General features: G+C 51.5%; 56 protein-coding genes and 1 riboswitch. Of the genes, 25 read left to right on the top strand and 31 right to left on the bottom strand.

Features of this window, described 5'->3' with window-relative positions:
• Positions 1-55 precede the first annotated feature (55 nt).
• From P1P86_06415 to P1P86_06400, 4 genes are all read left to right on the top strand, one after another.
• Complete coding sequence (locus tag P1P86_06415) at positions 56-310, top strand: hypothetical protein (protein MDF1574810.1); 255 nt, start codon at positions 56-58, stop codon at positions 308-310.
• A 256-nt stretch (positions 311-566) separates the two neighbouring features.
• Positions 567-1,904, top strand: a complete 1,338-nt coding sequence (locus P1P86_06410; protein MDF1574809.1) for a PQQ-like beta-propeller repeat protein — start codon at positions 567-569, stop codon at positions 1,902-1,904.
• A gap of 91 nt (positions 1,905-1,995) precedes the next feature.
• Positions 1,996-2,418, top strand: a complete 423-nt coding sequence (locus P1P86_06405) for a nitrophenyl compound nitroreductase subunit ArsF family protein (GenBank protein MDF1574808.1) — start codon at positions 1,996-1,998, stop codon at positions 2,416-2,418.
• Complete coding sequence (locus P1P86_06400; protein ID MDF1574807.1) at positions 2,418-3,116, top strand: aromatic aminobenezylarsenical efflux permease ArsG family transporter; 699 nt, start codon at positions 2,418-2,420, stop codon at positions 3,114-3,116. Before P1P86_06405 ends, P1P86_06400 begins: the two co-directional genes overlap by 1 nt.
• Positions 3,117-3,135: 19 nt before the next feature.
• On the opposite strand, the gene P1P86_06395 is transcribed toward P1P86_06400, so the two are convergent.
• The 10 genes from P1P86_06395 to P1P86_06350 form a co-directional block, all read right to left on the bottom strand.
• On the bottom strand, positions 3,136-4,071 hold the full coding sequence (locus P1P86_06395; GenBank protein ID MDF1574806.1) for a molybdopterin-binding protein: 936 nt from the start codon (positions 4,069-4,071) through the stop codon (positions 3,136-3,138).
• Positions 4,068-4,547: a cyclic pyranopterin monophosphate synthase MoaC gene (moaC, locus tag P1P86_06390; GenBank protein ID MDF1574805.1), complete on the bottom strand. Its 480-nt coding sequence runs from the start codon at positions 4,545-4,547 to the stop codon at positions 4,068-4,070. The genes P1P86_06395 and moaC overlap by 4 nt, the downstream gene beginning before the upstream one ends.
• A 32-nt stretch (positions 4,548-4,579) precedes the next feature.
• Positions 4,580-5,380, bottom strand: coding sequence for a radical SAM protein (locus P1P86_06385; protein ID MDF1574804.1), 801 nt, complete (start codon positions 5,378-5,380; stop codon positions 4,580-4,582).
• Positions 5,364-6,539 (bottom strand): molybdopterin molybdotransferase MoeA, encoded by a 1,176-nt coding sequence (locus P1P86_06380; GenBank protein ID MDF1574803.1) that lies wholly within the window; start codon positions 6,537-6,539, stop codon positions 5,364-5,366. Before P1P86_06380 ends, P1P86_06385 begins: the two co-directional genes overlap by 17 nt.
• Before the next feature lie 35 nt (positions 6,540-6,574).
• Positions 6,575-7,303, bottom strand: a complete 729-nt coding sequence (locus tag P1P86_06375; protein MDF1574802.1) for a sulfite exporter TauE/SafE family protein — start codon at positions 7,301-7,303, stop codon at positions 6,575-6,577.
• Between the two features lie 11 nt (positions 7,304-7,314).
• The gene (locus tag P1P86_06370; GenBank protein ID MDF1574801.1) at positions 7,315-9,459 is read right to left on the bottom strand and encodes a molybdopterin-dependent oxidoreductase; all 2,145 of its coding nucleotides are present in this window, start codon (positions 9,457-9,459) and stop codon (positions 7,315-7,317) included.
• A 4-nt stretch (positions 9,460-9,463) separates the two neighbouring features.
• Positions 9,464-9,934: a (2Fe-2S)-binding protein gene (locus tag P1P86_06365; protein MDF1574800.1), complete on the bottom strand. Its 471-nt coding sequence runs from the start codon at positions 9,932-9,934 to the stop codon at positions 9,464-9,466.
• Positions 9,935-10,043: 109 nt separating this feature from the next.
• Positions 10,044-11,153 carry a sulfotransferase gene (locus tag P1P86_06360; GenBank protein ID MDF1574799.1) on the bottom strand — a complete coding sequence of 370 codons (1,110 nt, stop codon included), beginning with the start codon at positions 11,151-11,153 and terminating at the stop codon, positions 10,044-10,046.
• A gap of 52 nt (positions 11,154-11,205) precedes the next feature.
• Positions 11,206-12,270: a magnesium/cobalt transporter CorA gene (gene corA, locus P1P86_06355; GenBank protein ID MDF1574798.1), complete on the bottom strand. Its 1,065-nt coding sequence runs from the start codon at positions 12,268-12,270 to the stop codon at positions 11,206-11,208.
• 41 nt (positions 12,271-12,311) lie between these two features.
• Complete coding sequence (locus P1P86_06350; GenBank protein MDF1574797.1) at positions 12,312-12,524, bottom strand: LapA family protein; 213 nt, start codon at positions 12,522-12,524, stop codon at positions 12,312-12,314.
• 116 nt (positions 12,525-12,640) lie between these two features.
• Between P1P86_06350 and P1P86_06345 the strand changes: the two genes are divergently transcribed.
• The 4 genes from P1P86_06345 (at position 12,641) to P1P86_06330 (ending at position 15,710) form a co-directional block, all read left to right on the top strand.
• Positions 12,641-13,117, top strand: coding sequence for a RimK/LysX family protein (locus tag P1P86_06345; GenBank protein ID MDF1574796.1), 477 nt, complete (start codon positions 12,641-12,643; stop codon positions 13,115-13,117).
• A gap of 6 nt (positions 13,118-13,123) precedes the next feature.
• On the top strand, positions 13,124-13,531 hold the full coding sequence (locus P1P86_06340) for a hypothetical protein (GenBank protein ID MDF1574795.1): 408 nt from the start codon (positions 13,124-13,126) through the stop codon (positions 13,529-13,531).
• Positions 13,532-13,543: 12 nt separating this feature from the next.
• Positions 13,544-14,479, top strand: coding sequence for a succinylglutamate desuccinylase/aspartoacylase family protein (locus P1P86_06335; protein MDF1574794.1), 936 nt, complete (start codon positions 13,544-13,546; stop codon positions 14,477-14,479).
• 97 nt (positions 14,480-14,576) lie between these two features.
• Positions 14,577-15,710, top strand: a complete 1,134-nt coding sequence (locus tag P1P86_06330; GenBank protein ID MDF1574793.1) for a mechanosensitive ion channel — start codon at positions 14,577-14,579, stop codon at positions 15,708-15,710.
• Here P1P86_06330 and P1P86_06325 read toward each other — a convergent pair.
• On the bottom strand, positions 15,648-15,896 hold the full coding sequence (locus P1P86_06325) for a hypothetical protein (protein MDF1574792.1): 249 nt from the start codon (positions 15,894-15,896) through the stop codon (positions 15,648-15,650). The genes P1P86_06330 and P1P86_06325 overlap by 63 nt on opposite strands.
• 57 nt (positions 15,897-15,953) lie before the next feature.
• Positions 15,954-16,048: riboswitch (TPP riboswitch) on the top strand.
• Between the two features lie 39 nt (positions 16,049-16,087).
• On the opposite strand from P1P86_06325, the gene P1P86_06320 reads away from it, so the two are divergent.
• From P1P86_06320 to P1P86_06310, 3 genes are read left to right on the top strand one after another with little or no spacing between them, the layout of a single operon-like run.
• Positions 16,088-18,511 (top strand): TonB-dependent receptor, encoded by a 2,424-nt coding sequence (locus P1P86_06320; GenBank protein MDF1574791.1) that lies wholly within the window; start codon positions 16,088-16,090, stop codon positions 18,509-18,511.
• A gap of 21 nt (positions 18,512-18,532) precedes the next feature.
• Positions 18,533-19,117 carry a nicotinamide riboside transporter PnuC gene (gene pnuC / locus P1P86_06315; protein MDF1574790.1) on the top strand — a complete coding sequence of 195 codons (585 nt, stop codon included), beginning with the start codon at positions 18,533-18,535 and terminating at the stop codon, positions 19,115-19,117.
• A complete protein-coding gene (locus tag P1P86_06310; protein MDF1574789.1) occupies positions 19,101-19,727 on the top strand; it encodes a thiamine diphosphokinase in 627 nt (208 codons plus the stop codon). The genes pnuC and P1P86_06310 overlap by 17 nt, the downstream gene beginning before the upstream one ends.
• A 154-nt stretch (positions 19,728-19,881) precedes the next feature.
• On the opposite strand, the gene P1P86_06305 is transcribed toward P1P86_06310, so the two are convergent.
• The 5 genes from P1P86_06305 to P1P86_06285 are packed head-to-tail and all read right to left on the bottom strand — an operon-like array spanning position 19,882 to position 26,584.
• Positions 19,882-22,356, bottom strand: a complete 2,475-nt coding sequence (locus P1P86_06305; protein MDF1574788.1) for a DUF294 nucleotidyltransferase-like domain-containing protein — start codon at positions 22,354-22,356, stop codon at positions 19,882-19,884.
• 1 nt (position 22,357) lies between these two features.
• Positions 22,358-23,050, bottom strand: coding sequence for a metallophosphoesterase (locus P1P86_06300; GenBank protein ID MDF1574787.1), 693 nt, complete (start codon positions 23,048-23,050; stop codon positions 22,358-22,360).
• A gap of 50 nt (positions 23,051-23,100) precedes the next feature.
• Complete coding sequence (locus tag P1P86_06295) at positions 23,101-24,579, bottom strand: sodium:solute symporter (protein ID MDF1574786.1); 1,479 nt, start codon at positions 24,577-24,579, stop codon at positions 23,101-23,103.
• 5 nt (positions 24,580-24,584) lie between these two features.
• The gene (locus tag P1P86_06290) at positions 24,585-25,700 is read right to left on the bottom strand and encodes an exo-alpha-sialidase (GenBank protein MDF1574785.1); all 1,116 of its coding nucleotides are present in this window, start codon (positions 25,698-25,700) and stop codon (positions 24,585-24,587) included.
• A 2-nt stretch (positions 25,701-25,702) separates the two neighbouring features.
• Positions 25,703-26,584, bottom strand: coding sequence for a hypothetical protein (locus tag P1P86_06285; protein ID MDF1574784.1), 882 nt, complete (start codon positions 26,582-26,584; stop codon positions 25,703-25,705).
• A gap of 113 nt (positions 26,585-26,697) precedes the next feature.
• On the opposite strand from P1P86_06285, the gene P1P86_06280 reads away from it, so the two are divergent.
• Positions 26,698-28,575, top strand: a complete 1,878-nt coding sequence (locus tag P1P86_06280; protein ID MDF1574783.1) for an ABC-F family ATP-binding cassette domain-containing protein — start codon at positions 26,698-26,700, stop codon at positions 28,573-28,575.
• Between the two features lie 21 nt (positions 28,576-28,596).
• On the opposite strand, the gene P1P86_06275 is transcribed toward P1P86_06280, so the two are convergent.
• Both P1P86_06275 and P1P86_06270 read right to left on the bottom strand, forming a co-directional pair.
• Positions 28,597-31,356, bottom strand: coding sequence for a prolyl oligopeptidase family serine peptidase (locus P1P86_06275; GenBank protein ID MDF1574782.1), 2,760 nt, complete (start codon positions 31,354-31,356; stop codon positions 28,597-28,599).
• Between the two features lie 12 nt (positions 31,357-31,368).
• The gene (locus P1P86_06270) at positions 31,369-32,028 is read right to left on the bottom strand and encodes a TonB-dependent receptor plug domain-containing protein (GenBank protein ID MDF1574781.1); all 660 of its coding nucleotides are present in this window, start codon (positions 32,026-32,028) and stop codon (positions 31,369-31,371) included.
• Between the two features lie 187 nt (positions 32,029-32,215).
• Here P1P86_06270 and P1P86_06265 point away from each other — a divergent pair, with 187 nt between their 5' ends.
• The 4 genes from P1P86_06265 to P1P86_06250 all read left to right on the top strand — a co-directional run bounded on the left by P1P86_06265 (position 32,216) and on the right by P1P86_06250 (position 36,734).
• A complete protein-coding gene (locus P1P86_06265) occupies positions 32,216-32,665 on the top strand; it encodes a cold shock domain-containing protein (protein ID MDF1574780.1) in 450 nt (149 codons plus the stop codon).
• Positions 32,666-32,676: 11 nt separating this feature from the next.
• Entirely contained in the window at positions 32,677-34,188 is a 1,512-nt protein-coding gene (locus P1P86_06260; GenBank protein ID MDF1574779.1) for a DoxX family protein, read from the top strand.
• 104 nt (positions 34,189-34,292) lie between these two features.
• A complete protein-coding gene (locus tag P1P86_06255; protein MDF1574778.1) occupies positions 34,293-35,642 on the top strand; it encodes a PQQ-binding-like beta-propeller repeat protein in 1,350 nt (449 codons plus the stop codon).
• A gap of 12 nt (positions 35,643-35,654) precedes the next feature.
• On the top strand, positions 35,655-36,734 hold the full coding sequence (locus P1P86_06250) for a family 16 glycosylhydrolase (protein ID MDF1574777.1): 1,080 nt from the start codon (positions 35,655-35,657) through the stop codon (positions 36,732-36,734).
• Here the strand turns inward: P1P86_06250 and P1P86_06245 are convergent.
• Positions 36,724-39,501, bottom strand: coding sequence for an FAD-binding and (Fe-S)-binding domain-containing protein (locus tag P1P86_06245; GenBank protein MDF1574776.1), 2,778 nt, complete (start codon positions 39,499-39,501; stop codon positions 36,724-36,726). The genes P1P86_06250 and P1P86_06245 overlap by 11 nt on opposite strands.
• 80 nt (positions 39,502-39,581) lie before the next feature.
• Here P1P86_06245 and P1P86_06240 point away from each other — a divergent pair, with 80 nt between their 5' ends.
• From P1P86_06240 to P1P86_06215, 6 genes are read left to right on the top strand one after another with little or no spacing between them, the layout of a single operon-like run.
• Positions 39,582-40,820, top strand: coding sequence for a DUF1343 domain-containing protein (locus P1P86_06240; GenBank protein MDF1574775.1), 1,239 nt, complete (start codon positions 39,582-39,584; stop codon positions 40,818-40,820).
• 8 nt (positions 40,821-40,828) lie between these two features.
• Positions 40,829-43,825, top strand: coding sequence for a xanthan lyase (locus tag P1P86_06235; protein ID MDF1574774.1), 2,997 nt, complete (start codon positions 40,829-40,831; stop codon positions 43,823-43,825).
• Positions 43,818-45,287, top strand: a complete 1,470-nt coding sequence (locus P1P86_06230) for a glycosyltransferase (GenBank protein ID MDF1574773.1) — start codon at positions 43,818-43,820, stop codon at positions 45,285-45,287. The genes P1P86_06235 and P1P86_06230 overlap by 8 nt, the downstream gene beginning before the upstream one ends.
• Positions 45,284-46,240 carry a DUF4922 domain-containing protein gene (locus tag P1P86_06225; GenBank protein MDF1574772.1) on the top strand — a complete coding sequence of 319 codons (957 nt, stop codon included), beginning with the start codon at positions 45,284-45,286 and terminating at the stop codon, positions 46,238-46,240. Before P1P86_06230 ends, P1P86_06225 begins: the two co-directional genes overlap by 4 nt.
• Positions 46,233-47,597 (top strand): SpoIID/LytB domain-containing protein, encoded by a 1,365-nt coding sequence (locus tag P1P86_06220; protein ID MDF1574771.1) that lies wholly within the window; start codon positions 46,233-46,235, stop codon positions 47,595-47,597. The genes P1P86_06225 and P1P86_06220 overlap by 8 nt, the downstream gene beginning before the upstream one ends.
• Entirely contained in the window at positions 47,578-49,365 is a 1,788-nt protein-coding gene (locus tag P1P86_06215; GenBank protein MDF1574770.1) for an MFS transporter, read from the top strand. The genes P1P86_06220 and P1P86_06215 overlap by 20 nt, the downstream gene beginning before the upstream one ends.
• 25 nt (positions 49,366-49,390) lie before the next feature.
• Here P1P86_06215 and P1P86_06210 read toward each other — a convergent pair whose 3' ends face one another.
• Positions 49,391-50,053, bottom strand: a complete 663-nt coding sequence (locus P1P86_06210; GenBank protein ID MDF1574769.1) for a C-GCAxxG-C-C family protein — start codon at positions 50,051-50,053, stop codon at positions 49,391-49,393.
• Positions 50,054-50,169: 116 nt separating this feature from the next.
• Here P1P86_06210 and P1P86_06205 point away from each other — a divergent pair, with 116 nt between their 5' ends.
• Entirely contained in the window at positions 50,170-53,703 is a 3,534-nt protein-coding gene (locus tag P1P86_06205; protein MDF1574768.1) for an FG-GAP-like repeat-containing protein, read from the top strand.
• On the opposite strand, the gene P1P86_06200 is transcribed toward P1P86_06205, so the two are convergent.
• Together P1P86_06200 and P1P86_06195 are read right to left on the bottom strand one after the other, a co-directional pair.
• Positions 53,683-55,224: a hypothetical protein gene (locus tag P1P86_06200; GenBank protein ID MDF1574767.1), complete on the bottom strand. Its 1,542-nt coding sequence runs from the start codon at positions 55,222-55,224 to the stop codon at positions 53,683-53,685. The two genes, P1P86_06205 and P1P86_06200, sit on opposite strands and share 21 nt — an antisense overlap.
• A gap of 9 nt (positions 55,225-55,233) precedes the next feature.
• The gene (locus P1P86_06195; protein MDF1574766.1) at positions 55,234-55,629 is read right to left on the bottom strand and encodes a hypothetical protein; all 396 of its coding nucleotides are present in this window, start codon (positions 55,627-55,629) and stop codon (positions 55,234-55,236) included.
• Between the two features lie 327 nt (positions 55,630-55,956).
• Here P1P86_06195 and P1P86_06190 point away from each other — a divergent pair, with 327 nt between their 5' ends.
• Both P1P86_06190 and P1P86_06185 read left to right on the top strand, forming a co-directional pair.
• Complete coding sequence (locus tag P1P86_06190; protein MDF1574765.1) at positions 55,957-56,778, top strand: VCBS repeat-containing protein; 822 nt, start codon at positions 55,957-55,959, stop codon at positions 56,776-56,778.
• 24 nt (positions 56,779-56,802) lie between these two features.
• A complete protein-coding gene (locus P1P86_06185; GenBank protein ID MDF1574764.1) occupies positions 56,803-57,501 on the top strand; it encodes a fibrobacter succinogenes major paralogous domain-containing protein in 699 nt (232 codons plus the stop codon).
• Between the two features lie 10 nt (positions 57,502-57,511).
• Here P1P86_06185 and P1P86_06180 read toward each other — a convergent pair whose 3' ends face one another.
• The 9 genes from P1P86_06180 to P1P86_06140 form a co-directional block, all read right to left on the bottom strand.
• Positions 57,512-60,796, bottom strand: a complete 3,285-nt coding sequence (locus P1P86_06180) for a VCBS repeat-containing protein (GenBank protein MDF1574763.1) — start codon at positions 60,794-60,796, stop codon at positions 57,512-57,514.
• A gap of 223 nt (positions 60,797-61,019) precedes the next feature.
• A complete protein-coding gene (locus P1P86_06175) occupies positions 61,020-62,786 on the bottom strand; it encodes a RagB/SusD family nutrient uptake outer membrane protein (GenBank protein MDF1574762.1) in 1,767 nt (588 codons plus the stop codon).
• Between the two features lie 28 nt (positions 62,787-62,814).
• A complete protein-coding gene (locus P1P86_06170; protein ID MDF1574761.1) occupies positions 62,815-65,940 on the bottom strand; it encodes a TonB-dependent receptor in 3,126 nt (1,041 codons plus the stop codon).
• Positions 65,941-66,109: 169 nt separating this feature from the next.
• A complete protein-coding gene (locus P1P86_06165; GenBank protein ID MDF1574760.1) occupies positions 66,110-69,433 on the bottom strand; it encodes an FG-GAP-like repeat-containing protein in 3,324 nt (1,107 codons plus the stop codon).
• Position 69,434: 1 nt separating this feature from the next.
• Entirely contained in the window at positions 69,435-72,794 is a 3,360-nt protein-coding gene (locus P1P86_06160) for a VCBS repeat-containing protein (protein MDF1574759.1), read from the bottom strand.
• A 7-nt stretch (positions 72,795-72,801) separates the two neighbouring features.
• The gene (locus P1P86_06155; protein MDF1574758.1) at positions 72,802-73,392 is read right to left on the bottom strand and encodes a hypothetical protein; all 591 of its coding nucleotides are present in this window, start codon (positions 73,390-73,392) and stop codon (positions 72,802-72,804) included.
• Between the two features lie 12 nt (positions 73,393-73,404).
• Positions 73,405-76,734 carry a VCBS repeat-containing protein gene (locus tag P1P86_06150; protein ID MDF1574757.1) on the bottom strand — a complete coding sequence of 1,110 codons (3,330 nt, stop codon included), beginning with the start codon at positions 76,732-76,734 and terminating at the stop codon, positions 73,405-73,407.
• 79 nt (positions 76,735-76,813) lie between these two features.
• The gene (locus tag P1P86_06145; GenBank protein MDF1574756.1) at positions 76,814-78,478 is read right to left on the bottom strand and encodes a RagB/SusD family nutrient uptake outer membrane protein; all 1,665 of its coding nucleotides are present in this window, start codon (positions 78,476-78,478) and stop codon (positions 76,814-76,816) included.
• A 43-nt stretch (positions 78,479-78,521) separates the two neighbouring features.
• The gene (locus P1P86_06140) at positions 78,522-81,494 is read right to left on the bottom strand and encodes a SusC/RagA family TonB-linked outer membrane protein (protein MDF1574755.1); all 2,973 of its coding nucleotides are present in this window, start codon (positions 81,492-81,494) and stop codon (positions 78,522-78,524) included.
• Between the last annotated feature and the right edge of the window lie 200 nt (positions 81,495-81,694).

Genomic DNA, 81,694 nt, shown 5'->3' with positions numbered 1-81,694 from the left:
TGCGGAGCAACGGACAATCGTCAGTACTCAGGGCCGAGAAATAATGTTTTATTAAATGACTTTTTCAGCAGACCCTAACTATTTCGATCCGGATACTCACCTGTTGATTCGTTCCGTTGTTACGGTGGAGGCTCAGGGATCTGAGATGGATATGCTTACCGAATACAAAGATTACAAAGAAGTGGATGGGGGAATCAAATTGTCGCATATGCAGGAGATTGATTTTGGAGGTCAGATGAGTATGGAAAATAAAATTACATCGGTTGAAATGAACGTTCCTGTTGATCCGGCCATATTTGTCAGGGAATAAAGCAAATGGAAACACCGGTGAATTCCTGAGCATTGCTGTGTTTCCCGAAAAATTGTAATCGGTTTCATCTGTCTAAATTTCAGGTAATATTAGAACATCCATTTATCTCCATGAGAGGGCCGGGGAAGCAGGGTTTATTCTCAATATGGCATTCACGAATAAGCAAGGCTAAAACAGAGCAATAATTTCTATTAAACCTTTGATCCGGATAGTTGTCCAACTATATAATAATCAGATAAAAATAACCGAAGATATTATGAAAATCAGACAAAACATGAGATTTGTTGCATTGCTTCTTTTTTCAGCGTGCATGGCAAATGTCTACGCGCAGGACTGGCCTCAGTACCTTGGCCCGGAGAGAAACAGTACCTCCCCCCAGGAAAATATTTTACGCTCCTGGCCTGAAGAGGGCCCCGAGGTTTTATGGAATGTGGATTTGGGTATTGGCTACGGAGGTCCGGTTGTCAAAGACGGGAAGGTTTATTTGCTGGACAGAGATGATCAGTTTGGCGATAAGATGAGGTGTTTTGATCTTTCCACAGGGAAAGAGCTCTGGAAATTTGAATATGAAGCCCCTGGATCTGTTCAGTTCCCGGGATCCAGAAGTGTCCCGGCTGTTGATGGAGATTATGTTTACTCCGTTGGGACATATGGCGATCTGTATTGCATCGATATAAATACCCATAAGCCCGTGTGGAACGTGAATGTATGGACAGATTTTGGTGGTCAGCCCGGCAGCGAATCCGGCAGCTTCCCTACCTGGGCCATTTCCCAGTGTCCCCTTGTCTATGGCGATCTGCTTATCGTTGCATCCCAGGCTCCCGGGGCCGGGGTGGTAGCCTATGACAAACTCACCGGGGAAATCAGTTGGAAAACTCCTTCCCTGGGCGGCGTAGGGTATGTCAGTCCGGCTATCGTTAAGATTGACGGGGATGACCATGTGGTGATGGTAACCGCCTCCGGGGGAGGCAGAGGAAGACCGGTTATTCCGGGAAAGATTGTAGGAATTGATCCGGGAACCGGTGATATACTCTGGGAAAATTCGGATTGGGTATGCGGTATACCGATTCCCAGTGCTGTGGATGCAGGAGAAAACAGGATACTGGTTTTAGGAGGATATGATCTGGGTGCCTTGATGATCAAAGTGGATAAAGGAGCAGATGGAAGTTACGGCACAAAGGTACTTATCAAGACCGAAGAATTTGGTGACCAGACCAAGCCACCCATCCTGCATGAAGGGTATTTCTATGCCCAGTACGGAACCAATAATACCCGCGATGGCCTGAGTTGCATGAGCATGGATGGGGAGATCATGTGGAAGACCAAGCGTGATCCGGATTTTAACAAGGGCAGCATGATCCTGGCGGACGGACTGATCCTGGCCACCGACGGGGCCAAGACCCTGTACCTGATCGAGCCCGATCCCACCGGATTTAAGCCACTGGCATCCGCGGAGATACTCACAGCCCTGGAGAATGATGATCCCGGTTCTGCCAGGTTTGGAACGCAGAACTGGGCACCCATTGCACTGGCCGACGGCAAGCTTCTGATCAGGGATCAGGCCCGGATGTTGTGTGTTAAAGTGGCTGAATGACCCAAGCCAAGGGGACAGCCCCTTTATGAATACCCGGATTTGCTGAGGCCGGTCTGAACACTGCGTGATCCTGGTTTGTTACATGAAGGACATGAGAAGAGTAATTGTTGTATTCATGTGGATCGTCCTGCTGGCAGTGCACGCATGCAGGAGCGGGAATGGAAAGGATACTGGCACCTTTATACCTGATGCTGATTATGTGCAGATTGTGCTGTTCCACCTGGCGCAACGTTGTGAATCCTGCACTGCGGTGGAGCAGGAGACCAGGTTCGTGCTCGAAGAAGAATACAGGGAGGATATCGAGTCGGGAAGGGTAAGGTTCATCACCCTGAATTTCCAGACCGAAAACGGAAAGAATACGGCCAGGCTTTTACAGGCCTCAGGCCAAACCCTTTTTGTGGTGAAAGGAGGCCGCGCGGAAGATCTTACCAGCGCTGCCTTCATGTATGCCAGCACCCATCCTGAATACTACCGGAAAGCCCTCAGAGAAACACTCGATAAATTCCTGGAGTGATGCAGACCTTCCTGACAGAACTCTATGCCAGTGCCCCGGGTCCGCTGATCTCAGCTTTATTACTGGGTTTGCTTATTGCCCTGGCTCCCTGCCCCATGACCATCAATATTACTGCAATGGGCTATATAGGGAAGGACATCACCCGGCCCCGCAAGGTATTTTCAAATGGAGTGTTTTATGCCCTGGGAACTGTTTCAGCCTATACCGGTCTGGCTTTGATTCTTTATCTGGGAGCGGACCAATTCAGAATTTCAACAATTTTCCAGCAATACTCTGAGTATTTCATTGGTCCCCTCTTGTTGCTCATCGGATTGTATATGCTGGGATTATTCCGGATGAATCTCCCCGGAATCAGCCGCCTCACCCAGAGATTTCAAAACCGGACCGCTTTCCGGGCCTGGGATTCATTTCTGGTGGGACTGGTCTTCGCCCTGGCTTTTTGTCCCTACAGCGGTATGCTCTATTTCGCCATGCTGATACCTCTGATTATCACCACCGCTTCGCCCTGGCTAAGCCTGCCTTTTTCCCTGGCAGCCGGCATCCCCGTGGTGATCTTTGCCTGGCTGCTGGCGTTTACGGTTTCCGGTGTCGGAAGGGCATTTAACAGGCTGAAATCTTTTGAATTATGGTTCAGAAGGGTGTTGGCGCTTGTCTTTATCGGCATTGGATCCTACTACATCATTCAGTTGATCTCGTAGGGTACTCCGGTTTCAGGGATCAGTGGCTGTCGATATCATTGACCATCAGGATAAGGTGCCAGAGACTTTTCAGGATCTCTTCCATATATTCTTTGATGGCGCGTGTGGAACCGGGAAGTACGAAGATCAGCGATTTCCCTGCCGTTCCCGCGATGGAACGGCTCAGGGAAGCATTGGGGTTGACCATGCCGTATTTCACCCGGATCAGCTCCATGATCCCCGGGATCTGCCTTTCCAGGTGCTGCATGGCTACATCGGGGGCCATATCCCGGGAACCCAGCCCGGTACTGCCGCTTGTAAATATCAGGTCCGTGTTTTCCCCGATGGCTCTTCCAAGTTCACCTGAAAAGGCTTCCCGGCTGTCCGGAAGGATCACCGTGCTGGCCGCGTGCTTCAGTTTTTTCTCTTCGAACCAGTGTTCGATCTCCTGAAGGATCAGGGGTCCGCTCCGGTCGGAATAGAATCCGCCTGAAGCCCGGTCACTGAGTGTGATCACTTTCAGGCTGAAGGTCCTGGGAACATATTCAAGCCGGTCCCCTGCTTTCAGCCTGCCTCCGTGAAGTACCCGGCAGAATATTCCCTCGTCAGGCATGATGCATTCCCCGGTATCCTTGTATATGGCACAACCCTTCCCGTGGCATTTTTTACCGACCTGGGTGAGCTCAAGGACCACTTCCCCGTGCAGAAAACGATCCAGCGGACGGGCGTGATGAAGAGCGAAGCCTGAGGTGGTGATATTTTCTCCGAATCCCCCGTCGGGAACACGCGATCCGGTATTGCTTTCATATTTCCGGATACTCTCGGAAGCCAGGAGACTGACCTGACGATGCCATGGACCAGCGTGGGCATCTCCGACAATACCCTCCTGGTTGATCAGGACTTCAGGAACCGGTTTTTTGGCCTTCCCCTTGCTGCCGGATTGGTTCACCGAGGTGATGGTGATCATTTGTTTCATGCGGTGGGCTCCTCCTTCTCTTTATGAATCAGCCTGATCTGATCCAGGACCATCTCCCCGTCTATGGCTTTGCACATGTCGTATACTGTTAACAGCGCCACCGATACTCCGGTCAGCGCTTCCATTTCAACCCCGGTACGGGCCTGGCAACTTACTTCACAGCTGGCAAGGATTCCCTCATCCCTGAATTCAAAGTCGATGCAGACAGAATCAAGCGGAAGGATGTGGCAGAGGGGAATTAGGTCCGGGGTTGCTTTTGCAGCCTGAATGCCCGCGATCCTGGCAACAGCCAGTACATTTCCCTTTTTCAGCTGGTCATCCCTGATGGCCTCTATGGTTTCCGCAGCCAGGCAGATCAGGCCGGATGCCCGGGCGGTTCGGTGCAAAATCTGCTTGCCACCCACATCTACCATGCGGGCATCGCCCTGTTTGTCCATGTGGCTCAGATGCCTCTTTTGCTCCTCCTTAACATTCATCTTCTTTAGGTTTTTATCCCCGAAAGGACCGTTTATCCGCCTATTTCATAAAAAGTGCTCCTGGAGTTTACCCGGCCCCTCTCTGGTTTTTGCTGAATAGCCATACGGAAGGCCCCCCCGATCCCGAGTTCTGTGATATCGAATTCCTTTTCACTGAACAGGCAGGGAATAAACCGGCCGTCGGCAGTGAGCCGGATCCGGCTGCAAAGGGGACAATGACCCCCGTCGCCACCTTCCACTTTCCAGAATTTGCCCGATCCCAGGTTCATCTGCCGGATAAACCTTAGTCCCAGGTCCTTTGAGCCGCAGAATTTTTTCAGGTTCTCAATCTCCTCAGGGGAGGTGTCCGGAGTAATCACACAATTAATCTTCACCGGATCCAACCCGGCTTTTAGGGCGGCATCTATTCCTTTCTTCACCTGGCGGATATCGCCCCCCCTTGTGATCTTCCGGTATCGTTGCGGGTCCAGTGTATCCAGGCTGATATTGACCCGGTCCAGACCCGCCAGAGCAAGCTTTGAGGCCATTCTGGCAAGTAAGTGGCCATTGGTGGTCATGGTAATCTCCCGGATTCCTTCCACTTTTGAGATCATGCCTACCAGTTCATCCAGTCCTTTTCTGACCAGGGGTTCGCCCCCGGTAAGCCGGATCTTTGAAATACCCAGGGGAGCCAGGGTCCTTACAATATGCGTGATCTCATTGAAGTCCAGGATTCTGCTTCCATGCGCAGCAACTGTCAGCTGTTCCGGCATGCAGTACCTGCAGGCCAGATTACACCGGTCGGTTACCGAGATGCGCAGATAAGTAATTTCCCTGTTAAATGAGTCGTACATGCACCTTATCTCCTTTATTTACTATTTTTTGCCCGGCAGGGATCTCGGCAAAACCCGTAGCCTTCTCCAGGGCATGAAGGTGGCCGGAACCGTGGTATTCAACCGCTTCACAGGCCCCCCCGCCGGTGAAAGTAACGGGCAGGAAGAACTGCCTGTCGGCCTGTTTCCTCCGGTATTCCTTCTCCAGGGTGACCAGGATCCTTTTATTAACCGGAAGCATCCCTGCGCAGATCTCCAGGTAAGGCCTGACCAGCAATTCGAACTGCACAAAACTGGAAACGGGGTTTCCCGACAGCCCGAAACATCGCTTGTTTTCCCGGTGAGCGAAGGAGACAGGTTTTCCGGGTTGCATGGCCACCCGGTCGAATTCCAGGCGGAACCCCAGTTCTTTCAATACACCGGGGACCAGGTCGAGTTCTCCCACGGAGGCCCCTCCGGTTAAAAGCAGCAAGTCGGTCCCTTCCAGGGCCATGGTGATCCGTTCCGCAATGCTTTCGAAGCGGTCCTCCACAATCCCCATAGCGTAAGGCAGGTGGCCTGCACGACGAATCTGGGCAGCCAGCTGGTAAGAATTGGAATTTCGTATCTGCGCCCCTTCAGGATGCTGGCCGGCTTCGATAAGTTCGCTTCCGGTGGCCAGGATGCCCACCTTAAGGGCCCGGGCCACCTTTATTCGGGTCTTACCCGCAGATGCAATGATCCCCAGATGCCCGGGAGTTAAACAGCATCCTTGGGGGAGAAGCAGCTCACCTTTCTTCAGATCCTGTCCCCTGGAATCTATATGCGCTTCGGTTTCAACCGCGGTAAATAAGATCCGGCCATCCGTCCCGGTCTCCACATCTTCCTTCATGATCACACAATCGGCTCCTGAGGGGACCATGGCTCCGGTCATGATTTTGGAGCACCGGCCCCTGCCAATATCGTGTACCGGTAATTTCCCTGCTTCAATGGTCTCCAGGACTACCAGGGGGCCCGGCAGATCCTTGCGTCTGCAAGCGTACCCGTCCATGGTGGACCTTGGAAAGGGAGGGATATCTCTGTCCGCGAAAATATCCTCTGCAAGCACCCGGCCAGGCGTATCCTCCAGGGGAAGCGTTTCGCTTCCTGTCCGGACCGGATATATTCCCGCCCGTGCCAGTGCCTTCTCCAATTGAATCATATCTCCCAATTCCTGTAAATGTAAAAGATTTCCACTTAAATAATAAAAAGCTTGAGGCTGGCAATTAGCAAAACTGTGGTAATCAGGTATTTGAGTTGCATGGCCGTCAGTCTGAATCCGCCTGTCCAGGATCCCAGCAGTCCTCCCGCCATCACCGCCACGATCCAGAGCGCAATTTTGGGTGAGACCTCCATTCCGGCCAGGATGTGACCGCTCAGTCCGGCCAGGGAGTTCAGGAAAATAAAGGCAGCCGAGGCAGCCGCAGTCTCCTTCATACCTCCCCAGCGGGTAAGCAGCAAGAGGGGACTGAGAATGATCCCTCCCCCGATCCCGATCATCCCGGAGAAGAAGCCAATCAAGGCTCCGGCTGCCAGGGCTATGGGAATAGACAGCTGTTTACGATCGCCATCCTCTCCTGTTCGGATCACGATCCTCAGGGCAGCCAGGAATAGGCAGACCCCCAGGATCTTTTTATACAGCTCAGGTGGAAGCTCCAGGCTGGCACCCAGGAAGGCCATGGGGATGGAGGTGACCACGAAGGGTATAAGGAGCCGTGCCCGGAAGTGCCCTGCCCTGTAAAATGAGATAAAGGCGATGGAAGAGACAAAAAGATTCAGGATCAGGGCCGAGGGCTTCATCAGAGCCACTTCAATCCCGAACAAAGCCATGAAGGCCAGGTATCCGCTGGCTCCGCCATGGCCCACCGATGAATACAGGAAGGCGACCAGGCAGATCGCCAGGATGAACAGGACCTCCAGCTGCATAAAGTTCTGTATCAGATGGAGTCGATGGCCTGCTTCACACGTTCCGGGGTCAAAGGCTGGCGGAACACCCTGGCCCCCGTCGCATCGAACACCGCATTGGCAACGGCGCCTCCCATACATACGACAGGGGGTTCGCCTCCTCCGTGGGGAACTTCATGCGGTGAATCCATCAGGACCACCTCCAGTTCGGGAGCCATATTAAACTGAGTAATGCTGTAGGAGTCATAATTCCTGCTAAGCATTTTCCGGCCTTCGAATTGTATTTCCTCCCTGAGGGCATAACCCAGTCCCATTAACATGCAGCCTTCTGCCTGGATGGTGGCTCCCTGCGGGTTGACTATCATACCCATGTCCTGACAGCTTACGGCCCTTTTCACCTGTACATATCCGGTAGTCCTGTCCACTTCAACTTCCACGAAAACCACCACGTAGGTTCCCACATCTATTCCCAATGCGAAGCCATAACCTCTGCCGCTGGGACCTTTGGCAGGGGTCCAGCCAAAACGTTCCGCGCCGGTCTTAAGCACATTAGCCATCCGGGGGTCGTGTTCGAGGTGGCGTAGCCTGAACTCTACGGGATCCACGCCAGAAGCTGCGGCCAGGATGTCCATCTGTGATTCCCTGGCGAAGGTATTGGTGTTTACACTGGGGGCTCTCCAGGCTCCTGTAAAGAAAGGATGTCCCATGGTTCCGCGGGGAGCACTTTTGGTCCTGGTCCTGGAGTGGGGGATGTCATAAAAATGTTCTGCTTCACGTCCCCCTCCCTGATGAACCGTTAAATCCCAGTAGCTGATCCGTCCGGCCTCATTCAGCCCGGCGTTTATCTTCACCACGGCCGCGGGACGCAGGCGGTCGTACATGAATTCCTCTTCGCGGCTGAAGACCAGCTGGACAGGCTTCCCGGTGAGTTTTACCAGACGAGCCACTTCCGTAGCCTGGGGGTTGTAGATTTTTCCGCCGAAACCACCTCCTACAAAAATAGGAAGCAATTGCACATCCCCGGGATCCATGCCCACTGTTTCTGCGATATCGTCGCGGGTAGGATAAGGAGTCTGGCAGGAAGCCCATACCTTCATTTTGCCGTTCTCCATAAGGGCTGTGGCCGTATGGTTTTCAATAGGTGAGTGAGCAATATAGGGGTCCAGGAAGCTGCTTTCAATATGCTGAACAGCGTCCGACTTTCCCTGGGAAAGTTGACCCTTGGATGCAAGTACGCGGCTCTCTGTGGCGATTTCCAGGATGTGATCGAAAAGCGAGTCATGGTTCAGCTCAACTTCTTCTTCTTCCCATTCCGCCTTTATGGTTTCGATGGCCTTGCCTGCCATATGCCGGGAGGGATGCAGAACAGCCACGAAATCCCCGTCTTTAACCACGGTAAGGCCTTCCATGGCTTCTGCTTCGGAGGTATCCACAGCCAGCAGCCGGGCACCCAGTGAGGGTGGACGAAGGATCCTCGCCGACAGCATGCCCGGGAGCTGGATATCCCCCGCATATTTGGCCTCACCAGTCACCTTCTCCACAGAATCCACCCGTAAACGGGCGTTCCCCATGATCCTGAATTCCGATGCTTTTTTCATGGCTACATCCCCGATTTCGGTTTCCAGGATTTTTTTGCCTTTGGTCAACTCGGCATAGCTGATCCTTTTGTTATGGTTGTCGCGCGAACGGACGATGCCGTCGCGCACCTCCAGCTGACTTGTTTCCAGGGAGAGTTCCCCGGCTGCCATTTTCAGCAGGATGGCTCTGGCTTTGGCCGCTGCAGCACGCATGACCTGTCCGAAAACACGGGTCGACAGCGAGCCGTAGGTACCCTCGTCCCAGGGACAGAGGTCGGTGTCTCCCATGAGGATGTCCACATCTTCCAGCCGGACGTCCAGTTCATCGGCCAGTTCCATAGGAAGGGAGGTAATAGGTCCCTGTCCCATTTCGATCTTTCCGGTATAAAGGGTCACCTTTCCGTCCTCACCAATGCGCAGATAAGCGTTAAAACCCGGATCGCCGTCCTGGGGCAGGCCGGCTTTCAAAGGAGTTCTCCCCACCGAAAATGCGACGACGAGTCCGGTCCCGATCCGCTTCATGAAGTCCCTGCGGTCCATGTCAAAGGGATTGCCCATATTTTTAAAAAGCCTGTCGTTGTATCTTTTATCGCTGTTCATAATCTTATGCTTTTTTCATCTTTTTTCCTGCATTCTGTATGGCCTGGATGATCCGGCCATGGGCTCCGCAGCGGCAAAGGTTTTCATCCATAGCGATGACGACTTCTTCCCGCGTGGGTTCAGGATTATTCAGGAGCAAGCCATAGGCGTTCATGATCATGCCTGGGGTGCAGTACCCGCACTGCAGGGCGTCGTTTTTAACGAATTCCTCCTGAATGGGATGCAGGACTCCGTTTTTAGAGAGCCCTTCGATAGTCAGGATGCTGCTTCCGGCTGCATCCACTGCCGCAAGAGTACAGGATCGTACTGCTTCACCGTTCATAAGCACCGTGCACGATCCGCAGAAGCCTTCCCCGCAGCCAAATTTGGTTCCCGTAAGCCCTAATTGTTCACGAATTACCCACAACAGGGATTCGTCCTCCTGTGCATTTACGGAGACCGGTTTGCCATTAAGCTCAAATTGGACAGTTTTCATAGGCGTCTTGGTTTAAGATCATAAAGTTCCAATGTATTAAGAAGGCACCATAAATTCAATATAAATAAGCCAGTGAGGCATTCATTATGGAAGTCCACGGCCGGCCGGTCTATAAGCTGTATCCAAAAGCTTTTATCCAGAAGTCCCACTCTGAATGTATCCTGTCAAGGATTGACCTGCTGGGTGGATGACAGGTGTTTCGCTTGTAATTCCTCACAGAGTCCAGGTAAGCTTCCATGGAGGGACGGGCGTCTTCAAAGCCATCCAGATGTAATTCTTTGTAAATGGTTTTCAAGGTCTTTATGGGGGTATTTACAAGTTCGGAAAATCCAATTTCAACCAGGTTCCCTTTGGGGATTAATTCTCTTTCAGAAAGGTATTTACGCATAATCTGTGGATTTTGTTCCAGGATGATTTGCTCAATTTCATTTTCGCTGCAGGGCTGGAGAAACTGGCTGCTGATCATTCGCTCATACAGTATTTTTGAGGAGCTGTATACCGCATAGGGTTCACGGTGAAGGAAAATGAATTTAGCCTTTGGGAAGAGCTCCAGAATTTCTTTTACCCGACCTGTATTGTGCGGGTTTTTAAGCACAAGCTTATTCTTTTGACAGTAAAAAGCAATGTTCTTCAGGACATTCAGATAGTCCCTTTTCCAGGCTGCTTTCTCCTGTCCGCTGATCCCTTCAAAGAGGTGATATTTTCTGAAGTAGGTCCTGTTTTGGGGAAAGAAGAAGGAGTGCATACTGCTCCGGGTAGTCGTAGTACAAAGCGCTTGCTCTTCTTCCGCCGGATCATCCAGGCTCAGCCTTACATTATCCTGGGGTCTGCTGTCAGGCATAAAAATGTTCAGGATCCTGTTCAGGCGATCCATGCTTAAAAGGGAGATATTAAAGGTAAAAGCCTGGTGGTTGTTCAGGAATCCAAAGCGGGAATCACGTGCTATCAGGTAGTGTAAATGGGTGGTGCCCGTGCGCCAAAGTCCCAGGATAAACAGGGGAGGATGTTCCTCGAAAGACAGTTCCTGGATTCTTTTTGAAAAGAATAGTCGCTGCAAAAGAAAACCGGATGCAAAGAGCCTGCTGTAAAATCCAATCCTCAGGGCTCTGAAGCGACAGGTCCTGTGGATGTTGTTTTCCCGTCTCAGCCTTTTCCATACCTGTGGCAGAGCAGTGTATAACTGATGCTCACGAACCGTATAACTTTTATTTCTGCCCATCGTCTGTAAGTACCCGTTTCACCAGTTTCAGACAGGAGGAAGGGTCTCTGGATTACAACCATTTCTTGCGCTTGAAGTAGATCAGCAGTCCGACACCCACAGCTATCACCACTATCCAAAAGATCAGATAACTGTAATGGAACGACAATTCGGGGATATATTCAAAATTCATTCCATAAATCCCGGCCAGAAAGGTCAGAGGTATGAAAATGGAAGCGAAGATGGTGAGCACCTTCATCACCTGGTTAATGCGGTTGTTTACATTGGTGCTGTAAATATTCAGATGGTCGGAAATCATCGCGTTATATAACTCAATGGCTTCCGTAGCCTGTGTAACCAGGTCGTCCAGGTCATTCAGAAAATGCAGGTATTTATCCTCAAACAGCGAATTTTCCGATTTAAGCAGGTCTCTCAGCACGTCTTTCATGGGACGGACCGATTTTCGAAGAAAGGACAGCTCGGTTTTAAGTTTGTAGATCTCTTCCACCAGGGAATTATCCGCATCGGTGAACAGCCTTTCCTCCATGGCTTCAATCTCTCTTCCGATCTCTTCGGTGAGAAGCATATAATTATCCACAACGGTATCCAGCAAGGCGTAGGCCAGATAGTCGGAGTCAAATAGCCGTGATGTTTTTTTTGCGGTGCGGATCCTTTCCCGGACCGGGTTAAAAACGTCACCGGTCTGTTCCTGGAGGGTAATCACGTAGCCTTTGCCGAGGATCAGGGTGAGCTGTTCTGCGGAAATTAGCTTGGCAGGCTTATCATATTTGAGCATTTTTAATATAAATACATCATGGTATTCTCCATCTGTATATTTGGGCCTCTGATCCGTATTTAAGATATCCTCCAGGATGAGGGGATGAAAATCGAAAATCTCCCCGAGTCGCTGCATCAGATCCAGATCATGAATCCCATAGACATTGATCCAGGATACCGCATCGGAATCTTTGCAGGCCGCACCCTCTTCGATGGAGGATAGTTCTTTTTCCTCCAGTTGCCCGGTATTGTATTCCATCAGCCGGATCACCGGCTTTTCCATTTTCTGATTCCCGATCAGGATCAGGGAACCGGGAATCTGGCCTTTGGAAGCTTTTCTGTCTTTTATAAAACGAGCCATGGATAGTTTTCCAGTAGATATTGAAGCTTGACGATGATATCTTACAAATCCGTATCAGGAGCCTTTTTTGTCCGGGATGAGGGGATAATTAAACCGATGATCACGCCAATGGCAAAGCAAACAAACAATAAAAGTGCCATAGGCATACTGATATCCCAGAAAAAAATATTAATCAGAACAGTTTCTGTATTCTGAAGAACAAAAACGATGAGAGTAACTGCGAGCAGGATGATGATAACTACTTTGGTTTTCATAAGTTCAAAGGGTTTCTATTCTTATAACAAGAAAGATAGGAAAAGGATCAGATTTAAAAGTAATAGAGACCGATTTTAATTTATGAAGCATATCTTTACAGCTGAGGATTTGAGTAATGGATGGATCAAAGATTATCATTGGCCGAAGGGACCGGATAGATCTGCCGGAGTTGGGATATACAGGCATCCGGGCAAAAATAGATACCGGAGCCTTTGGAAGCGTCATCCACTGCAGTCACATTGAGGTGATCCGTAAAAGCAATCAGGATGTACTTTCCGTTGTATTCCTGGATTCCTCTTATTCAGACTACAAAGGAAAGCCAATATATTTTGAACAATACAGAGATAAACTTGTGAAGAATTCCAGCGGAGAAAGCGAACACCGCTACTTTATTTTCACCGATATTCTGATCTTTGGGAAGCGGATTATCACAGAATTTTCTCTTACTGATCGCAGCCAGATGAAATACCCCGTACTTCTTGGGCGGAAATTTCTTCGGCAGGGATTTTTGGTGGATGTAAACCGCAAAAACCTGTCCTGTAAACAGAAACAAACACTTAGTTTAAACAGTCCAATAAAATCGATTAAATAATTACTTGTGAAAATAGCCGTATTATCGAGGAATGACCATCTTAAATGTGATATTATCATGGATGACCGGGGCCCCTCCATGTTTTATAAAGGGGAGGACTTACATGACATTGATGCTGTGATCCCGCGGATCGGGGCTTCGGTGACGTTTTATGGTACGGCTGTGGTCAGGCAGTTTGAAATGATGAAGGTCTTCAGTGCCATCGATTCTCTGGCCATCACCAGATCGCGCGACAAACTCAGGAGCCTGCAAATCCTGTCCAGAAGAGGCCCCCTGATCCTGGAAGTAAACTCTTCACCCGGGCTGGAGGGGATTGAAAAATCGACCGGAGTGGATATTGCCGGTAAGATCGTTGAGTTTGTGGAGCTGTCCATCGCCAGACAGAGAAGGCCCAAAGACAGGATCAGAGCTTAATCTGAAGGACCGATGATCATCAACAACACAGAGATACAGGCTGGAGAATCGGGCAGTATTGAGGTGAATATAGCCCGGCTTCCTTCCCGTACGGCCATTGACATCATGGTTACGGTGGCAAGGGCTGCAGAGCCGGGCCCTGTATTGCTTCTGCTGGGGGGACTGCATGGTGATGAGATAAACGGGATAGAAATTGTCAGGCGCATCGTTGAAAGGGACCATCACATCCCTGTTAAAGGAACCGTCATTTGCATTCCCATTCTGAATATTTATGGCTTTATCAATTTTTCCCGGAATGTTCCGGACGGTAAAGATGTAAATCGCTCTTTCCCGGGCAATAATAGTGGCTCGCTGGCTTCCAGGATTGCCTATTACCTGATGAAAGACATTGTACCAAAGATTGACTGCGGGGTAGATTTTCACACAGGCGGAGCCGACCGGGCCAATCATCCCCAGGTGCGTTGCATGTTAAATGATCCCCTTAACATGGAACTGGCGAACGCCTTTTATGCGCCCGTCACTCTGCATGCCAAATACCGGCCCGGCTCCCTAAGCCAGGCTGCCGCAAAACTGGGCAAACAGATCATAGTTTTTGAAGGGGGAGAATCATCACGCCTGAACGAAGGAGTCATTGAACAAGGCATCAGCGGCACCCTGCGCTTGATGAATTATCTGGGTCTCTCTTCCCATACGCTGGTCCCACCGGAATATGAAAACCGCGTGTTTATGCATTCATCCTGGATCAGGGAGCGAACATCAGGTATTTTTCAAAGCCTGGTTCAATGCGGCGACGATATTAAAAAGAATCAGACGGTGGGGTTTATCACGGATCCTTTTGGAGAATACAGGGTTCGGCTGAAGTCTCATACTTCGGGACAGGTCATCAGTCTGAATAACGATCCGGTACTTCACCAGGGCGATGCAGTGATGCAGGTTGGAGTTAGTTAAACAGGGAAGCTATTATATAAGAGATCATTATCAGGACGGATATTCCGGGGAATCTTAAATGAGGAATCGTTGAAAATAATCTTGAAAACCGAAAGTTATGTTTGATGAACTGGCACAACAATTTGCAAATCAATACGATAATGGCAATTGGCAACATGCGGTCATTGTCAGTGTTTTAATTCTGGCGGGTAGTTTTGTCATACACACTCTCAGCTTTATGATGCTGAAACGTTTCACTAAAAGATCAGACAAGCCCACATTACGACTCATCTGGCAAAAATCTAAAAATCCCAGCCTGGGTCTTGTTATGACCATTGCCTTGTATCTTGTATTTTTTGCATTTGCCCCTGCAAATCAGCTGGTTGACATATTCATGCATCTGCTGAGCCTGCTTATCATTTTTTTTATTACCTGGCTCATTATCCGGGTCATCAAATTCGGTCGGGAAATCGTACTGCTTCGCTATGATATAGAGGAAAAGGACAATCTGAAGGCCAGGCGAGTCTATACCCAGTTTAAAATCATGGAACGGATATTGATTTTTATCGTGCTGCTGATAGCTATATCCATTGCCCTTATGACCTTTGAGCAAATCAGGAAAGTGGGAGTGAGCCTCTTTGCTTCCGCCGGCGTGGCCGGAATTATTCTGGGCTTTGCAGCGCAGAAGCTCATTGGAAATGTACTGGCCGGGTTCCAGATTGCAATCGCTCAGCCCATCCGGCTTGAAGATGTGGTCATTGTGGAGAAAGAATGGGGATGGATCGAGGAGATAAACCTGACCTATGTGGTGGTCAGAATCTGGGATAAGCGCCGCCTGATACTTCCGACCACCTATTTTATAGAAAAACCGTTTCAGAACTGGACCCGGATTTCTGCAGATATACTGGGTACCGTTTTTATTTTTACGGACTATTCCGTTCCCATTGATAAACTGCGCGGTGAGCTTACCAGGATCCTGCAGTCGGATAAGAACTGGGATGGAAAAGTGAATGTACTGCAGGTGACCGACTCCACAGAAAAAACCATGGAGATCAGGGCCCTGATGAGTGCGGCAGACTCCCCTTCGGCATGGGATCTGAGGGTGCATGTGCGGGAAAAGCTGATTGATTATCTGCAGCGTAACTATCCCGAAAGTCTTCCAAAGTCAAGAATCGAAATGTCGGAAAGATCAGCATCTCCCACGGGCACAGGGGCTGTTGGTAATGAAAAATCCGAAAAAGCCCCCGATTAGCAGGCTCTTCACAATTTCCTTTGCAGGAATACTCTCCATCAGTCGCCCTTCGGTGAAGTAGAAAAACAGGAATCCTAGCACGGCTCCCACGATAATGGCAATCGCTGTAGTTTTAATACGGGGCGAATGAATGGTGCGTGTGAGGCGGCTTCCCTGCGGTTTCAGGTCGAGTTGTTTGAATTGCATATATTTATATATGTATATAAAATGATATGTAAAAGTAATATTTTTTCTTGTATCTTTACAGATATTACGGGGTGCCTTAATAGTACGGGCTGAGATCAAACCCTTTACCTGATCTGGATAATGCCAGCGTAGGGAACAGAGCATAACTATTCCGGGCCCCTTTCATTGTACGATTGATTTAAACCAATGCCATGAAAAGGTTAAGCCTCATTTCGATATTTCTGACTGCTTCTGTGCTGGTCCTTTCCCAGGTTGCTCAAATACATGGTACCGTTACTGATACCAGGGGGGAGGCACTGGCTGGAGCCAATGTCGTGGTGAATCATACCCGGCTGGGCGTGATTACAGACAGAGCGGGAACCTTTGAGTTGCTGCTGGATGCACGAAAGTCTTATGAGATAAGAATCTCATACATGGGATTTGAGACCAGGGTTATCGAAGTCGCACCCCCATTCAAAGAGAATTACGAAGTAGTACTGCAGACCTCCATGTTTATTGCCGATGAGGTGGTTGTCAGAGCAACAAGAGCGGGTAATAAAACTCCCATGGCCTATGAAAACATGGAGAAGGAGGAAATAAGAGCCCGGAATATGGGCCAGGATATGGCTTACCTGCTGAGTCTGACTCCCTCGCTGGTCCAGTCTTCCGAATCGGGGACGGGAATAGGTTATACCAACTTTCGGATCCGGGGCGCCGATCCAAGCAGAATAAATATCACGGTGGATGGCATACCACTGAATGATGCAGAGTCACAACAGGTATTCTGGGTGAATATGCCTGCATTTGCCAGCTCCTTAAACAGTATACAGGTGCAAAGGGGGGTCGGGACTTCCACCAACGGAGCGGCGGCTTTCGGGGCCTCGGTCAACCTGCAGACGGCAACTCCCTCAAAGCTGGCCTACGCAGATATCAGCAGCACCTTTGGTTCCTATCATACACGGATCCATACGGTGAAAGCGGGCACAGGACTTATCAGGGAACGTCTAAGCCTGGATGTGCGCTATTCCAATATGAAGTCGGATGGTTATGTGGATTACGCTTTTTCCGATAACCAGTCCATGCAGCTTTCGGGCTCCTACTTCACCAAAAGGGGCAGAATCAAAGCAAATGTTATCCTGGGTGAACAGCATTCGGGTATCAGCTGGTGGGGGATCGACGAGGCCACCCTGGATAGCAACCGGACCTACAATCCGGCGGGTCAGTACCTGACCCCTTCAGGAGAGAGCCGTTACTATGAGAACCAGACCGATAATTACTGGCAGAACCATTACCATTTGCTTTATTCCACCATGCTCTCTGAAGATCTTTTCCTGAATGCGGCACTGTTTTACGTCGATGGCAAAGGATACTACGAGCAGTTCAGGCAGGATGAAGCACTTTATGATTATTATCTGCCCGATCTGGTGGTGGAATCTGATACCCTTACTAATACAGACCTGGTCCGGCAGAAGTGGCTCGATAATGATTTTTACGGAACTGTGTTCTCATTGATTTATTCCAGGGATCAGCTAAGGCTTTATGGAGGAGGGGGCATAAACCGGTATGCAGGCGACCACTTCGGAGAAATAATCTGGATGCGATATGCAGGAGAAACCGAAAAGGGGCAGGAGTGGTACAGGAACGACTCGGAGAAGTGGGATGGCAACCTGTATCTCAAATCCAATTACCAGCTTACTCATCGCCTGAATCTCTTTGCAGATGTCCAGTACCGCTATGTTTACTATCTGCTGAAAGGCATCGATGACGACGGGTACAGGAGAGTGCTGGACCAGAAGCACCTGTTTCACTTCTTCAATCCTAAGCTGGGAGCCCAGATGGAGATCAGCGGCAACCAGCAGGCCTATGCCTCTTTTTCCGTGGCTAACAGGGAGCCTGCCAGGCAAAATTTCAAGGATGCAACAGGCGATCCCGCATCCACCCCCAGACCGGAGCAGCTCAGGGACCTGGAGATTGGTTACTCCTTCACATCCACCCATCTGGCCGCTGCCCTTAATCTGTACTATATGGATTATAAGAATCAGCTCGTACCCACGGGCCAGTTGAGCCAGGATGGTTACCCGATCATGACCAATGTGAAGAAAAGTTACCGGGCCGGAGTGGAGATGACTTTCGGGATCCAGCCGGCATCCTTTCTGGAATGGAATGCCAACCTGACTCTGAGCAGAAACAGGATCAGGGATTTCACAGAGTACTATGTGGATTATGATTCAAATACCTGGGAGGGACACCCTTCTTCCAGAGGGCTTGGTGATGTGGATATCGCCTATTCACCCTCGGTGATCTCCTCGAGCGACCTGGTTTTGCACCTGGCTGGCTCCATGGAGCTGCACCTAATCAGCCAGTACGTGAGCCGGCAGTATTTTGTAAATACCATGAATGAGCATTTAAGGCTGAAAGCCTGGTTTGTAAATAATCTGAGATGGGACTACTCTTTCTCAGTTAAGAAGGTGGGCCTGATCACTTTGCAGCTCCAGGTCAACAATCTTTTTAATGCCCTGTACGAAAACAATGCTTACGGCGGCACCTGGTGGCAGGATGGAGAGGAGTACTACTGGTCGGCATATTTTCCCCAGGCTACCATCAATTACCTGGCCAGGGTGAGCCTCAGATTCTAATGGAATTCAGAATTAGCCCAGATGTGGATTGAGATATTCGGCGTCGTAACAGGAATTCTTTATGTGATTCTGGAGGTCAGGCAGGATCGCTTGCTCTGGCCCCTGGGACTGATTACTTCGGCAGCCTACGTCTATATCTTTTTCAACGGGAAATTCTATGCAGATATGGGCCTGCAGGTGTACTATGTGTTAATCAGTATCTATGGCTGGTACTACTGGGCCAGGGGAGGAGCCAAAACAGAAAAAGGGGAGCTGCCGGTGATCCGGATCCGGAGGCTGCAGTTCATTTTCCTCTTCCTTTTCTTTGCCTGTTCCTGGGCGGGCATCTGGTTGGTCCTGGATCGCTATACAGACTCCACCGTTCCGCTGGGTGATTCCTTTACTACTGCGCTGGCCATTGTGGCCACCTGGATGCTCACACGAAAGATTATAGAGCAGTGGTTTTTATGGATCATTGCCAATGTTGTCAGCATGGGTCTGTATATTTACAAAGGATTGTATCCTACGGTCATTCTTTATGCAGTTTACGCAGGGATGTCGGTTTATGGGTATATGGAATGGAAAAAATATTTGAATAAGCAGATTGAAAATGAAGGGGGGAAATAGGATTGTTATTCTGGCCAACGGGAGTTTCCCGGAGGCCAGGCAGGGACTGGATCTTCTGAATTCGGCAGAACTGGTGATCTGCTGCGATGGTGCTGCCGATAAGCTGCTTGCCAGGGGGATGACTCCCCAAGTGATTATTGGAGATATGGATTCTGTTTCTTTCCGGGTCAGGGAGCAATTCGGCTCCATCATGATCCGGTCCGAGGAACAGGAAAGCAATGATCTGACCAAGGCGGTTCAGTACTGTATCGAAAAAGCCTATCCGGCAGTTACCATCCTGGGGGCTACCGGCCTGCGCGAGGATCATACCCTGGGCAATATTTCCCTCTTGCTCGAATATTATCCCGGCATTGAGGCAAGCATAGTCTCCGATTTTGGTATCTTTTTCCTGGTTCAGAGTGGCCAGCAGGTGGAGTCCTTTGCCGGAGAAAAAATCTCCGTTTTTGCGGTCGATAACAGAACCCGGGTAAGTTCGAGGGGCCTGAAATATCCTTTACAAGATCTGAGGCTCTCCAACTGGTACCGGGCAAGCCTGAATGAAGCCCTGGCCGAAAGCTTCACCCTGTATTTTGACTCCCCTCAGCCTTTGATCCTTTATAAAGCATGGTGAGCGGAGCCAAACACATTGGAGCCCTGTTAGCGGCCATCCCTGGGTGAAGCAGTGCATCGGCTTTCTGTGTCCCCTGCGCAAACAGGGACAAGGGGAGGGCCAGAAAAAAAAAGGATGATCGTCTTTTTAATATATGGATAATGGAGTTATATATTTACTCTGTACCACTGAATTCTCCGCTTAGCCTGGTTTGCAGACCGGCAATATCATGCAGTTGTTTTTTCAGGATCATTTTTTCGATCCGGTCCGTCGAACGCTCGTCTGCTGTATTTCCCGGAGCCTCGTTCCGCGCAATGCTATCTGCCTGGTTCCTGATACGAAGGTTTGTGATGAAGTCAAAAGCCTCTGCCAGTTCATCGTGCAGGGATGGATCAAAGACCCCCATTTCCAGAAGCAGGGCTGCTCTTTCTGTACTGCCTGTGACCGTCAGGTTTTCACGGATGGCATAGAGCCGGATATATGAGCTTACCGGTAAAAGGATCTTTTTCAGGTCCAGGTGATGTTCATCGGCTTTTCCAGGAATCTTCATCTGATTAATGGAGCGGGCCATATGGTAAAAGAAAACAGCTTTGCCCTTCACGGTTTTGTTCACATGGGTGCGGAGCTGATCCACCAGGATATGCTCCCCATAAATACAGCGGAAGTCAAAAAAGATGGCGGCATCGAGGATGTCCTGCGGGGTGCTGCTCCCGATCCACTCGCTGAAATATTTTTTCCAGCCGTCCAGTTCCCGGTTCCATTTGGGATTACTGGCCATAACATCTCCCTGGCACTTGCGGTATCCCACATCATCCAGCTCCATATTGATTTTATTTGCCAGTACCTGGAAGTAAACCTGTGCCTCCCGGCGGTAACTATCCTGCATGTTCACCGTAATGATGGCATTGTCCTGATCGGTGGCCAGGGTCTGTTCTCCTCTTCCATGACTGCCCAGCGCAATAAAGGCGAATTTGCAGGGAGCGGGTCCAAGCTCTTCCATGGCCAGATCGATGAGGCGCCGGTGAATAGAATCTCCTACGGAACTGATAATCCGGGTAATAATCCGGGTCTTTGCCCCACTGTCTGTAAGGGCTTTAACCAGGACAGGCAGGCGGCCGTATATGCGTTTTAGTTGATCCACTCCCTCGGCAACCGTTATTTCCTTGACCAGGAAGCCTGCCAGGTTTTCCTGAATACCGCCAATCTCGCGGTACCCGACCACCCCGCTGATCTTCCTGTTTGTGCCTGTCAGCGCAATATGCGAAAGACCTCTTTTTTTCATGGTGAGGAGTCCTTCAAACAGGAGAGCATTTTCATGCAGGGTGACCACCGGGGAGCTCATAATCTCAATCACTTTCTTATCCATATCCAGTCCGGTGGCCAGGACCCTTTCAGTAAGATCATGCTGGTTGATTACACCCACAATTTTATCGCCGTGATTGACAAAGAGGATATCGGTCCGTTTCCGGGTCAGGATCCTGATAGCCTCCCTGACAGAGGCTTCGGCATGTACCCGCCTGATCTCCCTGGAGATTGCCTTCAGAGGCTGGTGCATCATCAGCAGCAGGGTTTGAAGCTCCCCGGAAAGCAGTTCGCGATCCTTTTCAAACTGCATATGGCTGCTGACTTCTTTGATTATAATGATGTAGCCGGCCTGTCCCGCAAAGGTGATCCGGGAGACAGAAATAACCACCTCTTTTTTCTGTCCTGCCTTACAGTTTAAGAGGGTTTCCCGGGAAATGGATTTTTGGGGCTCTTTGAATTCACCGGCAAGATTTATCCATTTCAGACTGAACAGGTCTTCGAATTTTAAAATTTTAAGCTCTGAAGGCGTGTAACCGCTCAGGTCACTGAAACGGAGATTTGAAAAAATAAATTCTCCTTTCACCATCATCAGCGTTCCTTCGGTGGCGGCCTCCACCAGTGATTTGTACTTTTCCCTGGATATTAAAAGGGCATCTTCCGCATTTTTTTTCTTTTTCTCAATGCTCAGGCTCTGCCGGATGATCACCACCAGCAGGATGCTGATTAGCAGCGTGATAATCAGGACCACCCGGAGAAGACGGTTCTTCAGCGAACGGATCTCCATTCTTACATCTTCCAGGTAGATTCCAGTGCCAACGATCCAGTCCCATGCTTCAAACTCCAGCACATAGGATAGTTTGGGTACAATCCTAGAGGAATCATCTTTCCACTGCCACATATAGTCGATAAAGCCCTCTCCTGACTCTTCCACAGTGCGGACCGACTCTACAAAAAGCAACTTGCCATCCGGATCCTTGTAAGTGTTCAGACTGGTCCCTACCAGCTCCTGCCGGTAGGGGTGCATGATCATGACAGGCTCTTTGTCAATGATCCAGAAGTAGTCTTTCCTTTCATCGCCATACCGGATCCGGCTCACCCGCTTAATGGCCAGCTCCCTGGCCGAGTCCACCGGAATACCCTTATCCAGGACCTCCTGCTGGTACTCCTCCAGCAGGCTGCAAACAGAATTGGTCAGTTCAGCGATCATCTCCTTCTTGCCCTCCATGATATTTCTTTCAGAAGATGGAAGAATGACCACAAAGATGGTCAGGACAAAAAGACCGATGGCCAGAATGGAGGGCAATACAATGGAGATAAAAAACCGGTTCAGGTTGTCCTTGGGCATGTCAGTATTGCTTAAAGACTTGAAGGAGACTACTGTTTGTATCAAAGATACAAAAACCTGTGCGGTATTTGTGGCGGGTTACCGGTGGAATCCCGATAATGAGCGGAAAATCTTTCAGCAGCAATCGCCTGTAGGAATAATGCCTGACCCCTTGCAGGCCAACCGTGTAGAATCCACGCGCATGGGCGTGGCCGGTAAAGCCCAGAGCGCATCCCTTCTCCTGCATAAACCGGAAATGAGAAGCAAACTCACTTCCACGGGTGTAGAATCCTTTTACAATACCGGAAATATTGGGGCTGGCATAATGGCTGAGCAGGATTCCCTTCCCATGGCCCGGGAGAATCCGGAAGCTTGGAAGCGCTGAGAGGAACGCGATCTCTTCCTCGCTGAATCCCGGATCCAGATCCTTATGATGGTCCCATCGTTCATCCTTTACGGAGGTGGACGGCTCCGGAATCTTTCCTGCGGCATGCAGGTCGTGGTTGCCGGGGATAATAATGTCACACTTTCTCCGGACCAGCTCCAGGCAGGCAGAAGCATTTCGCGATTTCCGGTACCTGTAGAATGGTTCGCTGAATCCGGAAATATCTCCCAGACAGACGGTCAGATCACAGCCTTTCTGGTCAATCTTTTTCAGAACCCTGCGTAATCGGCTCAGGTCCTCGTGAATATCTGACAGGATCGCTAATTGCACCTTGAAAAACTTGGCAGAATCAAAGCTAATGATTTTTGGGAGATCTGAAATCAGGATGGTTTGAGTCTGGCCGCCAAACCGGATATAAGAAAGCCTGCCAGAAAAATAGTGAGGGTTCCAAAAACGATGGTCAGGTAGGAGTGAAAAATATTGCCGTACCTGGACGGGTCATCTGCCAGCGAAGAGAGGCTCATCCAGGCGATGACCGCTATGCCCAGGATCACTCCGGTCAAAGCGGCCGGCGAGCTGCTTCTCCCGGAGAATGCCCCCAGCAGGAAAAGCCCCAGCATGCCACCGCTGAAAATGGATGCCAGTTTCCACCAGGTATCCAGCGCAGATTTTACATTGATCATGGCCAGCGCAATCCCGATTCCCAGGATGGAGATCACCACCGAGGAGATATAGAGGACCTTCATGGATTCCTTTTCACTTTTTTCCTCCTTGCCGAACTTCTTGTAATAATCGGAAAGAAAGACCGTGGCCGAACTGTTATAGCTGGTGGAGATGGTGCTCATCCCTGCCGCAAAAATGGAGGCAATAAGCAGCCCGCTTACTCCCCTGGGAAGTTGATTTACAATAAAGTGCGGGAAAATCTGATCCGCTTTTTCAAGACCCTGCAGTTCCGGCGGAAGGAGGGAGGCACCGGAAGTGTAGAAGGCGTACAGGGCGGTTCCGATCAAGAGAAACAGCAGGGATACGGGGATATACAGCAAACCGCCCGACAGGGCCGATCTCTTTGCCGCACGGTCGGACCTGGAGGCCATATAGCGTTGAATGTAGTTCTGGTCAATCCCAAAATTCTGCAGGTTGATAAAGATGCCGTATACCAGGACCACCCAGAAGGTGGAAGCAGAAAGATCCAGTCCGAAACTGCCCAGGCTGAACTTTCCCTGATCCGCAGCGATCCGGAAAACCTGAGCTCCCCCGTCGGGCATTCGCAACAGGATGAAAAGAAGAGTTAAAAGGGCCCCGCAAATCAGCAGAATCCCCTGGATCGCATCGGTCCAAACCACCGCCTGCAATCCTCCAAGCATGGAGTAGGCCATAATGGTGAAACCGGTAATCACAATAATCAGGGCCATGTTCCATCCGAAGACAGCATGAAGGGTCAGGGCCAGCAGGTAAAGGATGGTCCCAACCCTCATTAACTGCGTGAGCAGGTAGCAGACCGAAGCATAAATCCGGGCCCAGGGCCCGAATCGTTCCTCCAGGTAACTATAGGCAGAGGGACTGTTGACCCTCCTGTAGAGCGGCACAAAGAATTTTACAGCAATCAAAGCGGCCAGTGGAATGGTCAGGCTGAATACAAAAGGATTCCAGTTGCTTTGATAGGCCGTGCCCGGAAGGGCCAGGAAGCTGATGCTGCTGACAAAAGTGGCAAAAATGGACAGGGTGATCACCCAACCGGGGATATTCCGGTTGCCCAGCGTAAAGGCAGATGAGGTCCTGTTTTTCCTGTAGAAAGAGGCCCCAAACAGGCTTACTCCGGCCATGTAGGCGATAAATATAAGGATGTCCAGTGAATGCATTTCCCTCAATTATTCCTGGGCGGCAGTTCCAGTTTCGCCGGGTCAAAAACCACGTATTTTACCGATTTGCGATTATAGGTATAGCTGATATGGACCAGATTGTCGGATGACTGGATCACTGCAGGATAGGAGAATTCTCCCTTCTGGTTTTCAAGCGTGATTACCGGAGTCCAGCTTATGCCGTCTTCGGAAAGAGCCACATTTAGTATTCCTCTTCCGGGGGAATTCCTGCCCCGCTCCGAATGGTTGTAGACCAGTAACTGTCTTCCGTCCTTCAGAGTAAGCGCATCTGTTCCGGCACTGGGATTGGGGAGCTGCGTTGCTTTCATCGGGCTCCAGTGATACCCTCCGTCGCTGGACCAGCTTTCAGAAATCACATTCTGCATGGTCCGGCAGAGAATCTGAAGGTCCCCATTTTCGTAGCTGAGTATGCTGGGCTGGATGGCATCAAATTCAATACCGTCATTGATGGGACCGATCACCTTCCAGCTTTTCCCCAGGTCCCTGCTTAATTCAAAATGCACCTGCCAGTATGTCTGGCCCTGCTCGATCCGTTCAGTACTGGAGGGACAGAGGATGCTGCCATTTTCAAACTGGATGGGTTTGTTTTTAACCGGGCCGATCAGAGGTCCCAGTACAGACTCCCCCAATTTCCGGGGAGGCGACCAGCTGTAACCCTGATCCTCAGAAGTAATCAGCTCTCCCCACCAATCGCGCGGACTCGGTCCCACTTTATAGAAAAGCATCAGGGGGCCGTTAAATGGCTGGAACAGGACCGGGTTCCAGCAGGGATAGCGAAGCGTATCATTCTGTACTCCATTGGCTACCTCCACCGGGGTGCTCCAGCTGTCACCGTCCAGGTGAGAGATCCAGATTCCCACATCCCTGTTTTTTTCGTGGCTGCCTCCAAACCAGGCAGCTGTTATGCCCGATGAGGTCTCCACCAGGGTGGAGGCATGGCACTCCGGGGTGGGCCTGTTGTCAAGCCGGAAGATCAGTTCACTCCTCAGGTAAGCATTTTCGCCCGGGACAGCCGGTTCGGGCAGACCGGACCCGGAATTCTGCCCCGGGCTGTTCAGACACATTGAGCCAAGAATGCAGAGGGTCCATAGTGTTCTCATTTTTACCTCTCCAGTTTATAGGCAACTACCCGGTTATCAAAAAAGGTGGGGACATAGAGAACCTGCTCCTCCAGGTTGAATCCTATATCGGCCGAATTGATCTCCTTATCAGAAGTCTTTAAAAGGCTTGTCCTTTTGAAATCGGGACCGATCATGAAGATTTCTCCGCTCCAGCTGGTGGCGATATAGTAGCCTTCGGTTCCGGTGAACTCAATTCCATCGCCGTGACCAATCTCACCGGTCACAGTTTCTACGGCTCCGGTAGCTTTGTTTATAACTTTCAGGTCCTCGCTTCCGGAGCAGGTAAGAAGGATTCTTGACTCCTCCACAAAGAGCCCGTTAGGTCTCTCCAGGCTATCGGTGATCCAGGCTCCCAGCTTTCCATCGCTGTATATCCAAATAAAGCCTGTATCAGAATCGGTAAAATATACTCTGCCGCTGGTTCCGACAGCCACATCATTCAGGAAAGAGGCCCCTTCAATGTCCAGCCTTTCAATGATTTCCGAGTTTTCTATATCAATGATTACAAGCTGATCAATATCCGCTACATAGAGCAGATTCCCGCTCACCCCCATTCCTTTGGGAGCATTTAAACCCGTGACCCATTTAAGCGTCTCTATGCGGCCATCGGGCCGGAGGCTTGAGATATAACCCTCCCCGTTTTTCTCTGCGGGAGCCCCGTTGATGCAGGATACAAACAGCAGATTTCTGGATTTGTCATAGAGAACCGATTCGCAGGTAGCCAGCAGGGTATCTGTGCTCCAGACTTCTTTTAAGGACCAGTTGATTTCAGCCTCCTTTTCATCAGGAGCCTGTTTGGAACCGGAAGTGTTGCAGCTGAACAGGATAGCGATGCTTGCAAAGGAGACAAGTAGAATTTTCATAGCTCGTATTTTACAGTTTCGTTTTCAATTTACCATTTTTTACAGGATCACCGAAGCGGAGAAAGCAATTTTCCCTGTACCGTGTATGCGAATTGAGTTATCTTTGGGCGAACATGAACTACCTTTCGGCCGAGAATATATCAAAATCCTTCGGGGACCAGTTGCTCTTTGAAGAGATTACCTTTGGTCTGGCCAAGGGAGAGAAGACAGCGATCATTGCCCGGAACGGGACCGGAAAAACAACTCTGTTACGAATCCTGGCAGGTCTGGAGTCGTCCGACAGCGGTGCCTTCACCTTCAGGAACGATATCAAGGTGGCCTTTCTGGAGCAGAGTCCCGTTCTGGATCCCGACCTGACTGTCGATGAACTGATTCTTTCGGCCAATACAGCCCTGTTGACCCTTATTAAAGAGTATGAGCAGGTGCTTTTGGAACACGGCAGGCAGCAGCCGGACGAGGCGGATGGCCGTCTTGAAGCACTTACTGCGGAGATGGATCGCCTGCATGCCTGGGATTATGAGCGCCGGCTCAGGCAGTTACTGGATTTGTTTCGCATCACCCGGACGAGTCAGCTTTTTGGCCAGTTGTCCGGTGGGGAAAAAAAGAGGCTGGCCATGGCCCTGGTTCTGCTGGATGAACCCGATTTCCTGATCCTGGATGAGCCCACCAACCATCTGGATATCGATATGATTGAGTGGCTGGAAGTCTATTTGTCGCGGAGCAGCCTGACTCTTTTGATGGTGACCCACGACCGCTTTTTTCTGGACAGGGTTTGTAACCGGATTTTCGAATTGAGCCTGGGAACACTTTATCAATATCAGGGAAATTATGAATATTTCCTGGAAAAGAGGGCAGCCAGGGAAGATCTTCGCAAGGTGGAGGCCCACCGGGCGGGCCAGCTGATGAAAAGGGAGCTGGAATGGTTACGCCGGATGCCCAAGGCAAGAACCGGTAAATCGAAGTCCCGCATCGATGCCTTCCGGGATATCGAAGAGAAAGCAAAGCTGGTGGAGGAAGGCGGAGAGCTTGTGTTACGGGTAAAATCGCCACGACTGGGAGGGAAGATCATGGAGATCGAGAAGCTGAAAAAGCAATATGGCCCTCTTCTGATCATCGACAATTTCTCCTATAAGTTTGCCAGGGGAGAACGGCTGGGGATCATTGGCCGTAACGGAACCGGTAAGACAACTTTTCTGAACCTGATCACCAGTCTGGAGCAGCCCGACTCGGGGAGGGTGATTAGCGGTGAAACCCTTGTTCAGGGATACTACCGGCAGATGGGCCCCGCCTGGAACGAGGAACAGCGGGTGATCGATGCGGTGAAGGAGATTGCCGAGGTAGTCCAGATGGAGGATGGACGGACCATCTCCGCCTCGCGCTTCCTGGAATACTTTATGTTCTCGCCCGATGCCCAGTACAAGCGGATAGCAAAACTGAGTGGCGGGGAGCTCAGGCGGCTTCATCTGCTTACGGTCCTGATTAAAAATCCCAATTTCCTGGTACTCGATGAACCCACCAATGATCTGGACCTGTTTGCCCTGAATAAACTGGAAGAGTTTCTGTTGGCTTTTAAAGGATGTTTGATTATCGTTTCGCACGACCGTTATTTCCTGAACAAGCTCACCGATCATCTCTTTATTTTTGAGGGGGAGGGGAAAATCAGGGATCATTACGGTTCGTATTCCGATTACCGCTTTCAGCAGGAATCCGGAAAGAAAGCAGAAAACAGAAGCACGGAGAAGGCGCTGAAGCCTAAACAGGCAGTTCACCCGGTAAAAACCAAACGCTCCTATAAGGAACAGCAGGAGTATGACGGACTGGAAGAGGCCATCGAAAAGCTGGAGACCGAGAAATCAGTTCTGGAAAAGGAGATGCACAGCGACTCGCTCGATTATGAAGAGTTGAACCGTAAATCCATACGCATCGCTTCGATCATGGAGGAGATTCAGGCGAAGATGGAGCGTTGGATGGATCTGGACCAGCTCTCCTGATGCCCTCTGCTTACGATCATCTTACTTTCCCTTATAAGGGACCCCGGTAAGGATCCAGTCGGCTGCCGGTTCCCCCTTCAGGTAATGATCCAGGTACTCTTTGTATTTCAGGGTGCAATCCAGCTTGTTGGCATACTTCCTGGGATGGTGCGGTTCGTCCCTGTACTGCAGGAAATGACACTCCTTCTCCAGTCTGCGCATGGCCAGGTAGAGTTCAATGCCCTGGTACCAGGGCACGGCATCATCTTCGTCACCAAACATGATCAATAAAGGGGTTTCAATCCGGTCGGCGAAAAAGACCGGGGAATTTTCAATATACAGGTCCCTGGCTTCCCACAGGCTGCCCCCGATACGGCTTTGCGATTTCTCATACTGGAACTGCCTGGCCAGCCCGCTTCCCCAGCGGATGCCACTGTAGGCAGAGGTCATGTTGGCGACCGGAGCCCCGGCGATAGCGCAGGTGAATAAATCGGTCCGGGTTATGGCAAAGGCAGTCTGGTAACCACTCCAGGAGTGGCCGTGCAGACAAATGGCGCCGGGATCGGCAATGCCCGAGTCGATCAGCTTCTGTACCCCTGGTACCAGGCATTTGGTGGCCGAGTACCCGGGATTTCCAATATCAAAACGAATGTCGGGCAGAAAAATAGCATAGCCGTTACTTGCATAGAAGGGAAAGCACGGCCGGTGGCTTAACTCCACCCGGTTAAAGTCATACAGACGGTTGGAGAAGAAGCGGTAGTAGTAAACCAGGACCGGATACTTTTTCCCTGCTTCGTAATTTCCTGGTTTGATCAGGATCCCCTGCAGGGGGGTGCCATCCAGAGAGGACCATTCCACCAGTTCAGCCTCCCCCCAGGCAATGCCCCTGGTCTGGGCATTCAGATCGGAAAGTTTTCTTGGGTTCCTGAATTTCAGATCTGTGACCCACAGGTCCGGGTATTCGGTATAGGACTGCCGGGTGAACAGGAGCAGGTCGGCTTCTTTGGACTTTGCCAGCAGATTGTATTTTTTTAATCCGACCGAAAGCGGGGATACGCCCGGTTTCCCTGCTTTCATCTGGTAGACTGCTGTATATTTTTCGAGATCATGATAAGCCGAAAGGAACAATTGTTCCCCGGATTCCAGGCAGGTTTTCCCGAGGTCCAGTTCCCTGATTCTGAACTGCAGTTTTTCCTCCCTTCCTTTGCCCCCGGTCAGACAGAACGGACTGCCCGTTACGGCAGGAAACTGCCAGATATCATACTTGTCATAGAGCAGCAGGGCTTCCGAACTGTCCAGCCAGCCGGCCACTCCATAGCCCGGTGTATCTTCCGGGTAGTCCCAGTCCTCATCAGCAAAAGGAACTTCCAGCTCAGAAGTCAGGTTCCTGGATTCAAGGCTGTGGGCATCCATCAGGTACCAGTCCCCGTCTTCATACCAGCTCAGATATTTTCCATCGGGCGACAGGGAGGGACTGCCCTGTTGTTCGCTTAGCACCAGTTCTTTCTTTCCAGAGCTCAGGTTCACCAGATAATAGTCGCTGTAACGGCCATCCCAGGTCATACGCTTTGCATAGGGTAGTGAGGACGAACCCAGAGCTGTATGAGGGTTTTCTGGGATCCTGATATCGGGCATCTTCGGATCTGCCAGCTGGACGAAACGATCCTCGTCCGGGTAATATACCCCGGTATAGGTGCGGTTCTTTTCAGATTCCCACCTCTTCTTCTGGTGGGTGTTAATGTAAGGATCGTTCCAGTGCCATACATCCACGGTCCGTTCGGCCAGGATATCCTCACTGCTGTAAAGGCTTTTCAGTGAGTCGGGTTTCTCCTCTTCCGGCTCAGGGATTTCAGAACCGGGTTTGGTTCCCAGAAAGAGCCGCTGCCCGTCTTTGGACCATTGTAGTTTATTGCTGTGCCAGATCTTCCACTCCTTCTGAAGTTCTTCGTCTGAAAGCACCCGTTCAGCTTCCCTTGCTCCCGGCCTCCACAGGTATAGACCGGTTTCCCCCTTTTTTCCCTTATCCGTGGTCACTCCTGCCAGGAATGCCAGTTGCCCGGTCCGGCTGTTCCAGCTCAGTTCTCCGGCCCAGGAACTGCTGCCGGCATAGAGGGTAAGCGGAGAGGCGGAGCGAGCGGACAAACCAAGCGAGTAAATCCCGTTCTCCAGTTGCCCGGTGTCGGCCACCACATAGGCCAGGTGCTGAGAAATACTATCCAGGGCAAAGGCTGATACAAATGCGATGCTATCCCCTTCTGCTTTCCCCAGCTCCAGGATGGTTAAGGTGCTTCCCGCCTGCAGTTTTTTTTGATTCTTTTCGTCCTCCTTTTTTTCAGCTTCTTTACCATGGTGATGATAAATCAGCCATCTGCTGTTATTACTGAAAGTGAACGACTTCACATTTTCGTAGGAGAACTCTTCTCCGGTCGAAGTATTTAAAAGGAGCATTCCGGTTTTTGATCCCTGATTCTTTTCCTTCGCCGATAGCATTTGCTCACTGGCCGGCACAGCCTTGACGGCTGCAATCCAGAGCCCGTCGTTCGAAATAAGCGGTTCTTTGCTGCCGGCCATTTCATACTGCACCTGGCCGTCACTGGAGTAGACCAGCACCCGGGGATCGCCCCGGTCGGGTACAGCAGCATGTACCACCCAAAGGCCATTCTGCGAGACCGAGGGGGATTCAATCTGCTGAAACTTCATAATATCAGTGACCTCCATGGCCCGGTTCTCCTGTGCAGCAAGCCCCAGGGTGCACAGGCTAAGGAAAAGGGCGAGAAGAAAGCGCCCGGCCAAAATTTTCATAAGTGTTAAGGCTTAGTTTCTGGTAGTGATCACTACCACCCCGTTCCCTGCGCGCGATCCGTAAATGGCCGCGTCAGAGCCTTTCAAAACATTCACGGATCTGACATTACAGGGTTGTATCCAGTCGATACTGGTGGTGGGCTGTCCATCAACCACAATCAGGGCCTGGTCCATTCCGGAAAAGGAGGTATTGCCGCCACGGATGGTGATGACTCCGCCGTTGGAGACTGTAATGCCTGAACCCAGTGCCCTGAGCAGGGAGAGGATGTCCGAGTACTTGCAGTAATCGTTGTTCTCCTCCTGCAGGTTGGCCACGGCATAATTCAGATTGGTCTCGGTCATATATCCGGAATTTACCGCCAGTTCACGGTTCTTTTTTGTATCGATAAATATCAGGTTGATTTTCAGGGTATCGGTATCAGCGCTCACTTTTTCATTCACCGGCTGGAAGCCTTTGGGTTTGATCATGATCACATCTTTCTCCTGGCACACGATCGAAAAGTTCCCCAGGGAGTCGGACATGGTCGTGGCTTTTGCCTTTTTGGAGCTAACCTCCACGTTCATTACCGGGAAGGAGTTATATGCGGTCAGTTTGCCCTGAAGAGCCCTGGTTTGGGCCTGTGCGGTAAATGAGACCAGCAGGGCGGTGGCGATTATCAGATAGTATTTCATGATTGTCGTATTTAGTAGGTTTAAAAATATAACAAAACTGAGTATTCTTTTAGTTTTAGATCAAAGAGAAGCAAAAAGGTTTAATGCCAGTCAGGCAGGGAGCTGACAAGACAGGACTATCCTCATGATTATCTGAAAATAAACATTAACTTTGAGGAGAAAACCTTAAAAAACTAAATTATCATTAATGGGCAGATCACAGGAATCGTTCAATAAGAAAGAAGTTCGAAAGAAAAAAGCGAAAAAAAGACAGGACAAAGAGAAAAAACGGCTCGCCAGAAAAGATGGGGATAAGCAGGGCGGGCTCGATAGTATGATTGCCTATGTGGACGAGAACGGAATGATTACCGACACGCCCCCTGATCCAACTACCAAATCCAAAACCAAGGCCGAAGATATTGAAGTCAGTGTACCCAAAATGGACGACTCCATGAAACCGGATCCCATCCGCCGGGGAAGGCTCACCTTCTACAATGATTCCAAGGGTTATGGATTTATTCGCGATGCAGTAACCCAGGAGAGTGTTTTTGTTCATGTGAATGAATTCAAGGACGATATTGTAGAGGGGAATATGGTCTCCTTTGAGGTTGAGAAAGGCCCCAAGGGTCCGGCTGCAGTCAGGGTTAAACTGGCCTAAACAGTCTGTATATGAAACATCCCGGTTTAAAACAAGTGCTTATTACCATTATTCGTGCCGCCATCGGGTGGCACTTTCTATATGAGGGTCTCTCCAAACTCTTTATGGAGAACTGGTCGGCCCAGAGTTACCTGGCCAATGCCACCGGCTTCCTTTCCGGCTTTTACCACTGGCTGGCCTCCGGGGAGAGTCTGGTGCGGATGGTCGATTTTATGAATGTCTATGGCTTGATCCTTATTGGACTGGCCCTGTTCCTGGGGCTGTTTATCCGGCTGGCTTCTGCAGGGGGTATCCTCCTTCTGGTACTGTATTACTTTGCTTATCCGCCTTTTGGCATCTCTTTGTTCGGTTCGGTGGAAGGTCACTTTTATATTGTCAACCGCAATTTTATTGAAGCTTTCCTCTTACTCTGGTTTGTGGCAAGCACTCCTGCCGGATACGGGATTTCAAACCTGTACCGGTGGTGGAAGAGCAAAGAAGCCGCGGAAAATCAAGGGGCAGAGGGAACAAATTCACGCCGTGAGGCCCTGAAAAACCTGGCCACCCTTCCCATTCTGGGAGCCATGGGATGGGGCGCCTTCCGTCATGTGGGAAAAGAGGTGGATGTGATGTCCGGTGCTACCATCCAGTTGAATTTTAAGTCCCTGGCAGATCTGAAAGGAGAGCTTCCCTCAGGTAAGATTGGTCCGCACGAGATCAGCAGGCTGGTTGCCGGAGGCAACCTGGTTGGAGGATGGGCCCATGCCCGGGACTTGATTTATGTTTCCTCCCTTTTCAAAGCCTATAACACCGAACGCAAGGTTTATGAAACCCTGATGCTGGCCGAACAGGCCGGGATCAATACCATTAACATAGGCTTCCCGACCAACGTCCTGATCGCCAAATACAAGAAAGCCACCGGAAGCAAGATCAAGGTCATCTCGCAGGTCCATCCGGATATGGAGAAGGAAGACTACTATGTGAATATTGACAAAGCTATCGATTACGGGGTGGATATTGTTCAGATCCAGGGGAACCAGGTCGACTGGCTGGTAAGGGATGATCGCATCGATGTGGTGGAGAAGATGATGGATCATATCCGCAGGCAGGGTTATGTGGCCGGACTGGCCTCGCACACCGTGGATGCACTTATTGCAACCGAAGAAGCGGGTATCATTCCGGACTATTATATGAAGACCATGCATCACGATAATTACTGGTCGGCTCATCCCATGGAGAACCGGGTTCCTTTTGAAGTGGACGGAAAGAATTACCTGGATCATAATAAGTTCCATAATAATTGCTTCTGCCTCTTTCCCGATAAGACCACCGAGTTTGTGGCCCGGGCCACCGTGCCGGTGATGGGCTTTAAAGTGCTCGCCGCCGGGGCCATAGCACCTGAAGACGGATTTAACTGGGCCTTTGAGAAAGGGGCCGACTTCATCTGCGTGGGTATGTTCGACTTCCAGATCGTGGAGGATGTAAATATCACCATCGATGTTCTCAATAAACTGCAGAACCGTACCAGGAAGTGGTACGGCTGATTCAGAAATTCACTGTCGGAGCATTCTGTTGAAATTCTTGATTGGGGAATATGGGGAAGATGGTTTATCTTGTATCCCGAGTTTTCAACTATGTACCAAATATTATGAAACTTTCCCTTCCTCAAGTATCCGGAACCGGATGGATGATCATTGTATCTATGATCCTTGTAAGTTCCTGCACTAATGCGTCAAACAAAAACTGGCCACAGTTCAGGGGGCCCGATGCCCGTATGATTGCCGAAGGCGAGAATCTGCCGGATGAATGGGGGGAGGATCTGAATGTGGCATGGACCTATGAAGTTGAGGGTGATGGCTGGGCTTCACCTGTTGTATGGGGCAACAGGATCTTCCTGGCTACGGTGGTCCCTGAGAAAATTAATAAACCAGGGGAGGGGGGAGATTCCGCCGGACAGGAAAACCAGAACCTCTACCTGATGGATGTTTATCGCTGGGAAGTCAGCTGTGTGGACCTTCTCACCGGGGAGGAGATATGGAAAAGAGTAGCCCGCAGGGGCAATCCGAGGACTTCCAGGCACCCCAATACCAATTATGCCGGGGAGACTCCTGTAACGGATGGAGAGAAAGTATATGTCTATTTTGGCATGAATGGGCTGTACTGCTTTACCCTGGAGGGAGAGCTGGTCTGGGAAAAGGACCTGGGTGCGTATGAGACCCAGAACGGATGGGGTACGGGAGCATCTCCGTTACTTTATGAAGGCCGTTTATATGTACAGGTGGATAATGAAGAGAATTCTTTCCTGCTTGCACTGGATCCGGAAAGCGGTGAGGAGATATGGAGGGTGAAGCGCGATGAGAAGACCAGCTACAGCACTCCCTTTATCTGGAAGAACAGTAAGCGGACCGAGCTGGTGACCGGGGGGCTCAGGGCTCGCTCCTATGATCCGCTTACCGGTGAATTGTTCTGGGAACTCCGGATGGACGGAAGGTACAGCATACCGGGTCCTGTGGCCAGCGACACTCTTCTTTTTATGGGCAATGCCGGCTTCCGGGATGTACCCGGAACATTTTTTGCCATTAAGGCCGGAGCAGAAGGAGATATTTCCCCGGATTCCATCAGCGCTTCCAGGGAGGGACTGGCCTGGTTTAAGGCGGATGCCCCGACCGGAAATCCATCCCCGCTCTTATATGAAGGGCTGTTGTACCTTTTAGGGAGCAGGGGCGGCGAACTGGCTTGCCTGGATGCTGAAACGGGAGAGATCGTTTATCAGGAAAAACTGGATGGTGTCGGAGCCTGCTGGGCGAGCCCATGGGCGCATGCGGACAAGATCTTCTTTACGGACGAAAGGGGGATCACCAAGGTAATCCGGGCAGGCCGGGAATTTGAATTCTTGCACGAGAACAGCCTGGATGACCGTTTCTGGGCATCCGTAGCTGTGGCGGGGGACGCCTATATATTTAAAGGAGATAAGAAACTGTATTGCATTAAGAAATAACAGGAAAGGATCATGAAGCACTTGTTTGTATTTGGTTTTTTTATCCTAGCTGCAACTTTAAGCGGCCAGAACTGGCAACTGGTGTGGTCCGATGAGTTTGACGGGGATGCCCTGGATACGGACAAGTGGTCCTACATGACCGGAACGGGTTCGGAATACGGCCTGGACGGCTGGGGAAACAATGAGCTGCAGTATTACAAAGAGGAGAATGTGAAGGTGGCCGATGGGATGCTGACCATTACAGCCAAAAGAGAGAATGTTGCTACGAGCCAGTTTACTTCGGGAAGGATCCGGACCATCAACCTGGGCGACTGGACCTACGGGCGCTTTGAATTCCGGGCAAAGATGCCTGTGGGACAGGGACTCTGGGCCGCTATCTGGATGCTTCCTACGGACAATGATTATGGCAACTGGGCCGCCAGCGGTGAGATCGATATCATGGAATACCTGGGGCACGACACCACCCGGGTGCACGGGACCATCCACTATGGAGGGCCATATCCGCAAAACCAGTCCCGGGGAACGGATTATATAACAGATGACACCGCCTTCCACAGCAAGTTTCATACCTTCGCCCTGGAGTGGGAAGAGGGAGAGCTTCGCTGGTATGTGGATAAAGAACGATACCAGAACCTGGGTACCGGGATGTGGTACAGCAGTGCTGCTGCTTTCCCGGCACCCTTTAACCGGAGATTTCACCTGCTGATCAACCTGGCCGTGGGCGGGAACTGGCCCGGATCGCCCGACCTGAGCACCATTTTTCCCCAGGATCTGGTGATCGATTATGTGAGAGTCTACGAACCTGTTTACAATAGCGTGCTGGAGCAGGACCTGCAGATGGAGCTGGGGCAGAACCACCCCAATCCCTTTGGCGATTATTCAAGCATCACCTTTTCCCTTCCCTCCGAGCAACATGTGCTGCTGGAAGTGTTTGACCTGACCGGAAGAAAGGTGCAAACCCTGGCAAATGAACGCTACGGGCCCGGATCACACACGGTGGGCGTGGAAGCCAGAATCCTTGAACCGGGTTTATATTCTTACCGCCTTCAGGCCGGAAGCAATACAAGTACCCGGCAGATGCTTATTCTTTGATGGAGTCCCTCACCAGGTACATCACGGATCTGTAGTCAATTCCGCTGTTCCGGGAGAGCCCAATTTCGCAGGTCCGGCTATTGGAATAGCCTGCCGCAAGCCGGTCCACCTGCAGTTTCAGGTTTCTCAGGGCCCAGGTATTAATTTCGGGCCGGGTAAAGCCTTTATTTCCCGCAAAACCGCAGCAACCGACCTCTTCCGGAAAGACCGGGTTCTCCGTGCATGCCCTGGCCACGGCCCTGAACTTTTCCTCCAGCCCCATCCTGGTACTGGTACAGGACACATGGAAGGCCAGGGCTTCTTTCGTTTTTTTCAGATCCAGTTTGTCCAGCAGGTGGTCGTGGATAAACTCTACCGGTTCGTAAAGGTCCAGCTTATTTGTCATGACCCGTTTCATCCGGTGGGTGCATGGACTGGTATCGCAGAGCACCGGGTATGCTCCATCCTGGCTGGCTTTTAGAAGGGCTTTCTCCAGTTCACCGGATTTGGCATCGGCAATGTCAAAGAATCCCTTGCTCTCCCAGGGAGTACCGCAACAGAGCCTGTTCATGTGTTCCGGACAGATTACCTCAAAGCCTGCCTTCTCCAGGACTTCCACCGTCACCTTCACCAGAGATTTCTTTTGTTTTTCCCGTACGGCGGTCCCCATGCTCTGGTTGATGCAGCTGGGGAAGTAGACCACCTTCTTCTTTCCCTTTTCACCTGAATATTCAGGCGCTTTCAGGGCGCTCTTCCTCACCGGCCGGGGCATATGATGGTCCCAGATCCAGATCTTTTTAAATGGGATGAGTCTGTACAGTGCGGTCATAAATCCCAATCCCGACCTCACAAAAAAGTGAATCGCCGGGAAGTGCTCTCCGATCCGGGTGGCGATGGGATTCCCGGGCCGTTTCCGCTCATTGTTTCTGGCACGCAGGTGTTTGATCAAAACACCGGTATCGATGGAGAGGGGACAGGTGACTGCACAGAGTCCGTCTCCCGCACAGGAGCCCTCACCCTGATATGCAAAGGCTTTGCCGAGGCTCCGGACTTTTTCGGGGCTCTTGCCCAGGCGGCTCAACCGCTCGATTTCCCGCTGAACCACAATACGCTGACGGGCCGAAAGAGTCAGTCCGGTGGTGAGGCAGTTAATCTCACAAAAACCACATTCGATGCACTGGTCCACCGCCTCATCGATGACGGGCATCGGTTTAAAATTCTTAAGATGAAGCTCAGGGTCCCCGGAGATAATCACATCGGGATTCAGGATGCCCCCGGGATCAAAGGTTTGCTTAATTTCTTTCATAAAAGAGTAAAGCTCCTCCCCCCATTCATAGGAAACAAAAGGGGCCATATTAAGCCCGGTGCCGTGCTCGGCCTTCAGGGATCCGTCATACTTATCCACGACCAGCCTGGTGAGTTGAAGGATCATTTCTTCATATTGCTTCAGCTCTTCAGGCCTGTGAAAGTCCTGGGAAAATATGAAATGGAGATTCCCGTCCAGCACATGACCATAAATGACAGCCTCTTCATAGCCCAGCCTGTCGAGCATCCGGCGCATTTCCATAACGGCGTCTGTCAGGTGCTCCGCGCTGACGGCCACGTCCTCGATAATCACGCTGGTTCCCGGTTTACGCATTCCTCCCACTGAAGGGAAGACCCCTTTGCGGACATTCCAGTAATCCGTGATCTGTTTCAGATCGGTGGTCACTTCGAAATCCCTGACCAGCTCAAAGCCCGAAAGAGCTTTCCGGGTTCTTTCGATCAGTGTGTCCAGTGCCTCGGGGCTTTCTTCCTCCAGATCGATCAGCAGGGCGGTCACTTCCCTGCCCAGCGATTTGAGGTACTCCGGAATACCCTTGTTGTTCTCCACCGACCGGAGGGCTTTGCGATCCATGATCTCAATGGCGGGGACTCTGGCTTCCCTTAACAGCGGAACGGCATTACAGGCCGCTTCCAGGTCTTTGAAGTAAATCAGCGAGGAGGCCCTGAATGGCTTAAGCGGAAGGGTGGCAAAGGTGGCTTCTGATACGAAGCCCAGGGTGCCTTCGGAACCTACCATCAGGTGGAGGATGATCTCTATGGGGTCTTCATAGTCCAGGAAGGCGTTCATCCCGTAACCGGTGGTGTTTTTAATGCTGTATTTCTTCCGGATCTTATTAACAAGCTCAGGCCTGGAAAGGATTTCGTCCCGGATCTTCATGATGACTGAAACCAGTTCCGGTCTGGACCCGAGAAAGCTTTCACAACTTTCCCTGCTGGCTGTATCCAGCAGGGTGCCATCCGGAAAGATGATTCGGGCAGACCTTATGGTGGCATAGCTGTTGGCATGGATCCCGCAGCTCATCCCGCTGGCATTATTGGCAATAATTCCGCCCACCATGGCTGAAGAGATGGAGGCCGGATCGGGACCGAATTTCATCCCCGAATGAGCCAGAAGCTGATTGAGCCTGGTGCCGGTGATTCCCGGTTCAGCTTTGATCAGGCGACCCTCTTCCAGAATCTCATAATGGCTCCAGTGATCCCCCCTGGCCTGCAGAAGTACGGAATCGGAGATGGCCTGCCCGGAAAGGCTGGTCCCGGCCGCACGGAAAGTGACCGGAGTTCCTGTTTCATTCAGAATTCTCAGGGATTCAATAAGCTGCTTTTCCGTTTGCGGGTTCAGTACAATCTTTGGTATCTTGCGGTAACATCCTGCATCTGCTGCAGTGGAAATCAGGGTCAGATCGTCGGTGTGAACTAGGTTTTTGCCGATGGCGCCGGAAAGTCTTTTTTGAAGGCTGCTCATGAGATGAAAGGCACGATAATTGGTATGACGTATTATACTTGTAAAGTTAAATATTATCTTTATAATTCAAATTCAGAAGCATGAAACAGCACCCGGCTCACCGCAAATTTGCACTTCTTTTCCTTCTTTTCGCCATGTTTCAAACAGCACATTCTCAGGTAAAAACCGGGATTGAGGTTCTGGCTGACCGGGACTTTGATTTGCTCCGGGGCAAACGGGTCGGACTGGTGACCAATCCCACCGGTGTCGACAAATCGCTTCGCTCCACCATCGATATCCTCTTTGAACATGTGAAGCTGACGGCTCTCTTCGGTCCGGAGCATGGAGTCCGGGGAGACTTCTCTGCAGGTGATCATGTGGGGGACCAGGTGGATGCACAAACAGGGATCCCCGTATACTCCCTGTACGGGAAGAGCAGAAAACCGAGCAGGGAGATGCTGGAACAGGTGGATGTGATCGTGTATGACATCCAGGATATCGGGGTTCGCTCCTATACCTATATCAGTACCATGGGCCTGGTGATGGAGGCGGCTGCCGAAATGGACAAGGAGGTGCTGATCCTCGACCGTCCCAATCCCCTGGGGGGGCTCCGGGTGGAGGGGCCGCTGGTGGAAGAGGGTTTTCACTCTTTTGTAAGCCAGTACAGCATTCCCTATATCTACGGTCTGACCTGCGGGGAGCTGGCCCTGATGCTGAACGGCGAGGGGATGCTGAAGGATGGCAGGACCTGTAAATTACAGGTGGTTCCCATGGAGGGCTGGCACCGGGAAATGACTTTTGAAACAAGCGGACTGCCCTGGGTACCTGCCTCACCCCATATTCCGGATTACCACACCGCCTTTTTTTATCCGGCCACCGGGATCATCGGAGAACTCGATCCCAATATGATCGGCATTGGATATACCCTTCCGTTTCAGCTGCTGGCCACTGAAAATATCGATGCCCTCCGGCTGGCCCATGCTATGAATTCCCTGGAAATAGAGGGGGTAGAGTTTCGTCCCATCTGGTTCAAGCCTTACTATATGGCTAAACAGGGAACTCCCCTGCAAGGGGTTCAGATACACCTGACGGATCCCCGGAAGGCTCCGCTGACCAGCATTCAATTCTGGTTTTTGCAGGAGGCCCGGAAGCTGGATCCGGATTTTGATCCCTTCGAAGGAAAGGAGGGCAGGTACGACATGTTCGATAAGGTTTGCGGCACGGATCACATTCGCACCTCCCTGATGAGCAACTTTGACTTTTCTGCCCTGTCGGAGTACTGGAACAGGGATGTGGACGGGTTCAGGCAGCGCTCCGCACCGTATTATCTTTATAAATAGGATCACCGATGCATAGATTTCTGAACCACGCTGCCCTTTTCTTATTGAACTTATTTCTGTTTACCTCCCTATTCGCCCGGGAACCTGCAGTTATGAAAGACTCTGTGGCAAAGGCCCTGGTGCGGCACCATGCGGATTCATTGCTCAACGGTCCATGGTTCCGCAGCCTGACGGGCTACCAGAAAACAGACTCCACCTCCATATTGTCGGTTACGATCCTGAAGAAGCCCGACAGGATCTGGGTGCATGCAGATAAACAGCTGGCCTATGCTCCCTTTCGGGAGGCAACTGTTGATTCACTTTTATCAGGGATCCGGTCGCGCCTGGGAGCCCCCTACGACAGCTACGAAATAGAACTTTTTTCGGACCGGGTGAATATCCGGACCCTGGTACCCAATCACTATCGCAGTTCCGCTAAACTGATGGACCGGAACCGGACCCCCGGTCAGTTGAAAAGGAAATCCCCTCCGCTGGTAAGCCATCTCTCCAGGCCTCACCTTTCCCGCTCGGCCCTGCATAATATCAACATTGCCCTCTGGCACAGCCACGGCTGGTATTATGAACCCAAACTTAACCGCTGGGAGTGGCAGCGTGCCAGGATCTTTCAGACGGTCGAGGATATCTATCCCCTCTCCTATACCCTGCCTTTTCTGGTCCCCATGCTGGAAAACGCAGGGGCCACTGTGCTGATGCCCCGTGAGCGTGACTGGCAGGTGCATGAGGTCATTGTGGATAATGACGGAAGCAGCGGAAACAGCCTTTATGTGGCACCGGAATACCTGGAGACCAGTGTGCCGGGCAGTGGATTTGGCCTGGGTTTTCCGCCCTATGTGAATGAAAATCCCTTTCGGCTGGGATCCTACCAGACCATGCAGTCCGACCGCCAGGCTACCGGATCCATACAGTGGATCCCGGAAATTCCTGAAACGGGCGACTATGCCGTCTATGTTTCCTATCAGGCCTCGCCGCAGAATAGCAGTGATGCTCTCTACCGGGTGCATCACAGCGGGGGGATGAGCGAATTTAACATCAACCAGCAAATGGGGGGTGGCACCTGGATCTACCTGGGAAGGTTCCGTTTTGAAAAGGGAATTCATACGGCCGGTGGCAGGGTGGTCCTGTTGAACCAGGGGGCCAGGCGGGGAAAGACTATTTCGGCCGATGCGGTTAAGTTCGGAGGGGGCATGGGGAATATTTCCAGGAACGGCTTTACCAGTCAGCGCCCCCGCTATCAGGAGGGTGCCCGCTACTACCTGCAGTATGCCGGGATGCCCGATACCCTGGTCTGGAAACTGAACGATTCCAATGACTATAACGACGACTATCAGTCCCGGGGCGAGTGGGTCAATTACCTGATGGGTGCTCCGTCCGGTCCGGCAGCCAATCGTCAGGCCAGGGGCCTGGGTATTCCCGTAGATCTCTCCCTGGCCTTTCATACCGACGCGGGAATCACCGGCAACGATACCGTGATTGGCACCCTGGGCATCTACAGCACCACCACCCGGGGAGGTGTTTTTCCGGGAGGATTGTCCAAAATGGCCTCCAGAGATCTGACCGATCTGGTACAGTCGCAGATTGTGGAGGATCTGAGGGCAGTCCATGATCCGGCCTGGACCCGGAGAGGGATGTGGGACAGGGGCTACAGCGAGGCTTTCAGGCCCAATGTGCCGACGATGCTGCTGGAACTCTTCTCTCACCAGAATTTCATAGATATGCGCTTTGGCCAGGAACCCATGTTCCGCTTTCATGTGAGCCGCGCCATCTACAAGGGGATCCTGAAGTTCCTGGATACCCAGTACGGGACCAGATATACGGTGCAGCCCCTGCCTGTGGACCATTTTCAGTCCGGCTTTGACGGGGATGGGAATATTGTCCTGAGCTGGAAAGCGGTCAGCGATCCACTGGAACCGACCGCTGAGGCTGAAAGTTTTATAGTCTACACCCGGATTAACGGGGGTGGTTATGATCGTGGTACAGCGGTGAGTCAAACACGCTTTGTTCTGGATCAGGTACAAGCCGGTGCCATCTACTCCTTTAAGGTTTGCGCAGTAAACAGGGGGGGGGAGAGTTTCCCGTCGGAGGAACTTTCCATAGGCAAAGCGCCTGATTCAAAAGGAAGCGTGGCGATCATCAACGCCTTTGACCGTACCAGTGGTCCGGCCTGGTTCGACGATACGAAACACGCCGGGTTCATGAATATGGTCGATCAGGGCGTGCCTTACCTGGTGGATCTCCATACCGTGGGGGACCAGTTCGATTTCAGCAAGGAGTCGCCCTGGCTGGATGATGACTCTCCCGGTCACGGAGCCTCTTATGCCAACCTGGAAACCCGGGTAATTCCGGGTAACAGTTTTAATTTTAGCTACATACATGGTCTCTCCATTCTAAAGGCCGGCTATTCCTTTGTTTCCTTCAGTGATGAAGCTGTGAGCGGTGATTCCCTGGACCTGTCGGGCTATGCGCTCGTGGACTACCTGGCCGGGGAGGAGCGGTCCACCTGGATGCCGAAAAACGATTCGGTATGCCATTACCAGGTCTGGTCCCCCGGTATGTTGAACGTGCTGGATGCTTATTTGAAGAGCGGAGGGGCCCTGTTTGTAACAGGAGCGCACATTGCCTCCGATATGCATATGCAGAAGCAGGACAGTGTGGCAGGCAGCCTTTTTAAGTTCAAATGGAGAACCAGCAATGCTTCCCGCCTGGGACTGGTTTACAGTATGGATCCCGTGTTTGCGGAAATGGACGAGCCGTTTCACTTTAATACGGATGCAGATTCAGCCATTTATACCGTGGAGGGTGCCGATGCCCTGGAACCGGCCGATTCCACGGCCATCACCCTGATGAGGTATTCGGAGAATAACATGAGCGCGGGGGTGGCCTTCCGGGGAGAGTATGGCATCGTGGCCCTGGGATTCCCCTTTGAGACCCTGGTGGAACAGGAGATGAGAGATCTCCTTATGAGCCGTACCATAAATTACCTGTTGAAAAAGAAAGATGATGAATAGGATCAATTGTTTTCTTAATTGTAATACCGTCGAGATTTGGAAAGAAACCCTGCAGGAGCTATCCGCCAGTCCCCTGGTGAACAGGATCTATCTGCTGGGAGAAGAGCAGGACGTTGCCGTACCCGGTGGCTGTGAATTTATCCGCACCAATGGCAGCTTCAGCACCGATACCATCCGGAAAATTGCAGATTTTTCCAGGGGTGCCGGATATGCTCTGGTGATTACCCGCGAGTCCGGGATCCGTTTTGGAATGCTGGCTCTGGAGCGCTTTTTTGAACTGGCCTCCTCCACGGGTTCCGGGATGCTGTATTCCGACTATTTTGATATGGAGGAGGGAAGGCTTTCCGGCCACCCGGTGATCGATTATCAGTTGGGAAGTCTGCGCGATGACTTTGAGTTCGGACCGGTGCTGTTTTTCAGAAGTCAGAGCCTGATCAGGGCCGCAGGCGCGATCAGGGAGTCGCTGGGGTATGCCGGTTTGTACCAGTTGCGCCTAAAACTGAGCCAGGAGGGTTTGCCCCTGAGAATCCCTGAATATCTGTATGCGGTGGAGCCTGTGGATACCAGAGCCTCAGGGAAAAAGATGTTCGATTACGTGGACCCCGCGAACAGAGAGGTGCAAGTGGAGATGGAGCAGGCGGTGACCAGCCATCTGAAGGAGATTGGAGCTTACCTGGAACCCCGCTTCAAAACCATCCGCTTTGACGAGGGCGAGTTTCCTGTGGAGGCTTCGGTGATCGTTCCGGTGCTGAACAGGAAAAAGACGGTGGCCGATGCCATCGAATCGGTGATGCTCCAGGAGACCGGTTTTGATTTTAACCTGATCCTGGTCGACAACCATTCCACCGACGGGACGACTTCCATTGTGGCCGGACTGGCTGAAAAATATCCCAATCTGATCCATGTGATTCCCTGGCGGCGTGACCTGGGTATTGGCGGATGCTGGAATGTGGGGGTACATCATCCGGAGTGTGGCAAGTTTGCCGTTCAACTGGACAGCGATGATCTGTACAGCGATAAGAATACCCTGAAGCAGATCGTGGCCGCTTTTTACGAACAGCAGTGCGCCATGGTCGTAGGGAGTTATAAAATGACGAACTTCAGGCTGGAGGAGATTCCGCCGGGAGTGATCGATCATCAGGAGTGGACCCCGGAGAATGGAAGAAACAACGCTTTGCGCATCAATGGGCTGGGTGCGCCGAGAGCCTTCTATACCCCGGTACTGAGAAAGATCAATGTTCCAAACGTGAGTTATGGCGAAGATTACGGGGTGGGACTGGCCATCAGCCGGTATTACCAGATCGGCCGGATCTATAAGCCGCTTTATCTTTGCCGCCGCTGGGAGGACAATTCGGATGCTTCGCTCAGTGTGGAGGCTCAGAACAGGCACAACACCTACAAGGACCGGCTGAGGAGCTTTGAGCTGCAGGCGAGAATCGAATTAAACCGGGAGAGGGAATGAGTTTGCAGGAGAAAGCAGATGCCCTGTTTGAGGATCAGTTGTCCAGCTGGCCACTGCTCGGTGCCAACTGGGAAAAGCTGGACGGGGCCCAGATAAAGCAGTTTAAATTTGACGGTTTCACCATCCGCGTTCAGTGCAATCCCAAACGCATTCTTTCATCGGCTGCCAAAGTGGACCAGGCTTCCATCCGGCAGCGGGCATGTTTCCTCTGCACGGAGAACCGTCCGCCGGAAGAGAAACAGGTATGGGCAGGCGACGATTATGAGATACTGTGTAACCCCTTTCCCATCTTCAGGGCGCACTATACCATTGCCAAAGCGACACACACCCCCCAGGTGATTGAGCCGGAGTTTGACCGTTTCCTTGAGCTCAGCAGGGAACTTCCTGATCTGGCGCTCTTTTATAATGCCCCTGACTGCGGGGCGTCGGCACCAGATCACATGCATTTCCAGGCCGGGAACAGGGGGTTTATGCCCATTGAGGAGGAGATCACCGCCCTGAAAGATCAATACGGGAAGGTGCTTCTGAACGATAGCGGAATCAGAGTGACGGCTGTGTCGGACGGACTCCGCCGATTCTATGTACTGGAGTCTGGCTCCAAAGAGCTGATCGGGGACTTTGGCCGGGGGGCATTCCGCTTCCTGCGTAAACTGCAGGGCGGGGAGGAGCCCATGATCAATATGCTATCCTATTACACGACTGCCTGGCAGGTGCTGCTTTTTCCGCGTGGCAGGCACCGGCCCTGGCAATATTTTGAAGAGGGAGAAAAAAACATCCTTTTAAGTCCGGCCTCCGTGGATATGGGAGGGACCCTGATCACTCCGCATGAGAAGGACTTTTTGAAGATTAGCAGGGAGGATATTGAGGATATCTTTTCTCAGGTTACTTTCCCGCCTGGACATTTCAGGCAGATGAATCAGGTAATTGAACAGAAATTTGAATCGTATGACTAATAAACACGTTCCGGAAATTGAAGTAGGAATCATCAGGTCGGACAGGATCCGTTTCAGGCTGGATGGTGAGTTCAGAATCCAGGGGAGCGGGTCTCTTTTGCACGGAGATGCGGAAGCAAGGGCGACAGGCGGCAAGCTGGAGATCCGGTGCCAGGAGACAGAGTTGGTCACGGAGGAGGCCTTTCTGCTTGAACCGGAAGATCCGGTTTTCGGTCGCTTTACCCTCAGGGAGGTGGTGATTGGTATTGGCTTTCACTGGGAGCAGAAGGAGGACCAGGAGTTCCAGGGGGCGCTGAAACTGATGCTCTCCGGTGGGGAGATCCAGGTGGTAAATGTAATCTCCGTGGAGGACTACCTGATCTCGGTGATTTCCTCGGAGATGCGTGGTGACAGTTCGCCGGAACTGTTAAAGGCTCATACCATCATATCCAGAAGCTGGCTTCTGGCCCAGATCGAAAAGCAGGATGTTCTGGCAGGATCGGGAGAAGCCTACAACATGGAGCACCTTACTGATGAGGAGTACATCCGCTGGTACGACCGGGAGGATCACGAGCTTTTTCACGTTTGTGCCGATGATCACTGCCAGCGTTACCAGGGCACCACCCGCTCGCACAATCCGGAGGTGGTGAAGGCCGTCCGGGAGACTGCGGGAGAGGTGCTGGAATATGGAGGCAGGATATGCGATGCCCGCTTCTCCAAATGCTGCGGGGGAGTGGTGGAGGAGTTTCAGTACTGCTGGGAGCCCGTGATTCATCCCTATCTGAAGCGGGTGGAGGACCATCCCCGCCCGGATCTCTTACACAGCGGGGACCTGAAGGTGGAGGCCAATGCGGTCAGATTCATCCGGGACTCGCCGGAGGCTTTTTGTAACACCTCGGATGCGGACCTGCTCCGGCAGGTCCTGAATGATTACGACCAGGGCTCCAGTGATTTTTTTCGCTGGGAGGTGGAATACAGCCAGGAGGAGATTGCCTCCCTGATCCGGGAGAAGTCCGGGATGGATTTTGGTCAGATCCTGGACCTGGTACCCGTGGAGCGGGGAGAGTCGGGCAGGCTGGTCAGGCTGAAGATCATTGGCTCGAAGAAGACGCTGATTATGGGGAAGGAGCTGGAGATCAGGCGCTGGTTAAGCAGTTCTCACCTTTACAGTTCTGCTTTTGTAGTGGAGAAACTGGAGATTAAGAACGGGGTACCTGGCCACTACCTGTTGAGAGGAGCCGGCTGGGGTCATGGCGTGGGACTCTGCCAGATCGGTGCAGCGGTTATGGCCGGCAAAGGCTACTCCCACAGAGAGATATTAAATCACTATTTTATGGACGCTGGCATTGAAAAACGATATGAGTCATACAAATCCTGAATCAAGCGGTAAAAAGAGAGCTTCCAATCCCTGGCTCTGGGTGCCTTCCCTTTATTTTGCCGAAGGAATTCCCTATGTGATGGTGATGACCCTTTCGGTTATCTTTTACAAACGTATGGGCATTTCAAATGCTGAGATTGCTCTTTATACCAGCTGGCTCTATCTGCCCTGGGTAATTAAGCCCCTGTGGGGACCGGTGGTGGATATTCTGCGTACCAAGCGCTTCTGGATCCTGGTGATGCAACTCTGTATCGGAGCCGGACTGGCAGGAGTAGCCTTCACCATTCCCGTGGATCGGTTTTTCCAGTTTACCCTGGCATTCTTCTGGCTTCTGGCCTTTAGTTCGGCCACCCACGATATTGCAGCCGATGGATTTTATATGCTGGGGCTCTCCAAGGGGGACCAGGCCTTCTTTGTCGGGATCAGAAGCACCTTTTACAGGCTGGCCATGCTTACGGGCCAGGGACTTCTGGTCATCCTGGCCGGTTATTTTGAAGCCAAAACCGGTCTCCCGGAGGTAGAGCTTATGGTCAGGGCGGTCGAAGAGCAGACCTCCGCCACCTTTAACCCGGAAGCAATCACGGTGGAACCGGAGGGGGGAGAGACCTATTTTCTTACCCCCGGAGAGATCCGGATAGGGACAGAAAGGATTACGGAGGCGGAAGCAAATAAGCTGTACCATAAGGTGGAAGAATGGAACAGTGGGCACGGATTTTACCAGGCAGAAGAGGGAAACGTTTCGGACCATGGTGAAGATGCTGCCGAAGCAGAGCTAACCGGCAATGTGGGGTATACCTGGTTCCGGCTTAGTTCGAAACCGGAGGAAGGTGAGAACATTGTTCTGAATTTCAGCTTTGAGAAGGGAGACAAGAGTATTGCCCTGGCCCGCAGTTACCGTTACGAATTCAATGAGGAGAACTGGGAAGTACCGGCATTTGCGGTTTTCAAACTGGATCCCAAACTGGAAAAAGCATCCTCAGCCTCTTTTTCAGGTCTGAGCGGGAATATCCGTTTTGCATGGACCATGGTCTTCATCGTTGTAGCTCTGCTCTTTGCAGGATTCCATATCTACCACCGCTTTGCCCTGCCACGTCCGGCTTCTGACATAAGTAACCGGTCCGGGGAGGGTGGTTTTTTGAAAGAGTTCCTGGCCACTTTCGCGGATTTTTTCAGGAAGAAGAATATTGGGGTGATCCTGCTTTTCCTGCTGGTTTACCGCTTGGGCGAATCGCAGCTGGTGAAGCTGGCATCTCCCTTCCTTCTGGACTCCAGAGAGGCCAACGGACTTGGCTTAACCACCGGCGATTTGGGACTGATCTACGGGACCATCGGGATCATTGCCCTTTCCATCGGGGGTATTATCGGGGGGATTGCAGCATCGCGCCGGGGACTGAAATACTGGCTCTGGTGGATGGTATTAGCCATGAACCTGCCCAACCTGGTCTATGTCTTTCTTTCCTACCTGTTGCCCTCATCCCTGTGGATCGTGGCCGCTTCTGTTGCTGTGGAACAGTTTGGGTACGGCTTTGGATTTACTGCCTATATGCTCTATATGATCTATGTATCGGAAGGCAAGCATAAGACGGCTCATTTTGCCCTGACCACCGGCTTTATGGCGCTGGGTATGATGATCCCGGGAATGGTTTCGGGCTGGTTGCAGGAGCTGATTGGCTACCAGCACTTCTTTATCTGGGTAATGATCTGCACCATTCCCAGCTTTATTCTGATCCCTTTCCTGAGAATCGACCCCGAGTTCGGGAAGAAGTAGGTATCCTGGGAAACAGCCGATCTTCTTAAATGGAGCTGTCCTCCAGGATAATCTCTGCGGCCATATGGACCGCCTTGCGGACCACTTCGCTGCATTTGTCAGTGGCACCTGCATTCTGAAATTCCTGCAATTCGGCCGGATCCCTTAAGCGGTAACAGCGTCCGAACATTTCTTCCTGAACCTCATGGCAGAGGGTGGTCCCAAATTCCTTCTCAAACTTCTCGCAAAATGCCCCGGCGGGGACCAGTGCTGCCTGATAAGTATCCCAGTTATTCAGATGGTGTATATCCCGGCCATAGATTAGTCCCAGGGCCATCAGGGGACCGGTGACCGCTCCGCAGGTCTCTCCACGCTCCGCCATCCCAGGCAATGGAGTCAGCGCTTTGACCACCTGTTCTCCCCTGAGCCCGAACTGCTCTTTCAGGGCCAGAAAGCTGCTCTGGGCGCAGTGGTGCGACAGCTGCATGTATTGGTCCACTTTCTGATCCAGCAGCTTTTTCACCAGCTCCCGTGGCATCTGGCGGTTTTTTGACAATTCTTCCTGAAAGCCGTTCTCTTCCGGAGAAACGGATTCAGCTGTTTCCGGGGGAGGGTTTTCTCTGGTCGTGCACGCGCCCAGGGTGGTCGCGGAGAGGGTGGCCAGAGTGGCCCTGGCCAGGAAAATACGGCGGTTCACTCTCTTTTTCATGGGCTAAAGTTAGGAAATTCGTGTGACTGAAGTAGCATGTTTTTTGTATCTTGTGAACGACGATTACAAGGGAAAAAATCATGAAATACAACAGCTTTATTATATTACTTACAAGTTTGTTATTACTGTCATACCAGGGTTGTAAGCAACAGAAAGGCAGTGAAACGGAACGGGCCGAAGAAATGATTTCGGCAAAAACACTGGGACTGGCTTATCTGGAGGAGAACAAGCTGGAGGAGGCAGAGGCGGAGTTTCTGAAGATCCTTGACCTGGATGAGGACGAGGTGATGGGTTATGCCAACCTGGGTATTGTTTATCTCCGGATGGGATCCTTTGATAAGGCCGAAGAGTGGCTTCTTAAGGCCATCAGGATGCAGCCCGGGGATCCCGATGTGAGGCTTATCCTGGCCAAGGTCTATGAGATGGGCGGGGCGCCGGAGAAGGCTGTGGAGGAGCTTGAAAAAATTATGGAATTCTCTCCCGGGCATGTGAAATCCCTGTTTAACCTAACAGAACTGTATGCCTCCATGCCCGGCGAAGAGGCACTTGAAAAACGTCTCGGGTACACCGGTGCGCTGGTGGAGAAGGTGCCGGCCAATATTGTTCCCCGGCTCAACCTTCTGGAGATCCTGATCCAGGAAGGACAGGCGGACCGCTCCCTGGCACTGCTGGAAGAGTTGCAGCAGGTTTTCCCGGAATTTCCCAAAGAAGCACTTGAATACTACGATCAATCCCTGGAGGCCCTGAGAATGCAGGACCTGGAAAAGGCAGCGGTCTCTTTTATGATTTTCCACAACTATATGAAAGTTACGACCCCCTACCAGGCCGGCATGATGGATCTGAAAGGGCCGGGAGGGGCGCTGGTAGGTTCGCCGGTCATCACTTTTGCCGAGCAGCAGATGGGTATCCAGGCGGCGGACTGGCAGGAGATGCTGGCAGCCATAAAATTTACCGATATTACGGCCACCGCAGGACTCGATTTTCTGCTGAAAGGATCCGGACCGGAACAGACCGGGGGGACCACCCACCTGGCAGCCTGTGATTATAACGGGGATGGAGATGTGGATCTGTATGCCGGCCGCCGGGATCCTGCCACCGGAGAATACAGGCACTATTTGCTTAAGAATGAATGGGGCTCCTTCCAGGATGTCTCCCTGGCATCCGGAATAAGCCATCAGGGTGCGGAGCACTCCGTTCAGTTCGCTGATTACGACAATGATGGATTCCTGGATATCTATGTGGCCGGTGTCGAAGGCAATATTCTGTACAGGAGCAACGGAGAGGAGTCCTTTCTGGATGTTACGGATCAGGCAGGGGTTGGCGGAGATCAGCTTCCCGGAACCGCTTCGCTCTTTTTTGACTATGATCACGATGGTGACCTGGACCTTCTGGTGGGCAGGGAAGGAGCCAACCTGCTCTACAGGAACAACCTGGATGGTACTTTTCTGGAACAGGGAGAACGGTCGGGCCTTGCAGGTGGAGAGTCGGAAACGGTGGATGCTGCCTTTGGAGATTTTGACGAGGACGGGGATATCGACGTACTGCTTATAAACAGCGATGGAAACATCCGGCTCTATTCCAACCAGAGACAGGGGATTTTCAGAGATATTACCAGGGAGGCTGGGATCCCTTTTATAGATGGAGCCAGTGCGGTGAGCGTGGGGGATTATAACAACGATGGATTTCCGGACCTCTTTCTGGCTTCCTCTGAGGCCGGCGGATCGCTGATGTTCCTGAACCGGGGAGATGGCACATTTGCGGAAGATTTTACCTCGGATGAGGTAAGAACAAGCCTGCAAAACGTACGTGTTTTTGATGCCGAACTCTTCGATTTTGATAACGATGGTTACCTGGATCTCCTGGTGGCAGGCGAATCCACACGGGAAGGCGAAGCAGGGGTGATTCTTTATCACAGTGACGGAAACGGGAAACTCTGGCTCTCCCCCGGTATTCTCCCGGATGATCTGAAATCGGGAAGTGGCATCACTGCGTTTGATTATAACAATGATGGGGACCTGGATGTGGGCATTACCGGAACCGATGGAAGCATCCGGCTGCTGCGCAATGACGGGGGCAACAACAATCACTATATTAAGATGAAGCTGGTGGGGCTCCGGGCAGGAAGCGCCAAGAACAACTATTACGGGATAGGGGCCAAGGTGGAGGTCCGCGCCGGAAGTCTCTATCAGTCGAAGGTGGTTACCGGTCCCGACATTCATTTTGGCCTTGGCTTGCGGGAAAAGGCAGAGGTCATCCGCATCCTGTGGACCAACGGGGTCCCGCAGAATATGTTTTTCCCCGCCACCAACCAGGACCTGATCGAACAACAACAGCTGAAGGGATCCTGCCCCTTCCTCTACACCTGGAACGGGGAGGAATATCAGTTTGTCAAGGATATCATGTGGCAGAGTGCCCTGGGTATGCCCCTGGGCATCATGGGCGAATCCGGCACCTATGCTCCTTCAGATGCATCGGTCGATTATATTAAGATCCCGGGAGACCAGATGAAGATGCAGGATAAGAGCTATACCCTGCGGGTCACCGGAGAGTTATGGGAGACGCTCTATATGGATAAGATTGGACTGGTGGTGCTGGACCATCCCGACAGTGTGGATTTGTATGTGGATGAGCGTATGGGACCCCCAGCTTTATCGGGTTACAGGCTCTTCCAGGTTGGAGAGCAATTGCAGCCGGAATCTGTCAGAGACCAGTACGGGACCGATCTCCTGCCCATTGTCTCTGAAATGGACAGCCGGTATACGCCTTATTTGAAACAGGGTTCCTACCAGGGAGTTACCGAGATGTCAGAAATCACCATTGACCCCGGAGAGATCGATACGGACCAGAAGCTATACCTCTACCTCTATGGATGGATCTTCCCTACCGATGCCAGTATCAATGCATCTATCTCACAGTCGGACCGGCTCCGGATGATCCCGCCCATGATCGAGGCCATCAACGGGGAGGGGGAGTGGGCGCCCATCGTGGAGAACCTGGGTTTCCCCATGGGCAAAGATAAAATGATGGTGGCCGACCTGAGCGGAAAACTATTAAAATCGGATCCCCGTATCCGCATCCGGACCAATATGCAGATACACTGGGATCAGATCTTTTTCTCTCAGGGAGATCCGGATGCACCGGTCCATGCCACCCGGCTGGAACCCTCTGTGGCCGAACTGCACTACCGGGGATTTTCCAGGACCTACAGAAAGGGGGGAAGATACGGCCCTCACTGGTTCGATTACAGCACGGTAACAAGCGAACCCATCTGGCGCGACCTGACTGGGAACTACACACGCTTCGGGGATGTATTGCCCCTCCTCCTGGATTCTGATGATATGTACGTGATTAAGAATGCAGGGGATGAAACCATCATCGAATTCGATGCCGGCAGGCTGCCCGTACTTCCGGAGGGCTGGACCAGGGACTTTCTGGTACACAGTGTGGGTTGGGTGAAAGACGGGGATCTGAATACGGCACACGGACAAACGGTTGAACCCCTGCCATTTCACGGCATGAGCCGCTATCCCTATGGTCCGGAGGAAGCCTATCCCTCGGATCCGGAACATAAGCGCTACCTGGAGGAATACAATATCCGGGTGGTCGATACGGAAGTATTTACCAGATCCCTAATTGGTGAAAAAGAATAAAAGGCCAAGCGCGATAACAGCTATGAAAAGGGTATAGGGAAGCGAGATCAGAACCTGCTTTCCCGCTTTCGTGTCCATCTCCCGGCTGCTCCGGGTCATATTCCTGAGGCTCAGGTGCAGTCCCGTTAATATCAGGATGGCCTGTATCCATGGAATATAGCGGGGAATAAGCTGGTGCCACGGCGTATTGGCGGTACCGAAAAAATCCCAGCCCCATCCAAAAGGATCCGAAAGGGATTGAAGCACGAAGGTGATATTGGTAAAAAGCATGGGGATTACGAAAGCCATCCAGAGCAATAAGCCAAAGGGCAGTAGGGAAGAAGTATAGCTCAGGAATACCTTCCGGGAGCTAAGCTTTGCCACGGAGATCCTGCTTCCGGCCCGGGCAAGCAGATACAGCAATCCGGGCATCACCACTAGAGACGTGGTCCAGACAACAGCAGTATAGATGCCGAAGAGATCCCAGTTCTTTTTATCCAGGATGTTTACATAATCGCGGACAACAGGCCAGTGCCCCAGGTAGAGTATGCTATAGATGATGGCGATGGTAAATATGGTGATGGAAAGCCAGGCATCGCTCATGTGGGACATGTTCCTTTCCGATGCAAAGGGCCTTTTATAGAGGCTCACATTATCATAGGTGCAGGACCGTACGCACTCCAGGCAAAGTCCGCAATTTGCATTCTCCTTCAGCTCTGCCACATTCAGGCTGTAGGGACAGGCCCAGCCCCTGGCGTTTCCATTCTGACAGTAATGGGCCTTGCACTTGTCGAATACCTCCTGCGAGCGATTACGCAGGGCCAGTTTGCTCATACCCGAGAAAGGGCCGATAAAGGCATGAACCGGACAAAGGTAGCGGCAAAAAGCCCTTAATTCAAAGATGGGAGCCATCAGGGTCGGCAGCAGTAAGAGCAATAGAATGGCCAGACCCGAAATCCTGGGAGAAGCCACCATGGTGGTGGAAAATGTGGCCAGGATCAGAAATACGAATAGCCGGAGCCAGTTGTTGCTCAGCCTTTGGGGCCATTTCAGTGAAAGCCCGAAGAATTTATTATTATAGCCCATGCTTCGTACCGCTTTCGGAGTAAAAAAGGACCCACGTTGAATCAGGTCGCCAAACATGGGCAGGGGACAGATGGTGCACCAGACGCGTCCTGCAAAGGGAGTCAAAACTCCGATGATTAAAAAGAGCCACACGGCCCACATAAGCAGAACTCCCAGGTTCCGCCCCGACATCTTGGTGCCGAAGAGGGAGGTCATGATCACGATATAGATGAGAGTCAGGGCGAACAGGGTCAGAATAAACTGCGGCCAGCGGGAAGCCAGCAGTTTTTTCAGGAAACCATTGCTCCGGAACAGATCTTTCATACCGGTTTTTTCATCGCCCGGGTTTTCTTTTCTGCTGCTTCTTCCATTCAGGCCGAGAATCCAGATCAGGATCACACCCAGAAAGCTTCCCAGGCTGAAGCACAGCAAAGTATTGGGAAGGATGAGCAGCTTCCCCTGTTCAAATGCATGCATGGGGCCGCACTATACATGGCAGCGATACTGGCTTTTTGAAATCACGTAGTTTAATATTCCCGGATGCCCGGCAACCAGGATCAGCTCTTTGGTGATTACCGGGGTCGCAGAAGGATCCGAGGTCTTAAATACCGTCACCTCTTCAACGGCGGGACTAACCTTTAAATCAATATCAAACTCCTCCAGGAAAAACGAGTGTCCCGTATCATCCGATGAGAAAGTCAGATGAAGGGTATCGCCGCGGTTGCAGCGGATCACAGCGGGATCTTTCCCATAACGGAAATTCCGGATATGAATATACCGGTCGACGGGTTCCCGGGTAAAGAACTGGCAAATAATGGCTGGAATAAGACCCAGAATCAGGACAATAGTTACATTCCGGATCTTTAAAAAGGCATTACTCATAAACTGGGGTGAATGATAATTGAGGGCTAATGTAGTTAAAAAACCGGTTTTCTTTTTCCGGGTTTTGAACATTCCGGTTAAACCAAAAGCGGGAAAAGCAGTCAAAACAATAATTAGCATGTTACCAATTTCAAGATTCCTGTCTGGATAAGGCTTTATGGCAGAAGTATATTTAAAAAACCGGTCGGGGCAAACTGGACCCGGTGGTTATTTATTTGCAGTCAAAAGGTGTTCTCAGATCTGATTAAAAAAACGTCACCAGCCATGCATTCTTCAAGATAAAACAAGAAGCTTAAAAAACGGTTCAGAAATTTACTCACCCTGGTAATGGTGCTGGTAATAATGCTTGGTGTCCCCTATGCCATTTTGAAATACCAGTCCGGGAAGAGCGGAATGACCATCCGGGAGGTGGTGCAGCGAAAGATGATCCGGAACGATGGGTCGGAAAGCGGCAACCTGCCGGTCAGCACGGTAAGCGAGGGAGAGAAGAAAGACTTTCTGGTCCGCCGGCACATCGGACTGGATTACGACACAAAACCCATGATATCCCATGTGCTGGCGGAAGACCTGGACCAGGATGGCCTGATGGATGTCATTGTTTGCGATGCCCTGGATAACTTTGTGTCCTGGATCAGGCAGTATCCGGCCGATACCTATACGGAAACAGTGCTGGCCTCTGATCTGATTGCCCCGGTCCATGCCCAGGCCATTGATTTCGACGGGGACAAGGATCTGCTGGTGGCTGTTCTGGGCCTGCTTTACCCTTCCAATGATAAGATCGGGTCCATCGTTTATCTGGAAAATGACGGGGACTTTCATTTTAAGAAGCATACGATTATTGAACGCATTGCCCGGGTCTCGGATATCCGGGCAGGAGACCTGGATCTGTTTGCCGTGAGTGCGTTTAATTTGTGGGAGAATCCCGAAGCACAGAGTTTTATATGGCTGGAGAATGTGGGGGATATGGAGTATGTCAGGCGGGACATCGCCAGCGATCCCACCCACCTGATGGTGATGCAAAGCGGTGATTTCAATCAGGACGGACTGGTCGATTTTGTTACGGGAGGGATGTATCCCTATCCTCCTTTCGACCGGATGAGCAGAGTCACTTTATGGATCAACGACAGCTCCCTTTTATCAGAAAAATAAGTGATACTTAGAAAACGCAGAACCATGGGTTCCAATGTATTTAAAGCCATCTCTTTTTTCTTTTTTTTATCTCTATTGACGGCCTGCAAACCGGGTCAGGAAAAGGATAACAGTAGTGAGACAGTCAGCGATGTGGATGGTAATTCCTATAAGACGGTGGAGATTGGCAGTCAGGTTTGGATGAGTGAAAATCTTAAAACGACCCGTTTCAGTGACGGCAGTCCGCTGGCTCTGGTAGAAAATTATGACGAGTGGGCAACTCTGAGCCTTCCTGCTTATTCGTGGTACAACAACGATTCCCTGAACAGGGAAGAGTTCGGGGCCCTGTATAATTATTATGCCATCGAATCGGGAGAGCTTTGTAAGGAAGGATGGCACGTACCGACCGATGCAGAGTGGATCGAGCTTGAAACGTACTTCGGAGGTGCAATAATAGCCGGAGCTGCCTTGAAGGAGGAGGGAACAGATTACTGGAAAACGCCAAACAAGGCCGCCACAAACGAAAGTGGATTTACAGCGCGTCCGGGAGGTTATCGTAGTTACAACGGGACATTTAACTGGATGCGGACCTATGGTTTATGGTGGAGCTCCACCTTAAAGAGCTGGTATGGAAGTTCTCCAAAGTTAGTGTACCGGGATATGCGCTATGACGACCAGGATATCCGGCGCGATATAGCGGACAAAAAAAGCGGTTTATCCGTATGCTGCATAAAAAACCCTTAACAGGCCGGTCTTACCTGTTCACCGAATAGCTTAACACGCTGTCGCGGTTTATTCCTGCTATAATAAGCGGGGATTCCCCATCCAGGTATAACAATGATTCCACCATTCCATGAAGTACGATCCCGCTTTCTGAAGGGCTGACCAGCCTGTTTAGTGCTTTCCCGTCACTGCTCATATACAGGAGCCCTTTGATAGCATCGTAATAGCCGGTACTTATATCAAAGGTGTGATCGTTTCCGGCGATTAGAATATCGGGGTATGAATCCCCGTTGAAATCACGTATAATGGTCTTTTTGATCGGTCCGACCTGGGCTGCAACAGGGAGTTTTTCCCACCGGAAGGTCTCCTCCTCGTTCCAGAGGATGTAGTTGGATGCGGTATTGATATAAAAAATCTCATCGACCCTGTTCATGGTAGCGGTATCAAACATCTCCGGGATGGAGGCAAAACTGAATTCTTTGTAGGACTTGTATTGCTTTAAAAAAAAGTTGGATTGGCCCACCAGTTCATCCAGGTAGTTGATGGGATATTCGATCATTTCATCGTTTCTGTCTTTCCAGTAGGCGGTAGATATGGGATCCAGGGTTCCGTTCATATCCAGGTCAAAGGCATAGATTCTCAAAGGATATGCTTCGCTGATGGTGAAACGGTGGTTTTCTCCCAGATTCCCCAGGATATAATCCGGGTCACCATCCTGGTCAAAGTCGCCTGTTCCCACGGAGAACCACATCCCATGCATTTGTTCCATCACTGCAATTTCCTGGCTGACCAGGCTCTCACCCTCCATGTTTTTCAGGAACAGGGAGGAGTTCCACTCCCTGGCTACAAGCAGGTCCTCCCATCCATCGCCGTCGTAGTCGCTCCACAGGGCATCGGTTACCATTCCCAGGTCTAATTTCCGGCAATTCTCCGGACTAAAGCGGCCTTCCTGGTTGATCAGCAGCCAGGAGTCTTCTGCGAAGGGAAAGCGGGTCATCTGGATCCTGGCTCCGATAAAGAGATCCAGATCCCCGTCGTGATCGAAATCCAGCACCCGGACTACAGAGGCCGGGAAGGGAGGAATGGGGAGGGGGGTCCTGATATAGCGGTCCCCCTTTTTTTCATACAAATAATGGATATACTCTTCGGTGCGGTTCTCATACCCGCCGGCCAGTGCAACGATCTCGTTTTGTCCGTCTCCATTCAGGTCCAGGATGGCAAAGTCCGATTCAGAAAAGTCCTTCCGGGTAGTGAGACCAGCCATCTCGGTTTGAACATACTTATCTCCCTGTTTCAGATAAACACGGGTGGGCGTGAGATTGGTGGCCCCGATAATCAGATCCTCCAATCCGTCTCCGTCCAGGTCGCCCTGCTGAATTCGCGGCCCGATCTGGGAGAACTTATGGGGAATGATATTCTGCATAAAATAGTAATCGATCACATCGTTCTGCTCATGCTTGTATGAGATAGCTCCGTTCATCCTGGAAAACAGCCGGGAGCCTTGATCCTGATCTTCAGAGGGTTCCCGGGGGGCAATGGCACTTTCTATAGCGATTTCCACCACCTGGTTGGAAGGAAGCTGTTTCAGAACGCTTACCAGTCCGCTGGTGGGCCAGGTCACCCTGACAGAGTCGATCAGGGTCCGGTTTGATAATCCGAAATGGACCTCCGGGTCCACCGAGGAAATATAGCCCCTGGAGAGGAAATGCTCCTGGAACTGGTAGCTGTCTCCGCTCCAGAGTTCCACTTTGGCCCCGAAAGCCTCGGGATTGAGCGTATCGCCCTTTAAGCATATACGGAGGAAGTTGGCTTCTTTTTTTCCTTTTTCAACGGTGTTGTTTTTATATACAAAGGCCACATCATTCAGGTTGTTGGTCACGTAATCCAGGTCGCCGTCGTTATCCAGATCCGCAAAAGCGGCCCCGTAGGAATAGGACTCGATGGGTTCAAACCAGCCTGGTTTGTTGTCCCTGAAGGTATAAGCGCCGACATTTTCGAAGGCGTAATTATTCATTTTTGAAGGCGGACACCTCTCTATGACATGTTTGTGGTCCGCAATGGAACCGAATACAGCTGCTTTATAACGGGTCCAGTCCTTATCGGTCATGTCCCGGGGATATCCGTTGGCAATGAACAGGTCCTTGTCCCCATCGTTGTCATAATCGGCAAAAAGGGGCGACCAGCTCCACTCGGAGTGGTAAATACCCATCATCTGGCCCACCTCACTGTAGGGGACCATTTCTTCATCGATTTTGCCGTTATGCAGGTGCATCATGTTTCTCAGGTACTGGCGTTCATATCCGTATTTCTCGTCATTGATGTAGTAGATGTATCCAAATCCGTTGATGGTCTGTTTCTTTTTATAATAGTATTCCGGCATCATATCCAGGGTAAAGATATCGGGATAGCCGTCGTTATTAATATCGGCTATGTCATTTCCCATGGAGGATTTTGTCTGGTAGGACAGCAGGGTGGCAATCTCGTTTTTAAAGGTGCCGTCCTGCTGGTTGATATAGAGCAGGTCATTGGAAATATAGTCGTTGGAGACGTATACATCGGGATATCCATCCTTATTCACATCTCCCACGGCCAGTCCCAGCCCGAAGCCTTCGTAGACAATACCAGCTTCGATGGTCACATTGGTAAAGGTTCCATCCCCGTTATTTCTGTAAAAATCATCGTTGCTGACAGCGCTTCCATCGTTGATCTTGGCCCTGTAACTGGCAGAGAGCCGTTCGGTAACAAAATTATTCAGCAGGTAGAGGTCCAGGTCCCCGTCGTTGTCGTAATCCAGAAAGGCAGCGTGTACCGAATAACTCTCATCTGCCAGGCCGTAGGCTTCAGCCCGGTCGATAAAGAGCAGGCGGCCATCTTCCTGCGGTCCCTGGTTGATATAAAAGCGGTTTTTTCTTCTTTCCGCTTCCGGATGAGCCGTGGAGGTAAGGTAGATATCTTTCCATCCGTCGTTGTTGATATCGGTAAAGGTAATCCCGCTGTACCACTGCCCGTTGTCCAGATCCCTGAAACTGTCTGAAATATCTTCGAACTTCATCTCTCCCCGGTTCAGGTAGATACGGGGGGCCACCTGGTTGGCGGTAAAAATGATATCCTGCAGCCCGTCATTGTTCAGATCTATAATGCCCACACCGGCTCCGTTGTAAATGTATTCAAAGTTGAGTACATGCACCGAATCGCTCTCCAACACCACATTATTAAAGGTGATCCCGGTTTGCTCCGGATCAAGCAATTCAAACCTGGGTCCCTCCTTGCAGGAGACAAGCAGGAGAGAGAGTACTAGAAGCAGATAATTCCTCATTTCAAATAAACTGGTTTGTATGATCGAAGTGTCCAAAGAAACAAAAAAAAGCTACCTCCTCAAAACAAAAAAAGAGCTTGTGCCAATAGGCAATTTTGAAAGTTATACCGGCGAGAATGCCTACAAATATTTACACAGTAAAGATTTTAAGCGACGAGCGGGTATAACGTAAAAGAGGCTGTACCATTTGATACAGCCCCTTTTATTTGGATTGAAATGTGTATTACCTGTTCTGAATCAGGTTTCCGTTAGCCAGGTCAATCTGACGCTGGGGTACCGGGAAGTTTACATCTTCAGCTCCGATAGTAGCAGAACCGTACAGGGCGTTCCCCCATTCCATGGTCTTCTCATAGGCAAGGATGCGGGACAGTTCGCTTTGAACATCACCCCAGCGCTGCAGGTCATAGTACCTGTGGCCTTCCTGGCCCAGTTCCAGTTTCCTTTCAAACTTGATGGCCACCATGGCTTGAGCACCACTGCCAAAAGCTGCGGGATACTCACTGATCACATAGTTGGCAGCAGGAGTAACTCCGTCATCTTCGTAAACAAAGCCGTCCGAATTGGCTGCTCTGTCCCTGATGGCATTTACTTCGCCAAATCCAAGGTCATCGGCACCTGTCATCGCTTCGCATTCTGCTTTAAGCAGGATAGCGTCTGCATAACGGGCCATGCGATATCCATTGGCAGTATATCCGGAAGTCCAGTTACCAACTTCGGTATAAGTACCTTCCTGTGATTGCTTGTATACCTGCTTCTTCGGACTATAAGGTCCGGAATAGGTCTGATCCCTGATCCAGTCCTGTCCGGTGTGAATGCCCCAGTCCCAGTAAGGAATACCACGGCGACCTACGGACCAGTCAACACGCGGGTCGAGACGGCCTGCATACTCCACGTAAACAGCGTCAAGTGCAACCCCCTGGTCATTGGTAACCTTCTCGTCGTTGTAGGAGAAAGTTCCGGCAGCCAGATCGATCAAAGGCAGACCGTTTGCATCGGTGCGGAAGGAGTTTACGAAATCCTGTGTCGGACAGAAGAATCCGCAGCATCCTCCGGGTGAGCCTCCCGACTTATAGGGGAAGTTCAGCACTTCGGCAAATCCGCCGTTACGGCCGCCTGAGGCATCATTTACCGAATACTGAACGGTGTAGATCGACTCCTCATCGTTCCTGTTCTCAATATCAAAGATGTCCCCGTATTTGTCCATCAATTTACAGGCCTGTCCGGCAGGATTGGTTCCGCTGGTCACCACCGTGTTTAACAGAGGCAGGGCCGAGTTATAGTCGCGGTACATCTGCATATAGGCCTTGGCCAGGAAAAACTGGCAGACGGTCTTGTTGAAACGTCCCACCTGCCCCATATCATTGGGAAGGTTGGTTCCGGCAGTGAGGTCATCGATAATCAGGCTCCGGATATCCACATCGTTGGTCAGAGTGGCCTGATCGGTGTTCTCATCCACATAGGGAACATAAATATTGGAGCTCATATCGGCCCACAGCCTCCAGGCTTCCAGGTGGTACCATCCACGCAATGCCCTGGCCTGGTTGATAAACCAGCTCAGCTCATCCGAGGTGATGGTTCCGGCTTCTGCAGCCATATTGGCCGTTATTATGGTTGAATTACACCGGGAGATCCCTTCATACACAGCCCGCCACTTATTGTTCAGATAGGGACTTGTTGAAGTTTCTGAGTAAGTCTGGATGGGGTTGATATCCGGCTGGTCGCCCGAGTCAGTACCTTTATTGGCTTCCAGGCCCCGGATGGAACCATAAACCCACCCGGAGGTGCCGGCATCCCAGCCAAAACTGCCGGTAACCCCGTCCACCAGGGAATAGGCGCCTACAAGCAGTGCATCCACACCGGTATAGGTCGCAAGTACAGATTGATCCAATGATCCGTTTGGAGTGATCTCGAGGAATTCCTCACTACAGGAGTTCATCAGCAGAAGTCCTGCAATCACTGCAAATACTGATAAAAATTTTAGTTTTTTCATATCTCTGTTGAATTTTTTCTCTTAAACATTAAAATCCAAGGCTCACACCAATCAGGAACTGCTTAATGGCAGGCAGGTTTCCTTCATCCACACCCATAAAGGTATCGGCAAAACTGGCCAGTTCGGGATCCAGTCCGCTGTACTTGGTAATGGTGAGGAGGTTGGTTCCCTGTACATAAATCCTGGCATTGGCAAATACATTGCCCAGAACAGCTTTGTCGAAGGTATAACCCAGCTGCAGGTTCTTCAGCCTGACAAAGGATCCGTCTTCGATGTAGTAGCTGTTGGATACCTGGTTGGTAGAGAAGTTGGATTTGTTGGAAGCAATCGGTACGGTGGCGTCGGTATTGGAAGGCGTCCAGCTGTTATAGAGGAGGTCGGTACTCTTCTGTCCCTGGAAGGAGGGCCAGAAATCGAGCCACCACTTGTTGTAGTTGAAGATCTCATTGCCCTGCGATCCGTAGAAGAAGGCAGTCAGATCAAAGCCTTTATAGCCCAGTACCAGGTTCAGACCGTAGGTGAAATCCGGGTTGGGATTCCCGATAAACATCCGGTCGTCGGGATCAATGGCCCCTGAACCATCCACATCTTCATAGCGGAATACTCCGGGCTCGGCACCATCCTGCGTGGCGGCACCATCCACTTCTCCCTGGCTCTGGAACAGGCCCAGTACATTGTAACCAAAGAATTCACCCATGGAGTTTCCGACCATGTTCCGGTTAAAGGCACCGATCCTGGATCCGCCGGCATCAAAATAGTCGTAACCTTCAGCAATGCTGACAATCTCGTTCTTGTAGGTCGTGAAGGTCGCATTGGCCTCCAGGCTGAAATCACCCCAGATCTGGCGGTAGATCAGCTGGATGTCGATCCCGCTGTTGTGCATCTCGCCGATATTCACAGAAGGTGCGGAGGCAGCTCCTGCCGTACCGGGAAGTTCGGGTGAGAAGAGCAGGTCCTTGCTGTCCTTCACATACCAGTCGAAATTCAGTTCCAGTTTACGGTCGAAGAGCAGGGCATCGAAACCTGCATTGATGGTAATGTTGGTCTCCCACTGTGCACTGGGGTTCCCGATCCGTGAAGGATAGAAGCCGAGCAGGGAGGAGTTGGTGGTACCATTCAGGTCGTAGTAGGAATTCCTAGGGCTTCCAGCATACAGATAGAACTGGTTGGCCGGGTTAACAGGCAGCTGGTTCCCCATGGTTCCATAGCCACCCCTGATCTTAAAGTCGGAGATAAATCCGGCACCTGCCAGGAAGGACTCTTCACTGATCCTCCAGCCAGCCGATACAGACGGGAATACCCCGTAACGGGTCTCCGGTCCGAATACGGAGGAACCATCCCTACGTACGGTACCACTTAAATAGTACTTTTCGAGGTAGTTGTAGTCGGCCCGTAAGAACTGGGACACCAGGGTTCTCGGGGTCCAGTAACCGCCCCATCCATTTTGAAGATTGGCCCCGTTATTTACGGTCCTGTAGGTTAGGGCATCCGAGAAATAACCGGCTTTCTGTGCGCCGACATTCCGGCCCATTCCGTATTTTCCGGCCTCATAACCGGCAACAGCCAGAACATTGTGGTTGCCCAGTTGCCTGGCGAAAGTCAGGGTATTGGTCCAGGTCCACTCTCCGCCGTAATCGGCGCTGTTCTGATAAGAAGAAGTCGCCGTGTTCTCGGAACTTTCGTAGGTCTTCCCGTTCCAGCCCCTGTAATAGGAGGTGCCATAGGATCCACCGAAAGAGGTCCTAAAATTCAGGCCTTCGATGAACTTCACATCGGCAAACACATTACCGAATACGCGAAGGGCCTGCCAGGTATTATCTTCGCCCCTGGTGGCATTGGCAACATAGTTGTCACCGTTACCCAGACGGGGAGCAATCCCGGTTCCGCCCCAGTCGCCTTCTGTAAAGGTATGGGAGAGACCCACATAGTCGGCGCCTGTCCATTTCACGGGAATAATAGGCTGGGTACGGTAGACACCCATGGCCACGGCTCCGCCTTCTTGACCGTTGGGAGAGGTACCATGGTCGGAACGGTGCACCACGTTGATGTTTTCCCCGATGGTTACCCGGTCCTTGATATTAAATTCGGAGTTGAAACGTCCGCTGTAACGCTTGTACCAGTTTGTCATCACGACACCGTCCTGGTCGAAATAACCCAGGCTGGCATAAAATTTCGAATTCTGGTTTCCGCCCGACATCGAAAGGTCGTGGTTCTGAATCACGGCATTCTTAACCGTAACTTCGTCCCACCACTTGGTGTCCGCTGCCCAGCTGGGGAAAGAAGGAGAAGCTGCGGTGGAGGGCCCGTAAACGGGGTGATCTTCCACGGTTCCTTCGTTGTCATATACCAGCCACTGAATGTCCGCGTATTCCTGGGCGTTTGCCAGGAAGTCCGGACCTGAGCCTGCATTCTGCACACCGGCGTACATGTTGTAGTTTACTTTGATTCCGGATGAAGAACCTTTTTTGGTGGTGATCACAATGACCCCGTTGGAGGCCCTGGATCCGTAAATGGAAGCAGCACCGGCATCTTTCAGCACAGACATGGATTCCACATCTTCTGCATTGATGGTGTTCACGTTGGTGGTTGGTACCCCGTCGACCACGTACAGCGGAGAGTTGTTGGAAAAGGAACTAAAGCCCCTGATCCTTACCTTTCCGGACTGTCCCGGCCTGGAGTCCTGTGTAACTGTTACACCGGCCACGCGGCCCTGCATCTGCTGGGTCACGTTACTCTGGGGCATCGAGGTCAGCTCGTCAGCCTGAATAACACCCACAGCACCGGTCAGGTCCTGCTTTTTCTGGGTGGCATAAGCCGTTACCACAATTTCATCCAGAGAGGTAACGTCGGGAGCCAGAGTAATGTTGATGGTGGTCTGGTTGCCAACGGGCACTGCCTGGGTGGAGTAGCCAATAAATGAGAAAACAAGGGTGGCATCGTCGCCGGTAACAGAGATACTGTAGTTACCCTGTCCGTCGGTGACTGCTCCTTGTGTGGTTCCCTGGACCACAATATTAACTCCAGGAAGCGCTCCTTGATCCTCAGAAGTTACAGTACCTGTAACCGTTCTTTGCTGAGCAAATGTGACACTCAGCGCAAAGCCAAGGAGGAGTAACGATAATACGCCACTCTTCCACAATGTAGATCTACGCATAATAGAAGTAGTTTAAGGTTAGAAATGAATACAAGTTGGTTTATGTTTATACTTAGTTTTAGTTAGTTAGCTCCAAATGCCTTTAACATTCGTTAGCAAGTATAGCTTTTTTTTCAAAGAAACGGAGGGCTTCTCATCAATTTAGAATGATTAAAAATAGCCTTCAATGCTACTGTTCATCTGAGCTTCCGTGTCTGAAGAGTTCGATTTTTCCATTGTTGGGAACGAGGATAAGGTACGCTTCATCCTCTATCTCAATCAGATTCATTTTCCGTGCATCGCCCTTTACCAGAAAACCGCTTTTTTCAGCATCCATGACGACGAAATCAAGTGGTTTTTTCCCAAGCATCAGGAGACCTAAAGAAGCATCCTGCCGTCCCAGGGAAGGCCTGGTGGAATAATTGTTTCCGGCCAGAATCAGGTCCTGTATCCCATCCTGATTAAAATCGCCGGCCCGGATATCCCTGACGGGGGAAAACTGGGCCTCCACGGGCAAAGGGAGTGTCTCGAAGGTCCCGTCGCCCTGCTTAATAAACACCGCACTTTCAAAGAACACCGCCTTTTTATGGAGCGATTTGGCCAGGTTCTCTGTTCCGAAAATATCTTCCGCACTCTGTCTGCCGAAGGAGGCATAGGTGGGGTATCTTTTTTCGATCCCGAGGATCTGCCTCTTCAGCTCATCCAGGGAGGCAATGGGATAACTGCTTCCCTGGATGTATGCACAGAGGATGGGATCCGGAATGCCGTTGTTGTCAAAGTCGTTCAGCCAGAGCTCAACAGGTTCCTTCACCGAAGCTTTTAACATGCTGTTCAGCCCGTGGTTTCCACCCACCAGGTCCAGGTCCCCGTCCCCGTCCAGATCCACCGCCTTAATGCAGTTCCACCACCCGTCAGTTTCGGCCAGTCCGCTTTGCTCCGTGATATCAGTAAAATATCCCTGGTCGTTCTGGTAAATGGAAACTTTCATCCATTCGCCCACGACCGCCAGGTCGGGATCGCCGTCCAGGTCATAATCGAACCAGCAGGCATCGGTGACCATCCCGGCTTTTTGCAGGGGCCCCGTTCTTTCAGGGGAAAGGGGCATAAACCGGCCCGATCCGTCGTTTTCCAGAATAAACTGCTCCGGGGAGATTCCGTAGGCTCCCGGGATGGACCGGATTCCCAGGAACAGGTCCATATCGCCGTCGCCGTCAAAATCGGCGGGCCTGACACAGGAACTGTTCTGCATCAATAATGGGATCATCCCGGGGGCACTGTGCTGGAAATTCCCCTGTCCGTCATTGATCAGCAAGCGGTCGGCCAGGATGGGGCTGCCTGTAAATTCCTCACTGCCTCCTCTGGCCAGGTACAGGTCCAGGTCGCCATCTCCGTCGGCATCAAAAAAGGCGGCATCCACATCCTCGGTGAAGCGGTCCCCAAAAAGAACCGGGGAATTAACGGGTGAGAAAGTACCGTCCTCAAGCTGTAAAAAAAGCCCGGAAACCTGATCGGTGGCTCCTCCGACAAAAAGATCATCCAGGCCGTCACCATTCACATCTGCCACGGCAAGCGCCGGACCTTCGGCTGAGAGGTTGGCCGGGATCAATGCTTCGCGGTTCAGGTCCTCCCAGTTGTTTTCCATATGCCTGTATTGCAGACCGGGTACCTCAGTTCTTCTGAAAAGTGCAGGCGGAGAATCGGATTCTGATGTATGAACGCTTGCTTTCGCTTCAGAGATATTCAAGATAAGCTTCTGATCCACCTCCAGATTATAAAGTGTCTGCTTCTGGCTCCCGGGCCAGCGGACGATCAGTGAATCGACCAGAGTGTCCCGCCCCATCCCAAAGTGCAGGTGCTCTGAAGTGGAGGACATAAAGCCCCTGGCAGATACGAGCTGCACTGCCTGTAGCCGGCCACCCGCATACAGGTCAACGCTTGCGCCGATCCCTTTCCGGTTCAGCTCACTGCCTTCCAGTTGAACCGTCAGGAAGTGCCGGTCGGGAAGTGTTTCGGAGTTGTTTTTGTATATGGAGGCGGGTCCGTTGATGTTGTTGACAATCAGTTCCAGGTCACCGTCGTTATCCAGATCCGCATAGGTGGAGCCATTGGAGTAGCCGGGGGTGTCAAAACCCCAGGAGGCTTCCATGCTGCTGAAGCTCAGGTCCCCGTTGTTTCGAAATACATGGTTGATATCGGGCTGCAGCGGCATCCTTTCATAGAGTGCCCTGTCGGAGAGGGTATCCGTGTCCCTGGCGGGTGAATAACGCTTCCCGCCGGTCAGGTACTTGACATAGTCCAGGTCGTTGGGCCTGCGGTAGATGCCGCTGGTAATAAAGATATCTTTCCAGCCATCGTTGTCCAGATCACAGAAGAGGGCCGACCAGCTCCAGTCCGTGGCGTGGACCCCTGCCAGTCGCCCTATTTCACTGAATAAGCCCTTTCCCCGGTTGAGCTGCAGCGTATTGTGCACATATTGCGGGGCGTAGCCATAATCGAGTTTCATCCGGAAGAGCTCCAGTTCATCCTCGGTTCCCGATTGTTTCAGGATCTGCGGGTCATCGGGCAGCATGTCCAGCACCATGATATCGGTGCGACCGTCGTTGTTAAAGTCCGCCAGATCGTTCCCCATGGAGGAGCGGCTGGTATGGGCAATCATGTCGGCAAGCTGTTCGGAAAAGGTGCCATCGCCTTGATTGATATAGAGATAGTCGTTTTCGTGGAAATCATTGGAGACATAGATGTCGGGGTATCCGTCTCCGTTGATATCACTGGTATTGACTCCCAGTCCGTATCCGATCTGACTGCGGAAGATGCCGGCTTCCGAAGTTACCTCGCGGAAGACCCGGCCACCATCCGTGTTTTCGTTCCGGTAGAGCCGGTCGCCTGCCCACCGGTCCTCTTCTTTGCGAAGGTCGGCCATCCCGTAACTGCGCGAGGTATGAACCGAATGATTCAGCAGGTACATATCCAGGTCCCCGTCCAGGTCGTAATCGAAAAAGGCTGCCTGGGTGGAAAAACCTGAGAAATCAATTCCATATGCCTTCGACTCCTCTTTGAAGGTGAGATCCCCCTGATTAATGAAAAGCTGGTTGTGTCCCTGCAGGCCCTTATAATCCCCCACCGTGCATACATGTATATCCAGGTAGCCGTCTCCATTCACATCGGCCATGGTAACACCGGTGCTCCAGTCGCCGCTGCCGGCTACTCCCGATGATGCGGTGATATCCTCGAATATCAGATCCCCTTTGTTCAGGTACAGCCTGTTCCCGGCCTGGTTGGCCGTGAAGTACAAATCGATCAGTCCGTCGTTGTTGATATCGCCGGCGGCCACCCCGGCCCCGTTATTGAAGTAGAGGTATTCAATAATATTGAAGTCTTCTGTTTCGTTTAGCAGGTTCTCAAAACCGATCCCGGTAGAGGAGGGTGGGAGCGAGGTAAACAGAGGATTGCTTTCATTCCGCGAGCATGCGAATGCCACTAAAAGCAGCAGAAAAATATTAATGCTTTTTTTCATATCACTGTGCTTGTATCCTGAAAAGCTGCAGGGGATCGTTGCTGCGCGCAACAATCAGTACCGTGCCGCCGGAAGTTTCAATTTCCTGAATGTCCCTGACCTCTCCTTCCAGTCTGAATCCCGACTGGTGCGGAGGTACAGCTTTAAAGCCACCCTTTCCGTTTCCTTCGAGGAAATGTCCGTAACTGGCATCGTAGCGTCCTACCTCCGGCTTTACATGATAGAGGTTGCCACCCAGAAGCAGATCCGGATTCCCATCCCCGTTAAAATCCCCGGTTCCGGCCGCCATGACCGTGGAGAACTGAGTTTCGAGAGGCAGGGGTTTCATGGTGAAACGCCCCGCTCCGTCATTTATAAACAGGCAGGAGGCCAGCTGGGCAACATCCAGCCGGATGGCCGAACTCAGCTGTTCGGGAGCAAATATATCGGTGATGGTCTGTTCTTTATAGAATTCGTATCTGGGGTATTTCTTCAACAACACCGGTATCTGGCGGGTCAGATCGTGCTTAAGGGCCATGGGGTAGGCGCTGTTCCCTTCATAGACACAAATGATTTGTTCGGCCGATCCATTCAAATCAAAATCATTTACGTACATGGTGACGGGCCGGTCCGGGCTTGCCTTAAAACGGGAGTTCAGCCCATGGTTCCCGGCCACAAAGTCGATGTCCCCGTCTCCGTCAAAATCTGCGGAGGCCAGGCAGTTCCACCAGCCGGATGTTTCCGGGCCAAAAGCCTCCCCGCTCTCCCGGAAGCTTCCGTTCTCATTGATAAAGAGCTTAAGCGGCATCCAGTCGCCGGCCAGGATCATATCAAGATCCCCATCCCCATCCACATCTTCCCACACCATATCCCGCAACATGCCCACTTCTTTCAGTCCGGGGGCCATCTGAGCAGTCACATCCGTGAAATGCCCCTTTCCGTCATTTTCGAGCAGGTAGCCGCTGGCCGGCACGCCGTAAAGGAAAGGCAACAGTCGAATGCCCGCAAAGAGCTCGATCACCCCGTCCCCGTCAAAATCTGCGGCACGGACACAGGAAGTGCTTTCAAAACGGCCCCCGGGGAGGATCTGCGGGGACCGGGTAAAATTTCCCCGGCCATTGTTCACATAGAGCCGGTCGGCCAGGGCCGAAGAAGATCCGGAAAATTCATTTCCCCCGCTGGCCACATAGAGGTCCAGGTCGCCGTCGCCATCGGCATCAAAAAACGCACAATCGGTATCTTCAGACCCTTTATCCTTCTCAAACAACTCCTGGTTTGAAGAGACAAAGGACCCGTTTCGCTGCTGGATAAGCAGGCTGCCAGCCTGGCCCCGGGCACCGCCTGCGAACAGGTCTTCCAAACCATCTCCGTCCACATCCCCGGTGGCAACCCGGGGCCCTTCGGTGGAGAGCATCTGGTAAATCAGTTTCTCCCTGCGAAAATCATCGTACTCATTCTCCCGGTGTTTAAAATCCACGGAAACCTCCCCGGTGATCTCACAAAACCACCTCTCTTCCTTTTTCGACCGGTCTGTCAAAGGTGTTGCAGTGGGAACGCCCTCTTTCTGGTACAGGGTCAGGGTCTGATCGGCAGGCACCTCCTTCAGGCTGGTTTTGGTATTATCGGGCCACAGTACCACCAGCGAATCGATCCTGGTCAGGGCACCCAGTCCCAGGTTGGGACGTGGATCCATGGTGGATTTGAATCCGCGCATGGACATTTGTTCCAGATAATAGGAGTGGCCCTTGTGCCAGGCGGTCACCTTGCTTCCAATGGCGTCGGTATTGCCGGCTTCCCCTTTCAGGATTACTTTCAGGTAGTGGTGATCCGGCAGTTTTTGGGAGGTCTCATTGCGGTAAAGGAACATGGGCATGTTCACATTATTGACCACCAGGTCCAGATCCCCGTCATTATCCAGGTCCCCGTATGCCGAACCATTGGAGTGACTGGGGTCGGCCAGTCCCCACTCACCGGCCATGTTCCGGAAATGGAGGTCCCCCTGGTTCTTAAAGGCATAACTGGGAAGTTTTACCGACGGGATGGCATCGATCAGGGTCTTGTAATCGACATCGTTCCCGGAAATGATGGAGGCCACCATATCGCGATTGGAGAAATACTGGATATAATCCTGGTCGGTAAGATCCTGGTAGATCCCATTGGCCACAAATATGTCTTTCAGTCCGTCGTTATCCATATCCAGGATCAGGGCCCCCCACGACCAGTCGGTGGCATAGACCCCTGCCAGGCGTCCGATCTCACTGAAGGTTCCATCCGTATTATTGAGCTGCAGCATATTCCGGGTGAACTGGTGGTGGTACCCGTTCTCAAAATTCGATTTGTAGCTGTCCCAGCTGTCAAAGGTGGTTTTGGTTTTGAGCCGGGCATCATGCTCCGGTATCATGTCGGTCACGAAGATTTCAGGATAATGGTCGTTGTTGATATCGGCCATATCAGCCCCCATGGATGCCGCAGAGATGCAAGGCATCATCCCGGTGAGCGTCTCCCGGAAGGTCCCGTCCCCGTTGTTCATGTAGATGTAGTCCCTTTCAAAGAAATCGTTGGAGATGTAGATATCCATCCACCCGTCCTGGTCAATATCCCCAACAGTAACTCCCAGGCCGAAACCGATAATGCTGGCATATATGCCCGCCTCCTCACTGGCATCGGTAAATTGGTTGTTGTCGTTGCGAAACAGCTTGTCGCCACCGATCGGATCCCTGACCAGGCGTTGATTCTCGGTAAGATCAAAACTACCAATGGCTTTAAAGGAGTTGTTCAGAAGGTAGAGATCCAGGTCCCCGTCCCGGTCATAATCAAAAAAGGCCCCGTGGGTAGAGTAGCCCTGGTCGTCGATCCCGTATTCCGCGGCACTTTCGGTAAAGGTCAGGTCCCCGTTATTGATATATAGTTCGTTGTGCCTTTCGTCTCCTTCCACATTTCCCGAGTTGCAAACGTATATATCGGTCCACCCGTCCCCGTTTACATCGGCAAAACTGGCCCCGGTGGACCATTCGCCATGACCGCCTATACCGGCCCGGCCGGAAATATCCTCAAACTTAAATTCTCCTTTATTCAGGTAGAGCACATTGGGGCCCATGTTGGAGGTGAGAAAGATATCCATGAGTCCGTCGTTGTTCACATCTCCCAGGGCCACCCCGCCCCCGTTATAAAAGTTCCGGTAGGTATAGATATTGAATTTCTTTTTTAACTGTTCATCATAGTCCAGGTGGTTCACAAATCCTGCACCGGTATAGGATGCGGGCATCAGGGTGAACAGTGGATCCCCTGCCGCTGAATCTGCTTCCTGACTGCAGGAGAGCTTGAGCAAAAGAGCCGGCAGAAGACAGAGGCCGGGAAGTATTCTGTGGAGCAGGATTCTCATCTGGGTATCAATTCTGATTTGCTGCCGGGAGAGAATCGCTCTCAGCGGCCGACAGCATATCAGTAAAAATGGCCCAGACGTGGAGGTCGTTCTCATTATATATGGTAATCCTCCTGTTTCCGTCGATCTTGATATAGGCCTCCCCCCTGGTGGGATGCGCCACGGTGATAAAACCTTTTCCGTAGATCTCCTCGTACCAGCGCCTTACATCCAGTGCCAGCTTGCCGGCTGCGAGCTCTTTGTTCCAGGGGGCCCATCCGTTGTAAATAAAGCGGACTGGCATCTCTACAATCCGGCCGCTGTCGAATATGGGATAGAAGTTCATGGTGGCCGGGTATGTAAGTTCCTCGTTCACATCATACTGAACGCTCATATTGGCAGTGCCCTGCCTCACCAGGCTATCCTTGTTCAATCCCCAGCACTGCTGGAAGAACTCCTTCTCTGTCATTCCAAAGGAGAGCCCCAGGAACAGGGAGTCATAATTAACTCCGCTGGCCAGTTCCCGTTTTAACAGGCGTTCATATTTTTGTCCGGGGGTGCATCCGCCCACGATCACTGCAGCCAATGCTGCCAGCACCATCCATTTTATCCGTTTCATCTTGCTTCAATTTCAGAAAGTGTAAAAGTGTAAATTCTCGTTGTTTCTTGCAACAGCAATTACCTGCTTTCCGTTTATTTTTATGATTTTGAAATCGCGGATCTCGCCCCGGGAAGAGAAACCGGAACTATCGGGGGGGACAGCGACCCAGTCCTCTCTTCCGTTTCTTTTCAGGAAAAGCCCCTGTCCGGCCGTGTAAATACCGGTTTCCGGTTTGGCCCGGCTCAGATTTCCACCCAGCAGAATATCACACTTTCCATCGTGATCGAAATCCCCGGTTGAAATGGCACAGACGGGAAAAAGCTGGCCCTCCGCCGGCAGCGCTTTGATCCGGAAACCCTCCTGCCCCTCATTAAGCAATATCACGCTTTCCAGAATACGGGCCTGAAGCACTACCGAACGCTCCAGAATCTCCCCGGAGAACATATTGCCGATGGTCTGCCCGCTGTAGGAAAGGAAGGTTTCATATTTCCGTTCCAGGGCGGGAATCTGTCTGACCAGGTCATCCTTCATGGCAACCGGGTAAGCGCTGTCCCCGTTATAAGCGCTGATAATGTGCTCCACGCTTCCATTCATGTCAAAATCGTTCACATGCATGCTGACCGGTTTCTCCGGTGAAGCAGAAAAACGAGAGTTTAATCCATGGTTACCCAGTACCAGGTCCGTATCTCCATCGCCATCCAGGTCGCCCGCCGCAATCCGCTTCCACCATCCTTCTGTTCCCGTAAGGCCGTAAGATTCAGAACGGTCGGTAAACTGTCCCTGCTCATTGATAAACAGCTTTACAGGCATCCAGTGCCCCACCAGCACCATATCGGGATCCCGGTCCTTATCCACATCGGCCCAGACCATATCGGTGACCATCCCCAAATCTTTCAGACCGGGTACTTTCTCCGTTCCCACACTGGTGAAATTTCCGGCTCCGTCGTTTTCCAGCAGGTAACTGCTTGCGGGGATGCCATAAAGGAAGGGGCGGAGCCGGATGCCCACAAAGAGGTCCGTATCCCCGTCGCCGTCAAAATCGGCGGGCCGCACACAGGAGCTGCTCTCATAGCGTCCGGCAGGCAGGATTTGTTTTGATAAGCTGAAATTCCCCTTTCCATCGTTCAGGTAGAGCCTGTCGGCCAGGGAGGAAGAGCTGGAGGGAAGTTCATTGCCGCCACAGGCCACATAGAGATCCATATCCCCGTCCCCGTCTGCATCGAACAACGCACAGCCGCTTTCTTCGGAGCTGCGGTACTCCTCGAACAAAGTCTGGGAGGAGGAAACGAACTCTCCGTCTTTGTTCTGTATATACAGGGCTCCTGCAGACTCTCTGGCCCCGCAGATATAGAGATCCTCCAGTTTGTCTCCGTTCACATCCCCCAGGGCCATGCGGGGCCCCTCATTGGAGTGCATATGAAACAGCAGGCTTTCTCTCCGGAAATCATTAAATTCATTTTCCACATGTTTATGATTCAGCCCTGCAGGAGGATCGCTCCTGATAAATACATAGTCCGGTTCAGGGGCCCGGACCTCCGGACAAATGCGTGCCTTTTTCTGATTCAGTTGAAGAAACTGATTGGCCTCAATCCCAGTAAGCATGGAACAGCTCCCATCGGGCCATTGAATCTGTATGGAGTCGATCCGGGCCACATCACCCAGACCAAAGTGGAGCCGGTGTTCCACGGATGATTTAAATCCCCGGGCCGGAATCTGCTCCTTGTAACTGGTCTTTCCCTGAAAATAAAGGGTGGCTGAGGCTCCGATGGCAGAGCTGTTGGCTGAAGTGCCGGCTAATTCGATGGACAAAAAATTAGAGCAAGCCAGCTCCCGGCTGTTATTCCGGTAGAGAAAAGGGGGCATATTCACATTGTTAACCACCAGGTCGAGATCGCCATCGTTATCCAGGTCCCCGTAAGCGGCTCCGTTGGAGTGCGAAGGGGTGTCCAGTCCCCAGCTATCGGCCAGGTTGGTAAAAGTCAGATCGCCGTTGTTAAAAAAGGCATAATTGGGAACGCGTTCCGAGGGGATGCGATCAATAATGCTTAGGATGGCCTGCTCTTCATTCCTGATCATGGAGCGCATCAGGGCAGGATTGGAGTAAAAATCGAGATAATCGCGGTCCAGCAGATCTTTATAGATCCCATTAGCCACATAAAGATCGCGCCACCCGTCATTATCCAGATCCAAAATTAGCGCTCCCCAGCTCCAGTCGGTGGCATCCACCCCGCTGTACCTGCCAATCTCACTGAAGGAGTTGTTTCTCCTGTTTAACTGCAATACATTCCGGGCAAACTGATGGTGATATCCCTTTTCCACCTTGTTCCTGTAACTTTCCCAGCTTTCAAAAAGCACTTTGGTTTTCAGCCTCCGGTCGCCTTCTGCGGTCATTTCGGTAACGAAAATATCGGGCCAGCAGTCGTTATTAATATCGGAAATATCCGCTCCCATGGCCCCCAGGCTGGTCTCCCCGAACTGCTCCTCGAGCTCTTCCGAAAACGTGCCGTCCTGCCGGTTGATATAGAGGTAATCCCGTTCAAAAAAATCGTTGGAGACATAGATATCCATCCATCCGTCGCGGTTCAGATCGGCCACGCTGGCTCCCAGTCCAAAGCCGATCTTGCTTCCAAATATACCTGCTTCTTCACTTACATCCACGAAGATATCTCCATCATTCCTGTAGAGTTTATTGGCTCCCAGGGTATCCCTGACCATACGCTCTCCCTCCGCAAGATCAAATTCAGTAACCGACTGGAACGAGTTGTTGAGCAGGTAGCAGTCCAGGTCGTCGTCGCGGTCAAAATCAAAAAAGGTGGCATGGGTGGACAGCCCCATATCGTCAAGGCCATAAGCTTCCGCCTGCTCCGAGAAGGTCAGGTCCCCGTTATTGATAAACAGTTCATTGTTCCGGTGGGGAGTATCCGGAAGGCCTGACTTGCAGACGTAGATATCGGGCCATCCATCGCCATTTACATCGGCAATGCTTACCCCGGTCGACCAGACTCCCCCGCAGGCCACTCCCGCCTCTTCAGTGATATCTTCAAACTGGAAATTACCCCGGTTGATGCAGAGCTTGTTGTCCACCATATTTCCACAGAAATAGATGTCGATGAGGCCATCCAGATTAAAGTCGCCCAGTCCGACCCCGGCCCCGTTGTAAAAATTACGGTAGGTATAGGTATTATAGTCCTCGCTGTATTCCACATCATTGCGAAAGCGGATTCCGGTCTCCGTTTCATCCAGCAGAGTGAAGCGGGCAGGAATCCCCGGGACGGTCCCCCCGGGGTTGCAAGCCTGCAGGGCCAGGACCAGCAGCAGGATCAGCACAGCCGGATCTCGTTTAATTCCTCCAAGAATCATTCGCGCAAGGTACAAAAAAAGAGAGCAAGCAATAAGTATTGCCTGCTCTCCGGAAAACTATATAGTCAAATTGCTACTTCTAATTATACCCCGGATTCTGAACCAGGTTGGGGTTGGCATCGATCTTGTCCCTGTGGATGGGGAAGAGGACCGTATGATCACCATCACCAATTACATCACCGGGATTGTTATAGACAGGAATCCAGTCAGCCACACGGGTGTACAAATCCCAGCGGATTAGAGCCTGGCGCCTGTTGTTCTCGAAGGCCATCTCGCGTCCGATCTCGTTCAGGAGCTCTCCACCCGGGATTGACGGTCCTGCCATGTCAAAGCTGACAGGTCCGTCCACGCTGGCCAGATCGTCTACGTCGGCGCGTGCCCTGACCTCGTTGACCAGAGGAAGTACACCTGCATCGGCAGGATTCTGGCGCCAGAGGGCTTCTGCTTTCATCAGGATCACATCGGCCAGACGGAATACGGCATAATCGTTGTTCATGGCATAGGGATGGGCACCCATCTCAACTTCCCATTTCCCGATCCGCACGCCGGACTGGCGGTAGGACTGGGGACCCAGTTCATTGATCTGGGGTTCGCCGGAGCCAATGTTTCCGAAATTCAGATGCTTGCCATCGGGGTCATCTGCGTCCGCACCATCATCCATGGTCGGAGAACCGTCGGCATTGTACTGGTAACCGGCTATGAAGTTACCCCGCTTGATGGCCGGGCCTTCCAGGGTACCCACATCGCCTCTGCGAAGGTCCTCTTCCTCGTAGGAGTTGTAGAACTCTTCGAGGGAGCAGAAACCATTCCAGGGCTGGGCCGTCAGGTTATAAGTGTACTGACTGGCGTAGTGCAGGCTTCTTACGGCGATATTGAAGCCCCCGTAATACACCTGATCGTAAGGAATGGCGAAGATCATTTCGGAAGTACCCGTGTTACCCGCACTGAAGTTATCAAAGTAGTTGCCGGTGAGGCTGTATCCGCCATTGTCGATGACATCCGTACAGGCAGTCACACAGGCCGCGTAAGCAGGAGTTTCGGTATATATCTCGGCATTCAGGTACAACTTGGCCAGCAGGGTCATACCGGCATAGTAGTTCATCCTGCCATAGGTCGTACCATCTACTTCCTTGGGGAGCAGGGGTACGGCATCTTCCAGGTCGGCTACCAGCCAGGCATACACCTGATCCCTCGGAACGGTTGCCGGTGTTGCTTCAGCCGTGGCGAAATCGGTTACCAGGGGAACATTTCCGAACATATCGAGCAACTGCCAGTAGAAGAAACCCCTGACGGCCCGAAGCTCGGCAATAAATGCATCTGCTAAGTCGGACTCAATGGATCCCTCATCCCGGAGGACCTCGAACTGGTAAATCAGGCGGTTGGCTGTATTCACACCCCCGAAACCAAAGTTCCATCCGCCGTTCATCATGCCGTCTTCCCGGGTCCATGAGTGAAGGGCCAGCCTTCTCCAGGCACCACCGTCGTCCCAGTCCTGTCCCCGGGTGGGAACAACCATTTCGTCGGTGGTAGTCTCTTGCAGGCTGAGAGGATCGCCCGAGGCCCAGTTGCCGAATTGCGTGTATGCAGCACCAAGGGCAGCGAGGATCTCCTCTTCTGTATTGAAGAAATTATCCGGTGTTACTTCACCGTAGAGTTCTTCATCCAGGTTGGTACATGACTGGTTAAAGGTGGCTGTCAGCATAACTGCGATAACCGCCATTACCAGAAAAAGTGATTTTCTCATTTTATTTCTATCTGTTGTTTTCATATCGTCTGCTTTTAGAGGGTTAGAAACCGAGGTTTACACCCAGTGAAACAGACCTGGTCCTGAACCAGGTATTCCTTCTATCCATACCGGGAATCAGTACATTTCCTCTGTCGTCATATCTGGGACTGGGGTCCACACCTTTGTACTTGGTGATATAGAACAGGTTGTTGCCTGCCACAAAGACCCGGATGTTCCTGAAAGCGTTGCTTCCCGACACGTCGAAATTGTATCCGATGCTCATATTGTCCAGGGATACAAAGGATGCATCCTCTATGTGGTAGCTGGAAAGAACCCCGGAGGAGGCATTGTATAAAGTTCCTGTTTCAGCGTTCCTCAAATCCGTGGCCGTGGCCGGCAGGTTATAGGAGCCGATCATTTCAGGTACTTCGTAGAAAGCACGGAAGGTATTGTTCAGATCATGCCCGAGTACACCGCGGAAGAAGATATTCATATCAAAATTCTTGTACTTGAAGTTGTTTCCCCAGCCAAACTCGGCATCGGGAAGTCCGTTTCCAACCACGGAGCGGTCCAGTTCATCCACGGTACCATCTTCGTTGGTATCGCGCAGGATCAGGTTTCCGTCGGGATCGATTTCCACAAAGGTGTGTGCCCAGAGCTGACCGATAGGCTGGCCCTCTTCGGCTCTTACCAGAGGAACATCACTCATGCCGGGGGCACCCATGCCACCCAGGTCGCGTACCCCGTAGTTGAGCTCAGCTCCGTTAAACTCGCCCGAGAGGGAGACCAGCTCATTTTTCAGGTAATAGGCGGGAGTGATCGTAGTGCTCCAGGAGAAATCGCCGGCCTGAATGGCATTCCAGGTCAGGGTCAGTTCCAGTCCGCTGTTCTTGATTTCGCCCAGGTTCAGCCAGGCTGTGGAATAAAGGTTCGGCGGAACCGGTACTTCGTATTCGAACAACAGGTCGGTAGTGGTCCTGGTATAGAAGTCAAAGGATCCGAAGAGCCGTCCGTCCAGCATGGAAAAGTCGACACCGACGTCAAACTCACCCTTTTTCTCCCAGCCAAGATCTTCGTTGGCATTGCTGGAAGGAGCGTAGCCGGGAATAAATTCCCCGTCATAATAGAAGTTTCCTGAGGGGCTCAGACGCAGGAGCGACATATAGGAGCTGCCGGGCTGGTTACCGGTGATCCCGTAGCTCACCCGCAGCTTCAGGTTATCCATGGAGGCAATATCCAGGACATTGGCCAGGTCGACACCTCCGCCAATTGCCGGGAAAAGGCCCCATTTGTTGCCTTCACCAAAACGGCTGGATCCTTCGTAACGGGCACTGGCTGTCAGGAACCAGCTGTCGGTCACATTCAGGTTCACACGGCCAAAGAAGGCGATCAGTTTGTTGGAGTTCTTGTAACTCCACACATCCCCGATTCCTTCGTTGAAGTCCTTGGCAGCACCCAGGTTGTTGTAGGTGAAAGCATCGGTGATGAAATCTCCACCCTGGGCGCCGAAGCCTTCATAGAGGAATGACTGGTGGGAGTAACCTCCCAGTATTTGCAGGTTGGCTCCGCTGATATCGGTCACATAGTTTAGGGTTGATTCGAACAGCTGGAAGGAGTTCTCGTCGAAGCTTCTGCGGGCCAGTCCGTTGCGGTTCATCCCGGTTCCATAGCTGTTTTTATCGCGGTAACTGCCCCTCTGGAAGGTCTGATCCTGTACAGAGTAGAAAGCATCCACCTTTAAACCATCGATGATCTCCAGAGTACCCCTCAGGGCCACATTGACCCGCTGGTCTTTACCCTCGTTCTTGTTTTGTTCCATCAGGGCCACAGGATTGTAATAATCATACAATACCTGCTGGAAATAGCCATCATACTGTTCATATTGTGCTTCATCGCTTCTTACCGGAGCGGTCGGGTTATAAATAGAGGCGTAACGGAATGCCTCGGTAAAACCATATTGAGACTCACGCTGGGTGGCCCCGATATTCAGGTCCACGGTCAGACGGTCGTTCAATGCTTTCTGGCTTATGTTCAGCCTGCCGTTCAACTGGTTATAACCGGTGTTCAGTGCTACACCTTCTCCATCCCGGAAGTTAAAAGAGGCCATGTAAGTGGTTTTTTCAGTACCTCCGGACATACTCAGGTTATGGACCTGCTGGATGGCGTTCCGGGTGGTTTCTTCGAACCAGTTGGTTTCGAACCCGAAATCGGTTCCCTCTCCGGTCTCAGCCGACATGGCTTTCCACTGGTCCACGTCCATGACATTGGGGTATTTACCCACAGTTTCAACAGTCACCATGCCATTGTAATCGATATAGGCGGTTCCCCTTCTTCCTTTTTTGGTGGTGACGATGATTACGCCACTGGAACCCCTGGTTCCGTAAATGGCAGCTGCAGAACCGTCCTTCAGAACGTCCATGGACTCGATGTCGTTGGGATCCACATTTTCCAGCGATCCGCCTACCACGCCATCAATGACCACGAGGGGCTGGGTGTTGGCACCAATGGTACTCATCCCGCGCAGGCGCATGGTAAATCCCTGGTTGGGGTTACCACCCGGCTTGGAGATGGAGAGACCGGCCACTTTACCCTGGACCAGCTGGGCCGGATTGTTCACCGAACCCTTGTTAAATTCTTCAGCTTTAACATTGGAGATGGCACTGGTCAGCTCTTTTTTCTTCTGGGTACCGTAACCGATCACCACAATTTCATCAAGCTGCGTGACATCTTCCACCATAATCACATTAATTATTGTCTGGTTACCCACCGTGATATTCTGAGCTGCGTAACCAATGGAAGTAAATACCAGGACGGCATCGGGACCCGGAACGGTAATGCTGAAATTACCATCCACATCGGTCACGGCCCCCTGTGTGGTTCCCTGGATCACAATGTTAACGCCGGGGATGGGACCTTCCGCGTCGGAAGAGACCGTACCGCTCACTGTAATCTCCTGGGCAAAGGTTAAGCTGATCGCAAAACCAAACAGGATAAGCGTCAAAAAGCCGCTTTTCCACCATGCAGAATTTCGCATAATTGAAGTAGTTTTTAAGTTAGCAATGAATGACAAAATGTCTAAATTATTTAATGTTTAGCAATAGGGTTTGCACATGCAATTAAGAAATGTACAACGGCGAATTTAAGATAAATTAACACTTCTAAAACAATTTTAACATTATTTAGATAGATTCCACATAGAAACAAAATTCTTGATTTTATTACCTTTGGCGGACA

Source organism: Bacteroidales bacterium, from assembly GCA_029210725.1.
Taxonomy (GTDB): Bacteria; Bacteroidota; Bacteroidia; order Bacteroidales.
The sequence above is the reverse complement of the archived record's forward strand: the minus strand, read 5'-3'. Positions and strand labels throughout refer to the sequence as shown.

What these genes read in the sequence shown, in the direction of transcription:
- P1P86_06185 (MDF1574764.1), top strand. Translation starts at nt 56,803, where the DNA reads ATGGGTTCCAATGTATTTAAAGCCATCTCTTTTTTCTTTTTTTTATCT.
- P1P86_06380 (MDF1574803.1), bottom strand. Translation starts at nt 6,539, where the DNA reads ATGATTCAATTGGAGAAGGCACTGGCACGGGCGGGAATATATCCGGTC.
- P1P86_06140 (MDF1574755.1), bottom strand. Translation starts at nt 81,494, where the DNA reads ATGCGAAATTCTGCATGGTGGAAAAGCGGCTTTTTGACGCTTATCCTG.
- P1P86_06240 (MDF1574775.1), top strand. Translation starts at nt 39,582, where the DNA reads ATGAAACAGCACCCGGCTCACCGCAAATTTGCACTTCTTTTCCTTCTT.
- P1P86_06165 (MDF1574760.1), bottom strand. Translation starts at nt 69,433, where the DNA reads ATGAAAAAAAGCATTAATATTTTTCTGCTGCTTTTAGTGGCATTCGCA.
- P1P86_06270 (MDF1574781.1), bottom strand. Translation starts at nt 32,028, where the DNA reads ATGAAATACTATCTGATAATCGCCACCGCCCTGCTGGTCTCATTTACC.
- P1P86_06305 (MDF1574788.1), bottom strand. Translation starts at nt 22,356, where the DNA reads ATGCCCAAGGACAACCTGAACCGGTTTTTTATCTCCATTGTATTGCCC.
- P1P86_06255 (MDF1574778.1), top strand. Translation starts at nt 34,293, where the DNA reads ATGAAACTTTCCCTTCCTCAAGTATCCGGAACCGGATGGATGATCATT.
- P1P86_06385 (MDF1574804.1), bottom strand. Translation starts at nt 5,380, where the DNA reads ATGTACGACTCATTTAACAGGGAAATTACTTATCTGCGCATCTCGGTA.
- pnuC (MDF1574790.1), top strand. Translation starts at nt 18,533, where the DNA reads ATGTGGATTGAGATATTCGGCGTCGTAACAGGAATTCTTTATGTGATT.
- P1P86_06335 (MDF1574794.1), top strand. Translation starts at nt 13,544, where the DNA reads ATGATCATCAACAACACAGAGATACAGGCTGGAGAATCGGGCAGTATT.
- moaC (MDF1574805.1), bottom strand. Translation starts at nt 4,547, where the DNA reads ATGAATGTTAAGGAGGAGCAAAAGAGGCATCTGAGCCACATGGACAAA.
- P1P86_06415 (MDF1574810.1), top strand. Translation starts at nt 56, where the DNA reads ATGACTTTTTCAGCAGACCCTAACTATTTCGATCCGGATACTCACCTG.
- P1P86_06290 (MDF1574785.1), bottom strand. Translation starts at nt 25,700, where the DNA reads ATGAGAACACTATGGACCCTCTGCATTCTTGGCTCAATGTGTCTGAAC.
- P1P86_06275 (MDF1574782.1), bottom strand. Translation starts at nt 31,356, where the DNA reads ATGAAAATTTTGGCCGGGCGCTTTCTTCTCGCCCTTTTCCTTAGCCTG.
- P1P86_06360 (MDF1574799.1), bottom strand. Translation starts at nt 11,153, where the DNA reads ATGGGCAGAAATAAAAGTTATACGGTTCGTGAGCATCAGTTATACACT.
- P1P86_06225 (MDF1574772.1), top strand. Translation starts at nt 45,284, where the DNA reads ATGAGTTTGCAGGAGAAAGCAGATGCCCTGTTTGAGGATCAGTTGTCC.
- P1P86_06155 (MDF1574758.1), bottom strand. Translation starts at nt 73,392, where the DNA reads ATGAAACGGATAAAATGGATGGTGCTGGCAGCATTGGCTGCAGTGATC.
- P1P86_06230 (MDF1574773.1), top strand. Translation starts at nt 43,818, where the DNA reads ATGAATAGGATCAATTGTTTTCTTAATTGTAATACCGTCGAGATTTGG.
- P1P86_06160 (MDF1574759.1), bottom strand. Translation starts at nt 72,794, where the DNA reads ATGAGAATCCTGCTCCACAGAATACTTCCCGGCCTCTGTCTTCTGCCG.
- P1P86_06215 (MDF1574770.1), top strand. Translation starts at nt 47,578, where the DNA reads ATGAGTCATACAAATCCTGAATCAAGCGGTAAAAAGAGAGCTTCCAAT.
- P1P86_06200 (MDF1574767.1), bottom strand. Translation starts at nt 55,224, where the DNA reads ATGCATGCATTTGAACAGGGGAAGCTGCTCATCCTTCCCAATACTTTG.
- P1P86_06145 (MDF1574756.1), bottom strand. Translation starts at nt 78,478, where the DNA reads ATGAGAAAATCACTTTTTCTGGTAATGGCGGTTATCGCAGTTATGCTG.
- P1P86_06260 (MDF1574779.1), top strand. Translation starts at nt 32,677, where the DNA reads ATGAAACATCCCGGTTTAAAACAAGTGCTTATTACCATTATTCGTGCC.
- P1P86_06235 (MDF1574774.1), top strand. Translation starts at nt 40,829, where the DNA reads ATGCATAGATTTCTGAACCACGCTGCCCTTTTCTTATTGAACTTATTT.
- P1P86_06210 (MDF1574769.1), bottom strand. Translation starts at nt 50,053, where the DNA reads ATGAAAAAGAGAGTGAACCGCCGTATTTTCCTGGCCAGGGCCACTCTG.
- P1P86_06170 (MDF1574761.1), bottom strand. Translation starts at nt 65,940, where the DNA reads ATGCGTAGATCTACATTGTGGAAGAGTGGCGTATTATCGTTACTCCTC.
- P1P86_06405 (MDF1574808.1), top strand. Translation starts at nt 1,996, where the DNA reads ATGAGAAGAGTAATTGTTGTATTCATGTGGATCGTCCTGCTGGCAGTG.
- P1P86_06250 (MDF1574777.1), top strand. Translation starts at nt 35,655, where the DNA reads ATGAAGCACTTGTTTGTATTTGGTTTTTTTATCCTAGCTGCAACTTTA.
- P1P86_06370 (MDF1574801.1), bottom strand. Translation starts at nt 9,459, where the DNA reads ATGAACAGCGATAAAAGATACAACGACAGGCTTTTTAAAAATATGGGC.
- P1P86_06395 (MDF1574806.1), bottom strand. Translation starts at nt 4,071, where the DNA reads ATGAAACAAATGATCACCATCACCTCGGTGAACCAATCCGGCAGCAAG.
- P1P86_06375 (MDF1574802.1), bottom strand. Translation starts at nt 7,303, where the DNA reads ATGCAGCTGGAGGTCCTGTTCATCCTGGCGATCTGCCTGGTCGCCTTC.
- P1P86_06245 (MDF1574776.1), bottom strand. Translation starts at nt 39,501, where the DNA reads ATGAGCAGCCTTCAAAAAAGACTTTCCGGCGCCATCGGCAAAAACCTA.
- P1P86_06345 (MDF1574796.1), top strand. Translation starts at nt 12,641, where the DNA reads ATGGATGGATCAAAGATTATCATTGGCCGAAGGGACCGGATAGATCTG.
- P1P86_06190 (MDF1574765.1), top strand. Translation starts at nt 55,957, where the DNA reads ATGGTGCTGGTAATAATGCTTGGTGTCCCCTATGCCATTTTGAAATAC.
- P1P86_06265 (MDF1574780.1), top strand. Translation starts at nt 32,216, where the DNA reads ATGGGCAGATCACAGGAATCGTTCAATAAGAAAGAAGTTCGAAAGAAA.
- P1P86_06365 (MDF1574800.1), bottom strand. Translation starts at nt 9,934, where the DNA reads ATGAAAACTGTCCAATTTGAGCTTAATGGCAAACCGGTCTCCGTAAAT.
- P1P86_06150 (MDF1574757.1), bottom strand. Translation starts at nt 76,734, where the DNA reads ATGATTCTTGGAGGAATTAAACGAGATCCGGCTGTGCTGATCCTGCTG.
- P1P86_06295 (MDF1574786.1), bottom strand. Translation starts at nt 24,579, where the DNA reads ATGCATTCACTGGACATCCTTATATTTATCGCCTACATGGCCGGAGTA.
- P1P86_06400 (MDF1574807.1), top strand. Translation starts at nt 2,418, where the DNA reads ATGCAGACCTTCCTGACAGAACTCTATGCCAGTGCCCCGGGTCCGCTG.
- P1P86_06320 (MDF1574791.1), top strand. Translation starts at nt 16,088, where the DNA reads ATGAAAAGGTTAAGCCTCATTTCGATATTTCTGACTGCTTCTGTGCTG.
- P1P86_06330 (MDF1574793.1), top strand. Translation starts at nt 14,577, where the DNA reads ATGTTTGATGAACTGGCACAACAATTTGCAAATCAATACGATAATGGC.
- P1P86_06285 (MDF1574784.1), bottom strand. Translation starts at nt 26,584, where the DNA reads ATGAAAATTCTACTTGTCTCCTTTGCAAGCATCGCTATCCTGTTCAGC.
- P1P86_06280 (MDF1574783.1), top strand. Translation starts at nt 26,698, where the DNA reads ATGAACTACCTTTCGGCCGAGAATATATCAAAATCCTTCGGGGACCAG.
- P1P86_06195 (MDF1574766.1), bottom strand. Translation starts at nt 55,629, where the DNA reads ATGAGTAATGCCTTTTTAAAGATCCGGAATGTAACTATTGTCCTGATT.
- P1P86_06410 (MDF1574809.1), top strand. Translation starts at nt 567, where the DNA reads ATGAAAATCAGACAAAACATGAGATTTGTTGCATTGCTTCTTTTTTCA.
- P1P86_06325 (MDF1574792.1), bottom strand. Translation starts at nt 15,896, where the DNA reads ATGCAATTCAAACAACTCGACCTGAAACCGCAGGGAAGCCGCCTCACA.
- P1P86_06220 (MDF1574771.1), top strand. Translation starts at nt 46,233, where the DNA reads ATGACTAATAAACACGTTCCGGAAATTGAAGTAGGAATCATCAGGTCG.
- P1P86_06180 (MDF1574763.1), bottom strand. Translation starts at nt 60,796, where the DNA reads ATGAGGAATTATCTGCTTCTAGTACTCTCTCTCCTGCTTGTCTCCTGC.
- corA (MDF1574798.1), bottom strand. Translation starts at nt 12,270, where the DNA reads ATGGCTCGTTTTATAAAAGACAGAAAAGCTTCCAAAGGCCAGATTCCC.
- P1P86_06350 (MDF1574797.1), bottom strand. Translation starts at nt 12,524, where the DNA reads ATGAAAACCAAAGTAGTTATCATCATCCTGCTCGCAGTTACTCTCATC.
- P1P86_06175 (MDF1574762.1), bottom strand. Translation starts at nt 62,786, where the DNA reads ATGAAAAAACTAAAATTTTTATCAGTATTTGCAGTGATTGCAGGACTT.
- P1P86_06310 (MDF1574789.1), top strand. Translation starts at nt 19,101, where the DNA reads ATGAAGGGGGGAAATAGGATTGTTATTCTGGCCAACGGGAGTTTCCCG.